The 82,050-nt window shown below is 57.8% G+C and carries 80 protein-coding genes and 1 riboswitch (1 of these 81 cut by a window edge); of the genes, 41 read left to right on the top strand and 39 right to left on the bottom strand.

Translation table 11 applies throughout. From position 1 onward, the window contains the following. Positions 1-284: 284 nt before the first annotated feature. Positions 285-974 carry a ribulose-phosphate 3-epimerase gene (gene rpe / locus ACR0EK_RS12850; RefSeq protein WP_480488339.1) on the bottom strand — a complete coding sequence of 230 codons (690 nt, stop codon included), beginning with the start codon at positions 972-974 and terminating at the stop codon, positions 285-287. Positions 975-1,137: 163 nt separating this feature from the next. Between rpe and phnC the strand changes: the two genes are divergently transcribed. From phnC to phnE (ACR0EK_RS12830), 4 genes are all read left to right on the top strand, one after another. Beyond that, the gene (phnC, locus tag ACR0EK_RS12845) at positions 1,138-1,959 is read left to right on the top strand and encodes a phosphonate ABC transporter ATP-binding protein (protein WP_480967862.1); all 822 of its coding nucleotides are present in this window, start codon (positions 1,138-1,140) and stop codon (positions 1,957-1,959) included. A gap of 67 nt (positions 1,960-2,026) precedes the next feature. After that, positions 2,027-2,929: a phosphonate ABC transporter substrate-binding protein gene (gene phnD, locus ACR0EK_RS12840; RefSeq protein ID WP_480538665.1), complete on the top strand. Its 903-nt coding sequence runs from the start codon at positions 2,027-2,029 to the stop codon at positions 2,927-2,929. A 66-nt stretch (positions 2,930-2,995) separates the two neighbouring features. Next, positions 2,996-3,877, top strand: coding sequence for a phosphonate ABC transporter, permease protein PhnE (gene phnE / locus ACR0EK_RS12835; protein WP_480967861.1), 882 nt, complete (start codon positions 2,996-2,998; stop codon positions 3,875-3,877). Continuing rightward, positions 3,874-5,241, top strand: a complete 1,368-nt coding sequence (gene phnE, locus ACR0EK_RS12830; protein ID WP_480967860.1) for a phosphonate ABC transporter, permease protein PhnE — start codon at positions 3,874-3,876, stop codon at positions 5,239-5,241. Before phnE (ACR0EK_RS12835) ends, phnE (ACR0EK_RS12830) begins: the two co-directional genes overlap by 4 nt. A gap of 200 nt (positions 5,242-5,441) precedes the next feature. Here phnE (ACR0EK_RS12830) and phnF read toward each other — a convergent pair whose 3' ends face one another. Further along, a complete protein-coding gene (gene phnF / locus ACR0EK_RS12825) occupies positions 5,442-6,152 on the bottom strand; it encodes a phosphonate metabolism transcriptional regulator PhnF (protein WP_480967859.1) in 711 nt (236 codons plus the stop codon). A 103-nt stretch (positions 6,153-6,255) separates the two neighbouring features. Between phnF and phnG the strand changes: the two genes are divergently transcribed. Genes phnG through phnN form a run of 8 tightly spaced genes read left to right on the top strand, consistent with a single transcriptional unit; the run spans position 6,256 to position 11,852 of the window. Beyond that, positions 6,256-6,714: a phosphonate C-P lyase system protein PhnG gene (gene phnG, locus ACR0EK_RS12820; protein ID WP_480967858.1), complete on the top strand. Its 459-nt coding sequence runs from the start codon at positions 6,256-6,258 to the stop codon at positions 6,712-6,714. Further along, positions 6,714-7,289: a phosphonate C-P lyase system protein PhnH gene (phnH, locus tag ACR0EK_RS12815; RefSeq protein ID WP_209505303.1), complete on the top strand. Its 576-nt coding sequence runs from the start codon at positions 6,714-6,716 to the stop codon at positions 7,287-7,289. Before phnG ends, phnH begins: the two co-directional genes overlap by 1 nt. A 3-nt stretch (positions 7,290-7,292) precedes the next feature. After that, on the top strand, positions 7,293-8,384 hold the full coding sequence (locus ACR0EK_RS12810) for a carbon-phosphorus lyase complex subunit (protein WP_480967857.1): 1,092 nt from the start codon (positions 7,293-7,295) through the stop codon (positions 8,382-8,384). Beyond that, positions 8,381-8,977 (top strand): HAD family hydrolase, encoded by a 597-nt coding sequence (locus ACR0EK_RS12805; RefSeq protein WP_480967856.1) that lies wholly within the window; start codon positions 8,381-8,383, stop codon positions 8,975-8,977. Before ACR0EK_RS12810 ends, ACR0EK_RS12805 begins: the two co-directional genes overlap by 4 nt. After that, positions 8,974-9,834: an alpha-D-ribose 1-methylphosphonate 5-phosphate C-P-lyase PhnJ gene (locus ACR0EK_RS12800; protein ID WP_480914432.1), complete on the top strand. Its 861-nt coding sequence runs from the start codon at positions 8,974-8,976 to the stop codon at positions 9,832-9,834. The genes ACR0EK_RS12805 and ACR0EK_RS12800 overlap by 4 nt, the downstream gene beginning before the upstream one ends. Then, complete coding sequence (phnK, locus tag ACR0EK_RS12795; protein WP_267365779.1) at positions 9,831-10,601, top strand: phosphonate C-P lyase system protein PhnK; 771 nt, start codon at positions 9,831-9,833, stop codon at positions 10,599-10,601. The genes ACR0EK_RS12800 and phnK overlap by 4 nt, the downstream gene beginning before the upstream one ends. Before the next feature lie 22 nt (positions 10,602-10,623). Next, positions 10,624-11,307 (top strand): phosphonate C-P lyase system protein PhnL, encoded by a 684-nt coding sequence (gene phnL / locus ACR0EK_RS12790; RefSeq protein WP_480507121.1) that lies wholly within the window; start codon positions 10,624-10,626, stop codon positions 11,305-11,307. Next, complete coding sequence (gene phnN / locus ACR0EK_RS12785) at positions 11,304-11,852, top strand: phosphonate metabolism protein/1,5-bisphosphokinase (PRPP-forming) PhnN (protein WP_480507120.1); 549 nt, start codon at positions 11,304-11,306, stop codon at positions 11,850-11,852. The genes phnL and phnN overlap by 4 nt, the downstream gene beginning before the upstream one ends. Here the strand turns inward: phnN and ACR0EK_RS12780 are convergent. After that, a complete protein-coding gene (locus tag ACR0EK_RS12780; protein ID WP_480967855.1) occupies positions 11,834-12,517 on the bottom strand; it encodes a DUF1045 domain-containing protein in 684 nt (227 codons plus the stop codon). The two genes, phnN and ACR0EK_RS12780, sit on opposite strands and share 19 nt — an antisense overlap. A gap of 52 nt (positions 12,518-12,569) precedes the next feature. Between ACR0EK_RS12780 and ACR0EK_RS12775 the strand changes: the two genes are divergently transcribed. Then, the gene (locus ACR0EK_RS12775) at positions 12,570-13,712 is read left to right on the top strand and encodes an alpha-D-ribose 1-methylphosphonate 5-triphosphate diphosphatase (protein WP_480870832.1); all 1,143 of its coding nucleotides are present in this window, start codon (positions 12,570-12,572) and stop codon (positions 13,710-13,712) included. Here the strand turns inward: ACR0EK_RS12775 and ACR0EK_RS12770 are convergent, their stop codons facing one another. Genes ACR0EK_RS12770 through ACR0EK_RS12740 form a run of 7 tightly spaced genes read right to left on the bottom strand, consistent with a single transcriptional unit; the run spans position 13,713 to position 20,206 of the window. Then, on the bottom strand, positions 13,713-14,189 hold the full coding sequence (locus tag ACR0EK_RS12770; RefSeq protein ID WP_480484057.1) for a class I SAM-dependent methyltransferase: 477 nt from the start codon (positions 14,187-14,189) through the stop codon (positions 13,713-13,715). A gap of 10 nt (positions 14,190-14,199) precedes the next feature. Next, a complete protein-coding gene (locus ACR0EK_RS12765) occupies positions 14,200-14,955 on the bottom strand; it encodes a polysaccharide deacetylase family protein (RefSeq protein ID WP_480484056.1) in 756 nt (251 codons plus the stop codon). Further along, positions 14,952-16,094, bottom strand: coding sequence for a glycosyltransferase family protein (locus tag ACR0EK_RS12760; RefSeq protein ID WP_480484055.1), 1,143 nt, complete (start codon positions 16,092-16,094; stop codon positions 14,952-14,954). The genes ACR0EK_RS12765 and ACR0EK_RS12760 overlap by 4 nt, the downstream gene beginning before the upstream one ends. Further along, positions 16,091-16,675 carry a histidine phosphatase family protein gene (locus tag ACR0EK_RS12755; RefSeq protein WP_480488312.1) on the bottom strand — a complete coding sequence of 195 codons (585 nt, stop codon included), beginning with the start codon at positions 16,673-16,675 and terminating at the stop codon, positions 16,091-16,093. Before ACR0EK_RS12755 ends, ACR0EK_RS12760 begins: the two co-directional genes overlap by 4 nt. Then, positions 16,672-17,748: a glycosyltransferase family 4 protein gene (locus ACR0EK_RS12750; RefSeq protein ID WP_480900190.1), complete on the bottom strand. Its 1,077-nt coding sequence runs from the start codon at positions 17,746-17,748 to the stop codon at positions 16,672-16,674. Before ACR0EK_RS12750 ends, ACR0EK_RS12755 begins: the two co-directional genes overlap by 4 nt. Further along, on the bottom strand, positions 17,748-18,995 hold the full coding sequence (locus tag ACR0EK_RS12745) for a glycosyltransferase family 4 protein (RefSeq protein WP_480900188.1): 1,248 nt from the start codon (positions 18,993-18,995) through the stop codon (positions 17,748-17,750). The genes ACR0EK_RS12750 and ACR0EK_RS12745 overlap by 1 nt, the downstream gene beginning before the upstream one ends. Continuing rightward, positions 18,992-20,206, bottom strand: a complete 1,215-nt coding sequence (locus ACR0EK_RS12740; RefSeq protein ID WP_480900186.1) for a glycosyltransferase family protein — start codon at positions 20,204-20,206, stop codon at positions 18,992-18,994. The genes ACR0EK_RS12745 and ACR0EK_RS12740 overlap by 4 nt, the downstream gene beginning before the upstream one ends. Positions 20,207-20,584: 378 nt before the next feature. Between ACR0EK_RS12740 and ACR0EK_RS12735 the strand changes: the two genes are divergently transcribed. Further along, positions 20,585-22,978, top strand: coding sequence for a mechanosensitive ion channel domain-containing protein (locus tag ACR0EK_RS12735; RefSeq protein WP_480967854.1), 2,394 nt, complete (start codon positions 20,585-20,587; stop codon positions 22,976-22,978). A gap of 61 nt (positions 22,979-23,039) precedes the next feature. On the opposite strand, the gene ACR0EK_RS12730 is transcribed toward ACR0EK_RS12735, so the two are convergent. Genes ACR0EK_RS12730 through ACR0EK_RS12710 form a run of 5 tightly spaced genes read right to left on the bottom strand, consistent with a single transcriptional unit; the run spans position 23,040 to position 30,261 of the window. Further along, complete coding sequence (locus ACR0EK_RS12730) at positions 23,040-24,392, bottom strand: CoA transferase (protein WP_480900182.1); 1,353 nt, start codon at positions 24,390-24,392, stop codon at positions 23,040-23,042. Further along, positions 24,389-25,543, bottom strand: coding sequence for an ABC transporter permease (locus ACR0EK_RS12725; RefSeq protein WP_480484049.1), 1,155 nt, complete (start codon positions 25,541-25,543; stop codon positions 24,389-24,391). The genes ACR0EK_RS12730 and ACR0EK_RS12725 overlap by 4 nt, the downstream gene beginning before the upstream one ends. Continuing rightward, positions 25,540-26,568: an ABC transporter permease gene (locus ACR0EK_RS12720; RefSeq protein WP_267363792.1), complete on the bottom strand. Its 1,029-nt coding sequence runs from the start codon at positions 26,566-26,568 to the stop codon at positions 25,540-25,542. Before ACR0EK_RS12720 ends, ACR0EK_RS12725 begins: the two co-directional genes overlap by 4 nt. Before the next feature lie 14 nt (positions 26,569-26,582). After that, positions 26,583-28,496, bottom strand: a complete 1,914-nt coding sequence (locus ACR0EK_RS12715) for an ABC transporter substrate-binding protein (RefSeq protein ID WP_480900180.1) — start codon at positions 28,494-28,496, stop codon at positions 26,583-26,585. After that, complete coding sequence (locus ACR0EK_RS12710; protein WP_480900179.1) at positions 28,489-30,261, bottom strand: ABC transporter ATP-binding protein; 1,773 nt, start codon at positions 30,259-30,261, stop codon at positions 28,489-28,491. Before ACR0EK_RS12710 ends, ACR0EK_RS12715 begins: the two co-directional genes overlap by 8 nt. 233 nt (positions 30,262-30,494) lie before the next feature. On the opposite strand from ACR0EK_RS12710, the gene ACR0EK_RS12705 reads away from it, so the two are divergent. The 6 genes from ACR0EK_RS12705 (at position 30,495) to ACR0EK_RS12680 (ending at position 37,671) form a co-directional block, all read left to right on the top strand. Continuing rightward, positions 30,495-30,992, top strand: coding sequence for a class I SAM-dependent methyltransferase (locus ACR0EK_RS12705; RefSeq protein ID WP_480585924.1), 498 nt, complete (start codon positions 30,495-30,497; stop codon positions 30,990-30,992). A gap of 19 nt (positions 30,993-31,011) precedes the next feature. Continuing rightward, on the top strand, positions 31,012-31,641 hold the full coding sequence (locus ACR0EK_RS12700; RefSeq protein WP_480774024.1) for a glutathione S-transferase family protein: 630 nt from the start codon (positions 31,012-31,014) through the stop codon (positions 31,639-31,641). Between the two features lie 110 nt (positions 31,642-31,751). Continuing rightward, positions 31,752-34,154: a GcvT family protein gene (locus ACR0EK_RS12695; protein WP_480870809.1), complete on the top strand. Its 2,403-nt coding sequence runs from the start codon at positions 31,752-31,754 to the stop codon at positions 34,152-34,154. A gap of 2 nt (positions 34,155-34,156) precedes the next feature. Continuing rightward, complete coding sequence (locus ACR0EK_RS12690) at positions 34,157-35,695, top strand: trimethylamine methyltransferase family protein (protein ID WP_480967853.1); 1,539 nt, start codon at positions 34,157-34,159, stop codon at positions 35,693-35,695. Then, on the top strand, positions 35,696-36,370 hold the full coding sequence (locus tag ACR0EK_RS12685) for a TetR/AcrR family transcriptional regulator (protein WP_480488296.1): 675 nt from the start codon (positions 35,696-35,698) through the stop codon (positions 36,368-36,370). Further along, the gene (locus tag ACR0EK_RS12680; protein ID WP_480900175.1) at positions 36,367-37,671 is read left to right on the top strand and encodes an NAD(P)/FAD-dependent oxidoreductase; all 1,305 of its coding nucleotides are present in this window, start codon (positions 36,367-36,369) and stop codon (positions 37,669-37,671) included. Before ACR0EK_RS12685 ends, ACR0EK_RS12680 begins: the two co-directional genes overlap by 4 nt. A 121-nt stretch (positions 37,672-37,792) precedes the next feature. Here the strand turns inward: ACR0EK_RS12680 and ACR0EK_RS12675 are convergent, their stop codons facing one another. After that, a complete protein-coding gene (locus ACR0EK_RS12675; protein WP_480488349.1) occupies positions 37,793-38,155 on the bottom strand; it encodes a DUF3307 domain-containing protein in 363 nt (120 codons plus the stop codon). Positions 38,156-38,399: 244 nt separating this feature from the next. Here ACR0EK_RS12675 and ACR0EK_RS12670 point away from each other — a divergent pair, with 244 nt between their 5' ends. Next, on the top strand, positions 38,400-41,396 hold the full coding sequence (locus tag ACR0EK_RS12670) for a cyclic nucleotide-binding domain-containing protein (protein WP_480967865.1): 2,997 nt from the start codon (positions 38,400-38,402) through the stop codon (positions 41,394-41,396). A 6-nt stretch (positions 41,397-41,402) separates the two neighbouring features. Here the strand turns inward: ACR0EK_RS12670 and ACR0EK_RS12665 are convergent, their stop codons facing one another. The 9 genes from ACR0EK_RS12665 to ACR0EK_RS12625 form a co-directional block, all read right to left on the bottom strand. Continuing rightward, complete coding sequence (locus tag ACR0EK_RS12665) at positions 41,403-41,690, bottom strand: ArsR/SmtB family transcription factor (protein WP_480920338.1); 288 nt, start codon at positions 41,688-41,690, stop codon at positions 41,403-41,405. Between the two features lie 111 nt (positions 41,691-41,801). Further along, complete coding sequence (locus ACR0EK_RS12660; protein WP_480967852.1) at positions 41,802-43,034, bottom strand: mandelate racemase/muconate lactonizing enzyme family protein; 1,233 nt, start codon at positions 43,032-43,034, stop codon at positions 41,802-41,804. A 23-nt stretch (positions 43,035-43,057) separates the two neighbouring features. After that, entirely contained in the window at positions 43,058-44,152 is a 1,095-nt protein-coding gene (locus ACR0EK_RS12655) for a Zn-dependent alcohol dehydrogenase (protein ID WP_480967851.1), read from the bottom strand. A gap of 82 nt (positions 44,153-44,234) precedes the next feature. After that, positions 44,235-45,434 (bottom strand): TCR/Tet family MFS transporter, encoded by a 1,200-nt coding sequence (locus ACR0EK_RS12650; protein WP_480967850.1) that lies wholly within the window; start codon positions 45,432-45,434, stop codon positions 44,235-44,237. 86 nt (positions 45,435-45,520) lie between these two features. Beyond that, positions 45,521-46,237 carry an alpha/beta fold hydrolase gene (locus ACR0EK_RS12645; RefSeq protein WP_480967849.1) on the bottom strand — a complete coding sequence of 239 codons (717 nt, stop codon included), beginning with the start codon at positions 46,235-46,237 and terminating at the stop codon, positions 45,521-45,523. Between the two features lie 12 nt (positions 46,238-46,249). Beyond that, complete coding sequence (gene pcaD, locus ACR0EK_RS12640) at positions 46,250-47,038, bottom strand: 3-oxoadipate enol-lactonase (RefSeq protein WP_480900165.1); 789 nt, start codon at positions 47,036-47,038, stop codon at positions 46,250-46,252. Between the two features lie 60 nt (positions 47,039-47,098). Beyond that, on the bottom strand, positions 47,099-48,073 hold the full coding sequence (locus tag ACR0EK_RS12635; RefSeq protein ID WP_480900163.1) for a threonine ammonia-lyase: 975 nt from the start codon (positions 48,071-48,073) through the stop codon (positions 47,099-47,101). After that, positions 48,070-48,900 (bottom strand): alpha/beta fold hydrolase, encoded by an 831-nt coding sequence (locus tag ACR0EK_RS12630; RefSeq protein WP_480900161.1) that lies wholly within the window; start codon positions 48,898-48,900, stop codon positions 48,070-48,072. Before ACR0EK_RS12630 ends, ACR0EK_RS12635 begins: the two co-directional genes overlap by 4 nt. Beyond that, the gene (locus ACR0EK_RS12625) at positions 48,900-49,586 is read right to left on the bottom strand and encodes a haloacid dehalogenase type II (protein ID WP_480900160.1); all 687 of its coding nucleotides are present in this window, start codon (positions 49,584-49,586) and stop codon (positions 48,900-48,902) included. Before ACR0EK_RS12625 ends, ACR0EK_RS12630 begins: the two co-directional genes overlap by 1 nt. Before the next feature lie 126 nt (positions 49,587-49,712). On the opposite strand from ACR0EK_RS12625, the gene ACR0EK_RS12620 reads away from it, so the two are divergent. Continuing rightward, on the top strand, positions 49,713-50,141 hold the full coding sequence (locus ACR0EK_RS12620; protein WP_209505363.1) for an FKBP-type peptidyl-prolyl cis-trans isomerase: 429 nt from the start codon (positions 49,713-49,715) through the stop codon (positions 50,139-50,141). Positions 50,142-50,174: 33 nt separating this feature from the next. On the opposite strand, the gene ACR0EK_RS12615 is transcribed toward ACR0EK_RS12620, so the two are convergent. Genes ACR0EK_RS12615 through fabA form a run of 4 tightly spaced genes read right to left on the bottom strand, consistent with a single transcriptional unit; the run spans position 50,175 to position 52,980 of the window. Further along, on the bottom strand, positions 50,175-50,354 hold the full coding sequence (locus tag ACR0EK_RS12615; protein WP_267366102.1) for a hypothetical protein: 180 nt from the start codon (positions 50,352-50,354) through the stop codon (positions 50,175-50,177). 58 nt (positions 50,355-50,412) lie between these two features. Then, positions 50,413-51,204 (bottom strand): enoyl-ACP reductase FabI, encoded by a 792-nt coding sequence (locus tag ACR0EK_RS12610; RefSeq protein ID WP_480488276.1) that lies wholly within the window; start codon positions 51,202-51,204, stop codon positions 50,413-50,415. A 5-nt stretch (positions 51,205-51,209) separates the two neighbouring features. Further along, on the bottom strand, positions 51,210-52,439 hold the full coding sequence (gene fabB, locus ACR0EK_RS12605; RefSeq protein ID WP_267366100.1) for a beta-ketoacyl-ACP synthase I: 1,230 nt from the start codon (positions 52,437-52,439) through the stop codon (positions 51,210-51,212). Between the two features lie 31 nt (positions 52,440-52,470). Further along, positions 52,471-52,980 carry a bifunctional 3-hydroxydecanoyl-ACP dehydratase/trans-2-decenoyl-ACP isomerase gene (fabA, locus tag ACR0EK_RS12600; protein WP_480900158.1) on the bottom strand — a complete coding sequence of 170 codons (510 nt, stop codon included), beginning with the start codon at positions 52,978-52,980 and terminating at the stop codon, positions 52,471-52,473. Between the two features lie 188 nt (positions 52,981-53,168). Here fabA and irrA point away from each other — a divergent pair, with 188 nt between their 5' ends. Further along, complete coding sequence (gene irrA / locus ACR0EK_RS12595; protein WP_267366106.1) at positions 53,169-53,585, top strand: iron response transcriptional regulator IrrA; 417 nt, start codon at positions 53,169-53,171, stop codon at positions 53,583-53,585. Here irrA and ACR0EK_RS12590 read toward each other — a convergent pair. Continuing rightward, positions 53,563-54,486 carry a LysR family transcriptional regulator gene (locus tag ACR0EK_RS12590; RefSeq protein WP_480488272.1) on the bottom strand — a complete coding sequence of 308 codons (924 nt, stop codon included), beginning with the start codon at positions 54,484-54,486 and terminating at the stop codon, positions 53,563-53,565. The two genes, irrA and ACR0EK_RS12590, sit on opposite strands and share 23 nt — an antisense overlap. A gap of 83 nt (positions 54,487-54,569) precedes the next feature. Between ACR0EK_RS12590 and ACR0EK_RS12585 the strand changes: the two genes are divergently transcribed. Further along, the gene (locus ACR0EK_RS12585; RefSeq protein ID WP_480507092.1) at positions 54,570-55,367 is read left to right on the top strand and encodes a phytanoyl-CoA dioxygenase family protein; all 798 of its coding nucleotides are present in this window, start codon (positions 54,570-54,572) and stop codon (positions 55,365-55,367) included. Between the two features lie 6 nt (positions 55,368-55,373). Here ACR0EK_RS12585 and ACR0EK_RS12580 read toward each other — a convergent pair whose 3' ends face one another. Then, on the bottom strand, positions 55,374-56,237 hold the full coding sequence (locus ACR0EK_RS12580) for a hypothetical protein (protein WP_480832697.1): 864 nt from the start codon (positions 56,235-56,237) through the stop codon (positions 55,374-55,376). 122 nt (positions 56,238-56,359) lie between these two features. Here ACR0EK_RS12580 and miaB point away from each other — a divergent pair, with 122 nt between their 5' ends. The 10 genes from miaB (at position 56,360) to ACR0EK_RS12530 (ending at position 66,843) form a co-directional block, all read left to right on the top strand. After that, positions 56,360-57,679 carry a tRNA (N6-isopentenyl adenosine(37)-C2)-methylthiotransferase MiaB gene (miaB, locus tag ACR0EK_RS12575; protein WP_480900156.1) on the top strand — a complete coding sequence of 440 codons (1,320 nt, stop codon included), beginning with the start codon at positions 56,360-56,362 and terminating at the stop codon, positions 57,677-57,679. Positions 57,680-57,851: 172 nt separating this feature from the next. After that, positions 57,852-58,616, top strand: coding sequence for an outer membrane protein (locus tag ACR0EK_RS12570; protein WP_480900154.1), 765 nt, complete (start codon positions 57,852-57,854; stop codon positions 58,614-58,616). A 136-nt stretch (positions 58,617-58,752) separates the two neighbouring features. Further along, a complete protein-coding gene (locus tag ACR0EK_RS12565) occupies positions 58,753-59,775 on the top strand; it encodes a PhoH family protein (RefSeq protein WP_480538620.1) in 1,023 nt (340 codons plus the stop codon). A 36-nt stretch (positions 59,776-59,811) separates the two neighbouring features. Then, positions 59,812-60,306 (top strand): rRNA maturation RNase YbeY, encoded by a 495-nt coding sequence (gene ybeY, locus ACR0EK_RS12560; RefSeq protein WP_480900152.1) that lies wholly within the window; start codon positions 59,812-59,814, stop codon positions 60,304-60,306. 35 nt (positions 60,307-60,341) lie between these two features. Beyond that, positions 60,342-61,229 carry a hemolysin family protein gene (locus tag ACR0EK_RS12555; RefSeq protein WP_480484022.1) on the top strand — a complete coding sequence of 296 codons (888 nt, stop codon included), beginning with the start codon at positions 60,342-60,344 and terminating at the stop codon, positions 61,227-61,229. Continuing rightward, positions 61,226-62,740 carry an apolipoprotein N-acyltransferase gene (gene lnt / locus ACR0EK_RS12550; RefSeq protein ID WP_480900150.1) on the top strand — a complete coding sequence of 505 codons (1,515 nt, stop codon included), beginning with the start codon at positions 61,226-61,228 and terminating at the stop codon, positions 62,738-62,740. The genes ACR0EK_RS12555 and lnt overlap by 4 nt, the downstream gene beginning before the upstream one ends. Before the next feature lie 30 nt (positions 62,741-62,770). Continuing rightward, positions 62,771-62,819, top strand: a riboswitch (SAM-SAH riboswitch). A gap of 5 nt (positions 62,820-62,824) precedes the next feature. Continuing rightward, complete coding sequence (gene metK / locus ACR0EK_RS12545) at positions 62,825-64,006, top strand: methionine adenosyltransferase (protein WP_480832706.1); 1,182 nt, start codon at positions 62,825-62,827, stop codon at positions 64,004-64,006. Positions 64,007-64,103: 97 nt separating this feature from the next. Next, positions 64,104-64,814: a tRNA (guanosine(46)-N7)-methyltransferase TrmB gene (gene trmB, locus ACR0EK_RS12540; RefSeq protein ID WP_480967848.1), complete on the top strand. Its 711-nt coding sequence runs from the start codon at positions 64,104-64,106 to the stop codon at positions 64,812-64,814. Between the two features lie 68 nt (positions 64,815-64,882). Next, positions 64,883-66,229 carry a 3-phosphoshikimate 1-carboxyvinyltransferase gene (aroA, locus tag ACR0EK_RS12535; protein WP_480967847.1) on the top strand — a complete coding sequence of 449 codons (1,347 nt, stop codon included), beginning with the start codon at positions 64,883-64,885 and terminating at the stop codon, positions 66,227-66,229. After that, on the top strand, positions 66,226-66,843 hold the full coding sequence (locus ACR0EK_RS12530) for a (d)CMP kinase (protein ID WP_480774044.1): 618 nt from the start codon (positions 66,226-66,228) through the stop codon (positions 66,841-66,843). Before aroA ends, ACR0EK_RS12530 begins: the two co-directional genes overlap by 4 nt. A 24-nt stretch (positions 66,844-66,867) precedes the next feature. Here ACR0EK_RS12530 and ACR0EK_RS12525 read toward each other — a convergent pair whose 3' ends face one another. Beyond that, positions 66,868-67,344: a YHS domain-containing (seleno)protein gene (locus tag ACR0EK_RS12525; RefSeq protein ID WP_480774045.1), complete on the bottom strand. Its 477-nt coding sequence runs from the start codon at positions 67,342-67,344 to the stop codon at positions 66,868-66,870. Positions 67,345-67,974: 630 nt separating this feature from the next. Between ACR0EK_RS12525 and rpsA the strand changes: the two genes are divergently transcribed. The 6 genes from rpsA (at position 67,975) to ACR0EK_RS12495 (ending at position 74,905) form a co-directional block, all read left to right on the top strand. Continuing rightward, complete coding sequence (gene rpsA, locus ACR0EK_RS12520) at positions 67,975-69,651, top strand: 30S ribosomal protein S1 (RefSeq protein ID WP_480484015.1); 1,677 nt, start codon at positions 67,975-67,977, stop codon at positions 69,649-69,651. A gap of 270 nt (positions 69,652-69,921) precedes the next feature. Further along, positions 69,922-70,206 (top strand): integration host factor subunit beta, encoded by a 285-nt coding sequence (gene ihfB, locus ACR0EK_RS12515; protein WP_050603110.1) that lies wholly within the window; start codon positions 69,922-69,924, stop codon positions 70,204-70,206. Positions 70,207-70,213: 7 nt separating this feature from the next. Next, positions 70,214-70,564: a LapA family protein gene (locus tag ACR0EK_RS12510; protein ID WP_267365457.1), complete on the top strand. Its 351-nt coding sequence runs from the start codon at positions 70,214-70,216 to the stop codon at positions 70,562-70,564. 5 nt (positions 70,565-70,569) lie between these two features. Then, complete coding sequence (locus ACR0EK_RS12505; protein WP_480484014.1) at positions 70,570-71,214, top strand: phosphoribosylanthranilate isomerase; 645 nt, start codon at positions 70,570-70,572, stop codon at positions 71,212-71,214. A 98-nt stretch (positions 71,215-71,312) separates the two neighbouring features. Further along, a complete protein-coding gene (trpB, locus tag ACR0EK_RS12500) occupies positions 71,313-72,560 on the top strand; it encodes a tryptophan synthase subunit beta (protein WP_267365446.1) in 1,248 nt (415 codons plus the stop codon). 689 nt (positions 72,561-73,249) lie between these two features. Continuing rightward, positions 73,250-74,905, top strand: coding sequence for an Ig-like domain-containing protein (locus tag ACR0EK_RS12495; RefSeq protein WP_480900146.1), 1,656 nt, complete (start codon positions 73,250-73,252; stop codon positions 74,903-74,905). Positions 74,906-74,933: 28 nt separating this feature from the next. Here the strand turns inward: ACR0EK_RS12495 and ACR0EK_RS12490 are convergent, their stop codons facing one another. The 7 genes from ACR0EK_RS12490 to ACR0EK_RS12460 all read right to left on the bottom strand — a co-directional run bounded on the left by ACR0EK_RS12490 (position 74,934) and on the right by ACR0EK_RS12460 (position 80,955). Beyond that, positions 74,934-75,308: a DUF2237 family protein gene (locus ACR0EK_RS12490; RefSeq protein ID WP_209505410.1), complete on the bottom strand. Its 375-nt coding sequence runs from the start codon at positions 75,306-75,308 to the stop codon at positions 74,934-74,936. Between the two features lie 9 nt (positions 75,309-75,317). Then, entirely contained in the window at positions 75,318-76,481 is a 1,164-nt protein-coding gene (locus tag ACR0EK_RS12485; protein WP_480774047.1) for a serine hydrolase domain-containing protein, read from the bottom strand. An 83-nt stretch (positions 76,482-76,564) separates the two neighbouring features. Further along, positions 76,565-77,245: an aminoacyl-tRNA hydrolase gene (gene pth / locus ACR0EK_RS12480; protein ID WP_480507078.1), complete on the bottom strand. Its 681-nt coding sequence runs from the start codon at positions 77,243-77,245 to the stop codon at positions 76,565-76,567. 143 nt (positions 77,246-77,388) lie between these two features. Further along, on the bottom strand, positions 77,389-78,036 hold the full coding sequence (locus tag ACR0EK_RS12475) for a 50S ribosomal protein L25/general stress protein Ctc (protein WP_267366092.1): 648 nt from the start codon (positions 78,034-78,036) through the stop codon (positions 77,389-77,391). Between the two features lie 247 nt (positions 78,037-78,283). Continuing rightward, positions 78,284-79,450 (bottom strand): alpha-hydroxy acid oxidase, encoded by a 1,167-nt coding sequence (locus ACR0EK_RS12470; RefSeq protein ID WP_480967846.1) that lies wholly within the window; start codon positions 79,448-79,450, stop codon positions 78,284-78,286. Between the two features lie 145 nt (positions 79,451-79,595). After that, positions 79,596-80,387, bottom strand: coding sequence for a tryptophan synthase subunit alpha (trpA, locus tag ACR0EK_RS12465; RefSeq protein WP_480518752.1), 792 nt, complete (start codon positions 80,385-80,387; stop codon positions 79,596-79,598). 79 nt (positions 80,388-80,466) lie between these two features. Beyond that, a complete protein-coding gene (locus ACR0EK_RS12460; RefSeq protein ID WP_480518754.1) occupies positions 80,467-80,955 on the bottom strand; it encodes an acyloxyacyl hydrolase in 489 nt (162 codons plus the stop codon). 200 nt (positions 80,956-81,155) lie between these two features. On the opposite strand from ACR0EK_RS12460, the gene ychF reads away from it, so the two are divergent. Continuing rightward, positions 81,156-82,050, top strand: the 5' portion of a protein-coding gene (ychF, locus tag ACR0EK_RS12455; protein ID WP_480967845.1) for a redox-regulated ATPase YchF. It continues 203 nt past the right edge of the window; only the first 895 of its 1,098 coding nucleotides appear in the window; its start codon is at positions 81,156-81,158; the stop codon falls past the right edge of the window.

The following is an 82,050-nucleotide window of genomic DNA, read 5'->3' as shown; positions in this document are numbered from 1 at the left end:
CGGCGCCGGCGTCGTGTCGAAGATCGTAGAATAATCCGTAGGCCAGGCTTCAGCCCGGCACATCGGTGAACAAACGAAGGCCGCTCCATAAAGGGGCGGCCTTTTTTGTAAGTTATTGTATCGAAGGCCTTCGACCGACTCGTAGGCCGGGCTTCAGCCCGGCGCGTCTGTGACCCTAATGAAGGCCGCAACAAGAACATCAAGGCGGGGTGTGTCCCGCCCGATGAGTTCAACGAAATTCAGTTTTGCGGATAAAGCCAACTATGCAGTCGCGAGTTGGCAGATCAGCCCAACCCGCCTTCAGCTGCGGCCCGTACGGCCCGAATATTCTCACCGTAAACCTCGGGCCGATCAACTGATCCGCCTTTGAACACGGCAGACCCGGCCACCAGCACATCAGCCCCCGCTGCGGCAACAAGGGGCGCTGTCTGGGGATCAACACCGCCGTCGATCTCGATATGCACGGGGCGGTCACCAATCATCTGGCGCAATTTGCGGATCTTGCCAGTCATGTCGATGAACTTCTGGCCGCCAAAGCCGGGGTTCACGGTCATGACGCAGACCAGATCGGTGAGGTCCAGCAGATGTTCGACCGCCTCAGCCGGGGTGCCCGGGTTCAAGGCCACGCCTGCCTTCATGCCCGCGGCGCGGATCGCCTGCAGCGTGCGGTGGGTGTGGGCCCCTGCCTCGACATGCGCGGTCAGAATGTCGGCGCCTGCATCAGCGTAGGCCTGGATGTATGGATCGACCGGCGTGATCATCAGGTGCACGTCCATGACCGTCTTTACATGCGGGCGGAACGCTTTGACGGCTGGCGGGCCAAAGGTCAGGTTCGGGACGAAATGACCATCCATTACGTCAACATGGACCCAATCCGCGCTCTGCGCTTCGATGGCCTGAATTTCTTGCCCGAAATTGGCAAAGTCGGCGGACAGAATGGACGGCGCGATCTTGATGGTGCGGTCAAAGCTCATATTGGCCTCGTATCAGCTGAAGAGTCGCGGATGCGTATACCCGTGAGGCGGGTCGATGGATACCCCCCGCACGTGTCGTGCCGTTACAAAACTTTCACTACGCTGACACATATCCGTTGAACGGCATCTGTAGCAGTCCGCCAACATGAATTGGGGGTGGCACGTGCTGCGTATCAAGAAACTGACCAAACGCTTTGGTGACAATGTTGCCGTGAATGCCGCGACGCTGGATGTGGACAAGCCATGCATGATCGGGATCATCGGGCGGTCGGGCGCGGGCAAGTCCACCCTGCTGCGGATGATTAACCGCCTGACGGATGCCAGCGAAGGCGAAATCCTGTTTGAAGGCCGGGACATCACCCAACTGAAAGGCCGTGACAAACGCGCCTGGCAGGCCGATTGTGCGATGATTTTCCAACAGTTCAACCTGGTGCCGCGCATGGATGTGGTTTCGAACGTGCTGCATGGCACGCTCAACCGTCATTCCACGCTGGCCGCTATGTTCAACCTGTTCCCGATGGATGAAATTCACCGTGCCATCGACATCCTGGACCGGTTGGGGATTGCGGAACACGCTCCGAAACGGGCCGAGGCCTTGTCGGGCGGCCAGCAACAGCGCGTGGCGATTGCGCGGGCTCTGATGCAGGACCCGAGGATTATTCTGGCGGATGAACCAATTGCCTCGCTGGACCCGATGAACGCACAGGTGGTGATGCAGACGCTGCGCCGCATCCACGAAGAAGATGGCCGCACTGTCATCGCCAACCTGCACACACTGGACACTGCACGTCGCTATTGCGACCGCGTGGTTGGTATGCGCGACGGGCGCATCGTGTTCGATGGGCTGCCCGAGCAACTGACCACGGGCGTTGCCCGCGAAATCTATGGTGCCGATGCCAGCTTTTCGGAAGAAGCGACATCAACGGAAATCGAAACGCTCGACGCCACGCGAAAGGCGCTGATGGAAGCAGAAGCAACCATCTGAGCCGTCCCAACCCCTTTCATCGCCCGGCCCGATGAGAGGCCGGGGTTATCAAACTGGAGAGAGAGAGATGAAAAAACTGATTGCTGCCTTGGTCGCAACCACAACACTGGCCGCACCGGTCATGGCTGAAGAAATCAGCGAGTTTCGTATCGGCATTCTGGGTGGAGAGAACGCTCAGGACCGGATGAGCAAAAACGAGTGTCTGCGCGAATACACCGAGGAACTGTTGGGCGTTCCGACCAAACTTTTTGCCCCTGCCGACTATAACGGAGTGATTCAGGGGCTGCTGGGCGGCACGATTGATGTCGCCTGGCTGGGTGCGTCGGGCTATGCCAAAACCTATCTGAGCGACCCCGAAGCGGTTGAGCCGGTACTGGTCAAGGTGAACACCGATGGCGGCTACGGCTATTACTCGGTTGGATTTGCACGCAAGGACAGCGGTATTACCTCGCTTGAGGACATGAAGGGCAAGGTTTTTGGCTTTGGTGACCCGAATTCGACCTCGGGTTATCTGATCCCGTCGATCGAGATTCCCCAGGCCACCGGAGCAACCATGGAATCGGGTGACTATTTTGCTGAGGTGAAATTCACCGGCGGTCACGAGCAGACCATCGTTGCGGTGAACAACGGTGACGTTGATGGCGGTGTGACCTGGGCTGATGGTCTCGGCGAGTGGGAAGACGGCTATCAGTCGGGCGCGCTGCGCCGCGCTGTGGATGCTGGTCTGGTCGACATGAACGATCTGGTCGAGATCTGGAAATCGGCACCGATCCCGGAAGGCCCGGTTGTACTGCGCAAGGCTCTGCCCGAGGATGTCAAAGTTCAGGTTACCGAATTGTGGAACACGCTGGATGAAAAAGACCGCGAATGCTTCTATGGTGTGGCTGCGGGTGAGGCCAAGAGCTTTGATCCTATCACGCATGAGGCCTACGAGGTCATCATCGAAGCGCGCAAGCTGAAGTCCAACTAAAACTGCATATCCAATGATCGGGGTCTGGTGATGTACCGGACCCCGTTTTCCCTTCAGGAGCATTCCATGACAGACCTTACCGCAGGGTCCTTATCCGTCGATCAGATCCGCGACGACTATACAGCGATGACACGACGCAAGCGGGTCTATGGCGGCATCCTCCTGATCCTGTTCCTGTCGTTGATGGCGGCAGGGTTTCGCACAGCCGACAACCGGAATGCCGGCAGCTTTGTCGATGGCTGGCACCGTATTCTTGATTACCCCACAGAGGTTCTGTCCGAGGCGGGGGAAAAGATTGCCGAAATGCCAGCCAATCTGGTCTCGTTCTTCCCAGCCCTGATCGAGACAATCAACATCGCGGCGGCGGCGACGCTTGTTGGCACAATTGTCGGGACGTTTTTCGCCCTGATGTCGACACGCGGCATGGCGCTGTGGCCGTCATTTATCCCGCTGTTTCGCCGAATATCAGACATCTGCCGCGCCATTCCCGAGATCGTAATTGCGTTGGTTCTGATCTTCATTCTGGGCGGTGGCCCGGTTCCCGCGATGATCGCTATTGCGATTCACACAGCTGGCGCATTGGGCAAACTGTTTTCCGAAGTGAACGAGAATGCCTCGCTGAAACCGGTGGAAGGGCTGCATTCCGTCGGTGCCAACTGGTCACAGCGGATGTATCTGGGGGTGATCCCGCAGGTCGGGCCGAACTATGTCAGCTACGCGCTGCTGCGGTTCGAGATCAATATCCGTGCCTCGGCCATTCTTGGATTTGTTGGGGCGGGCGGTCTGGGTTACGAGCTGCGCAATGCCATGTCCTGGGGGCAGGGGCGTTATGACGAAGCCGCAGCCATCTTCATCCTACTGTTCGTAACAATCGTGGTCGTCGACCAGCTGTCTGGCTACCTGCGCGACCGTCTGACCCACGGCTCGGAAAAAGGAGCTTTGGCATGAGCACTTTTGCAACCAATTTGACTGTTGATGACCTCAAAGCCGACGCAGATCGCTTGTTCAACCGCAAAAGGTTGATGAATTTCGGGTTGCCTGCTCTGGTTTTCGTCTATCTGGTCTATGTCTTCTTTGCTTTTGACGTGTCGGGCCTTGTGGGGCGCGCAAACTGGGCAAATGGCAAGACGCTGGTGGCAGACAGCTATAGCTACAAAACGCATGTCGCGCGGGATAATCGCACCGGTGAAGTGTCTGTCGCCATCGAGGGTGAGCGCAAGGGCGCTTACCCTGAGGGTCAGGCGCCGGAGTGGGTGGCACTGGGCGAGACGACCGTGATCGACCTTGAAAAGGGCCATGTGGTGCGTTTCGGTGCGCAGACGGTGGAATATGACATTCCCGGCTATGGCACTATCCGCGCGACGCCCACGCGTTCGGCCGGTGTGCAGGCCGAGTTGCCGGAGGGCGAGGTTCCGGAGTGGATCAATGTCTCTAAAAACCGGCTGTCTGTGACCACGGGCGCAGGTCGTTTGACTGTCACCCGCAACCGGTCCGAGGTGTTCCGCTATTTCACAGGGTGGGAATTGTTCTGGTTCACGCTGGACAGTCCTTATTTCGGCAAGTCCCTCCCGGAACTGGCCGGACGCGCGGTGTCGGGCGAGGCGGGTGCGATCTTAAATGATTTCTGGACCAACAAGATGTGGCGCCATCAGGATGTGGCCTGGGCCATCTTCGAGACGGTGCTGATGGCATTTCTGGGCACGTTTGGCGCGGCGATTGTGGCCCTGCCATTGGCCTTCCTTGCGACGCGCAATTTCAACCGGATGACATCCATCCGCTTTGCGACACGGCGCGTATTCGATTTTGTGCGCGGCGTAGACGCGTTGATCTGGACTGTGGTTCTGGCCCGCGCCTTTGGCCCCGGCCCGTTGACCGGTGGGCTTGCCATTCTGGTGACGGACACCGGGACATTCGGCAAGATATTCTCGGAAGCGTTGGAAAACGTGGATCAGAAGCAGATCGAAGGTGTGCAGTCCACGGGTGCGAACGCCCCGCAACGGTATCGGTTCGGCGTTATCCCTCAGGTCACGCCTGTTTTGCTGAGCCAGCTTTTGTATTTTCTCGAATCCAACACTCGCAGTGCGACGGTGATCGGAGCAATCACGGGGGGCGGTATTGGTTTGCTGCTGACGCAGGCAATCATCACACAGAAAGACTGGGAAGAGGTGGCCTATTACATCATCCTGATCATTCTGATGGTGATGTTGATGGATTGGTTTTCGGGCTGGCTGCGCCGCCGTCTGATTCAGGGTGAGGCGGGTAAAAAGCGCAGACCGCGCGCGCCCGACCACAAACCGTTCCGGTTGCCCTGAACCGGGTTTGGAGCGGCAAGAAAACAGCACGGTCCGGGGCGGCACAAACGTTTGAAAAAGCGTCACAAAGCCTTTGCACCAACGCTCATCCGAATGCCGGGATGACGCTGGCCCAAAGGTCGCTTATCCGAAATTCGCGCCATGCCCAACGGGACGAGACCTCCGGCAGGAGGTCGACGTCGGGCGGTATCGGTTGTGGTTTACTCTTCGTTCAGCGTTAGCGTGACACGCTCACCAGCAAAGACGGTTCGGCCATATTCGACGGGTCGGCCGTCCGGGTCCACGTTGACACCGATCGAAAACAGCACCGGGGCACCTTCGGACAGTTGCAGGTGAAGGGCTTGCGTTGCTGTCGCACCGCGCGCGGTCAATCGGGTCGAGATGCGGGTGTAGTCCGCGATACCGCTGCGTTGCAGGGCTTTTGTTACTGACTGGGTCTCGGTCAGCGCCTGTAACAGGTTTGGAAAGCGTTCTGCCGGGAAGACGCTTTGAAAAACGGCTATGGGCTGCCCATCCGCCAGCGATAACCCGTCATAGACATGCACCGGGTCCCCTTTGCTCAGACCCAGTGCTTCGGCTTCGGCTTCATCTGCCGCGCGTGTGGTCAGGGCCAGAATTTTCTTTCCCGGCATCTTGCCGCTGGCCGAGACGTTCTTGTGATATCGAACCCTTTTGCCAATCGGATAGTCGGTTGGCCGCGCCGCCACAAAAACGCCCGCACCGCGCCGGGCATGAACCAGACCTTGTTCCGACATGTCAGCCAACGCGCGCCGCACTGTGTGGCGGTTGACACCGTATTTGGCGGCCAGCTGAGCTTCGGTCGGCAGGCGGTCACTGGTTTGATACCGCCCTTCGGCAATGTCCGAGGTCAGGCGCAGGGCGATGCTTTTCCAGATCGGCGTTTTGCTCATGTCACCAAATCTTCACACAGTTGGAGATTGCGTGTTGCGCACACGCGGGTTAATATTTGTCTAGTTGTATAGTTCAAATAGACAACCCGGCCAAGAGGCTTTGATGACAGATCAGACAGAATTCGCGATCGGGGCGCGCAGGGATTGGATGGGTTTGCTGGCCCGTGCATCTGACGACACCCTGATGACCTTGTGGGACGGGATTGAGACCCGCCCGAGCTTTGACTGGCTGCGCCGCCCCGAGGTCGGGAGCGTGATGGTGCGTGGTCGCACCGGCGGCACCGGAGCACCGTTCAATCTGGGCGAAATGACGGTCACGCGCTGTTCTGTGGTGTTGCAGGATGGAACGGTTGGTCACGGTTATGTTCAGGGTAGATCGAAACCCAAGGCCGAAGCCGCAGCATTGATTGATGCGATGATGCAGACCGGGGCAGCGGATGAGGTGCAGGCGCGGCTGCTCGACCCGCTTCAGCAGCAAATGCAGGCGGTCAAAAGCACTCGCGCGGCCAAGGCAGCGGCCACCAAGGTTGAGTTTTTCACGCTTGTTCGGGGGGAAGATTGATGGCCGCGCAAACACAGTTTTCCGGGGGCTTAGAAAACGCACCTGTCGATGCTGCACACGCGTTCCGCGCTGCGATGACCGTTATGGCGCGTCCGGGCGACATACGTGTCCTGTCGGGCAGCGAACCCCCTGCGCCCCTGTCCGTGGCGGCCGGTACACTGCTGCTGACGTTGTGCGACCCCGAGACCAGGGTTCATCTGGCCGGAGGCATCGATACCGCCGCAATCCGCAATTGGCTGACATTCCACACGGGCGCCCCGCTCGTATCCGCAGCAAAGGCTGATTTTGCCGTTGGCACGTGGGATGCATTGGGACCGCTTAACGCCTATCGCATCGGAACGCCGGAATACCCGGATCGTTCTGCGACGCTGATTGTGGAATGCGACCGGCTAGAGCAGAGCGGTGCCATTCTGAGCGGCCCCGGCATCAAAAAGACCGCGCGCCTGTCTCTGCCGGGTATCCCGGCGCTTCAGGGGAATGCGATGCTCTATCCTCTGGGGTGCGATTTCTTTTTTACCTGCGGCAACAGGGTTGCGGCCCTGCCACGCAGCACGCAGATCACGTCGGAGGCGTAAGCGATGTATGTTGCTGTCAAAGGGGGTGAAAAAGCCATCGAGAACGCGCACGCCTGGCTGGCCGAAGAACGCCGGGGCGCGACCGATGTGGCAGAACTGAGCCTTGCACAGATCCGCGAACAGCTAAGCCTTGCAGTGAACCGGGTCATGGCGGAAGGCTCGCTTTATGACCCCGACCTGGCTGCGCTGGCGATAAAGCAGGCGCGGGGCGATCTGATTGAGGCGATCTTTCTGATCCGCGCCTATCGCACCACGCTGCCGCGTTTTGGCCATTCCAATCCGGTCGAAACAGGTGAGATGGCCTGCGACCGTCGGATTTCGGCCACGTTCAAAGATGCACCCGGTGGGCAGGTTCTGGGGCCGACGTTCGACTATACCCATCGTTTGCTGGATTTCAAACTGGCCGCGGATGGTGATGTCCCGAAAGTTCCGGAAGGTTCAGCGCGGCAGGAACCGACGCCGCATATCACTGATTTCCTGAAAGACGAGGGCCTCATTCAGGACGAGCCGACAAGTGATGACACCCCCGGCGACCTGACGCGCGAACCGATGGAATTCCCCGCCAATCGCCCGTTGCGCCTGCAATCGCTGACACGCGGGGATGAGGGTTTCGTGTTGGGCATGGCCTATTCCACCCAGCGCGGTTACGCGCGCAACCACGCGTTTGTGGGTGAATTGCGGATCGGCAAGGTTGCGGTTGAAATGGACATCCCCGAGTTGGGGTTTGCCATAGATATCGGCGAGGTCGAACTGACCGAGTGTGAGACGGTGAACCAGTTCAAGGGTTCAAAAACCGAGCCGCCTCAGTTCACGCGCGGTTATGGTCTGGTCTTTGGTCAATCCGAACGAAAAGCCATCGCGATGGCCTTGGTTGATCGCGCGCTGCGGTGGAAGGAACTGGGCGAAGACAATCTGGGCGCGCCTGCGCAGGATGAAGAATTTGTTCTGAGCCACGCGGACAACATTCAGGCGACCGGTTTTCTCGAACACATCAAGCTGCCGCATTACGTGGATTTCCAGTCCGAGCTTGAACTGGTCCGCAAACTGCGCCGCGAGGCTGACGCGCGGATCACGTCAAAGGAGGCTGCGGAATGAAGGCTGTCGTTTTTGATATCGGCAACGTTTTGATCCAGTGGGATCCGCATTTGGCATGGCTGGATGAGATGGGTAGCCGCGAGGCGGTGGCAGAGTTTCTCACTCGTATCGATTTCCCCGAACGTAATCTGCGGGCCGATGGCGGTGAGGATTTCGCTGATCTGGCTGCTGAACTGGAAGATGCTGACGACCAGCGACGTCTGAGTTCTTATGTTGAGCGCTATGCCATGACCGTCCCACACAAGATCGAGGGAACTTGGCGATTGCTCCATCGTTTGAAAGAACAGGGCACCCCGGTTCATGCGATCACCAACTGGTCAGCGGAAACATGGCCCATTGGTGTTGGTGTGCATCCTGAGCTGGGCGAGGTCTTTGGCGTGACCGTAGTGTCAGGTCAGGAAAAGCTTTTGAAACCGCAGCCCGAGATTTTCCGTCGGATGTGCGACCGGGCCGATCTTTCCCCTCAGAACTGTATCTTTGTCGATGATAGCCCAAGAAACGTGGATGGAGCCCGCGCCGTTGGCATGGACGCCATACATTTTACCAGCCCTCAGGCCTTTGAAGTAGCCTTAACTGCGCGGGGACTGCTATGAGCGCGTACAACTTTGCATATTTGGACGAACAAACCAAACGGATGATCCGCAGGGCCATCCTGAAGGGCCTGGCTATTCCAGGGTATCAGGTGCCCTTTGCCAGCCGTGAAATGCCGATGCCTTATGGCTGGGGCACCGGAGGGGTGCAGGTCTCGGCCGCGACGCTGACGCCTGAGGATACGCTCAAGGTCATCGATCAGGGTGCGGATGACACGACCAACGCAGTGTCGATCCGCAAGTTCTTTGAAAAGACCGCAGGTGTGGAGACGACCGAGGAAACCGAGAAGGCGACGGTGATCCAGACCCGCCACCGCATCCCCGAGGCGAAGCTGCGCGAAGATCAGATTATCGTTTATCAGGTGCCGATTCCGGAACCTCTGCGCTTCCTCGAGCCGCGTGAGACCGAGACACGCAAGATGCACAGCCTTGAAGAATATGGGCTGATGCATGTGAAGCTATATGAGGATATCAGCCAGCACGGGGCGATCTCGACCGCTTACGCCTATCCGGTGAAAGTGTCTGGCCGCTATGTGATGGACCCGTCCCCGATCCCGAAATTCGACAACCCGAAGCTTGCAATGGATGCAATCCAGCTGTTCGGTGCCGGGCGCGAGCAGCGCATCTACGCAGTGCCGCCACATACCAGGGTCGTGAGCCTCGATTTCGAGGATTACCCGTTCGAGGCCACCAAGGCCGATCATCCCTGTGACCTGTGCGGGGCCGAGGACAGCTATCTGGATGAAGTCATTTTGGATGATGCGGGCAACCGAATGTTTGTCTGTTCGGACACTGATTATTGCCGGTCGCGCCGCGCGGCCGGCCATGTGGGCCGCTTGGCCGAGGAGAACGCAGCATGACCCCCCTGTTGCAGGTCAACGGCATCGAAAAGCTCTATGGTGCGCGGATCGGATGCACGGATGTAACTTTTGATCTCTACCCCGGTGAGGTGATGGGAATTGTCGGCGAAAGTGGCTCGGGCAAGTCGACCCTGCTGAATTGTTTGGCGGGTCATCTGGTGCCCGATGCGGGGCAGGTGATCTTTGACACGCGCGCGAACGGGCCGGTGGATACGGTGACCATGTCGGAGCCCGAACGCCGGATGTTGAGCCGTACCGACTGGGCCTTTGTGCATCAGCATGCACGTGACGGCCTGCGGATGTCAGTTAGTGCCGGAGGCAATATTGGTGAACGGCTGATGGCCGTGGGCGAGCGCCACTATGGTGACATCCGAGACAAGGCCATTGACTGGCTGGGCCGGGTCGAGATCGAGGCGGCGCGCGTTGATGACCGGCCCACCGCGTTTTCGGGCGGGATGCAGCAACGTTTGCAGATCGCCCGCAATCTGGTGACTGGCCCGCGACTGGTGTTCATGGACGAACCGACCGGGGGGCTGGATGTCTCGGTTCAGGCGCGATTACTGGACCTCTTGCGCGGCTTGGTGCGTGAAATGGGGCTGAGCGCGATCATCGTGACCCATGATCTTGCTGTGGTGCGTCTGTTGGCCGACCGCTTGATGGTGATGAAGGATGGTCATGTGGTTGAGGCCGGGCTGACCGATCAGGTGCTGGATGATCCTCAACACGCCTATACGCAACTGCTAGTGTCCAGCGTTCTGCAGGTTTGAGTATTTGGGAAAAGGTGAAGCAATGATTGAACTGATCAATGTGAGCAAAAGCTTTACCCTGCACAATCAGGGCGGTGCCGTTATCCCGGTGATGGAAGGCGCGTCGTTGAGGGTTGAACCGGGTGAGTGCGTTGCTTTGACCGGGGCGTCTGGCGCGGGCAAGTCCACGCTGATGCGCGTGATTTATGGCAACTACCTGGCGGCCTCTGGTCAGGTGCTGGTTGGAGGTCTGGACGTGGCAAAAGCCGAGCCGCGCCAGATCTTGACCCTCCGCCGGGAAACGCTGGGCTATGTCAGTCAATTCCTGCGGGTCGTGCCGCGTGTGCCGACGCTGGACGTTGTGGCAGAGCCTTTGCTGGCCGTGGGTTGCGACAGAATTGAGGCGCTGGAGAAATCAGCCGGGTTACTGAGACGGCTGAACATTCCTGAGCGCTTGTGGACCCTGAGCCCCACAACCTTTTCGGGCGGCGAACAGCAGCGGGTGAACATTGCGCGTGGCTTTGCGCATGACTACCCGGCGATGTTGCTGGACGAACCGACGGCAAGTCTGGATGTGCAGAACCGCGAAACCGTGTTGTCGCTGATTGAAGAGGCAAAAGGGCGTGGCGCGGCGATTGTCGGGATATTCCACGACCTTGATGCACGTGAGAGTGTCTGTGACCGCGAAGTCAATGTCGCTGACTTCACACCGGAACTGGCGGCATGACACTTGCCCCTGTCATAGCGATTGTTGGCCCTTCGGGCGTTGGCAAGGACAGTGTCATGGAAGCGCTGGAGGCACAGGCACCTGGCGTCCGGCGCGTGCGGAGGGTGATCACCCGCCCCGCAGGTGAACAAGGCGAGGATTTTGACCGGGTTTCGGTTGCAGAGTTCCAGCAGATGGAACAGGCAGGCGCTTTTGCGCTGAGCTGGCCTGCACATGGACTGTTCTATGGTATCCCAGCCGAGATTTTGCGACAGCGTCAGGGGGCGAATGCGGTTCTGGTCAATCTTTCCCGCAGCGTTCTTTTGCAGGCGCAGAAGGTGTTTGGAGATCTGATTGTGATCTCTCTGACAGCAGATGCAGGGGTTTTGGCGCGGCGCCTGTCCGAGCGGGCACGGGAAAGCGCAGACGAGCAGGCGCGGCGGTTGTGTCGCGCCAAAGTGGCGTTGCCGGATGGTCTGAACCGGGTCATCCAAATTGACAATTCCGGCGCGCTGGAAGACACGGTTGCCGAAATCCTGCGCCGCCTTCAACCGGAAAGCGCGTAGCGATGGATCAGGTGAAACCGCCCTTCTTCCGCCTCGCCCATCAGGGCAAGATCAGTGATCTGGAAAGGTTGCGGCAGCAAGGGGCTCAGATGGGTGTGCAGTGCTTCTTGGGTTGCCCTGAGGGTTGGTTTGTCCAGTTTACCGCTGAGCGTGATGTGAAATCGAAACGCGTCCAGCACGTAGGGATAGCCCCATTGGGTCAGATTGTCGTCCTGTTCGGGGGTCAGCCCGGCGGTGCGGCGGCGCGTCAGTTCGGCCTGAGTGGCAGGTGCGCGAAACCGGTCGAGGTCGCGAACACAGGCCGCTGCCAGCGCATTCAGCTCCTGCGTTTCACCCAGCGGGCGCAGCGCCAGAAACCGGCCAAGGCGGGCAATTTCCAGGCCGTCGAGAGTGACGGGCTGCTGGCGCGCAGCCAGCGCAATGCACGCCTGGTGCAATGCGTCAAAGGACAGGCCATCGCGCAACCGGAACGGCGGTTTCAGGGTCGCGTGCAGTCCGTATTTGCGCGGCACCTCAGTGACGGAGGCAATGTCGATGCCACCCATGATCGGATGCGCGACCTGCATTCCTTTTGCCATGTCCCAGCCCAGCCAACTGGTCGCAAATTTCGTCCAGGCCGCCCCGGCGGGTGGCGCAAAATAGATCGCGTATCGCGTGAATGTCACATTGGCCTCCTATTAAGTGGCCTTCCAATACCTCAGATTGCGTGAAGTTCAGATGACAGAAGACTTGATCCTTGCCAATGCCACGCTTGTGCTGCCGAATGAAACCGTCACCGGCTGTGTTCGAATTGTGGGTGACACCATCATCGAAATTGATACCGGGCGTGCAGTTCCTGCAGGTGCGACAGATTGCGAAGGCGACTATGTCAGCCCCGGTCTTGTCGAGTTGCACACGGATAATCTTGAACGCCATATTCAGCCGCGCCCCAATGTGCATTGGCCCCATGCCGCCGCCATTCTGGCCCATGACGCGGAACTGGCCAGCGTGGGGATCACAAGTGTGTTCGATGCGATGCGGGTAGGTTCAATCCCCTCCGGTGCAGGACGGTACGGAAAATATGCCCGCGGCCTGTCGCGGGAGTTGTGGGATCTGCGCGAGCAGGATGCGCTCAAGATCAGCCATTTCCTGCATTTGCGGGCAGAGGTGTGTTCCGAGACACTGATCGAAGAACTGGACGAGTTTGGACCCGAGGACAGGGTTGGCCTTGTGTCCATCATGGATCACACCCCCGGCCAGCGTCAGTTTCGCGACATGGGCAAGCTGGAATCCTTTCTGAAGGGCAAATATGCCATGGACGATGATACGTTCTTTCAGCATGTGGCTCAGCTGAAAAGCCTACGGGATCGCAACGGTGATGTGCACGAGGTCGAAACCGTCAAGGCCGCGCGCCGATTTGGGGCCGTGCTTGCCAGTCATGACGATACGACCGAAGATCAGGTGAAGATCTCGGCAGGTCACGGCATTCGGCTGGCTGAGTTCCCCACAACGGTGGAAGCTGCGCGAGCGTGTCATGATCACGGTATCAAGGTCATGATGGGCGCGCCAAACGTTGTTCGCGGAGGCTCTCATTCCGGTAATGTTGCGGCCAGCGAATTGGCCGAGCTTGGGCATCTGGACGTAATGTCCTCGGATTACGTGCCGTCGGCCTTGTTATTGTCTGCGGTCATGCTGGGTGAAATGTGGGGCGATATGGCGCGTGGAATGAAGACCGTCACATTAGCCCCGGCGCAGGCCGCCGGGCTTGAGGATCGTGGCGAGTTGCGCGCCAATGCCCGCGCCGATGTTATCCGTTTCCGGATGCGCGCAGGTGTGCCAGCCCTCAACTCGGTTTGGGCGCGAGGTCGCCGCGTGGCGTAATCAGGCCGTATAGAACAGGTAACGGTCCGGTGCGATCGTCTCGGGCCCTTTGATCTGGTTGAAGCCGACAAGGGGCTGGCCGGATATCAACAACCCTCCGGGCTGCATGACCTGCGCGATCAACGGGCTGAGGCGTGCGGCCTCGGCCACATCTTCGTGTTTGATGCCACGTCCGAAATCATAATGCGCCAACGCGATCTTGTGCCCCTCGGCCATCAGTTTCCGCAGCATGGGTTCAGCTTCGCCTTGCAGGAAATCTTCGGCTGGTGGGGTGCTGTCAGGATGGCATTGCAGCACACGATCCATCACCCAGATCCGTCGGTTCGGCAGGATCTCTCGCAGGTGGTCATAGGTGCGGCCATTGCCCAGCCCCATATCCAGCACATCGCCAGTTTGGTCACTGATCTGTTCGGCTGCCCAGTTCAGCCCGTCACGTTGGGCCGTCAGTCGGCGAAGCATGGAATCCAGTCGGCTCATGACGATGTCCTTATTCGTTCTTCGGTGCGACCCAGAGTGTGGCAGGACCGTCCAGCAGATGTTTCAACAACGCCTCGGTAAAGGCCCATATGTCCTGATCATGGACCAGGTGATGGGTCAATACTCCAAACGGCTCGGCGTTGTCTGCGCGGCCTTCGCGCCTGTCCCGCAGGAGGTTAACTGTCTGAGCGACCAGGCGGTCCGGAGAGATCAGACCGCGTGAACCCCGCCAGTCAATCGGGTCAAGATGTGTGTTGACCTGCTCAAGCCCCGCAGCCGCCATTTTCGTTCTGCGGGGCGTTGCCGTGGAAAGAATGCGGTATCCCAGCGATGGAAGATGTTCGATGACTTCTGGTGCAATGCGGTTCCACGGAGGGACAAACATCGGCCGCAGGGTGTTGCCGAACAAGGCGTCAAGGCGTGACAGTCCTGCCGCGGCATCGGCAACAACCTCGTCCAACGGACGGTTGAGGCGAAACTCGGCTTTCTTCTCACTGGCGGGCGCATGGTTCTTGTGGGACCACCCGTGAACCACAGGGATGAGAGTTTCGCCGCGCGCAACATAGTTAGCCAGCGCAGGGGTTGCCGCGTGGGGAATGACGGCCAGATGTACCGGCAGGCCCAACTGTGCGGCCAGATCGGACAGGTGGTCTAACTGCGATGTCGGAGCGATCGCGTCATCGTCTCGCCACCACAGCGGCAACGACAGGCTCGCTGCATGCCAATGGGTCAGTTCGACCTCAAGTGGGTACCAGTCCGGGTTCATGTACGCCGCTCCAGCAGGTTCTTGGCGATCTCTACGGTTTGGGCCGCGCCATCAAATCCGAAATCCTGCTGTGCTCGGGGTCCATCTGAAATGACGCGCTCTACGGCCTGCGCCAACGCCTGCCCGCTCAGGGTTCGGCTGAGAAGCACCTCGATGGCTGGCAAACTCGACAGGCTTTGCCCACGCAGCCCCTGTTCAACCTCTTTGCCATCATCGAATGGGACAAAAACAGCGGGTGTTCCGCTTTGCAGAATATCCATGGCGGTGTTGTAGCCGCACATGCTGACCGATGCCGCCGCATGGGGCAGCATCTGGCGAAAATCCGGGCGCACGGGTTCCAGAATTGCTGAGGTTCCTTCGACCAGTTGGGACAGCGCGGCTATTCTCGCCTTGGCATCCGTCCCGCCGACCAGCAGGCGCCAACGCCTGTTGGGCATCTGGCGGGCGGCCTCGATGGCCGCGCGAAAGATCGGTTGCCCCACAGAACCGCCGCCGGCACTGACAAGGATTTCGCCCTGCCCAACGGCATCAGGATGCGGTTGAGGCAACTCAGGCGCAACAAAGCCGGTATAATGCAACCGTTCCGCCAATCGGTCCGACACCGGCCAACTGACCGAAAGCGGTGTGACACTTTCGGTCGAGTGAACAAGAATGCCGTCATAAAAGCGGGTGACGATATCTTCTGTCCGCTGGGCCTTGGCAGGTTTGGAAGGAGGGGCCAGAATATCCCGGATCGATCCCAGGATGACCGGAGGCCGAGGCAGGGCCCGTGCCGCATTCAGGGCCGCGTCGAATTCCGCCGCCAGAGACCGGCGACCAAAGGGGTAAAGCTCGGTTATCAGGATTTGCGGCTGAAAGCTGTTTACCGCCTGCACCATGGCTGTCACACGCGCGCGCTGATAATCCGCGTCAGCCTCGACGCCGCTTTCAGTCAGAAGCCGGGTGAAATTGGTTCCATCTGATCTGAGCGGTGGCAAACCGAACAGGGTTACCCCGCTGCTGTCCAGTTGAGGCGCAGGCATCCCGCCCGAGACGACCATAACTTGGTGGCCGTCATCCCGGAACGCCCGGCCCAACGTCAGGGCCCGGCTTAGATGCCCTGTTCCCAAAAGGTGCGTGACAACGATCATCACCTTCATGGCATCGGCCCATGTTTGATCAGGCGAGCGGGGTCCGGGTCTGCGGTCATTGTGTCCATTTCAACGATATACAGCCGATTGCGCTTGATCTTGAAGGGGGCGGGACCATCAAAATCCCAACCCCACGCCTGGGCGAGAATGACCCGCATGATGCCAATATGGCAGACCGCGACTGTATCCTGTCGTAGTCCGGATACCCAGGGGCGAAGCCTGGTCCAAACCTCGGCAGGGCTTTCACCGTGAGGCGGGCGAAAATCCCAGCTCCAGTCTTCGATATGGCGATACCCGCTGGTTTCATCGGCGATCAGGTCGACACCTCGAAGCCCCTCCCAGTCGCCCCAATTCATTTCGGTCAGCGCGTCCGAGGTTTTCGGGGCGCGCCCAGACACGATCCGCGCCGTTTCACTGGCGCGCAGCAACGGGCTGGACCAGATATCAGCGGCGGCCCATGGGTCAGGCAAGCGATACCCGGCCAGTTCAGACCGCGCGTCGTCATCCAGTGGAATATCACTGCGCCCCTGAATGCGCCCTGCGCGGTTCCAATGGGTATGCCCGTGGCGAAGCAGTGCAAGACGGGTCATGATACATCCTTCAACAAGGGCCGTAGATGTGCCCACAATCGCTCGGTCGCCTGAGGCATAAGATGACGCCGGGCCACATAGCTGCGCGCATTCGCCCCAAGCGCATGGCGCTGCGCGGTATCCTCCAGCAGGTTTTGCATGTGATCGGCAAGCCCTCTGGCCCCAGCATCAACCGATGAGTAAACAGCAGGTGCCAGCACATCCCGAACGCCGGGGCGGTCCTGTGCGATCACGGGCAGGCCTGTCGCCTGCGCCTCGAGATAGACCATCCCATAGGCTTCGTTCACGCCGGGCCAGACAAGCAGGGATGCGTGTTGGTAGATTTTCTGTAAGTCCGCCCGGTCGAGCTGGCCCAGAAAGTGCACCCGGCTTCCGAACGGCACCATCAACGCTTCAACATCCGGCCGCGCCGGTCCGTCCCCCGCGATGTTCAGGTTCCAGTCACATGTCAGGTGCGAAAGGGCTTCGGCCAAAATCCGGTAGGACGCCAGCTTGTCCCCATGCCGCATCATTCCGACAGTAAGCATGGGGCCGTCCCCGGCCGTAGCCACAGGCAACACGGTTTCAAGCAGAAATGGCGGCAATTCAACCAGTGCCTGCTTGCCAAAACGGTCCCGTTCCAACGTAATCAGGTCATTGGCAGTGTGGTAGAAAATGATATCCGCTGCATCACACGCCTGATGCGCCGCTTGGGCGAAATCGGCCCACGGTCCGTTCAGCCTGCTTGATGCGCGCGTGCTTTCCAATTGCACATACGGAATGCCGCGCGCCTGGCAGATCTTGGGGCCCAGCAGGTCGGGTGCTTTGTAGTAATTGTGATAAGTCACCCAAAGATCAGTATCAAAGGGCAACTCGGCGTTCAGCCGCTGTGCTTCAATCTCAGCCGCGCGAACAAGGGTTCGCTGTAGGTCCCGGTCCCCGTTCTTGTCATAGATGCGCAGGTCCGAGGCCAGTTCGACCTTATCCCCTTGCGCCGCCAAGGCGAGCATCAGGTTTCGCGCCATTTCGCGGTCGCCCGAGGGTTTCTGGCTGCCGGGGGATTTCATTGGCGCATAAAACGCAACCCGCGCCATTACGCGTCTTCCATGCTCAGGGTTTTCAGCCGTGCCGACAGCCGTGCAATACCAGGGTCCATTCGAAAATCTGCAATCAGACGGTCATAGGCTGCACGCGCCATAGTTGCTGCCGTTTCCGGATCAGCGGCCAGAGCTGAAATGGCCGAAGCCAATGCAGCCGGGTCGTCATCAGACAATACGCCATGCGTTCCGGATTGGATGAATTCCGGGATTGCCGAAACCGGTGTCGACAGGATCGGCAATAGCTGGGACGCGGCCTCCATCAACACGTTCGGCAATCCGTCACGATCCCCGTCCGCAGCAATACGGCTGGGCAGGACAAACAGGTCGGCCCTGCGCATGGCTTCGATCACCTCCGGCTGATCGCAGGCCCCCCTCCAGGTGATGCGGTTCGCGATACCAGCAGCGCGCGCCTGTGTGTGCAGAGTGTCCCCAAGACCCCCGCCGCCAATGTGGGTCCAATGCCAGTTCAGGTTTTCCGGCAGCAGTGTGAAGGCCGCAATAAGACGGTCAAAGCCCTTCTTTTCAACCAGTCGTCCAACGGAAATCATGTGAAACGGATCGCCAGCGGCGCGTATCCTGCGTTTTGGCGGTTCGGGGAAGCGCGACAGGTCCAGACCGTGATAGATAAGCTCCACGCGGTTGGGGTCATCAGCGAGGCTGCGCAGGTGTTCCGCGCCGATTGCCGTGCAGGTGGCCCCGAAAGCGGCCCCATACGTTGCGGCCTGCAGCTTTTCACGCTTTTCCCAATCCGGTGAGGTCCAGATATCCTTGGCATGGGCAGAAAAGCTCCATGGCAGACCGCGTATGATGGCCGCATATCGGGCGACCGACGAGGGGGTGTGCATGAAATGGGCATAGAGCCCCTGCGTCTGGGCGGGTAACTCGGCGGCCAGAACACATGCTTGCCCGAACCGGCGGATGCGGTTCGGCGTCGGGTCGCGGCGCAGGTCGTGCCGCCAGATCTTGTAGGCTGCGGCATAGCCGGGCAGGTCTTGGGCGGCAGCGCGGGCCGCCCACACCCGCTGTGGCTCTTCATGCAGGTATTCTGGAAGATAGCGAACCTGCCCCGAGAAGCGTTCGTGCAAAGGGTGACGTTTGGTGTCGGTTGGATGGCGCAGAGACCAGATGTCAAATCGGTGTCCGGCTTCCTGCAAGGCAACAAGTTCCTGCGCGATAAATGTTTCGGACAGTCGCGGCCAGCCTTTGACCACAACCGCCAGATTGGGAGAGGCCGAGTTCATCCAGTGGCTCGTTTCTGTTCCCGTGTCAGCAGGCTGTCAATGCGGTCGGTGACATAGTCCAAACCATCCAGCAATCCGCTTTGGATGGCCTGCGACGGCACAGATTGGTGCGGCAGGTTGCGGATGGCACGGATCATTGCGTCGGGTGTCAGGCTGTCGCGTTGTTCGTCCAGCATCTTGACCAGCCCCAGCTCTTCTGCGCGTGAGGCCCGTATCCACTGTTCCAGACGGGGTGTGGTGCGTGGAACGATGACGGCCCGTTTGTCGAAGGACAGGACCTCGCAAAACGTGTTGTAGCCGCCCATGCAGACCACGCCTTCGGCCCCGGCAAACAGTGTTTCGATCTGCGATTCAAATCCAACCGCAGTTACACGACCATTCAATGCGGCAACCCGTGCTTCGAAATAGTTGCGCAATTCACCCGACAGGAACGGGCCATAGACCAGCACAGCGCGCGGCGACAGGTCTGGGTCTTTCTCGTAGGCAGATAGCACGAGGTTGACCAGCGCCTTGCCATCGCCCCCGCCGCCGGGTGTGATCAGGATATAAGGTTGCTGAGGCGGTTCACCGACCGGGCCGAGGTCGCGGCGCAGATATCCCGTCCAGTGTATGCGGGATCGCGCTGACGCGCTTAGCGGCAAGCCTTGCGTCGGATCATAGATCGATTGCGATCCGTAAACCCAGATCTCATGATAGAACCGTTCGGTCGCCTCGATGGCTTCCTTGCGCGCCCATTCGGCGGCCAGCACTTCGGGTTCGTCCAGCACATCACGCAGGCCCAAAACCAGTTTCGTTCCGCAATGGCGTTCGAGGTATTTCAGTGTCGGCAACAGCTCACCCCGGAACCCTGTCGGTTCCTTGTCGACGACCAACACGTCGGGGTCGAATTGCTGAACCGCGGTCTGGATCAATCCCGCACGCAATTCGGTAACTTCGTCGATCCCCATTCCGATTGTACGCGCGGCATACGAGCCGTCCGCGCGCTTGGTCACGCCGGGCAGGCGCACATGGTCAACGCGGCGGGGAAAGGTAAAACGCCCGGCCACGGGCGAGCCCGTCAGGATCAGTGCCGAAGCGCTTGGGTCCGCTTGTGTGATTGCCGCAGCCAAGGCACGGGACCGGCGCAAATGCCCCAGACCGAACGTGTCGTGGCTGTAAAACAGGATACGCGGCGCGCGGTCCGGTTTAGAATTGGTTGTGCCAAGGCTCATAGTGTTGCCCGTCTTCTTGATCCCAGAGCGAAATCCGCGCGTTCGCAAGCGTTACCGTATATTTCAGTGCCACGCTTGCCAAAGGCGGATTTGCGTACTTGCAAATGTTTCAAGCATTGCGATTTGGCAACAGCGTATTGACTGTTTCGCGACATATCGCGCCACCGCCAGGCAAGGTCGCCAAAAAAACCCGATGATGACAGTCGGGGCGAACCTGAAACTTTTGCTTGGTCATATTCAATTTTCGAAAGATTGAAAACACCTGCAGACATCAGAGTGCGCCAAGAACACGTCCTAACACGATATCGAGACGGTTTGATGCGAGTGTTTGAACTGCCTGAAATGCTTCTGTAATCTGACCAACATCAGGAAAACTGGATGCAAGACCCGATGAAAAATGATTTTCTGGCCGTATTGTTCTTTGCGTTGTGGGCCATTGTTCTGGGCGTTCCTAATGGTGCATTGGCGCAGTCATCCTTGATTCCCGGATATCCTTCAGGGTCGGGCAGTTCGTCCGAGGCCGACAAGGAAAGTGATCTGGCCGCTGCAATCCGCGCGGCCAGCGATGCGGGCGCAAGTGTCATTGTCATCGACAGTGCCGGTCAGGTTGTGACAACGGCAGGCGGAAAGGATGCAGGTTCGGAGGGCGCAGACAGCGATTCGAGCAACCCAATGGGTGACGGTTCGCAACTGATGAAGGCGCAAGAGCGGTTCTCGAAGTTCCGTGAGTCGATGCAATCGAGGCTCGAGGCGCTGCCCTATTCTATTTTTGAAGTACAATACATCCTGCGCCAGACCAGCCCGGATGGCCGAATTCAGACCTATGTCGAGGTGTTGGGTTGGAACATCCTGTTCCTGTTACTTGGGCGGTGGCTGTCGATCGAGATATACGGGAAGCGGTTCGCGCGCCGCTGGGTGGTGGCGCGGATCAAGGACGAACCACAGGGGTATCGGGAAAAGATGCCGTTCCTGCTGTTCCGGTTCCTGATGGGGATTGGAGCCACGGTCTTTGCCATGATCATGGCTTTGATCGTCGGGTATCTGATCTTTGGCGAGGCCGAGGATATCTCGGTCCAGTTCACGATCACGGCAATCTTTACGGCCTTTTTCCTGTCGCGCACGGTGTCGGACCTCTGGCGCATGGTCCTGTCACCTTATCTGAGCCAATATCGATTACCGCCCTTTTCGGACAAGAATGCGCGCAGGCTGTATATTTGGGCGTCCGTGCTGGCGACCTATGACATTTCGGTCGTTCTGTTTTCTACCTGGGTCGCGGATTTTGGACTGAACTACAACGTCTACGCCATGGTGTATGGCGGTCTGACAATGCTGGGCGCGCTGGGCAACATACTGATGATCCTGTTCAACGCCCGTGCAATCTCGAACGCGATCCGGGGTGGGCGGGCATCCGAACAGGTGTCATGGCTGTTGCGGTTTGTGTCTTTCGGCTGGGCACCGGCGTTGATCATCTATGTCGTGTTCAGCTGGTTCCGTCTGGCTGTTGATCTGGCGCTGGAGCATCCGACGCCGCTGCCGTTGATTGCAAGCAGCTATCTAATCTTCATGTCCGTGGTCATAGCCTATGGTGCAATGAACTATCTGCTGGAGCGATATTTCGACCGCTCGCGCATGATTAGCGAAATAAACGGGGAAGCCGCGGCAGCGGATGAAGGCGCCGGGGCGGCGGATATACCCGAGGCTGAACAGCCGAAGCAGCATCTTCTGACTTATGAAGACCTGGCCCGCCGGGTAGCCGGAATTCTGGCTTTCGTGCTCGGGGCTTATGCGCTTGTCGTGATATGGTACCCGAACGCGGACTGGAGCGAGGATCTGCCGGTAGAACGTGCGCTGGATGTGATGGTTGTCCTGTTTATCGGGTACATCCTGTTTCATTTCTTTCGGATCTGGATCGACAGCAAGATCGCTGAAGAATCCGACGATGGCACCGAGGTTGAACTGGGCGACGAAGGCGGGGAAGGCGGGCAAAGCCGTCTGGCAACGCTGTTGCCACTTTTCCGGGGCGCAATTCTGGCTGTTGTCGTGGTCACGATCGTACTAATTGTCCTGATGGAACTGGGTATCAATGTCAGCCCGTTGTTTGCGGGTGCCGGTGTGGTTGGTTTGGCCGTGGGGTTCGGGTCACAAACGCTGGTGCGCGACATTTTTTCCGGCGCATTCTTCCTGCTGGATGATGCGTTCCGGAAAGGGGAATATATCGACATTGGGGATGTGAAAGGGACGGTCGAGAAAATCTCGGTCAGGTCCATGCAACTGCGTCACCATCTGGGTGCGCTGAACACCATTCCCTTTGGCGAGATCAAAGTGCTGACCAACTACTCGCGCGATTGGGTGATCATGAAGCTGCCGCTGCGCGTGACCTATGACACCGATGTCGAGAAGGTTCGTAAATTGATCAAGAAACTGGGTCAGGAGTTGTTGGCCGATCCCGTAATCGGAGACAATTTCATCCAACCGCTGAAGTCACAGGGCGTGATCGAGATGCAGGATTCAGCGATGATCATCCGGGTCAAGTTCATGACGAAACCCGGCGACCAGTGGCTGGTTCGCAAAAAGGTCTATCAGGACATTCGCGAGCTGTTCGCGCGAGAGGGGATCAAGTTTGCGCATCGCGAGGTCACTGTAAGATTGGCGGATGGCAAGGAAGCAGAAGACCTGACACCGAAACAGCGTGAAGCCGTGACGGGGGCTGTTCAGGCCGCGATCGACGAGGATTATCTGGACGATATCGGACCGGGCGGTGACGACCGATAGCAAGGCCTTCCGTCGCTTTGAATCGCGCCTCGGATGAGGTGCCACCGAAAGAGCTGGGTCACTAGGAAACGAAGGGCCAGACCGGTTCGGATGTGCCCAGTTTCGACGCCGGTAAATCCCATTGCAGCACAGCGTCACCGAGGCTAAGCGCTGGTCTGAGACGGTGCCCCGGTCCCCAGCCCGAGGCTTCTGTCACAGGCGAGTAATCCGTGGGCATTGGAATAATGGGCTCGGCCTCGACGTCGTCTTTGCCGAGAACCGCCAATAGCTCGGCGGTGCGGGCAAGGGACAGATGCGCATGCATGATGGAATTGCCCGACGCGGCTTCGGCCAATGCGGAAAGGACGGCGGCGGCCATCAGATAGCCGGTCGCGTGGTCCAAAGCCTGAACCGGCAACGGCGTCGGTTTGTCTGCGTCAGCCCATCCCATGCCCGCATGCGCAATTCCTGCGCTCATCTGGACAAGGCTGTCAAACCCGCGCCGGGTCGACCAGGGGCCTTGCCAGCCATAGGCATTCAGCGTCACCTCGACCCTGTTCGGTGCCAGTTCATCGCGCTTGGCGCGCGTCAGGCCAAGCGCATCCAAAGCGCCGGGCCGGTACCCGTGTACGAACACATCCGCTTGGGGCAGAAGTTCTTGCAGCCGTTCCATGCCATTGGTCGATTTCAGATCGAGATAGGCGCAGTGTTTTCCAAGTGAAATGTCGGGGATCACACCGGGTTCGTCCCAACCGGGCGGATCGATCCGCAGAACCTCGGCCCCGAAACCGGCCAATGTGCGGGTGGATACCGGACCTGCCAGAACGCGTGTAAGGTCAAGAACCCGCAGCCCGGCAAGAGGTCTTGCAGGAGTTGCCTGCGGTCTCTCGCGCAGCTTGACGTACCGGGGGCCTTGCCAGCCAATCAACGGGTCGCGCGATACAGCGCGGCCCTGCGGATGTTCAAGCCACTCGGTCCGGCTGCGCATGGCAGCGGCCACGCCGCCTTCGGCCACAATATCGGTTTCCAAATCGGATATGGCCCGGGTTCTGACGGTTTTTGCCACAGCTTCACGCTCTGGCGGGGTGCCGAGAACCTTCATCGCTGCTGCGCGATGGCGCGGAAGGTTGGTGTGCAGCCTAATCCAGCCATCTGAGGCCCTGTAGTCCCCCGCGACCGCATCCCAAAGGTTTGGCATTTCCCAGCCATCGGGCTTGAAGGAATAGCCGAACCACAACGATGCCAGCCGGTGGTCGATGGCGATCTCGGGTGCTTTCTGGGTCAGGTTCAGCGCCTGCATAAAGCGGGCCATCTCTTGCCCAACGGCTGCAAAGCTGGCTGTCGCCAGTTCGGAGACGGCAAAAGCACTTGGCAGAGCGCCTGTGCCGACCTTGCGATATCGGTCGACGGCGGGAAGGGTGGCAAGAAGGCTCATTGCTGATAAGGGTCAAGGCTGTCGCGCAACCCGTCACCCAGAAAGTTGAAAGCCAGTACGATCACGATGATCGGAAGCATCGGGATTGCCGTCCAGGGGTAGATCTCAATCGATGCGAGGTTTTGCGCGTCATTCAGCATCACACCCCAACTGACCGCTGGTGCACGAAGGCCCAGGCCAAGAAAGCTAAGCGCCGTTTCCCCAAGTATCATTGCCGGGATCGACAGGGTGGCTGATGCAATCAAATGAGACATGAAATTCGGCAACAAGTGCTTACGGATCACCCGGCCCGAGCTTGCGCCCATCATTTCTGCCGCACGAACGTATTCTTCCTCGCGTAGTGACAGGAACTTTGCACGAACTGAACGCGCCAGTCCTGGCCAGTCGAGGATGCCGAGGATGATCGAAATGATGAAGAATACGGCAACCGGGCTCCAGTTCGATGGCACGGCGGCAGACAGTGCCAGCCACAGCGGCAATTCCGGCAGCGAACGCAGAATTTCGATGACCCGGTTGATGACCCAGTCGATGCGGCCACCGAAATAGCCGGCCATCGAACCGAACAGGATACCCAGAAAGAATGATACCGAAATACCGATCAGCCCCACGGTCAGCGACAGCTGCGCCCCATAGAGGATGCGGCTGAAGATATCGCGACCCAGCCTGTCGGACCCCCAGAGGAACAAGGTGGCACCATCCGGCGCGCAGAAAAGATGCCTGTCTGTCTTGATAAGACCCGCAAGTCGATATTCGGACCCTTCACAGAAGAACCGGATCGGGCGCGGGTCGTCAGTGTCAGGGACGAACTTCCACTGGAAGGTTTCCAGATCCGCCTCGGCGACGATTGGAAAAACATGGGGGCCGATAAAAGCGCCTTCGTAAAACCAGTTCACCGATTGCGGTGGCGCATACAGATGCTCTCCGTTCCGGTCATTCGGGCCATACGGCGCGATGAAACCGGCAAATGGGAGCATCAGGTAGCACATTAGCAGGAAGATGCCCGAGATCAGACCCAGCTTATGCGTGCGGAACTTGCGCCAGACCAATACCCAGTTGGGGGCATCCAGATCGGCGCGTTCCAGTTGCTGTATCGACGCCTGCGGATCAAACGGCGCGTCATCGACGTAGCGGTTGTCAGGAGTATCGGTCATGCTTCGCGCCCCTCATATCGTATGCGGGGATCCAGCATCACCAGCAGAATATCCGAGATCATCGTGCCGATAAGCGTCAGCAGCGCGACAAACATCAGGATAAACGCGGACAGGAATTGGTCCTGCGTTTTCAGTGCTGTCAGCAAAGTCGGCCCGATGGTTTGCAAGCCCAGAACGACTGACACCAGAACCGATCCCGACACCATAGATGGCAGAAGGTTACCGATATCCGCAACGAACGGGTTGAATGCCACGCGCAACGGATATTTCGTCAGCATCCGCGACGGCGCCATACCTTTGGCAATGGCCGTTTCCACATAGGGTTTCCCCAGTTCATCGAGCATATTTGCCCGCAGGCGCTGCATCATCGCCGATGCGCCCGAGGTTCCGATGACAAAAGTCGGAACGATCAGGTGGATGAGAATAGATTTCATCTTGTCCCAACTCAGCGGCTGACCTTCGAATTGCGGATCCATCAGGCCGCCGATAGGCAGGTTGAAATACCGATGCCCGTAGTAGAATAGGATCAGGGCCAACAAAAAGTTGGGTGTCGCTAGCCCCAGATAACCCACAAAGGCCGAGGTATAATCAATCCATGTCCGTGATCGCGCCGCAGCAATAACACCCAGGGGAAGAGCAACGGCATAAACAAACAGGATCGCGGCCAGGTTGACGACGACCGTCAGCCAAAGCGTGTCGCCCACGATTTCAGATACAGGCCGGTCGAACTCAAATGACCAGCCGTAATTACCTTGGATCAGACCCGAAAATCCGTGCGGTCCCGGCCAGAAGCCCACCCAGATCAGGTACTGTTCCCACATCGGGCGATCCAGAGCGTACTCGGCGCGCAGAAACTCGGCCTTGGCGACACCTGCTGACTGGCCCGAGGCCTGAAGCTCGGCAATCTGGTTGCTCAGGTAATCACCGGGCGGCAGGTTGATGATTATGAAAATCAGGACCGAGACCACCAACAATGTCAGCAGCATCGTGAAAAAGCGATACACCGCATAGCGCAGCATGACCATTTAGCTGCTCCTGCTTAGTCGGCGAAAAAGAACTCGTCCGGGCGGTGAACGCCGAAATGCGCACCGGGCTCCCATGCCCACATGGCCTGTTCCGGCACATTGCGCAGACGGTTCGACACGACAATGGGTTGGGGTGCTCCGTTCAGGATACCAATGGCATAAAGCTGATCGGCGTGGATTTTAAGCATTTCCGTCCAGATTTCCTTGCGTTCGTCGTCCGTTGTGGCGACCTCCCAGTTATGGGCCAGTTGCATCAGACGTTCTGCCTCGGGCATGTCGGGGGCTTCCCCGGCTTCACCACCTGTCTGGTAGAACTGGCCCCATTTTGGCCAGGCCAGGAATACCTGATCGGTGGGCGCCAGATAGGTTGGAGACGTGTGTGCCTGCGGGATACCGTCATCCCATCCATACCAGACCGATGCCATCGAGTTGCCGGCAAACACTCGGTTGCGCAGGATATCGCGATCCAACGGGCGCATGACCAGCTTGACCCCGATCTCGCGCCAGGTGTCAGTAACGATCTGAAGGGCGTTTTCAACCTCTTGCCGCTCGCCAGCGGTTTCGATCACCAGCTCCATTGGGCGCCCGTCCGGTAGCAGGCGGATACCGTTCTTGTCGCGCTGGGTCAGGCCGACCTCATCCAACAACGCATTGGCCTGGCCGACATCGTACTGAGCCCAGGCGGTGGCATTTTTTTCATCGTAAAAGGGCGAGGCAGGCAGAACCGACATTGCGCCGGGATGCGCAAGCTTGAAATACAAAGCCTGGTTGATTGTCTCGCGGTCGATGGCAAGGGACAGGGCGCGCCGCACACGGACGTCACGCAACACGTCGCGCCAGACGTCATCCTCGAAATTGAGGTTCGGATAAATCGCGATTTGCGACGCAACGCCGGTTTTCCATAGCAATGTCTTGTAGCCGCCTTGCGCCTCGCCTTTTTTCAGGATCGAAGCGTCGCGGAAATCCAGACCCCGGCCTTGCAGGTCGCTTTCCCCTGCATTGGTTTTGGCAGCGACCAGACCGGGGGCAACGATCTCCATCTCGACCACATCGATATAAGGCAGTTGAACCCCTTTGCTGTCGATGCGGTGGTAATAGGGGTTACGTACGAAATTGTGGCGGATTTTCTTGCCGGAACTTGCATTCAGCCAGGGTTGCAACGTGGGCAATTCGTGATTGTCGAACTTGTACAGGTTGTCGAGCTTGTTGTGCAGCGCGGCCCAGCTTTTGACTCGGGCATCGTCGACCAGAAAGGCAAGTTCCTCGGGGTCGGCATATTTCTCGTGATATCGTTTCAGGAAAGCTGCTGGGCGATAGATAAAGGGCGGTCGTGCCTGAGCCAGCGATTGTAGAAAACCCGGGTTAGGGTCCTCCCATTCGAAAATCACCGTGGTTTCATCCGGGAAGGTAACGGTGGGTGATTTGCCTTCGACAATCAGAAAATCCGGCGGGCCTGACGGGCTGAGCAATTTGTTGTTGGCAACGTCTTCCCACCAATAGCGGAAATCTTCCGACGTAAACGGAGAACCGTCTGACCATTTGTGCCCTTCGCGCAGTTTCAGGGTGAACTTGCGGCCGTCTTCGTTTTCAAACGACGCCAGCAAATCGGGGATAATCTCATAGTTCTGGTCGAAACCGACCAGCCGGGCATAACCATAGACAACCATCTGGCGGATATCTTTGGACCGCGTGATCATGGTGCGCAGGGTGCCGCCCTGTTTGCCGAACTCGCGGCCCTTTGCTTCCAGATCGACTACCAGCGGGTCCTTGGGCAGGCGCTCTTGAACGGGCGGCAGATTGCCCGCTTCTACTTCCGAGTTCCAGAACGCGCTTTCCTGAGGTGTGGGGATCGTCTCTGCCGTGGCGGGCAGCATCCCGATGAGCGTCAGCGAAGCGGCCAGGATCAGGGGGCGAGTGGTCTTAAACATGGCAACGTACCTTATGGCCCGGTTCCAATTCCACCAATGAGGGTATCACGGTGTCCGAGAAACGAAAGGCTTCATCCCAACTGTCCGGCGCGCCGGCGCCCAAGGAAACCACTTTCAGGTCGATCGGGCGATTGATGTCGGGTTCGGGTTGAGCGGCAATCAGCGCTTTGGTGTAGGGGTGGCGCGGATTGTAGAAAAGAGTTTCGGGTGGTGCTTGCTCGACGATCAGGCCGCGACGCATCACGGCAACTTCGTCGGCGATCCGCGCGACCACAGCCAGATCGTGCGAGATGAACAGATAGGACAGGTTCAGGCTGTCCTGCAGGTTTTCCAACAGGGTCAGAATCTGCTCTTGTACCGATACATCCAGCGCCGAGGTGGGTTCGTCACACACGATGAGCTGCGGGTCGAGCATCATGGCGCGGGCCACCGACAGACGTTGCCGCTGACCCCCTGAAAAGGCGTGTGGATAGCGTTTCAGCATGTCGGCTGTCAGGCCGACGCGCTGCAACATCTCGGCGGCTTTGTCGCGCTGCTCGGCCGTAGTTCCGATACGGTGAATTTCCAACGGCTCGGTCATCGCGTCCTGAATGCGCATCCGTGGGCTGAGCGAGCTGTAGGGATCCTGAAACACCATCTGCGCATTGCGCTGAAACGCGGTGCGCTGGGCCCGGGTCATGTTGTGCACCGTGATGGGATCGGTATTCGGCGCGGTGCGAAACAGGACTTCTCCGCCGGGATCGGGTAGTTCTGCACCCAATGCAATCCGCGCGGCTGTTGTTTTACCTGATCCGCTTTCACCGACTATGGCAAGCGTCTTGCCGCGTGCCAAATTCAAATCGACCCCTTTGCAAGCATAGATTTCCTTGTCGGCTTGCCACCCTTTGCTGGACCGCATCGTGTAGGTCTTTGAGACGCCCTTCATCTGAAGGATCAGATCGTCGTCCGGCATCGGTATGCCCACAGCATCCTGATCTGGAATTTCCGGTGCCGCATCAAACAGTTGTTTGGTATATGGATGTGCGGGGGAGGTCAGGATTGGTGCGGCCGGGCCAGCCTCCATGATGCGGCCCTTGTGCATGACCACAACCTGTTCGGCCATGTTGGCGACCACGCCCAGATCATGGGTCACCAGAATAAGCGCCATGCCGGTCTCGCGCTGCAATTCCTTGATCAGTCCCAGAACCTGCGCTTGCGTGGTCACATCCAGCGCGGTGGTTGGCTCATCCGCGATCAGCAGTTCGGGTTTGGATACCATTGCCATCGCAATCATGGCGCGTTGGCGCATTCCGCCCGACAGCTCGAACGGGTAGGAGTCATAGGCACGCTGCGGATTTGGAAAGCCCACGCGCTCGAACTGTGTCAGGACCTTTTTGCGCGCCTCGGACTCGGAAAGCCCACGATGGAGCCACAGGACTTCACTGACCTGATTCCCAATCTTGTGCAGAGGTGACAGCGATCGCATGGGTTCCTGAAAGATCATCGAAACGCGATTGCCACGAATGCCGCGCATTTCTCGTTCGCTGACCGCTGTCAGGTTACATGTACCTTTGGAATCATTCAAAGTTATCGTGCCGCTGCGTATCTGCGCCGTTCGCGGCAGAATCCGCAAGACGGCCCGGCACGTGATGGTTTTACCCGATCCCGATTCACCGACCAGCGCCAAGGTTTCTCCTGGTTTGACATCGAAATTCACATCCTTGACCACGGAACTGCCCGCACCAAAGCCGATGCTGAGGTCTCTGACAGACAACAACGCGCTCATGCAGGTTTTCCAACCGTTTGGCCGCTTGGTGACATCGGTCGTTTCAACTCCCCGTGATTTTTTCGTCAGTGTCGCGCGGTTCCGCCTGTCTAGTCAAACCCGTTCTTGGGCTGAAATGTCGCGAAAATGTGAAACTTTGGGCTTCGTCGCTACACAAAGTCTTGAGAATTTGTCATCTAAGGCGGCGTCGGGGGCACCTATGCTTTCGATTGGTATCAAGGAGATATTTGCCAGTGTCCGAGAATCAAAGTCGTCTGGACTTGTTTATCGATCGTATGGTGTCGCAGCGCGCCTGCCTGGATCACGCGATTGCGCAAACGGCAGGCATGGCTGGCCCGGTGTTTGAACTGGGGTTGGGCAATGGGCGCACCTATCATCATCTTGTGCAGCATATCGATGGACGTCCTGTCTTTGTTTTCGAACGCGCGGTGGCTTCGCACCCTGATTCAACCCCGCCCGAGGATCGGGTGATCTTGGGGGATGTGCGCGAGACGCTGCCAGCGGCGGTCGACAGGTTTGGACCGACAGCAAGCCTGATTCATGCAGACCTTGGGGGGCATAATCGCGAAAAGAACGACATCTTTGCGCGGCTTGTTTCCCCGTTGATCGAGCCCTTGCTGGCACCGGGTGGATTAATGGTTTCAAGTGACCGGATGTATTTCGAGGCGCTGGAGGAAATGCCGTTGCCCGAGGGTGCCGTCGAAGGGCGCTGTTTCATCTATCGGCGTTGACCAGAGAGAAGGGGCCTGCATGATATTCTACGATTGCTCTACGGCCCCAAACCCGCGCCGTGCCCGCATGTTCATCGCGGAAAAAGGGTTGAACATCGAAACGCACGAAATCTCGATTGCTGAGGGCGCGCAGTTGAGCACTGAGTTTCGTGCAGTGAACCCCCGGGCCACAATCCCGGTTCTGGTAACGGATGACGGCGCAGTCCTGACCGAAAATCTTGGCATCGCCGCGTATCTTGAAGCGCGTTTCCCCGAGCCGCCCTTGATGGGCCGGACCGCTGATGAAAAAGGGTTGGTCCTGATGTGGAACGCAATTGCCGAGCAGCAGGGCGGTGCGCCCATCGCTGAAGCTTTACGCAACAGCCATCCGGCGTTCAAAGACCGTGCTATTCCCGGCACGGTTAATCATGCGCAGATCCCCGAACTGGCGCAGCGTGGGCGCGAGCGGGTTGCGTCATTTTTTGAACTGCTGGAGGCGCGGTTGATGCAAAGCGCGTATGTTGCGGGCGATGTATTCACTCTGGCGGATATATCCACTTTTGTTTTTGTCGATTTCGCGCGCGTCATTAAGATGCGGATACCGGACGGCAATACGAACACGCAGGTTTGGTTTGAAAGCGTGAAAGCCCGCCCAAGCGCCCAGCTTTAGGTTTGCAAAGCATTCGGCAGAGTTCTCGCATTCCGTACTGTACATAAATGTCTAGACAGAACTGAACAGTGCCACTAGCGTCTTCTCAGATTCTGTTCAGGGAGGTCGGGATGAAATCCCAATATCGCGTAGTGGTCATTGGTGGGGGCGTCGTTGGTGCTTCGGTTCTGTATCATCTGGCCAAATTCGGCTGGTCCGATGTGGTCATGCTGGAGAGGCGGCGGCTGGCATCGGGATCGTCCTGGCATGCAGCGGGCGGCATCCATGCCCTGAACGCGGATCCGAACATGGCCTCGTTGCAGGCCTACACAATTGACCTACTGAGTGAGATCGAAAAAGAATCGGGCCAGAATATCGGTTTGCACATGACCGGTGGTCTGACGCTGGCCGGTACGCCTGAACGCTGGGAGTGGTTGCAGGCCAATTACCGCATCTTCCAGTCAATCGGCATTGATGATTGCGAGCTGCTGACCCCGCAAGAGGCACAAAGACGCTGCCCAATCATGTCAACCGACGGTGTTTTGGGCGCGATGTGGGCGGATCGCGAAGGGTATATCGATACGACAGGCACTGTTCAGGCTTATGCGACTGCGGCCAGAAAACGTGGTGCCGAATATTACGAGGAAACCAAGGTCGAAGAGCTGATCCAGACAGATGATGGTTGGCAGGTTGTGACCGATAAGGGCACGATCACCTGTGAACATGTGGTCAACGCGGCCGGGCTCTGGGCCAAGCAGGTTGGGCGTATGGCCGGGGTAGAGTTGCCAGTCTCACCGTTGAAGCACCACTATCTGATCACAGACACTGTGCCAGAAGTTGCGCAGGCGGATTTCGAGATGCCGATGACTGTGGACCTCGAAGGATTCACCTATATGCGGCAGGACCAGAAGGGTGTTCTGGTTGGGATCTACGAGGTCGATCACGAACACTGGGCGATGGATGGCGCGCCGTGGAACTATGGCGAGGAACTGTTTCAGGAACAGCTTGACCGGATCGAGAACGAACTGACGCTGGGCTTTGAGCGGTATCCGTCGATTCAGAACGTGGGCATCAAGACATGGGTCAATGGTGCGTTCACGTTCTCACCGGATGGTAACCCGCTGGTTGGTCCGGTTCCGGGCAAGCGCGGCTATTGGACCGCCTGCGCGGTGATGGCCGGGTTCCTGCAAGGTGGTGGCGTTGGGAAAACACTGGCCGAATGGATGATCCATGGTGAGCCCGAAGCGGATGCATGGCCGATGGATGTGGCGCGCTATGGTGATTTCGCACAGAACAAGCGGTATATTCGTGAAACCACTGGCCAGTTCTATTCGCGCCGCTTTGTGATGACCTACCCGAACGAGCAATTGCCTGCGGGTCGCCCGCTGAAGATGGCTCCGGCGCATGACGCGATGACCGAGGCCGGATGCAAATGGGGTGTCAGCTGGGATCTGGAGGTGTCGCTGTATTTCGCGCCCAAAGGGTTCGAGGAAACGCCAACGCTCAAACGTTCGAACGCGCACGACATCGTGGCCGCTGAATGCAGGACCATCCGTGAGGGCGTGGGCCTGATGGATATCACGGGTTTTTCCCGCTTTGAGGTTTCGGGCCCAAATGCCGAGGCTTGGCTGGATAACGTTATGGCATCGAAACTGCCCGCCCCGGGTCGTGCCAAACTGGCGCCGATGCTGGGTGAGGATGGGCGGCTCAAAGGCGATCTGACCGTGTTGAACTGGGGCGATGGCACCTGGTGGATCATGGGCAGCTATTACCTGCGCGCCTGGCATATGCGATGGTTCAACGATCATATGATGGATGGGGTCACCGTCCGCGACCTGGGAGAGGAGTATTGCGGGTTCGCCGTGGTCGGACCAAAATCGCAGGCGGTGGTCGAAAAATTGGCCGAACAGGATATCTCGGGTCTGAAATTCATGGGCTGCGGTGATTTCGACATCGGTCTCGTCCGTGCCCGCGTGGCTCGTATGTCGGTGACCGGCGAAAAAGGGTATGAAATCAACTGCCGCTATGGCGATCACATCAAACTGCGCCGCATTTTGCTGGAAGCTGGTGCAGAAGAGGGAATCCGCGAGTGCGGTTTCAATGCGATGCTGTCAACCCGGCTTGAGAAGAGCTATGGCATCTGGTCGGCAGAGTTCACGCAGGCTTACACACCCGGTATGACCGGCATGGATCGCTGGATCGACTGGGACAAGGATTTCGTCGGCAAGGAGGCCGCGTTGGCCGAACGGGATGGCAATGGCCCGGCGCAGGTACAGGTAACACTGGAAATCGATGCGTTGGACGCCGACGCCAGCGGGTATGAACCGGTCTGGGCCAGCGGCGAACGCGTGGGTTTTGTGACCTCAGGCGGTTACGGGCACTATACCGGCAAGTCGTTGGCAATGGCCTTGATTGACCGTGACAAGGTGGACCCGGGTACGGAACTGTCTGTCCATGTCGTAGGGGTGGAATGTCCGGCGCGGGTAATTGCACCGTCGCCCTACGACCCTCAGGGCAAAGCGATGCGGGGCTGATCATGGCCGCTCCGGACCGACGACGCCGAAGGCGAGGGGGCGAGGCTGCCCCGCAGCCCAGCCGCGACGTGAACTATCGCCAGCTTAGGAACCCTTTCCCATTGATGGAGGTGTTCCCGGCTGACCAGATTGCGGACATGCACGAGACAGCGTTGCGTACGCTCAAGGAGTTGGGTGTAAAGACCCTGCTTCCCGAGGCGCGCAAGCTGTTCAAGCAGGGTGGCGCGCGCGTGGATGAAGACAGTGAGATGGTCTTTATCGGGCGCGAGATGGTTGAGGCTGCCGTTGCCTCGGCCCCCAAATCTATTGCTTGTCGTGCCGGTTCACGGCATCGGGATTTCACTCTGGAACTGGGTTCGCTGGTGTTTCAACCGGGGGCAGGCGCGCCGAACGCAACCGATCTGGAACGTGGTCGCCGCCCGGCGACAGGTCAGGATTATCTGGAGTTTCTGAAGCTCACCCATCATTTCGATGTGTTCCAGATGATCTCTCCTCAGGTTGAACCTCAGGATGTACCGACGCATCTGCGCCACTACTTCACGACACAGGCACAGATGGAACTGACCGACAAGTTCCCGTTCTTCTTCTCGCGCGGCACGCCGCAGGTCATGGATTGCTTTGAGATGCTGTCCACGGCGCGAGGTCTGTCGGATGATGAGTTTCGTGGCAACGCGCATTGTTACACGATCATCAACACAAACAGCCCGCGCACGTTGGATATTCCCATGGCGCAAGGGCTGATCGACTTTGCGTGCCACGGTCAGATGTCGATCATCACTCCGTTCACTCTGATGGGGGCGATGGCGCCGATCACCGTGGCGGGGGCAATCACCCTGTCCCATGCCGAGGCGCTTGCCGCGCTGACCTTGACGCAGTTGGCCAGACCGGGCGCTCCGGTCTGTTATGGCACGTTCACCAGCAATGTGGACATGAAATCCGGCGCACCTGCATTCGGGACGCCCTCGCATTTTCAGGCGTCACTTGCCGCAGGCCAACTGGCGCGTCACCTTGGCCTGCCCTGGCGGTCGGCGGCAGGGTCGGCGTCAAACAGCAACGACGTACAGGCGGCGAATGAAAACCAGTTTGGCCTCTGGGGTTGCCTGATGGCCGGCGCGACTGTGATCATTCATTCAGCGGGCTGGCTGGAAGGGGGATTGACCGTATCCTTCGAAAAGCTGGTCTGTGATGCCGAGGTGCTGAACATGGTGGCCGAGCTTTGCGCAGGCGCGCAGGCGGGGCCTGCCGAGATCGGCTTTGATAACGCTTTAAGTGAGGTCGCGCCCGGCGGTCATTTCTTTGCCTGCCCCCAGACGATGGAGCGCTACACCACCGAGTTCTATCAACCGCATGTCCATGACTACGCCAATTTCGGCACATGGACCGAGCGAGGATCGACGGATGCCAACCAACGTGCAACGGGGGTTTGGCAGGGTATCCTGAACGATTTCAAGGCCCCCGCCATAGACAATGATCGTTTTGGTGCCTTGCAGGACTTTATCGCACGCCGCACCGCAGAGGGCGGGGCGCCACCGGAGAGTTGAATGAACAACAAACCTATCCTTCACCGCGACGATCCCGAAGCCGAGCCCCTGATCGGCAATATCAAGGTGACCCGCGACGACTGGCTGAACGTGGCGATGGACGTGCTGATTTCGGACGGGGTGGACCAGATCAAGGTTCTTAACCTGGCCGAGCGGATGGCCGTGTCACGCTCATCCTTCTACTGGTACTTCAAGTCCAGACAGGAACTTTTGGATGCACTGCTGGCGCGGTGGCAGGCGACCAATACGGTTGCGCTTGTAAAACAGGCCGAAGCACCAGCCGACACGATAACGGGCGCGGTCTGCAACGTGCATCGTTGTGTGGTCAATACGGATTTGTTTGACACCGCGTTGGATTTTGCCGTGCGCGACTGGGCGCGTAAATCGGGCAAAGTACGCCGTGCGCTGGACCAGTCAGACACTCGGCGACTTGAAGCTTTGCACGCGATGTTCGCCAGATACGGCTATTCCGAGATTGAGTCCGAAACACGTGCGCGCGTGCTGTATTACATGCAGATCGGATATGACCTTGCACAATTGAACGAACCCTTCGAGACGCGGATCTCGATGGTGCCGAATTACCTATACGCCTTTACGGGCGTCGAACCGAAACCCGAAGAAGTTGAAGAATTCAGCGCATATTCCCGGCGCTACTGGAAAGGAGACCCGACATGAGTCAGCCAGACGCAATCATCATCGGTACCGGCGTGATCGGCGCGGCCATCGCGTTCGAAATGTCCAAGGCGGGTTGGAAAACCCTGTCTCTGGATCGCAACGCACAGGTTGGACACGGTTCAACCGCCGGGTCCTGCGCGATCATCCGGATGCATTATTCCACCTTCGATGGAACGGCGTTTGCCTGGGAAGGCTATCATTACTGGCGCGACTGGGCTGACTATCTTGGACTGCCGGAGGGGGCCAATCTGGCTCAGTTCAGGGAAACCGGCTGCCTGGTTATGAAGACCGAGGCGAACGGGATGCTGGAAAAGCACATGCGCAATTCATCAGAACTGGATTGCCCGTTCGAAGAATGGTCGGGGGAAAAAGTGGTTGAACGCCTGCCGGTTTATTCGCTGGACAGCTTTGCCCCGGCACGCCGTTTGGATGATCCGGAATTCGGCCAGCCCAACGGGCGAAAGATGTCGGGTGGAGTGTACTGGCCTCAGGCGGGGTACGTCACCGACCCGGCCTTGTCGGCGCAAAACCTGATGGATGCTGCCAAACAGCACGGAGCCGAGGTTCGCACCAGTGCCGAAGTAACCGAGATCCTGACCGAGGATGGACGTGTTTCCGGTGTAAAACTTGCCTCAGGCGAAGAAATCCGCGCAAGGGTTGTCGTGAACGTGGCCGGGCCGGGCTCGGCTATCATCAATGGGATGGCAGGCGTTCTGGATGACATGACCATCAAAACCCGCCCCCTGCGGCAAGAGGTCGTGCATGTCCCTGCCCCGGAAGGGTTCGACTTTGAAAACGACGGAACCATCGTCTCGGACAGCGACATTGCCTGCTACTGCCGCCCGGAACACGGCAACCACATCCTTGTGGGATCAGAGGATCCGGAGTGTGATCCGCATCAATGGTGCGAGGATGACGTCAACTACAACCGCGAGTTCACGGACCAATGGACCACACAGGCCATGCGATATGCGCAGCGCGTGCCTTCCCTTGGCATCCCATCGAAAACGCGTGGTGTGGTTGACCTTTACGATGCCTCAACCGACTGGATTCCGATCTATGACAAATCCAACCTGCCGGGGTTTTACATGGCCTGCGGATCCAGCGGGAACCAGTATAAGAATGCACCGATTGCGGGTAAGATGATGGCAGCCCTGATCGCATATTGCGAAGGCGGAGCGGATCACGACGCGGAACCGCTGCAATTCGAACTGCCTTATATTAAACGGACCATCGACGTGGGCTTTTACTCACGCAAGCGCCCGATCAATGAGGAAAGCAGTTTTTCGGTTCTGGGCTAGTCGGGTTTTGGCATCGATCAAAGTCGAGTGGGGCAGGTTAACAGCTTGCCTCGCTATGACCGGCCGAGGGATAGGCGCATAGCTTCTGGGCTGCGCATCGGACGGCATATCCTGGTACGAGCTACGTTGCCGCGAAAGTCACCCAGGCCCAGACCATCGCCACATAAGTCAGGTTGTGCAGGCACTGGTCTAACCCAGCTGCACGCCAGAACGCGGCCTGCGTCGGCTCAAGCTGTTTCTTGTCTGAATAGCTAGCTTTCAAGAAATCGATATTGAAATGAATGACCCATTCAAGCAGTCCGACAATCAGGATGAACAATACCGGAGCGCCAAACGCGGCAAACACGATGACAGAGCCCGCAACATGTACTGCTGCGTGCTGCGCGCGTCCCAAGTGAAAATACTCGCCTCGGCCAGAGAGCATTTTCGGTGTTTGGAGGTAGTAGTCAGCGAACATGTGCTTGACCTGAAAAAGGCAAAGCATAAGTAACACTGCGCCAATACTGGCAGTCAAAAGAACCCTCCCGATATCGTTCTAAACTGACTTTAGGCAATAACACGGCCATGCGTAAATGAACTAGTTCACATAAGATAAAGAAAATTCTCAGGTGGGAAAAAATTTGCATAACGTGTCAGTATGGCAGTAAATTCAAACCGTTGAATTTGGGCGCGCGGCATCCGGGCCGTGTTATCGGCCAGCAGTAGGGGCAGGTTCCATAGAACGCACGATTTTCCGCTTTATTTGGAAATACTCCAAACGCGATCAGCTGATCCTGTTGGCTGTGACGGCGACGTTGTTTCCGTTGCTCTATCTTACGCTGGAACTGCCCAAGCGTATCATCAACGACGCAATCGGTTCGACAACGGCCGAAGTGGATGTCTGGGGCTATACGCTTTCACAGACGAATTTCCTGATCATCTTGTGCTTTGCTTTCCTTGCTGCCGTGTTGGCGCACGGGCTGATGAAAATGCGCATCAACACCATGAAGGGTGTGCTGAGCGAACGCATGCTGCGACGGTTTCGGTATCAGCTGGTCAGCCGCGCGCTTCTTTTTCCGCAACCCTATTTCGAACGGGTCAGCCAGGGCGAAATGGTCTCGATGATCACGGCTGAAAGCGAACCAATGGGCGGGCTGATGGGCGATGCGATCAGCCAGCCAGTTCTGCAAGCCGGTCAGATGATCACCATCCTTTCTTTCCTGTTCTTGCAAAGCTTTTGGTTCGGGCTGGCCGCAGTCGCCCTGATCCCGGTGCAGGCCTGGTTAATCCCTAAATTGCAGCGTCAGATCAACCTGTTGAACAAGAAACGTATTCAGGAAGTTCGGGCGTTGGCTGCCCAGATCGGCGAAAACGCGGCAGGTGCGTCAACCCTCCGCAGCAATGGCGGCTGGCGCTATCGCCGGGCTATGATCTCCGATCAGTTGGGGCGGCTTTTCGCGATCCGCTTTGAGATTTACCAGAAGAAGTTCTTTATGAAGTTTATAAACAACTTCATCTCGCAGCTGACACCATTCATGTTCTACCTGATTGGTGGCCTTCTGGTGTTGCAGGGTTCGGTTTCGCTGGGGGCATTGGTTGCGGCGCTGGCGGCGTATAAGGACCTGAGCTCACCCTGGAAAGAGCTGCTGACCTATTACAACCAAACCCAGGACATGTCGTTGCGCTGGGATATCGTCGTTGACCGCTTCGATCCAGCCGGATTGAAGGACGAAGCGCTGTTCGAGGGCGAACCAGCAGAGCGCCCCCACCTGAGCGGTGATATAGCGCTAAAGCACGTCTCGGTTCGTGACATGGACGGCAATCAGGTGCTGGATGATCTGAATCTTACTTTTCCCGCTGGCAAGACGATTGGCATTGCCGCACCCAGCGAAGAGGACCGGCGCGCCATGGGCGAGCTGCTGACCCGCGAGATTTTGCCCGCTGCCGGCACGGTTCAGGTTGGGGATCTGAACCTGGCAGACCTGCATCAGGGCGTGGTGGCCGCACGTATCGGGTATGCCACATCCCGCCCGGTGATGTTTCAGGGAACGTTGGGTGACAACGTGATGATGCCGATGCGGTTCAAACCCTTGGCTGAATCCATAGATGACCCAGATTTTGCCGAGACCTTGCGGGCTGGAAACAGCATGGATCCGTTCAGGGTGGAATGGCTTGACCCGGCGCTGGCCGGGTTTGAAGACGCGACGGCGTTGCGCGATTGGTGGTTGCAACTAATTGATGGAATGGGGTCCGGGGCTGCCCTGTTCCGGCGTGGCGCTGAACAGAGCTTTGTTGCGACCGAACACTGCGAACTGGCAAAGAAACTGGTCGAGCTGCGCCCGTTTGTGCGGCAGGCGGTTCATGACGCGGGTCTTGAGCAGCAGGCGCTGATTTTCGACCGGAATACTTACAACCCGGCGCTGCCTGTTGCCGAGAACCTGCTTTTTGCGACGCCCCGCGTGCCGGTGACGCAGGCGTTGCTTGCCCGGCAGAAGGTTTTCCTCATGCAGTTGCGAGAGCTGGGGCTGGATGAGACGCTGATCGCCCTGACCCGTGACGTGATCGAGATGCTGCGCCAGATCTTCGGGTTCGACGGAACCGACCATCCGCTGTTCCGCAAGCTGGGTCTTGATGCAAAGACCTATGAGGCAGCTGTGGAGCTGGTTGAACAAACCCGCAAAGAGGGAACGTCAGGGCTGGATGACGAACAGCTGGCCAGTATGTTGGCTGTGCCTTTCGTCGTCTCGGCTGAACAGATTGGCCCGGCGTTCACGGATGAGCTGAAGGACCGCATTCTGGAACTGAGGCAGAGTCATTCGGACAAGCTGTTGGAAAGCCTCAAGGACGCTTTTGTTCCGCTGGACCCGGAAGATTTCGCGCCTGGACTGTCGGTCATGGAAAACGCGCTGTTCGGCAAGGTCAGCCAGATAGGTGGCGCGCGATCGGATGAGGCCCGCAAGGTCATTGTGGACGTGTTAGAGGAGAACGGCGCGCGTCCTTTGGTGGTCGAGCTGATTTATGACATTCCGGTTGCTTTGGGTGGGCAGAGCCTTCCGGCGGTTTTTGCCGAACCGCTGGCGTTTACCCGCGCGACAATCAAGAAGCCGGATATCCTGATCCTGGAGCAGGCATTGGCCAGTTACGACATGAAAACGCAGGTGTCGGTCTACAAGAAGCTGCGCGAGTTGTTGCCGGATGCCACGGTGTTCTACCTCAATGACCAGTTCGAAAACCCAGACGTATTCGACATGTTCGTGGAAATCCGGCAAGGTCGTGTCGTCTCGGACGGAGGACCGGTGGACGTGGGAAAAGACAGCGCATCTTCAGCAGATCTGGCGCGGAAACTCCGCGCGCTGGAGCAGACCCCCTTGTTTTCGGGGCTGGACCGGAGGCAACTGCGCCTTCTGGCTTTTGGCGCGCAATGGTTCGATGCCAAGCCCGGTCAGGTGGTGTTCCTGAAAGATGATCAGCCGACCGACGGCGCGTATGTGGTGCTGGAGGGTGAGGCCGGCCTGTACCTGCCGCAGGAAGATGGCCCCGACCAGTTGATCACCACCGTGGGGCCGGGCGCATTGGTGGGTGAGCTTGGTCTGATCCGCAAAGAACCACGCGCGCTGAGCATGGTGGCCGAAACAAACCTATCCTGTCTTCGGATCGGTGAGGAAGAGTTCCTGGCCGTTGTGGAAAACGATGCGGCAACCGCGTTCAAGCTGATGCAGGTGATCGCCGGTTACGTGTCCAATTAGGAGTGATCAGTTGGCAGGTTCGCAAAACAGATCGTACAGCAGACCGATCAGCTGCGCAGCATTCCCATCGCGCAGCGAATAATAGATCGTTTTGCCATCTCTTCGGGTGGTGACAAATCCTTCCTCCCGCAGACGGGCCAGCATTTGGCTGACGGCGGCTTGCCGCAATTGCAGCAAATCCTCAAGCTGGCCTACCGATTTCTCACCACTCCCGAGGTGGCACAGGATCATCAGGCGCCCTTCATGCGCCAGTGTCTTGAGAAATGCAGCCGCGCGGGCTGCATTTTCTTTCATTTCAGATGGTGTGTCCGAGGTGTGTGCCTGAGGTTCGGTTTCTAGGAGTGTCACGTTTTGACCGTTGTTCCGTTAATCTTGGGTTAATATGCCTCAAACACGTCTATGTTGTCACCCCTCGGTTGCAGGGGCACCGCCCTGAAAAGCATTACCGTTAACGTAATCGCAGGGCTCTTCCTGCATTTGCAGATGCAAGCCACGACCTTCATACGGGTGCGCGCGGGCCAGGTCTTCGTCGACATCGATCCCAAGTCCCGGGCCTGTCGGAGCGACCACAAAGCCGTCCTCGACCTGAATGGACCCTTTGATCAGCTGATTGTGGAACGGTGTTTCAATGGTTTCCAGCAGCAGCAGGTTCGGGATCGACGCGGCCAGGTGGATATTGGCGGCCCATTCCACCGGACCCGCATAAAGATGCGGTGCCATCTGAGCGTTGAATATCTCTGCTATGGCGGCGACTTTCTTCATCTCCCAGATTCCGCCGGCACGCCCCAGCGCCGGTTGCAGGATTTCCGCAGCCCCGGCGCGCAGAACGGCTCCGAACTCGGCCTTGGTTGTCATGCGTTCTCCGGTGGCGATGGGGATACGGACGTTGCGGGCGACACGGGCCATGTCCTCGATCATATCAGGTGGCGTGGGTTCTTCGAACCATAGGGGCTGGTATGGTTCCAGCGCCTGCCCCAGCCGGATGGCTCCAGCCGTGTTGAACTGACCGTGTGTGCCAAACAGCAGGTCGGCCTTGTCCCCCACCGCATCGCGAATTGCCTTACAAAAGGCGACGGACATGGAAATGTCACTCATCGCAGGCATGTGGCCGCCACGGATCGTATAGGGGCCTGCCGGGTCGAATTTCACAGCGGTATAGCCGCGCCGCACCATTTCAGCAGCGGTTTCGCCCGCTTGTTCGGGAGAGGTCCAGAAGTCGGTCAAATTGTGATGCGGCAAAGGGTAGAGGTACGTGTAGGCACGAATTCGTTCGTTCACCTTGCCGCCCAGCAGCGCATAAACCGGACGGTCGCGATCCTTGCCAAGAATATCCCAACAGGCAATCTCCAACCCCGAGAATGCGCCCATTACCGTCAGGTCGGGGCGCTGCGTGAAACCGCTGGAATAGGCGCGACGGAACATGAGCTCGATGTTTTCGGGGTTCTCGCCCAGCATGTGCCGTTCGAACACATCCCGGATGACGTGGCGCATCGCCTCGGGTCCGACGGACGAGGCATAGCATTCGCCCCAACCGGTGATGCCGGTATCTGTCGTCAGTTTGACCAATATCCAGTATCGTCCCCCCCAACCCGGAGCGGGTGGGGCAGTGACGATGATGTCGAGATCCTGCAGTTTCATCTCAGTTCCTCCGAGCCGGGGGATCAGGTTCTGTCGAACAGGATCACGTTGCGCTTGGCAGATCCGGTTTTGGTATCGGCAATGGCCTCGTTGATCTGGTCCAGCGACCAGCGGCCCGAGATCAACTCGTCCAGTTTCAACCGACCCTGCTCATAAAGGTCAATCATCCATGGGATGTCCCGCTGAATAACCACATCACCCATTTTCGAGCCGACAACACCCTGACCCAGGGCTGCCAGAACAACCGGTTCATAGCTGGCCATGCCGCCCGAATGCGGCATTCCGATCATGATGGCCTTGCCGCCGCGGCCAAGATAGCGCGGGGCCTGATCATAGGCGGCGATTGCGCCGACAGTGATCAGAACCGCATCGGCGCCGCGCCTGCCAAGGGCATCGAACGCCGCGTTCCAGGGTTCTTGCAAGCTGGCCAGAACGCCATGGGTCGCGCCGAATTCCTTTGCGATTTCCAGCTTTTCTTCGGTCATGTCGACAGCCACGATCCGCCTTGCGCCTGCGATCCGCGCGCCCTGAATAGCGTTCAGGCCAACGCCGCCGGCGCCGATGACCACAACATCCTGACCCGGACGCAGACCGGCCGCGTTTACCGCAGCACCAACCCCGGTGATTACCCCGCAAGACAGAAGGCTAGCCAGGTCTTTGGGCAGGTTTTCGGGGATCCTGACGATTTGCCGATGGCTCACCACAACTTTTTCGGCAAACGCACCGCAGGCCATGGCCTGTTCCAGAGGACTACCGTCAGCCGTTTTTAGCGGGCCTTTGACGGTGTCGTACGGTGTTTCGCAATTTGTCGGGTGCCCTCCGGCACAGGTGGGGCAGGACCCGCACGCGCGGATCAGCGTTACAACCACGGGCTCGCCAATCCTGAAGTCACCGGCGGCCTCTCCAACTGCGGAGATCACGCCTGCGGCTTCGTGGCCGTAAACGGCGGGCAGAAAGCCGCCCCAGGCACCTTCGGCATAGGATATGTCCGAATGGCAGATGGCTACTGCATCCAGCGTCACTTCGACCTCGCCCGTGCCGGGGGGTGCCAGCTGAACCTCTTCGATAACCAAGGGTTCGCCGAATGCCCGGCAGACTGCGGCTTTGATTGTTTGCATGTTTTCCCTCACTTCCGTTGGGCCCACGGTGGCGTGGGAAAGGATTGATCGCAAGGCAGAAACCGTCATGTGTGTGTCGTTGTTAAGCCACGACAGGCGGGGACCGGCGAAACAGCACAAACCCGGCCAGCATCAGCGCCAATGCCAGCAGGAACGGAGCACCCGGCAGGTACAGCGGTGTGTCGGGGCGAATGAATTGCGCAAATACGCTGGTCATGACCAGAGGCGAGATTACCATCGAAAGCGCGTGGAGCGCGGCCAACACGCCTTGCAACTCTCCTTGCTGCGAATCCGGTGTCGCTTTGGACATCATTGCCTGAAGTGCCGGTGTCGTGATTGCCCCGATTGCGGTGATTGGGATGAACAAAAGCGCAATGAACCCGTTGGTCAGAAAGGCCAAAATTGCGAAACTAAGAATCTCAAAACCCATCCCGTAGATGATGGCGCCCCGTTCTCCGCATAATCGGATTGCGGGACGGATCAGACCGCCCTGCACAACGGCCATGCCGATCCCATAGACGCCCAGTGACAGGCCGATCATCTGAGGGGACCAGCCGAACCGTTCGGTGGTGAAAAAGGACCAGATGGCGGGGTAGACGTAGATTGAGACCGAATACAGAAAGTAGACCCACAGCATAGGTCGGATACCGGGCAGCGCAGCAATCGCGCGCAGCGAATTCACCGGGTTGGCGCGGCGCAGGTTGAAGGCGCGCCGGTTCTTGTCGGTCACGGTTTCTGGCATTACGAAACAGCCGATGACAAAGATCAGTGCCACCAGCCCTGCCGCCACCCAAAACGGGGCACGGGTTCCATATTCACTGAGCAATCCGCCGATCACCGGGCCGAGGACAAAACCCACGCCAAAGGCAGCCCCCAACAGACCAAAGTTCGCGGCCTTGTCCTTGGGATCGGAAATATCCGCCATGAACGCGGCAGCGGTGGAATGCGTGGCTGCGGTAATACCGCCGACAATGCGACCGGCCAGCAACAGCCAGATACTGCCCGCCACGGCCATGACCATATAATCAAGCGCCATGACGAACAGCGACACCAGCAGCACGGTTCTGCGGCCATAGGCGTCGGACAGGTTTCCAAGGATTGGACCAAAGATGAATTGCATCGCCGCAAATGCGGTACTCAGCACTCCGCCCCAGATTGCCGCATTGGCAAGCGAGCTGCCCTGCACGTCAACAATCAGTTGCGGCATGATTGGCATCACCAGACCAATGCCCATTGCGTCGATCATGACGATGCTGAGGATGAAGAGTGATGGCAGGCGCATGGGACTCGGGCAGGTGATCTGTTCGGGGCACCCTAGGCACAGTCACCGAATGTGGGAAGACAGAGTTTTACGTACAATCTGCTGTATCACCCGAATTTGCTTGCCAATTCGCTTAGCAATCCGGCCAGTTCCTGTGGATGCGAGAAAAACGGAGAATGCGAACTGTCGATGGTTCGTCGCAGTTCCTTCGGGATGAACGCGCACATGTCCGCCTGATACTCCGTGGGGATTGTTTGGTCATCCGTGGTGCGGACATAGGCCTTGGGTACTTCGTTGAAGTTCGTGCCGACCGGCAGTGGTGTTTCCTGGGGGAGAATGGCCTGTGGGCACAGGCGCGCATAGGCGTAAGGCAGAATATCGTCCGGACAATCGTGATAGAACAGCCTGGGGATGGCGTCTACCGACACGGTGTAAGACAGACCGTCTGCGGATTTTTCCACTGCGTGAGCAATGGTTTGCCGTGGCCCGCGCCTGCGCATATCTGCCAGCGAAAGCCCATCGTGAGGCACGTAGGCGCACAGAAAGATCAGGGCGCGCATGGCGTCCGGCCGAGCCTCGGCTGCGGCGCTGATCGGATAGCCGCCCCACGAGTGACCCACGACAATCGTATCGGGCGTGCAGGCGTTCAGAACGGCATCGCGGCAACTGTCCAGTGTAACCTCGGACACCGGCGTTGGATCCGCACCATGGCTGGGCATGTCGATGGCCCGGGCAGAGTGTCCCAAAGCCTCAAGCGCAGGGATCAGATCGCGCCAGCACCAGGCTCCGTGGCAAGAGCCGTGGACCAACAGGAAAGACGCCATTGCTGTTCTCCTTCAGATATGCCCGATATCGGTCAGAAACCGGGTTAGGATTGCTGCGTATTCTGCGGGTTTCTCGACACAGGGCAAATGACCAGCTCTGCGGATCAGTTCGAACCGCGATCCGGGGATCAGGTCAACAGTTTCGCGCACCAGATCGGGCGGGGTCGAGCCGTCCGCGCTTCCGGCGATGCCAAGTGTAGGCAGGCGCAGGCCGCTTGTGGGTGTATAGAAGTCGGTCCCGGCGATGGCAGCGCAACAGCCCAGATACCCGTCAAGCGGTTGGCTGATCATCATGTCGCGCCATGACAGGTGGTCTTGCGCCGCGCGGAAATCACGAGAAAACCAGCGTTCCATCGTGGCGTCTGCCAGCGCTTCGATCCCACCGCGACGCACTGCGTCGATCCGATCCTGCCAGACTGCGGGTGTGGCGATTTTGGCAGCGGTGTTCGACAGAACCAGCGCACGTATCTGATCCATACGTTTGACGGCCAGTCCCTGTGCAATCATCCCGCCAATGGACAGGCCGACAAAAACGCAGTCGCGAACCTTCAGGTGATCCAGCAGCGCCTCGGCATCGCGGATCAGGGCGCCCATAGAATAAGGCGCCGGGGGAGCCGAGGATTGCCCATGTCCGCGTTTGTCATACCGGATGATGCGCAACCCCTTGGGCAAGTGCGGTAACACGACGTCCCACAGGTGCAGGTTTGTTCCTAATGAGTTGGCAAAAACCAGTGGCGCGCCATCCGCCGCACCATCAACACGGTAATTCAGTTTCACGTCGCCCAGATCAGCGATCATCATGACTCAGGTCCTTGCAGCCCCGGCGTTCCAGGTGCAATTTGCACAGGTTTGGGGTGCCTGTCAGGTCAGGAATTCCAACGCCCTGGCAAAAATATCCGGATCGACGTTACCGCCCGAGGTGACCACGATCACGTCGTCGCCCTCAATCTCGTCGCCCCGGAACAGGGCCGAGGCCAATGCAACAGCGCCGCCGGGTTCCAGCACGATCTTAAGGCGCAGGAAAGCAAGTGCCATGGCCCGCAGCGCCTCGTCTTCGGTGACCGAAATACCGGGCCCGCAAAGACGGTTGAGGATGGGAAAGGTGATGTCGCCGGGTTGCGGTGTCAGGATGGCATCGCAAATATTGCCTGATGCCGCGTTGTTGTTCTGAATCCGTCCCGTTGCCAGTGATCGTTTTACGTCATCGAACCCTTCCGGTTCGCACGGGCGTACCCTTAGGTCGGGGGCGTGTTTTTCAAGTGCCAGCGCAATGCCAGAGGTGAGGCCGCCACCACCACAACAGACCAGAACATCCGCCTGAGAAACCCCAAGTTCCGCTGCCTGTCTGGCGATTTCCAAGCCGGTGGTACCTTGCCCGGCAATCACCTGAGGCTCGTCATATGGCCGGATCAGGGTTAGCCCGCGTTCGGCTGCGATGGTTTCCCCGATCTCTTCGCGACTCTCGTTTGCACGGTCGTAAAGAACAACTTCACCCCCAAGCGCGCGGGTGTTTTCGATTTTCAGGTGCGGCGCGTCCGACGGCATGACAATGACCGAAGCAATTCCATGTTTCGACGCCGCCATCGCAACGCCCTGCGCGTGGTTGCCCGAGGAATAGGCAATCACGCCGCGCTGGCGTATGTCTTCCTCTAGGGCGGATATGGCAGACCAAGCCCCCCGAAACTTGAAACTGCCCGTATGTTGCAGGCATTCCGGCTTGACCCAAATCCGGCGCCCGGCGATCGCGTCAAGAAATGGCGACGACAGAATTGGTGTCTCGCGGACATGTCCCTTAAGCCGTTTGGCCGCGGCTTCGATCATTTCAATTGTGCTCATGCAGCGTTCTTCAATACCTTTTTGATGACATCCAGAGATTGAGGCTCATTCAGGAACGGAACATGCCCGCGATCCGGCACTTCGGCCGAGATCAGACTGGGATGCCGCTGATGCATCTCAGCCAGGGTTTCGGCGCTCAGAACGTCCGAGTTCGCGCCCCTGATCGCGCCGCAGGGTATGTTGCGCAGCGCTTCAAAAAACAACCAGTAATCGGGTATGGCACCGCTCGGGGCCTGTTCCAGAAGCGCTTTGCGCAGGGCCGGGTCATAGCGCAGCGCCAGCCTGTCCCCTTGTTGTTTGTATTGAATTTCGGCCTGTTTGCGCCAGATCTCCAGGGGAACTCCGGGGAATTGCGGCTCCATCACATGTTTCAGGGCAGCAGCAGCTTCGTCATAGGTTTTCGCGGTGGGTTGTGCGCCCACGTAGGCCATGATCTTGGCGATGCCTGACGTCTCGATGACCGGCCCCACATCGTTCAGAATCACACCGGCCAAACGTTCGGGGTGGCTTGCCGCCAATGCCATGGCAATCAGTCCGCCCCGCGAGGTGCCCAGAATGGCCGCTTTTTCGATGCCCAGTACATCCAGCAGTTCAATCGCGTCATGGGATTCACGAAAGACGTTGTAGTTCATGAAATTGGGGTCGTAGTCCGAGCGGCCGCGCCCCCTGTAATCCATAGCAATCATACGCAGCTCAGTGGCATGTGGTGCAAAATACGAGAAATCCCGGCTGTTTCTGGTCAATCCGGCCAGACACAAAAGCGGCGTGCCCGATCCATGGTCTTCGAAATAGATGCGCTTGCCGTCCGAAGTCGTGAAGTCCGGCATCAAAGACCAGCCAGTTTGGGAATGGTGGTCAAGTCAGACAGTACATGCGCTGGCGTCCACGGCAGCCGGTCCATTGGTTCCCCGATCCGATTGACCCAGGCGGTGACAAAACCATAACCGCTGGCCCCTGCGGCATCCCAGCCGTTCGAACTGACGAACAAGACCTGGTCACGGGCGCAGTCAAACCTGTTCTGAACCAGATCATAGACACGGGAATGGGGCTTGAAGACCCCAACGCTTTCGACCGAGAGCACGTCATCCAGCACATCGCCGATACCGGCGGACTGAACAGCGCCGTCCAGCATGGGCGGTGATCCGTTGGACAGGATGGCAGTCTGCATCCCGCCATCCTTGAGGGCTTTCAGCATGACAGGAACTTCGGGATAGGCCTGTAACTCCCAATAAAGATCCAGCAGGCGTTGGCGCAATTCTGGATTGCCCTGGAGGCCGGCAGCTTCCAGCGCCCAGTCCAGCCCGTCCTGTGTGACATCCCAAAAATCCGCATGGGCATCCGCCACAGCACGCAGCCATGTGTATTGCAATTGCTTCAGGCGCCAGTGCCCTGCGACCTCGGGCCATTTGTCTTTCAGGGCTTCGAACCCCGGCTCGCCTGCTGCCTGCCGGGCGGCGGCCGCTACGTCAAACAGCGTTCCGTAGGCGTCGAACACGCAGGTCGTGATTGCCATATGACCCTCCTTTGATTGCGCGCAGGTTGGCACAACGCGAAAGGGGGGGAAAGGGCCAAGGGTTTACAACTTTGTGTCAACCTCTAGGGTTGGCCGCTTAACCCCTAAAAACGGCCGGAGGCCACTATGACCGAAATCAAGCAAGGTGACACTGTTCGCATCCATTACACAGGGACATTGTTGGATGGCAAAGTCTTTGACAGTTCGGATGGGCGCGATCCGTTGGAGTTCGTGGTAGGATCGGGCCAGATCATTCCCGGTCTGGACAGTGCCATGCCCGGTTTGTCCGCAGGTGACAAGAAACGGGTCGAGATTGCCTGCACCGACGCCTACGGCCCGATCAACCCTGCGATGCGTCAGGAAATCCCCCGCGAGGGTATTCCCGAGGATATTCCGCTGGATCCGGGCACTCAACTGCAGATGCAGACACCAGACGGTCAGGCCGTACCTGTGACAGTTGTGGACGCCAACGAAGCGACTGTGACCCTGGATGGAAACCATCCGTTGGCCGGTCAGGATCTGGTGTTTGAGATTGAAGTCGTCTCGATCAATTGAGACATAGTTCGGGTTGGAACGCCTGCCCGGACTTCAGCCGATCAAAGCTTCAACAGCTGCACGTACCTGTGGCTGGGTGAAAAAGACAAACACCAGCAGTAATGATGTCAGCGCAAGCAGCAGCACTCTGGCCCGCTGGCTGAGGAAACCGGACTTTTTCCGGCTTTGCACTGATCGTGCGTTGTTTGCAATGATTTGATCTAGCTTGCTCATATCGAAGTCCTGCCGCCCAAAGATGGTGAAATCTTGGCGGCGGCAGGGAAAGATATGGTCACATGAAATCGGGTTGCGGCATGCCCAGAACGTGGAAACCCCCATCAACGCGGATGATTTCTCCGGACGTGCAGGCTCCCGCATCAGATGTCAGGTAAACTGCGGTCCCGCCAACAGCTTCCAGAGTGGCATTCGAACGCATCGGCGCATTCTGATCGCAGAACTTATATGTCCTGCGCGCCCCGCCAATGGCGGCACCGGCAAGGGTTTTCATCGGTCCCGGTGAGATTGCGTTCACGCGGATACCATCCGGGCCAAGGTCATTGGCCAGATAACGGGTCGCCGATTCCAGCGCCGCCTTGGCAACACCCATGACGTTGTAGTTCGGTACCACCCGGTTTGATCCCTGATAGGTCAGCGTCAGCAGCGAGCCCCCATTGTCCTTCATCATCGGATAGGCGCGGCGTGCCACCTCGATAAAGGAATAGGCCGACACGTCCATCGAGTGTTTGAAGTTCGCCCGCGTGGTATTCAGAAACCGGCCTGTCAGCTCGGATTTATCCGAATACGCAATGGCATGAACAACAAAGTCGATGGTGGGCCAACGCTGGGCCAGTTCACCAAAGGCACGATCCAGTGACTCGTCGTCGGTCACATCGGCATCCACCATGAAATCGCTGCCAAGGCTTTTAGCGAGAGGTTCCAGCCGTTTGCCGAAAGCCTCGCCCTGATAGGTGAAGGCCAGTTCTGCGCCTGCCTCGTGCATGGCCTTGGCAATGCCCCACGCGATTGAGCGGTCATTGGCCACGCCCATGATCAGGCCGCGCTTACCTTTGAGAAGATCCGACATCACTTTCACCCGTTATACTTAGACAGAATCATGGACCCGTTGGTGCCGCCAAAGCCGAAGCTGTTGGTCATGACACTGTCCAGTCCTGCGTTTTCAACCACTTCAGTTGCAATTTCACCGGGCAAGATGCCTTGGGCGAGTGTGTCGACATTGATCGACGGCGTGATGAAATCATTGTCCAGCATGAGCAGGCAGAAGATCGCCTCAAGCGCTCCTGCCGCGCCTTGCGCGTGGCCAGTCATCGATTTGGTCGAAGAAATCGGTGGCACATTGCCTTCACCGAAGATGCGGCGCACAGCCTCTACTTCGCCTACGTCACCGACAGGGGTCGAGGTTCCATGTGCATTGATATAGCCGACTTTGCGACCTTCGGGCAATGTGGCCAGCGCCAGCCGCATCGCGCGCTCACCGCCTTCACCCGAAGGGGCCACCATGTCGTGGCCATCCGAGGTAGCGGCATAGCCGGTGACTTCGGCATAAATCTTTGCGCCGCGAGCCAGCGCGTGCTCCAGCTCTTCCAGAACGAGGATGCCGCCGCCACCGGAAATCACAAACCCGTCACGGTTCTCGTCAAACGCGCGCGAGGCTTTGTCGGGCGTATCATTGTATTTCGACGACATCGCACCCATCGCATCGAACAGGCACGAAAGCGTCCAGTCCAGTTCTTCGCCGCCGCCAGCAAACATGACGTCCTGTTTACCCAGCATGATCTGTTCGGCCGCGTTGCCGATGCAATGCAGCGAAGTCGAGCAGGCCGAGGTGATCGAATAGTTGATACCCTTGATCTTGAACGCGGTCGCCAGGTTTGCCGAGATTGTCGAGCACATGCATTTCGGCACAGCGAACGGCCCGATCCGCTTGGTTGCGCCGGTACTCAGAACCGTCTGATGAGCGGTCAGCATCGCGCTTGTCGAAGGGCCGCCAGACCCAGCCACCAGACCTGTGCGCGGGTTGGCCACCTGATCCTCGGTCAGGCCGGAATCTGCAATGGCCTGAGACATGGCGATATGAGCGTAAGCCGCGCCCGGACCCATGAAGCGCAGCGTGCGTTTGTCCACGTGTTCAGCCACGTCAATCTTGAGCGTACCCGCGATCTGACTGCGAAATCCGTGTTCTGCCATCTGTTCGCTGGCTTCGATCCCGGACTTGCCTGCTTTGAGCGAGGCCAGAACCTCTTGGGCATTATTCCCGATCGAAGATACTACCCCCAGACCGGTGACGACTACTCGACGCATGTGCGCACTCCTTATTTCGGGTCGGTCAGGCTCAGGCCTCGGACAAAACGACCTTCATATCTTTGACATCATAGATCATCTCGCCATCGGCTTCGACGATTCCATCTGCCACACCCATGGTCAGGCGACGTGTCTGAATCGCTTTCTTGAAATCGATTTTATACGTTATCATCTTGCGGTCTGGACGAACCATACCGGTCAGTTTCACTTCGCCCACGCCGACGGCCATGCCGCGCCCTTGCCATCCGCGCCAACCAAGGTTGAAACCGGTCAGCTGCCATAGACCGTCAAGGCCCAGGCAGCCCGGCATAATTGGGTTGCCGGGAAAATGGCAGTCAAAGAACCAAAGTTCAGGGGTGATATCGAACTCGGCCAGCACATGGCCCTTGCCGTGCAGGCCACCGTCTTCCGAGATGTCGGTAATCCGGTCCATCATCAGCATTGGCGGGGCGGGCAATTGTGCATTGCCGGGGCCAAATAATTCGCCGCGGGCGCATTTCAGCAGATCGTCTTTGTCAAAACTGCTTGGGAACTGGGCCATTCTTGCCGCCTCTCCTGCCGTGGGTCCGTTCGTTATATCTGGCCTCGTCTAGCACCCGTTTGCAAGGTCCTGCAAGAGCAGCGGCCACATCATGTTGTGTATGCCGCGTTCTTTGCGAATGAATTTCATTTGAAATTGCCAACCATGCGCTCCTATATATAATGGAAGTAACTATGGGTATCGGATCAATGACACCGCAGAGCGGCGATATAGCAACGGGTTGGCTGGTGAACGCCGGCCTGCGTCCGACGCGTCAACGTGTGGCGTTGGCCGAGCTTCTGGTGGGCGATGGCCGCCATCGTCACGTCACCGCCGAGAGCCTGTTTGAATCGGCCAAGGCGAATGGCGACGCTGTTTCACTGGCGACGGTTTACAATACCCTGCGCGCGTTTTGCGACGCTGGCGTTCTGCAGGAAATCACCGTGGACGGGTCAAAAAGCTATTTCGACACGAACACGCATGATCACCCTCATTTTTATTGGGAGGATGAGGCGCGCCTGAGTGACGCGCCGTCGGACCAATTGGTGATCCAGCGCCTGCCCGAAGCACCCGAAGGGGTCGAGATTGCCTCGGTCGACGTTGTCATTCGCCTGCGCAAAAAGTAGCGCCAATACCGCCTCTCAAACTCGCCAACAACAAACGTTCAACCTGATCAATCGTTGCGTCAGAGGGCCCTGTTCCGTGGCGCGCAAGTACAACCGATTCAGTTGCGTCCTGATTGCTGATCGGAACACTGACAAGACGTTTATTGTCATAACTGACCGGGCTGAGCGGGCTGGTATAACTGATCCCGATCCCTTCGCCATGGGCGGCAAGACTGCGCTGGATCTCAATCGACGCCGCCCTATGCGCGACAGTCGGGTGCAGACCGTTGCGCCGGAAGAGACTGAGGATGTGTTGGGCCGACCAGCCTTCTGTTGACAGGATCAACGGGTGAGCAGCCAAGTCAGCCAGTGAGACCATGCCCGCTGTCGCCAACAGATGATCCGGTGGCATTAGGGCCTTTGGTTGACTGTCGAACAGTTTTGTTCGTGTGAACCCCGCATCCATTGTCAGCTCATAGGTGATGGCAATATCGATCTGGCCATCAATTAATCTGTTCAGCAGCCCTTCAAAGGAAGCAGCAAAGTATGTGATTGCGATGTTTGGAAAAGTGTCGCGCAAATGGTGCAGGGCGGGTGCTAATAGGAAGGGGGCGAGGTCCGTAAAACACCCCAATCTTAGACGTGTCGTACCCGACGGCGGAGTTTCTGATGACTCGATTTGGGCTGCGCCTTTTAGCAGGGTCTCGGCCTGATCGATGAATTTTCGCCCCTGAGGCGTCAGCGCCATGGCCGAGCCTCGGCGGCGGATGAACAGAGGGTGACCCACATGTGCTTCGACACGCGTCAGGGCTGTAGACAGGGCTGGTTGCGAAACATTCAGGTATTGTGCGGCTGCGGACAGGCTGCCGTGGCGCCCGACCGCGCAAACATATTCGTACTGACGCAGTGAAATATATAACATGAAGTTAATTATAGCTTCGAAAGATATGATTTGAATAGAACACATCTTCAACGCAAAAGATTGGAAAACGAATGGAGACCCGGATGCCTCACCCGCTTGTTACTCAAGAAATGATCACAACTTATCAGGATGATGGCGTCGTTCTGATCAAAGGGCTGTTTGCAGACTATGTGGATCAACTGCGGAAGGGTGTGGCCGCGAATATGGCAGAGCCTGGCCCGTATGCATCAGAAAACAAGAAAGAGGGTCAAACGGGTCTGTTCTTTGACGATTATTGCAACTGGACCCGCATCCCGCAGTTCCGCGAGGTGATCGAAAACTCGCCTGCGGCCGAGGTCGCAGCGGACCTGATGCAGTCTAAAAACGTGCAGGTGTTTCACGACCACGTATTGGTAAAAGAGCCCGGGACATCCATGGCCACGCCCTGGCATCAGGATGGCCCATATTACTTCGTTGAAGGTCAGCAAACCATCAGCTTCTGGTCTCCGCTGGATCCGGTCAGGCAGGCGACGTTGCGCTGTGTCGCAGGTTCTCACCGGTGGGAGAAAGAGGTGCTGCCAACTCGCTGGGTTTCCGAGGAAGGTTTTTTCCCGGATGAAGGGCAGTACATCCCCGTGCCGGACCCGGATGCCGAGGGCATGAAAGTCGTTGAATTCGAAATGGACCCCGGTGACGCCGTTGCCTTCAATTATCGAACCCTTCACGGTGCGCGGGGTAACCACTCGGATAGCCGTCGCCGCGCCTTTTCTCTGCGGTTGGTCGGCGATGACGCGCGGTATGTAGAGCGTCCAGGCAGAACCTCTCCACCTTTTCCCGGTCATGGCATGACGCCGGGGCAGCGTCTTCGCGAAGACTGGTTTCCGGTCCTGTTTCAGCGCTGAGACGATTCAGAACCACTGGCCTGATTCGATCAGGCCCAGATCCAGCAGCTGCCGCGAGTGCCATTCAAAAGGCACAGAGTTGCGCCAGCTAAAATTCGGAATGTCAAAAGTCGACCCGGCATTTGTTTTGAGCGCCTTCGCGGCGCGGAAGGAACAAATAGCCGCGGTCATGTTGTGGTGCCATGGGCAGGAATAGGTATTGAATTCCGGCTCATTGAACGTGTGGTCCGATTTCAGGATCAGGCCCTTTTGCGCCTTAAACAGAGCGATGCGGTCGATGCGACGGCGTTCATAGGGAATGTGATCCTCGAACCGCCAGCGCAAGCCACCTGACAGGTCAACCTGGCGGTCCAGCGGTTGGCCGTCAGGGTCGCGGCGTGATTGGGCATAGTAACCCGTTTTGTCGAACAAAGCCTGTTCGGGGGCGACACCGTTGGGAAAAGCGGTCAGGTCCTCGGCATAAAGGTCGATGACGTAGCTCAGCATAGCGTTGCGGCGTTCTTCGCTGTGAAAGGCCAGCATCTCAGCAATGCTGCGCGTTTCGCAAAACGGAAAGAACAGGTATTCGGCGTTGTAGCAGTAATACATCCAGATGCCGGGTGCGGCCTGAATTATTCTGTTCAGGGTATCGAAAACCACCGTTCGGGGAACGCACTTCAAGGTGACCCGATGCACCCGGTCGGTCAACGCGGGCTCCAGTCGGAACTCCTGAGGCATGAAGGCGATAACGGATTTGAACCCTAGTTTCAGATGGTGATGCAGAGTACTTTCCAACTCGACCTCATCCTCGGCAAAGACCATCGCAACGGGGCCTTGCGCCATTGCGGGTTGCCCGGCTTTCAGGAAATGGTCGAGGGAATCGTATTGCATCGGCTGTTTTCAGTTTTGTCTTGCTGGAAAGTTCCGCCAAATTCGGGTAATTGCGCCCGCATTGCAAGCGGCGTTCGAAGCATATAGACGACGCCGGTCCAGCGAATGCAAAGGCCCGTCTCATGTCCGAACCGAAGAAGCTGTTTATCAAGACCTATGGCTGTCAGATGAATGTCTATGACAGTGAACGCATGTCCGAGGCGCTGGGCGGGCAGGGCTACGTTGAAACCCAGACCCCCGAAGATGCGGATATGATCCTGCTGAACACGTGCCACATCCGCGAGAAAGCGGCAGAAAAAGTGTATTCCGAACTGGGGCGCTTCAAGGGTCTGAAGGCCGAGAAGCCTGATCTGAAAATCGGCGTGGCGGGCTGTGTTGCTCAGGCGGAAGGCGAAGAGATCATGCGCCGCCAGCCTTTGGTTGATCTGGTGGTAGGTCCGCAAAGCTATCACCGCCTGCCCGAGATGGAGGCAAAGACCCGAGCGGGCGAAAAGGCGCTGGACACGGATTTCCCCGAAGAAGACAAGTTCGAAAAATTGAAAAACCGCCCCAAGGCCAAGCGCGGACCGACGGCGTTTTTGACTGTTCAGGAGGGCTGCGATAAATTCTGCGCCTTCTGCGTGGTTCCTTATACACGCGGTGCTGAAGTCAGCCGCCCAGCCGATCGCATCATCCGCGAAGCCCATGATCTGGTCGAACGCGGGGTACGCGAGATCACGTTGCTGGGCCAAAACGTCAACGCCTATCACGGTGCCGGGGCGAATGGTGACATGACGCTTGCCGGCTTGATCTGGGAACTGAACAAGGTCGACGGGCTGGAACGCATCCGCTTTACGACCTCGCACCCAAACGACATGGCCGACGACCTGATCGAGGCACATGGCACCTGTGACAAGCTGATGCCTTATCTGCACCTGCCGGTTCAGTCGGGTTCGGACCGTATCCTCAAGCGGATGAACCGTAGCCATACGGCAGAAAGCTATCTGCGGCTGGTCGAACGCATTCGTGCGGCGCGTTCAGATATCGTGATGTCGGGGGACTTCATTGTTGGTTTCCCAGAAGAGACCGAAGATGATTTTCAGGCCACGATGGATTTGGTCGAAGAGGTCAAATACGGCTATGCCTATTCCTTCAAATACTCCACACGTCCGGGAACCCCGGCAGCTGAACGGTTGCAGGTTGATCCGGCTGCGGCAGATGAACGGTTGCAGCGGCTTCAGGCCTTGATCACGCGCCATCAGCGAGAGATTCAGGACGGTATGGTCGGACGCACTGTCCGCGTTCTATTCGAAAAACCGGGTCGCTTGTCCGGGCAGATGGTTGGAAAGTCCGAATATTTGCATTCGGTGCACGTAAAAGGACCAGAGATCGCCACGGGTGACTTGAGAGAAGTCCGGATCACTGAGTCGGGGGCAAATTCTCTGGCCGGTGAGTTGTTGTAGGTCGGTGTAAACACCTCCCGGACACCATAGTTGGTGTTTGTTTCCGAAATTTACCCTTGATTTATTGCTCGGAACTATGCTCCGAGAGGAGCCATGGTTTTTTGGGCGCAAGGTTCTGCGTCTGCAAATCGGCTGTATGCCGGTCCCGGAAAACGGGATGAGGGAGGTACGAGTGACGACTATCAAGAGCTTTAGGAGCCTGAGCAGGTTGAAAACGCTGACGCTAACTGCCGCTGTTACACTGATTGCCGGCGCATCCATGGCCGGTGATTTGAAAGGTGAGGTAACCGATCCGGAAGTGGTAGGCCCGGAAAGATTCAGCACTGATGTCAGCGCTTTTTACCTGGGACTTACCGGCGGTTATGGGTCTGGTGGGGACGATCGGTTTGGCCTGACAACGCCCAGCAGGCAGTTTGATATCGGTGATCAGGACTTGTCGGGGACATACGGGGGGCTCCGGGGGGGGTGGCGTGGTATTTTACCTGCTACCGGTGGGCGCGACTATGTCTATGGCTTTGAAGTCGGGTATGAATTCGGTTCCCTGGACGACACTGTCAGCAGGCGGATCGGCGGCGTCAATGTGCAAGGCGGAACAGAGATTTCGGATGTTCTGGCAGTCCGATTTCGTAATGGTCTGACAAACCGCAGCGGACGAATTCTGTATTTCTTCAGTGTCGGATATCTGTGGGGCGATGTGGAAACAACCAACAGCTTGGCATTGGGCCCGACGGTTCAGAATTTCTCGGCGTCAGATCGGCGGAACGGTTATTCGGCAAGCATAGGGGCCGAGCATAAGTTGTCCGACAATTGGTCGATTACGGGCGAATATGAATATGTCCAATTCCAATCAAAAAACGTCCAGTTCAGTTCTGGCTTTTCCACAAAGTCCACACCAAAATACAGCGGTTTGAGATTCGGGCTGAACTATACCTTCTGATGTTCGCCCAATCGGCAACCGATCACCGTTAAATCGGCTGTTATGACATCTCAGCGTTTATTTTTGAAACTGTGGCTTGCGCCTACCAAGATTTGTTGTCTACGCTCGGAGTGAACAGCCAAGACAGGAGAGCGGATTGGCCATCGGTGCCCTGACCCCACCGCAAGATGAAATGCCCCAACACGAGGCGTTCGTAGAATTTCCAGACAACCGATTGCTGATTGACCTGTGCGGTGAATATGACCGCAATCTGGCCGAGATCGAAACCAAGCTTTCGGTCCAGATTGTACGTCGCGGCAATCAGTTGGTTGTTATGGGCGATGATGATGCTCAGAAACAGGCGGTTGAAGTGCTTCAATCGCTGTATACACGGCTTGAAGGTGGGCGCGAGGTTGAGGCCGCAGACGTCGATCGCGAGTTGCGGATGGGTGTTTCGGAGCAGGGAACTGGAAGCCGCGATGGCGATCAGCTTGAGATGTTCAAGGGCGGTTCTGTCGAGATCAAGACCCGCAAGAAGCTGGTTGAGCCGCGCACCGACGCCCAGAAAGCCTATGTCCAGTCACTGTTCAACAATGAGCTGGCCTTTGGAATTGGTCCAGCGGGGACGGGTAAGACCTATCTGGCGGTGGCGGTCGGGGTTTCGATGTTCATCGGCGGGCATGTGGATCGAATCATCCTGAGCCGTCCGGCGGTCGAGGCGGGCGAGAAACTGGGCTATCTGCCGGGTGACATGAAGGATAAGGTCGACCCTTACATGCAACCGCTTTATGACGCGCTGAACGATTTTCTGCCCGGAAAACAGTTGGCCAAACTGATCGAAGAGAAACGAATCGAAATCGCTCCGCTGGCCTTTATGCGCGGTCGTACGCTGGCCAACGCATTTGTGGTTCTGGACGAAGCGCAAAACGCCACCACGATGCAGATGAAGATGTTTCTGACCCGTCTGGGGGAAGGAAGCCGCATGGTCATCACCGGCGACCGGTCACAGGTCGATTTGCCGCGTGGTGTTCAATCGGGTCTGGCGGATGCTGAGAGGTTGTTGAAAACGATCCCGAATATCAGTTTTAACTACTTCACCTCGAAAGACGTGGTGCGCCACCCGCTTGTCGCTGCGATCATCGAGGCGTATGAGGCCGATGCGGGCCGTGAAACCACGTGAGCACATAGCCCGTTAACGAGGCTGTTGTGCGGTAAGATGACCCTGGATCTCATTTTCGAAGACGAAAGGTGGCAAGATCTTGAGGTCTTGTCACAAAAGGCGATTAACGCCGTTCTGACCCATTGCGGTTTGACCCCGGAGCTGTGCGAAGTCAGTATTCTGGGGTGCAACGATGCGCGGATTTCCGAACTGAACGCAGAATTTCGGGGCAAACCGACGCCCACCAATGTGCTGAGCTGGCCTGCGGGAGACCTGGCTCCGGACGAGGCAGGGCAATCACCACGCCTGCCAGAGCCGGACTTTACCGGCGAGATTGTTCTGGGCGATGTTGCGATTTCCTATGACACCTGCGCCCGAGAGGCGGCCGAAGCCAACAAGGCAATGAGTGATCACGTGACCCATTTGCTTGTTCACGGAACGTTGCATTTGCTGGGTTATGATCACATTCGTGACCCCGATGCCACCTTGATGGAAGGGATTGAGGTCAAGATACTTGGCAAATTGGGTATTGATGACCCATATAAGGTATAATGTGGGTTCAAGACCCGATCAGTTGGAACAAGGTAATGGGCGATATAGAAGGCAGTTCTAGGGCGGCGCAAAGCGCGCAACCTCAGGACAGCAGTACTGAAACGGAAGAGAAAACCGGTTTGTTTTCTCGAATCCTCGAAGTGTTTTCGAGCGATGATACTCAACCGGACCAGACGGTGAACGGACAAAACGCGGCTGTGGCGCAGCCACGCGGGATGATTAACCTGCGCCGGATGCGCGTTGAGGATGTTGCCATCCCTACCGCTGAAATTGTCTCGGTACCTTCGACGATCACAAAAGATGAACTGGCGGACGTTTTCCGAAGCAGTGGTATGTCGAGGATTCCAGTCTATGAGGGAACCTTGGATACACCGCTTGGTTTTGTTCACCTCAAGGATTTTGCTCTGACCCACGGTTTCAACGGTGGGGGTAAAAAGTTTGATCTGACCTCTATGCTGCGGACGCTATTGTTCGTGCCGCCATCCATGCCAATCGGCGTCTTGTTGACCAAGATGCAAACCGAGCGGCGTCACATGGCATTGGTGATTGATGAATATGGCGGCGTTGATGGTCTGCTGACGATCGAAGACCTGATCGAGCAGGTCGTAGGTGAAATCGCTGACGAGCACGATGCGGATGAAGACCAGCTTTGGGTGCAGGAAAAGCCCGGATGCTATGTGGTACAGGCGCGTGTGCCGCTCGAAGATTTCGAGGCCGAGATTGGCCGGTCTCTGACCAGTCATGAAGACGTCGACGAAGAGGAAATCGATACTCTGGGCGGGCTTGTCTTTATGCTCTCCGGCCGCGTTCCGGCGCGGGGTGAGGTTGTCATTCACCCAGAGGGCCCGGAATTCGAAGTGATCGAAGCCGATCCACGCCGAATCAAACGGCTGCGCGTCATGCTGCCGGACGTTGCTGCATGACCCCAGTAAGGGGCTGGCCATTATCGTTGAGATTGTTGGTCGCTGCCACCCTTGGCGGGGCAGGCGCGTTTGGTCAGGCGCCGCATCTGTATTGGGGCGCAACCGTTTTGGCTCTGGTTCTGATTGTGCCGATTTTCCTTGCCAGCGAAACCCGAGGCCGGGCGGCATGGGTCGGCTGGGCCTTCGCGACCGGCTATTTTGCCCATGCCCTTGGCTGGATCATTGAGCCGTTTCAGGTAGATGCTGAACGCCATGCCTGGATGGCCCCGTTTGCGTTGGTGTTCTTGGCGGGCGGACTGGCCTTGTTCTGGGCTGCCGCCTTTGGCCTGTCGCGCAATAATGGTGCCACGCCCATTCGTCAGGGCATATTACTGGTTGCAGTCTTGTCCCTGGCCGAGGTGGCGCGTGGATATGTGCTGACCGGCTTTCCATGGGCTGGAGTCGCGCAGATCTGGGTGGATACACCGGTGGCTCAGGTGCTGTCTCTGGTTGGGCCATATGGGTTGAACGCGCTGACCTTTGCGGCAACGCTCCCAATTGGCGCGGCATTGGTGCAGGATAAACCCTTGAACGGTTTGGCGCGGACCCTGGGTTTTACAGTCGCGATGGCCGCGCTGGCGATTACTTATGGGTCGACGCGACCCGTCGTTCAGGACGGTTCGCATCTGGTTCGCGTGGTTCAGCCGAATGCCCCCCAGCACCAAAAATGGGATCCGGCATATGCGCCTTTGTTTTTTGCGCGTCAGGTTGAATATACCGCAGCCTTTCCCAGACCCGACCTGATTGTCTGGCCCGAGACCGCAGTTCCAGCTTGGTTAGGTGGCGCACAACCGTTTCTGTCAACTGTTGCGGATGCCGCGCAGGGTGTGCCGGTGATATTGGGGATTCAGCGCGCAGAAGGCCCGAGAATCTTCAACTCGCTGGTCTATCTGGATGAAACCAGGCGTCAGGCAGGGTTGTATGACAAACACCACTTGGCGCCTTTCGGTGAATACGTCCCCTTGGGTGACCTGATGGGGCGTTTCGGGGTCAGTGGTCTGGCGGCCACAACCGGGCACGGGTTCAGCGCGGGGCCGGGTCCCGCCCTGTTGGACCTCGGCAAGCTTGGAAGCGCATTGCCCCTGATTTGCTACGAAGCCATTTTCCCGCAAGATGTGAATGGTGCGCCGGGTCGGGCTGACTTCTTATTGCAGATCACAAATGACGCGTGGTTTGGTACGCGGTCGGGACCGTTTCAACACCTGGTGCAAGCCCGGATGAGGGCAATTGAGCAGGGCTTGCCGATGATCCGTTCGGCCAATACCGGTGTATCGGCCATGATTGACCCATTGGGTCGGGTGACTGCGTCGTTGGCTCTGGGTGAGGCAGGATATGTGGACGCCGTGCTGCCGCAACCACACCGTCGCACGACTTATGCACGTATCGGGGACAGTCCGATCGTTGTTGTCTTACTGTTTATTCTGGCGATGGCGCTGTTTGGTACTCGCGGCAACCGGGCAATTAGAGATTGACCCCAACTTTGGGCAAGCGTATGCGTCTGTGGTCTGCCACAACGGCTTCCTGGCGTGGCGGAGAAACCTTAATGGAGCACATTTATGTCCCGACAGAACTATACTTTTACTTCGGAATCCGTTTCTGAAGGGCACCCGGATAAGGTCTGTGACCGTATCTCGGATGCTGTCCTTGATGCATTTCTAAACGAAGAGCCTGAGGCGCGCGTGGCCTGCGAAACCTTTGCCACGACCAACCGCATCGTTATCGGTGGCGAAGTTGGTCTGTCGGACAAGGACAAACTGCATGACTACATGAGCCGCATCGACGAAATTGCGCGCGAGTGCGTGAAAGACATCGGATACGAGCAGGACAAGTTCCACCACGAAACAGTCGAGGTGACGAACCTTCTGCACGAACAATCCGCCCATATCGCGCAGGGCGTGGATGCCGCGGACAACAAGGACGAAGGCGCTGGCGACCAGGGCATCATGTTTGGCTTTGCCACAACCGAGACGCCTGCGCTTATGCCTGCGCCGATCCAGTATTCGCACGCAATCCTGCGGCGTCTGGCCGAAGTGCGCAAGAACGGCACCGAACCTGCACTGGGGCCGGATGCGAAATCTCAGTTGTCTGTCGTTTATCAAAACGGCAAACCGGTCGGCGTCAGCTCGATCGTTCTGTCGACGCAGCATCTGGATGAGGCGCTGACGTCGGATGACATCCGCGCCATCGTTGAACCCTATATCCGTGAAACTCTGCCCGAAGGCTGGCTGTCGGCTGATACCGAATGGCACGTCAACCCGACCGGCAAATTCGTTATTGGCGGGCCGGATGGCGACGCGGGATTGACCGGTCGTAAGATCATCGTGGATACCTATGGTGGCGCAGCCCCGCATGGTGGCGGTGCTTTCTCGGGCAAAGACCCGACCAAGGTTGACCGTTCGGCGGCCTATGCCGCGCGCTACCTGGCGAAAAACGTCGTAGCCGCCGGTATGGCCGAGCGCTGCACCATTCAGTTGAGCTATGCCATTGGCGTATCGAAGCCGCTGTCGATCTATGCAGACACGCATGGCACGGGTCAGGTTGCAGATGCGGCGATCGAAAAAGCAGTTGGTCAGATCATGGATCTGACACCCCGCGGCATTCGTCAGCACCTTCAGCTGAACAAGCCGATCTACCAGCGTACAGCGGCTTACGGGCACTTTGGCCGCGAACCGGATGCAGATGGCGGTTTTAGCTGGGAACGCACTGATCTGGTCGACGCGCTGAAATCAGCAGTTTGATCTGAAAAATCCAAAGCGCGCCTTCAGGGGCGCGCTTTTTCTTTTGGGGCGGTGCACGCTCTTGCAACGTACTCCGCTGCGCAGTATGGCCACCGCCATGAGCACCGAGACCCCACAACGCCCGCGCAGAAACTTTTATGGCCGCTTCAAGGGCAAGACCCTGAAGCCCAGTCAAAAGACCTATCTGAACGAAGATCTGGCCGCCTTGTCACCCGGCGCTGTGGACTGGGACACCAACCCTGAACGCAAGCCGCTGGACCTGGATGGCCTGTACGGCGGTAAACCGGTCTGGTTGGAAGTCGGCTTTGGCGGTGGTGAGCATCTGGTGCACCAGGCGCAAAACAATCCTGACATTGGCATCATCGGGGCCGAGCCTTACATCAACGGTGTTGCCATGCTGCTGGGCAAAATCCGTCAGGCAGGTGTTGAAAACCTCGCCGTGCACCCTGGCGATGCGCGCGATCTGTTCGACGTGCTGCCAGAGGCCAGCATTTCGCGCGCGTTCCTTCTCTATCCCGATCCATGGCCCAAAACGCGGCATCATCGCCGTCGATTTGTAACCCAGGAACATCTTGAGCCATTGGCAAAGGTGCTGAAACCCGGGGCGATCTTCCGGGTTGCTACTGACATTCCCGATTACGTGCGTCAGACATTGGAAGAGGTTCCGCGCGCCGGGTTTGAATTGCTGGCCGAACGCCCTTCGGACTGGCGCGAACCGTGGAACGACTGGATCTCCACGCGATACGAGCAGAAGGCGCTGCGCGAGGGTCGGACACCTCATTACCTGACCTTCCGACGCAAAGGCTGATTGCCGCTGGACCAACGGGCGTCAATTCGCTAATCGGCTTGAGCACTGATAGCGCAAAAGGAGCCCTCATGTCCGGACACGGCACGCCCATCCCGATGACCTCGCATCCCTGCGGCCCGCTGACCGGCATGGCAGAGGTGCCCGGCGACAAGTCGATTTCGCACCGGTCGCTGATCCTTGGCGCAATGGCCGTGGGTGAAACCCGGATTTCGGGCTTGCTGGAGGGCGAAGACGTTCTGGATACCGCCAAGGCGATGCGTGCCTTCGGTGCTGAGGTCACAGATCACGGAAACGGGGAATGGACAGTGCACGGCGTGGGTGTCGGTGGCTTCGCCGAACCGGGTCAGGTGATCGACTGTGGTAACTCGGGAACCGGCGTGCGGCTGATCATGGGGGCGATGGCGACCTCTCCGATCACTGCGACATTTACCGGTGATGCCAGCCTGAACAAACGCCCCATGGCGCGTGTAACTGATCCTCTGGCCTTGTTTGGGGCAGAATCGGTTGGGCGATCCGGCGGGCGCTTGCCGATGACCATCGTTGGCGCGGCGGACCCGACCCCTGTGCGATACGAAGTTCCTGTGCCGTCGGCGCAGGTGAAATCTGCCGTTCTGCTGGCGGGTCTGAATGCTCCCGGAAAGACCGTTGTGATCGAGAAAGAGGCCACGCGTGACCATTCCGAACGGATGCTGGCTGGATTTGGTGCCGAGATCACCGTCGAGGATACCGATGAGGGCCGAGTTATCACTTTGACCGGTCGCCCGGAACTGAAGCCGCAGGTCATCGCTGTACCGCGCGATCCGTCCAGTGCGGCTTTTCCGGTTTGCGCGGCGTTGATCACACCTGGATCCGATGTTTTGGTGCCTGGGATTGGTTTGAACCCCACACGCGCGGGCCTCTTTACGACCTTGCGCGAGATGGGCGCTGATCTGACCTATGAAAACGAACGCGAAGAGGGGGGCGAGCCAGTCGCCGATTTGCGCGCCAAGTACTCGCCCGACATGAAAGGCATCGACGTTCCTTCCGAGCGTGCCGCCTCAATGATCGATGAATACCCGGTTCTGTCGGTAGTGGCTGCAAATGCCACAGGCACAACGATGATGGGCGGCGTGAAAGAGCTGCGCGTGAAGGAAAGCGACCGGATTGACGCCATGGCGCGTGGCCTGCGCGCCAACGGGGTGACTGTTGCCGAAGGTGATGACTGGTGGTCGGTTGAAGGGCTGGGCATCGGCAACGTTCCGGGAGGAGGCACCTGCGAGAGCTTTCTGGATCACCGCATCGCCATGTCGTTCATGGTGATGGGTATGGGGGCACAGAGCCCCGTGAGTGTGGATGACGGCGGCCCGATCGCGACGTCGTTCCCGATCTTTGAACCACTGATGGAGTCGCTGGGTGCAAAGGTAGAGCGCACTTGAGTTTCACTGTTGCCATTGACGGACCAGCGGCTGCGGGCAAGGGCACGATATCAAAGGCCGTGGCGGCGCATTTCGGCTTTGCTCATCTGGACACGGGTTTGCTGTATCGCGCTGTCGGAAGGCGTACGCTTGAGGGGGAAAGCGCGATTGAAGCCGCGCAGTCTCTGACCGCAGAGGAGCTTGAGAAGGGCGACCTGCGCACGGCCGACGTTGCGCAGGCAGCTTCCAAAGTGGCGGTTCTTCCAGAGGTTCGCGCTGCCTTGGTCGATTTTCAGCGCGCCTTTTCCCGCAGGGCAGGTGGGGCCGTTCTGGACGGTCGTGATATTGGCACGGTGATTTGTCCAGATGCCGAAGTGAAGCTGTTTGTAACAGCCAGTGCAGAAGTGCGCGCCGAGCGGCGCTTCCTGGAGCTTAGTGCAAAAGGCGCTGACGTAACCCGTGAACAGGTTCTGGCGGACGTCAGAGAACGGGACGCGCGGGATGCTGAGCGCAGCACCGCTCCGATGAAACCCGCTGAGGATGCCGTGCAGTTGGACACCACCGATCTGAGTATCGAGGCGGCGTTGGCCAAAGCCCTTGAGGTGATCAACGCAAAACTGCCCGCGACGCGTTAACGCCGCGGGCAAACGGGTCAGGTCTTACAGCTCGCCCACGGCGACGCTTTTGATATTCACCCATTGGTCATCCGCCGTTTTTGCGGTGGTGACAACGTCCTTCAAAAAGGCTGCCCGGGTTTCCGCGTTCAGGAACAGAAACAATTTTCCGTCTGCGACAAGGTATTGATCCGGGTCACCGTCAAATTTCTTGCCGACTGATACGCCGAACGAACAGAAGCCACCGTGCTGCGGCAGGTATGCGGCAGGGTTTGCCTCGAACGCTTCACGGTTCGCGGCGGACGTGAAATAATAGGAGGCTCCGTCATAAGTTGACGAATGAGTGGCGAAGCCTTCGACCGGGTTGCCATCATTGACCAATGCAACCAGATCAACCCCATGCGCGGCCAGCGGCGCACCGGCGGCTGAAAGGCCGTTGGACACGTTGATTTCGTCAGCGGCAAAGGCTGGGGTGGACAGGGCAACTGCAGTCGCCATGGCGGCAAAGATGAGAGATTTCATGATATTTTCCCTTTGGTTCTGGTTTCGGGTCGATCGCTTTGTCGACCGATAAGGCAAAGCTAGGGAAAGGATGCGGAACGTTTAATCTCAGATACGCCACCAGATCTTGCAGATCGTACAAAAAGGCGAATGGCTGGCGTTCAATCTGCAAATCTCCACCATCCATCCCGAGACGTAGGAAGCCGGGCGCTGGGTGACGCGCGGAACGTTGAGACATATCACCTTTGCGTTGCAAGCTGAGGCTCAGCCGCGTGGTTCGGTTCCCGGTACCAGGATTCCTTCTGACAAGAACCTGCCGCGGACCATGCAGACTTGTTCAGTCAGAATCCGCTATCGTTCAGATTGCCAAATCGCATTGGGGATCAGCGTTAGGCAGGAGTTCCTGCGCGCGCTGCCGCGCACCATAGGCTTTGCACTTGCACCGGCTCAAGATTCAGCCTATACGCGCGCTGTCGATACAAGGGCGGTCAACGTCCGGATGACGTTTCTGAGCAGGGCCGGGTTACCTCGGCCCTTTGTGTTTGTTTGCTCAGGGGCGCACCGGATCACGCTTGAAGACATCATGAAACAAGACCGGCGGAGACAACCGCTCGGCCAGCAAAAACGTACTGTAAAGGAAATGAACGCCACATGGCTAACGCATCCATGGAGGAATTCGAAGCCCTCCTGAATGAAAGCTTCGAAATGGACACGCCCGAAGAGGGTTCTGTTGTCAAAGGCAAGATTCTGGCGATTGAAGCCGGTCAAGCCATCATCGACGTAGGCTATAAAATGGAAGGCCGCGTTGATCTGAAAGAATTCGCAAATCCCGGCGAAGCCCCTGAAATCGCTGTCGGTGACGAGGTCGAAGTTTACTTGCGCGCCGCAGAAAACGCCCGTGGCGAAGCCGTCATCTCGCGCGAGATGGCCCGCCGCGAAGAGGCATGGGACCGTCTGGAAAAAGCATATGCCGACGACCAGCGTGTCGATGGTGCAATCTTTGGCCGCGTCAAAGGTGGCTTCACCGTCGATCTGGGTGGCGCGGTTGCGTTCCTGCCCGGTTCGCAGGTTGACGTACGCCCCGTACGCGACGCAGGCCCGCTGATGGGTCTGAAGCAGCCGTTCCAGATCCTGAAAATGGACCGCCGCCGTGGCAACATCGTTGTGTCGCGCCGCGCAATCCTGGAAGAATCGCGTGCCGAACAGCGCGCCGAAGTCATCGGCAACCTGACCGAAGGTCAGAACGTCGAGGGCGTGGTCAAGAACATCACCGAATACGGCGCATTCGTTGACCTGGGCGGCGTAGATGGCCTGCTGCACGTCACTGACATGGCATGGCGTCGTGTGAACCACCCGTCCGAGATCCTGACGATCGGTGAAACCATCAAGGTTCAGGTCATCAAGATCAACAAAGACACCCACCGCATCAGCCTGGGCATGAAGCAGCTTCAGGAAGATCCGTGGGATCTGGTTGCTGCCAAGTACCCTCTGGGCTCGGTTCATCAGGGTCGCGTCACCAACATCACCGACTACGGCGCATTCGTCGAACTGGAAGCCGGTGTCGAAGGTCTGGTGCACGTGTCCGAGATGTCCTGGACCAAGAAAAACGTCCACCCCGGCAAGATCGTCTCGACCAGCCAGGAAGTCGACGTCATGGTTCTGGAAATCGACGGTGCCAAGCGCCGCGTGTCTCTGGGCCTGAAGCAGACTCAGCGCAACCCATGGGAAGTGTTTGCAGAAACCCACCCCGAGGGCACCGAAGTCGAAGGCGAAGTCAAGAACATCACCGAATTCGGTCTGTTCATCGGCCTCGAAGGAGACATCGACGGCATGGTTCACCTGTCGGACCTGTCCTGGGACGAGCGTGGCGAGGATGCGATCCAGAACTACCGCAAAGGCGACATGGTTTCGGCCGTTGTCTCGGAAGTGGATGTCGAGAAAGAGCGTATCTCATTGTCGATCAAAGCTCTGGGCGGTGACAAGTTCGCAGAAGCCGTTGGCGGCGTGAAGCGTGGCTCGGTCATCACTGTCGAAGTGACTGCAATCGAAGATGGCGGCATCGAGGTCGAGTACGAAGGCATGAAGTCGTTCATCCGTCGTTCCGACCTGTCGCGTGACCGTTCCGAACAGCGCCCCGAGCGTTTCTCGGTCGGTGACAAGGTTGATGTCCGCGTAACCAACGTCGACAGCAAGACCCGTCGTCTGGGTCTGTCGATCAAGGCACGCGAGATCGCAGAAGAGAAAGAAGCCGTGGAACAGTACGGTTCTTCCGACTCGGGCGCGTCGCTGGGCGACATTCTGGGCGCAGCGCTGAAGTCGGGCGACTAAGCCTGGGGCGCATCCCAAGCATGATTTACGGCCTCGCATGGAAGTGCGGGGCCGTTTTTGTTGCGAATCAACATGTTCCAAACACGTTGCTTAAACTCGATAATGTTCGCGCTTGAAGTGTGTAAATCGGCCTGTCGGGCAAAATTTCGCGTGAGAATATGGCAAAATAAAGCCTCAACACGCAGAGTATCCGTTCCCCCGTTCTGGGTTTTTTCCTATACTGTCAAAACAGTAGACCTGTCACACCGGCTGCCTGGGAGGGTATCACGAATGATCCGTTCAGAACTGATTCAGAAAATCGCTGACGAAAACCCGCATCTCTATCAGCGTGATGTCGAGCGGATTGTGAACACCGTGTTCGAAGAAGTCACCGATGCCATGGCGCGCGGCGACCGGGTCGAACTGCGTGGCTTTGGTGCCTTTTCGGTGAAAAAGCGGGATGCCCGCGTTGGGCGCAACCCCCGTACCGGTGAAACCGTTCAGGTCGAAGAAAAATGTGTACCATTTTTCAAAACTGGTAAGTTGCTCAGGGATCGTTTGAACGGTAAAGCCTGACCTCATGATGCGTTACCTTCGATATGCTTTTCTTGGGACTCTCGGGATCGTTCTGATTTCCGTTTCCTTGGCAAATGTTCAGTCTGTAGAACTGAAACTGATGCCCGATGCTCTGGCCGAGCTTCTGGGCTTTAACGTCAGTACCTCTTTACCACTTTTTCTGGTCGTTCTGGGCGGTGTTGTCGCCGGTTTGATCATCGGTTTCATGTGGGAATGGCTGCGGGAACACAAACACCGCCGCGATGCGACCGTGAAAAAGGGCGAGGTCCGCAAGCTTGAACGCGAGGTCAAGAAGCTCAAGAAAAAGCAGAACGAGGGTAAGGATGATGTTCTGGCCCTGCTTGACGAGGCCAGCTGAGGCTTATGTCTACCGATGTGTCCGTTAAAATCTGCGGTTTGACCGCCTCAGAACATGTGCGCGCAGCCGTTGCAGCCGGTGCGCGCTATGTCGGGTTCAACTTTTTTCCCAAATCGCCCCGTTACGCACCGATACCGCAAGCCGCGGCGTTGGCCGCCGAAGTACCAGTCGGCGTCGCCAAGGTCGCTCTGGCCGTGAATTTCTCGGACGCGCAGCTTGATGAGATTGTCGCGGGGGTTCCGCTGGATATGTTGCAGCTTCACGGCGGAGAGAGCCCCGAGCGTGTGGCAGAGATCAAGCAGCGCTATGGCCTGCCCGTCATCAAGGCGATCGGTGTTGCCGAGGCCGAGGATTTGGCTGCGATTGATCTGTATTCCGAAGTTGCAGACCAGCTTCTGATCGATGCAAAGCCGCCGAAGAATTCGGAACTTCCCGGCGGCAACGGTCTTCCTTTTGACTGGCGGCTGCTGGCAGGTCGAAAATATTGGCGCAGGCCGTGGATGTTGTCCGGTGGTCTGAACCCAGACAATGTCGCTGAGGCGATCCGCATGACGGGTGCGCGGCAAGTCGATGTGGCGTCGGGTGTTGAAAGCGCGCCGGGCGTAAAGGACGCTGGACTGATACAGGCATTTATCGACGCGACACGCTGATTTTGTTTGCCGCTGCCAGGGGGCGACATGGTGCGTTTTGCCATGGCAAATCCCGCGACGACCACCTATGAAAGTCAGGTACGACGAGGGAGACACCCATGGCCAACGATCTTTTCAATTCCTTCATGTCCGGCCCTGACGAGCAAGGGCGCTTTGGCATATTCGGCGGGCGTTTTGTCAGCGAAACGCTGATGCCGCTGATCCTGTCACTGGAAGAGGAATACAACAAAGCCAAGGATGATCCGACCTTCTGGGCCGAGATGGATGATCTGTGGGCCAACTATGTGGGCCGCCCCTCACCTCTGTATTTCGCGGAACGCCTGACCGAGCATCTGGGCGGGGCGAAGATCTATCTGAAACGTGATGAGCTGAACCACACCGGCGCACACAAGATCAACAACGTGCTGGGCCAGATCATTCTGGCGCGACGCATGGGCAAGACCCGGATCATTGCCGAGACCGGGGCAGGGCAGCACGGTGTGGCCACAGCCACGGTCTGCGCGAAATTTGGTTTGAAATGCATCGTCTATATGGGTGCCCATGACGTGCAACGTCAGGCCCCGAACGTGTTTCGTATGCGCCTGCTGGGGGCCGAGGTGATCCCTGTGACCTCGGGTCGCGGTACGCTGAAGGACGCGATGAATGACGCGCTGCGTGACTGGGTGACCAATGTGCGCGATACGTTCTACTGCATCGGCACAGTGGCCGGTCCGCACCCATACCCGGCGATGGTGCGTGATTTCCAGTCGATCATTGGCAAGGAAGCGAAAGAGCAGATGATGAAGGCCGAAGGCCGTCTGCCCGACACTATCATTGCGGCAATCGGCGGCGGCTCGAACGCGATGGGTCTGTTCTATCCTTTCCTTGATGACAAGGACGTCAACATCATCGGTGTCGAGGCCGGCGGTAAAGGTGTAAACGAAAAGATGGAGCATTGCGCCTCGCTGACAGGCGGTCGTCCGGGCGTTCTGCATGGCAACCGCACCTATCTGCTGCAGGATGATGACGGGCAGATTCTGGAAGGCTATTCGATCTCGGCCGGTCTGGACTATCCGGGTATCGGGCCCGAACATTCCTGGTTGCATGAGGTTGGTCGCGCGACTTACGTCTCGATTACCGACAAGGAAGCGCTTGAGGCATTCCAGCTGTGCTGCGCCACTGAGGGTATCATTCCGGCGCTGGAACCCAGCCACGCTCTGGCGCATGTCATGAAGATCGCGCCCGAGTTGCCCAAGGACCACCTGATCTGCATGAACATGTGTGGACGTGGTGACAAGGATGTTCAGACCGTCGCAAAATACCTGAACTTTGACATGTCTGACACCGAGGGCCGCACGGCCGGTTGATTTCGAACCGGGGCCACATGCCCCGGTTTACAATCTCGACCAATCAAGCTGCCGGAACACCCTTCGGTCCACCCGTGATTGTAATGCTGCTCCGAAATGGCCTTCGGATCTAATTGGTGTTTTAACGGGCGCAGACGGATTGTTGTTCCTGCCCTGGTGTGGCATCCGGTTTTGTCACCGTATGTTGGCCCTCGCAGGCGATCTTTTTGGACCCGACGGAGCCCGGTTAAAGAATCGTCCACAAGCGATATTACCCCGTTCAACCTGCGCCCGAAGGTTTCCAATTGGAGATCAGTGTAGCAAGCGGTGCCGTACTGTTGCAAAATTGCTGGACTGTCAGTGACTATGTCCTTTCTGTCTTTGCAGGTGATTTTCCAGCGCAGCCTGCCTCAGGTTTCCTTCTTCGCGCGACGACACTGTAAATATTGGGTGTTTCAAGCCGTTTGAGATTGGGTCCAGGTCAAAACCCGGTTGTTCCAACAACACGACGTGTCCCGCACGCCCCAGTTGATTCCTGCCGCGTTCTATACAGCGTCTTCCAATTGAATTAACTTCTCATTAACCGGCGATTTGCGGTCGGTTCTGGGGATGTCTCTGCGAAGATGGGGCAAGGATGACGCTGCTTGGGATGCGATTTTAACCCCAGGCACTCTGGTGTTTGGCACCCACGCGGTGCTGTAGGAGGTAATATGGTTTGGTCCGCAATTACGAGGCTGTCGTGCCTGGGTCTTTTGGTTTCCGCGCTTTTGATGGGAAGCGTCAAAGAGGGTCTGGCGTTTGGCAACCCTTCGTTTCCGTCCCAGACAGTCGCAACACCCAACGGCGGGCAGATTTTCTTTTCTAATCTACAAGGCACTGCGACAGCGTTCATGTCGTTGGGCGGCTCGGGAGAAGGCCCGGGAGGATCGTTCTATTTCAACAATGGTGTTTTGACTCAACCTGCTATTACGCCAGCAGGATTGGCCAATCTTGGATATATTGGCGCGACTATACTCAGCCAGAACGGAGCGGACTCAACTTACGCCGCTGATGGCTATCTTGGGGTCATGTTCACCGCGCGCGAAACCGTGGGAGGGCCGCTTTACCTTTATGAGATCGCGCTGTCGGGTGTCACGAATACCCAGATTATCAACACGCGGACGCTGGCCGACACGACGCAGCCGACTGCCTCAATCGGTGCACTGACAACAATCGGCAACGGAACGTTCCAAGCGGTGATCACACTTAGTGAACCCAGCACAGATTTCACGGTGGGCGACTTGTCGGTCACCAATGCGTCCGCCACCCTGACTGGGTCCGGATCCAATTATGTCGCAACGCTGACTGCGCAAAGTAACGGTACAATTGAGCTGTTTATTCCCGCAGGCGTTTTTTCGGATGCCGCCGGGAACCTGAACCTTGCGTCCAACAGGGTCAGCACACAACAGGGTGTAACGGACACACAGCGACTGGTGCAGGCCTTTCAGAACGCCCGGGCCAACAGCCTCGTGACCAATCAGCCAGAGCTGACGCAGTTTCTTCAGCAATCAGGATCAGGTGCGCTGGACTCGTCGGTGACGCAGGGATCGGGGTATCTGAAATTTGCAAGTGATCCAACCCAACCGGTCTGGTTCAATCTGTCCGGGAACTGGAGCTCGCAAAACGATTACGACAGTTCTTATGCCTTGGCCGTGGTGGGGGCGCATGGCTGGGTGAACTCGAACCTTCTGATCGGCGCCATGCTGCAGATCGATTATGCCGAAACCGAAAACGGCCCGGCCAGCGTGGATGGCACAGGGTGGCTGGTCGGACCTTATGTCGTCGCCAAACTGCCCAACCAGCCAGTGTTTTTCGAAGGGCGTGTTCTGTACGGTCAGGCTGATAACGACATTTCTCCACTGGGCACCTATACCGACAGTTTCGATAGTGAACGCTGGCTGATCCAGTCGCGCGTAACCGGAGAGTTCAAGCGCGGTGACCTGACGCTTATGCCGTTGCTGGATGTTAGCTATGCCAGCGACGATCAGGAGGCTTATACCGATAGTCTGGGCAACCTGATCCCACACCAGGATTTCAGCCTGACCACTGCACGGCTGGGTATGGATTTCAGTCACCCAATCCAGGTGTCGCGCGGTCAGATGATGCTGACCGGTGGTCTGTCTGGTATTTGGAGCACAACATCCGGCACAGGCACTGTTCCTGGCTTGACACCCATTGGCGACACCGCCCGCGCCCGTGCCGATCTGGGATTTGATTACCGGCTGGAGAACAACAGCCTTCTGGCCGCAAACCTGTTCTATGATGGTATCGGCGAAAGCGGTTTTGAAAACTACAGTGTCAGCCTGATCTGGCAAATGGCATTCTGAATCAGCCGTGCGCCCCTTTGGTGGGCCTTCAGGTCTTTGCCTTATTTTGAAGCAAAATGTCGAGCGGTACGATCTCAAGCGCGCGTTGATGTGTCGCCTCCAGATGAACCTGTGGCGCACATCCTTCGTCATGAGCTTGCAAAAACCGGCTGGCGCATAAACACCAACTGTCGCCTGGGCGAAGGCCGGGAAAGTCGAATTCGGGCCGCGCCGTGCTCAGATCATTGCCGACATATTTTGAGAATGCCAGAAACTCGGCCGTCATCACGGCGCAGACGGTATGACTGCCCTGATCCTCGGGGCAGGTATTGCACGCGCCATCCCGGAAAAACCCTGTCAAAGGGTCGCGAGAGCACGGGGCCAGAACGCCACCCAGTACATTGATACTTTCTTGTTTCTGCATAATGGCATCTTACAGACTTTCCGCAATCTTGCGGAACATTTCGATGTTAAGATCATTCACGCCGGGTTCACGGAATAGCCTGTCTGCACCAGTGGACACAATCAGAACGCCCCTGGGCTGGTTGAAATAGATGTATTGCCCATAGACGCCACGGGCCAGAAACTCTCCTTCATGCGCGCCGCGGGGAATCCACCATTGATACCCGTACCCGATCTCTCCTTGTGCGGTCGGTGCGCTGGGTTGGGTGGCTTCGAAAATCCATTCGGCAGGAACCAGTTGTTTTCCATTCGCGATGCCGTCCTGCAGGATCATTTGTCCGAACCGGGCGAAATCGCGCGTAGTAAAGTTGAGGCCCCCCAAAACAAAAGCGACCCCTGCACCATCAGTGATGTAGTATCCGTCCCGCTCCAGCCCCAACGGTTGAAGGATCTTTTCCGTCAGAAGATCTGCCACGTTCCGCCTGGTCGCACCGCGTATCACCATGCCCAGAACATGGGTGTCGATCGACACGTATTGCCAGGTTTCACCCGGCGTCGCAAAGCTGTCTTGCAGCGAGGCTGCAAAATCGTCCAGCTCACCGCCCAGGGCAACCACACGCCCCATCCGGTTGATGTCGGAATTTGGGTCGAGATAATCTTCATCAAACGTCACGCCGCTTGCCATGTTCAGCACGTTGCGGATCGACGCGGTTTCATACGCGCTGCCTTTCAGTTTGGGCGCATATTTGACGACCGGGTCATCCAACGACCCGATTGCGCCCTCTTGCAGCAGGACACCGAAAAGCGCCGAAAGATAGCTTTTGGCGACCGACCAGGAAATCCTCCGGTCATCCGGCCCGGTGCCAAGATAATATTCCTCGAATCTGATCTTGCCGTTCTGCATGACCAGCAACGACGTGACCGATCGTTCATCGATCCAGCTGTCGGTTCCTTCCGGCAAGTCGAATCCTTCGCCATAAGGCAGGTCCCAGGTTGGCGCGTCTCCGCGCGGCAGGTTTACGGTCAGAAAAGCCTCATCCATATGCGAGAAATTGTGAACGATCTTCTCTTCCGAAAATAACGAGTTTACGGCCAATAGGCGCTGCAACTCTTCGCGCTTCCACAGCCCGACGGCAGTGGCGGCCAGAACCAGCGCCAGTACGATGCGCAGCACCCACTTCAATATGGATTTCATCGCATTGCCTCCCTAGTTGGCCGGTATTGGAACGCGGGAGGTTGCATTCTGCAACCTCTACGTAACGGAAAGAGGCCGGGGTGCTACCTGAATTTGTCCAAAAGCTTCTGCATGGCAGACCGGTCGTCGCCCGCGGCGTCGGGTGCGGCTGTTGAAGCTGCGTCGGCTTTTGGTGCGGCGGTCTTTGATGATCGCGGCGGGGCAGTGCGCAATGCAACTGCATTCATGAACTTGCCGCCCTCGTCCTGAGCCAGATAAGCAGCCCCGTCCGAAACACCCCGAAGAACGTCGTCCAGCCAGCTGGTTTCGGATTTCGCAAAATCACTGAGCACGTACCCCGAAACCATTTCCTTGCGGCCCGGATGTCCGATCCCAAGGCGTACACGGTCATAGGCCGCCCCGATATGCTCATGGATCGAGCGCAGACCGTTATGCCCGGCGTGCCCGCCCCCTGCCTTGACGCGCAACTTGCCCGGGGCAAGGTCCAATTCGTCATGAAATACAACAACGTCGGTGGATTCGAGCTTGTAAAACCGCATCGCCTCACCCACGGATTGACCCGATCGGTTCATGTAGGTTTGCGGTTTCAACAGCAGGACTTTCTCGGTGCCAAGCCGACCTTCCGAAATCTCGGCCTGAAACTTCGATTTCCAGGGACCAAACCCGTGATTTTCTGCGATCCGGTCCAGGGCCATGAACCCGATATTGTGCCGGTTCCGGGCATATTTCTGGCCCGGGTTTCCCAATCCAACAAACAGCTTCATGTTTCCGTTTTGCCTCTGTAGCTCCAAAGCCATTTCATGCCCGGAAATCGTCAGGAAATCCAGTCAGGCCCGATTATTGGACCCGCAAAAAAAAACGGGGCTCACCCGAGCCCCGCTTCAAAGTCGGAAACACTGTTCCAGACTTATTCTTCTTCTTTTCCGACAACTTCGACTTCATCGGCTGCAACTTCACCATCTTCATCGTCGTCGCTGGTGGACAGACCAGTCGGCGCCGAGATGTTGGCAATCACAAAATCACGGTCGATGGTTGGTTTGGTGCCCTCAGGCAGTTCAACCGACGAAATGGTCACAACGTCATTGATGTTCAGACCGGTCAGATCAACGGTGATCTTTTCAGGAATGTCACCGGCGGTGCACATCAGTTCGACTTCCGGGCGGACAACGGTCAGAACGCCACCCTTTTTGATGCCAGGGGCCGCACCTTCATTGATGAACTCAACGGGGATGAACAACGCGATCTTGGTGGTCCGGCGCAGGCGCATCAAGTCCAGATGGGTCGGCAGGTCTTTGACGACATCACGCTGAACGTCGCGGCAGATGACGCGGACGTCATCGTGGCCTTCAACTTTCAGGTTCCACAAGGTCGACTTGAACCGGCCCGCTTTCAGGCGCTTGAACAAGACGTTGAACGGGATCTGGATTGGCAACGGTTCTTTGTCGCCACCAAATACGATGCCCGGAACCATGCCGTCGCGGCGTGCTTGACGAGCGGCGCCCTTGCCTGTCCCCGTCCGTTCCAGAGCTACGAGATCAGGAATCTCACCAGCCATGATATATTCTCCAATGTTAGGGCGGGCATCCTCCAAGGCTGTATACCCGCGTGAAGCCGCGTCCTTAGCTTGATTCACCCGATTTGGAAAGAGGTATTTCTTGCCGTGCCGTTCGGCTGGGTTCTATCGCCTGTCCTGGAGTATTATCGGGTGGACGATTGAAGGATCCCCAGCTTCATCTGGCCAAAAATATCCCGGGGGAGGCGCCCGGAACGGGCGTCGGGGGCAGAGCCCCCTGATTGACCGGTTACGCTTGCCAGCGACCCCCGAAGTTTTCAGGTATCAGCAGATTGTGACGCCCCAACGCAGCCACATTTTTCTCACCACAAAGCGCCATTGTCGTATCAAGCTCCCTCTGGATCAGCTCAAGCGCCGTGGTGACACCTTTCTGACCCATGGCACCCAGACCATACACAAACGCGCGGCCAACATAGGTCCCTTTGGCCCCAAGCGCTAAGGCTTTGAGCACGTCTTGTCCGGATCGGATACCGCTGTCCAAATGCACCTCGATATCGCCCCCAACCGCATCCATGATCTCGGGCAGGACACGAATCGAGCTTAGCGCGCCGTCAAGCTGACGCCCACCATGGTTTGACACGACAATGGCATCGGCACCCAGCTTGGCGGCCATCCTTGCGTCATCCGCATCAAGGATGCCCTTAAGGATCACTTTCCCGCCCCATTGCTCCATCAGTTTTTCAACCTTCGACCAGTCGAGGCTGGGGTCAAACTGTTCTGCGGTCCAGGCCCCCAATGAAGACGCGTCCGAAATACCATGCACATGCCCCACGATATTGCCGAACTCGCGCCGCTGGGCCCGCAGCATTTCAATGCCCCAGGCCCATTTGGTCATCAGGTTGGCGATGGTTTTTGCGGTCAGTTTGGGCGGGGCCGACAGACCGTTTTTCAGGTCCTTGTGCCGTTGGCCCAGAATTTGCAGGTCGAGCGTGATTACCAGTGCGGAACATTTGGCGTCTTTTGCTCGCTGGATCAGGCGGTTGATGTAGTCCGTGTCCTTCATCGTATAAAGCTGGAACCAGAATGGTTTGTTGGTATATCCGGCCACATCTTCGATAGAGTTGATGGACATGGTGGACAGCGTAAAGGGCACACCAAATTCCTCGGCGGCTTTGGCGGCCTTCATCTCTCCGTCTGCATGTTGCATCCCCGTCAACCCGACCGGGGCAAGCGCAACAGGCATTGAAACGTCTTCGCCAATCATTTGCGAAGTTGTCGACCGACCGGACATGTCGACCGCAACCCTTTGGCGCAGGCGAATTTTTTCGAAGTCGGTGCTGTTGTCGCGAAAGGTCTGTTCTGTCCAGCTGCCGCTTTCGGCGTAGTCATAGAACATACGAGGCACGCGGCGTTCATATATGCGTTTGAGGTCTTCGATATTGGTGATCACAGGCATGAAAACAGGGCTCCGCTCACTTTGGTTAGTTTTCCTTACCAATTCATTCCCAAGGCTGCAATGTCTTGACGTCACAGTGAAGGGTCACAAAAAACCCGCCGCGGTATCCGCGACGGGTCATCATTCTCGCATGTTGGCTGCGAAATCAGGCGCTGTGCGCGCCATCCGAAAGAGATTTCACAAAGGTCAGCACGTCGGCCACAGGTTTACCTGCGCCGATCTGGCTGACGATCGCTGACCCGACCACCGCGCCATCCGACACCGAGGCAATATTGCGCGATTTCTCAGGCGTGTTGATCCCGAACCCCACGATCACCGGCAGATCGGTCGCGGCCTTGATGCGGGCAACCTCGGGGCCAACATCGGTTGCTTCTGCCTCGGCTGCGCCAGTGATCCCGGTGATCGAGACATAATAAACAAAGCCAGAAGTGTTTTGCAGAACACGTGGCAGGCGTTTGTCATCCGTAGTCGGGGTCGCCAGGCGAATAAAATTCAGACCTGCCGCTTGCGCGGGCAGGCAGAGTTCTGCGTCCTCCTCGGGGGGAAGGTCCACCACGATCAAACCGTCAATCCCTGCCGCTTTTGCATCGGCCAGAAACGCGTCAACACCCCGGCTGTAGATTGGGTTGTAATACCCCATCAGGACAATGGGGGTTGTATCGTCCGTTTCCCGAAACGTTCGTGCCAGATCCAATGTGCGTTGCAAGGTCATGCCCCGCTCAAGCGCACGTTGGCCTGCGGCCTGAATAGTAGGGCCGTCGGCCATCGGGTCGGTAAAGGGCAGGCCCAGCTCGATAACATCCACGCCAGCACCAGGCAGGCCTTTGACCACTTCAAGCGAAGTGTCATAGTCGGGATCCCCGGCCATGACATAGGCGACAAAGGCCTTCTTGCCTTCAGCTTTCAGGGCGGCGAACTTGGCGTCGATACGGGTCATCGGATGTCCTTGCACTCGGGTTTCGACCTGATGTGCAGAAACTTTGACCGAAAATCAATCCCGCCCGGACAGGAATGGATCAGAAGCCCAGATGATAGCGTACCAGCAGGGCATTCACGCCCGGGTTCTCGTCATTTGTGCTGGCGTTGGATTTATGGGTAAGTGCGACAGACACGCTATTGCCATTGTTCAGGTTATAGCCAAGTCCCAAAAGGCTGCGAATCTGGAAATCGCCCCCCAAATCATTCAGGTCGTTGCTGGCGTTATAATACCCAGGCATCACGCTGCCTTCCACGAACCAGCGATCGCTTAGCGCATACTGCCCGATCAGGCCCGCGCCGATATGCGTGTCCCCATCCTCATCTACGGTTAGGGCCGCGCCCAAACCGGCGCGAAACCGCGTGGCCTGATGAAATGGCGTGTGGTGGTATTCGATCGAGATCAGACCCTGATCTTCAGATGTGTCTTCAGAATAGTCCGCGTATCCGGCACCAAAAACAACGGTCTGGGCTTGGGCTGACGCGCAGGCCGTTGCCGCCAGTACGGTTGCAAGAAAAAAGTGTTTCATCTGTGTCCGCCAACAAAAAGTGATCGTGCGCTATTAACTGGTATTCGTAGCCGTCGTTTTTCAATTTCGGCAAGAACACGTTTTCCAAACAATTTTGTGATGTGGCGAAATGGACTCGGCAAAGGTGCCGCCAGCAATCCCTTGCGCAATCAGGCGGACCTGCATAGAAGCTGCGATCGTATTCTATGCAGGAGGCCGTGATGGGCTTTAAAATGGGAATCGTGGGTCTGCCGAATGTCGGCAAGTCGACCCTGTTCAATGCGCTGACCAAAACCGCAGCTGCGCAGGCCGCGAACTTCCCGTTCTGCACCATCGAGCCAAATGTCGGGGATGTTGCGGTTCCCGACGCCCGCCTCGACAAGTTGGCGGCGATTGCATCCTCAAAACAGATCATCCCAACGCGGATGACTTTTGTGGATATCGCGGGTCTGGTAAAAGGCGCGTCAAAGGGCGAAGGGCTGGGCAACCAGTTTCTGGCGAACATTCGCGAAACGGATGCGATTGCCCATGTGCTGCGCTGTTTCGAAGACGGCGACGTGACACATGTAGACGGGCGCGTTGATCCGGTTGCGGACGCTGACACGATCGAAACCGAGTTGATGCTGGCCGATTTGGAAAGCATCGAAAAGCGTCGGGCCAATCTGGTGCGCAAGCTGAAGGGCAACGACAAAGAAGCGCAGCAGCAGGATCGCCTGCTGGCCCAGGCGCAGGCCATGCTGGAAAGCGGCAAGCCCGCACGTCTGGTCGACGTCAGCGACGAAGACGCCAAGGCGTGGACGATGTTGCAACTTCTGACCACCAAACCGGTTCTGTACGTCTGCAACGTGTCCGAGGAAGACGCCGCAAAAGGCAACGAATTCTCTGCCCGCGTGGCCGGTATGGCTGCTGCTCAGGGCAATGCCCATGTGATTATCAGCGCCAAGATCGAAGAAGAAATCAGCCTGCTGGATGAGGGCGAAGCCCAGATGTTCCTTGAGGAAATGGGACTGGAAGAGCCCGGCCTGGACCGTCTGATCCGCGCCGGTTACGATCTGCTAAAGCTGGAAACCTATTTCACCGTCGGCCCGAAAGAGGCCCGCGCCTGGACCATCCGCA

The organism is Ruegeria sp. AE4 (genome assembly GCF_056542185.1).
The sequence above is the reverse complement of the archived record's forward strand: the minus strand, read 5'-3'. Positions and strand labels throughout refer to the sequence as shown.

Bases quoted from the DNA above. Each gene is read 5' to 3' on its own strand.
- rpe (WP_480488339.1), bottom strand. From the start codon at position 974: ATGAGCTTTGACCGCACCATCAAGATCGCGCCGTCCATTCTGTCCGCC.
- phnD (WP_480538665.1), top strand. From the start codon at position 2,027: ATGAAAAAACTGATTGCTGCCTTGGTCGCAACCACAACACTGGCCGCA.
- phnE (WP_480967861.1), top strand. From the start codon at position 2,996: ATGACAGACCTTACCGCAGGGTCCTTATCCGTCGATCAGATCCGCGAC.
- phnE (WP_480967860.1), top strand. From the start codon at position 3,874: ATGAGCACTTTTGCAACCAATTTGACTGTTGATGACCTCAAAGCCGAC.
- phnF (WP_480967859.1), bottom strand. From the start codon at position 6,152: ATGAGCAAAACGCCGATCTGGAAAAGCATCGCCCTGCGCCTGACCTCG.
- phnG (WP_480967858.1), top strand. From the start codon at position 6,256: ATGACAGATCAGACAGAATTCGCGATCGGGGCGCGCAGGGATTGGATG.
- phnH (WP_209505303.1), top strand. From the start codon at position 6,714: ATGGCCGCGCAAACACAGTTTTCCGGGGGCTTAGAAAACGCACCTGTC.
- ACR0EK_RS12810 (WP_480967857.1), top strand. From the start codon at position 7,293: ATGTATGTTGCTGTCAAAGGGGGTGAAAAAGCCATCGAGAACGCGCAC.
- ACR0EK_RS12805 (WP_480967856.1), top strand. From the start codon at position 8,381: ATGAAGGCTGTCGTTTTTGATATCGGCAACGTTTTGATCCAGTGGGAT.
- ACR0EK_RS12800 (WP_480914432.1), top strand. From the start codon at position 8,974: ATGAGCGCGTACAACTTTGCATATTTGGACGAACAAACCAAACGGATG.
- phnK (WP_267365779.1), top strand. From the start codon at position 9,831: ATGACCCCCCTGTTGCAGGTCAACGGCATCGAAAAGCTCTATGGTGCG.
- phnL (WP_480507121.1), top strand. From the start codon at position 10,624: ATGATTGAACTGATCAATGTGAGCAAAAGCTTTACCCTGCACAATCAG.
- phnN (WP_480507120.1), top strand. From the start codon at position 11,304: ATGACACTTGCCCCTGTCATAGCGATTGTTGGCCCTTCGGGCGTTGGC.
- ACR0EK_RS12775 (WP_480870832.1), top strand. From the start codon at position 12,570: ATGACAGAAGACTTGATCCTTGCCAATGCCACGCTTGTGCTGCCGAAT.
- ACR0EK_RS12770 (WP_480484057.1), bottom strand. From the start codon at position 14,189: ATGAGCCGACTGGATTCCATGCTTCGCCGACTGACGGCCCAACGTGAC.
- ACR0EK_RS12765 (WP_480484056.1), bottom strand. From the start codon at position 14,955: ATGAACCCGGACTGGTACCCACTTGAGGTCGAACTGACCCATTGGCAT.
- ACR0EK_RS12760 (WP_480484055.1), bottom strand. From the start codon at position 16,094: ATGAAGGTGATGATCGTTGTCACGCACCTTTTGGGAACAGGGCATCTA.
- ACR0EK_RS12755 (WP_480488312.1), bottom strand. From the start codon at position 16,675: ATGACCCGTCTTGCACTGCTTCGCCACGGGCATACCCATTGGAACCGC.
- ACR0EK_RS12750 (WP_480900190.1), bottom strand. From the start codon at position 17,748: ATGGCGCGGGTTGCGTTTTATGCGCCAATGAAATCCCCCGGCAGCCAG.
- ACR0EK_RS12745 (WP_480900188.1), bottom strand. From the start codon at position 18,995: ATGAACTCGGCCTCTCCCAATCTGGCGGTTGTGGTCAAAGGCTGGCCG.
- ACR0EK_RS12740 (WP_480900186.1), bottom strand. From the start codon at position 20,206: ATGAGCCTTGGCACAACCAATTCTAAACCGGACCGCGCGCCGCGTATC.
- ACR0EK_RS12735 (WP_480967854.1), top strand. From the start codon at position 20,585: ATGCAAGACCCGATGAAAAATGATTTTCTGGCCGTATTGTTCTTTGCG.
- ACR0EK_RS12730 (WP_480900182.1), bottom strand. From the start codon at position 24,392: ATGAGCCTTCTTGCCACCCTTCCCGCCGTCGACCGATATCGCAAGGTC.
- ACR0EK_RS12725 (WP_480484049.1), bottom strand. From the start codon at position 25,543: ATGACCGATACTCCTGACAACCGCTACGTCGATGACGCGCCGTTTGAT.
- ACR0EK_RS12720 (WP_267363792.1), bottom strand. From the start codon at position 26,568: ATGGTCATGCTGCGCTATGCGGTGTATCGCTTTTTCACGATGCTGCTG.
- ACR0EK_RS12715 (WP_480900180.1), bottom strand. From the start codon at position 28,496: ATGTTTAAGACCACTCGCCCCCTGATCCTGGCCGCTTCGCTGACGCTC.
- ACR0EK_RS12710 (WP_480900179.1), bottom strand. From the start codon at position 30,261: ATGAGCGCGTTGTTGTCTGTCAGAGACCTCAGCATCGGCTTTGGTGCG.
- ACR0EK_RS12700 (WP_480774024.1), top strand. From the start codon at position 31,012: ATGATATTCTACGATTGCTCTACGGCCCCAAACCCGCGCCGTGCCCGC.
- ACR0EK_RS12695 (WP_480870809.1), top strand. From the start codon at position 31,752: ATGAAATCCCAATATCGCGTAGTGGTCATTGGTGGGGGCGTCGTTGGT.
- ACR0EK_RS12690 (WP_480967853.1), top strand. From the start codon at position 34,157: ATGGCCGCTCCGGACCGACGACGCCGAAGGCGAGGGGGCGAGGCTGCC.
- ACR0EK_RS12685 (WP_480488296.1), top strand. From the start codon at position 35,696: ATGAACAACAAACCTATCCTTCACCGCGACGATCCCGAAGCCGAGCCC.
- ACR0EK_RS12680 (WP_480900175.1), top strand. From the start codon at position 36,367: ATGAGTCAGCCAGACGCAATCATCATCGGTACCGGCGTGATCGGCGCG.
- ACR0EK_RS12675 (WP_480488349.1), bottom strand. From the start codon at position 38,155: ATGCTTTGCCTTTTTCAGGTCAAGCACATGTTCGCTGACTACTACCTC.
- ACR0EK_RS12665 (WP_480920338.1), bottom strand. From the start codon at position 41,690: ATGAAAGAAAATGCAGCCCGCGCGGCTGCATTTCTCAAGACACTGGCG.
- ACR0EK_RS12660 (WP_480967852.1), bottom strand. From the start codon at position 43,034: ATGAAACTGCAGGATCTCGACATCATCGTCACTGCCCCACCCGCTCCG.
- ACR0EK_RS12655 (WP_480967851.1), bottom strand. From the start codon at position 44,152: ATGCAAACAATCAAAGCCGCAGTCTGCCGGGCATTCGGCGAACCCTTG.
- ACR0EK_RS12650 (WP_480967850.1), bottom strand. From the start codon at position 45,434: ATGCGCCTGCCATCACTCTTCATCCTCAGCATCGTCATGATCGACGCA.
- ACR0EK_RS12645 (WP_480967849.1), bottom strand. From the start codon at position 46,237: ATGGCGTCTTTCCTGTTGGTCCACGGCTCTTGCCACGGAGCCTGGTGC.
- pcaD (WP_480900165.1), bottom strand. From the start codon at position 47,038: ATGATGATCGCTGATCTGGGCGACGTGAAACTGAATTACCGTGTTGAT.
- ACR0EK_RS12635 (WP_480900163.1), bottom strand. From the start codon at position 48,073: ATGAGCACAATTGAAATGATCGAAGCCGCGGCCAAACGGCTTAAGGGA.
- ACR0EK_RS12630 (WP_480900161.1), bottom strand. From the start codon at position 48,900: ATGCCGGACTTCACGACTTCGGACGGCAAGCGCATCTATTTCGAAGAC.
- ACR0EK_RS12625 (WP_480900160.1), bottom strand. From the start codon at position 49,586: ATGGCAATCACGACCTGCGTGTTCGACGCCTACGGAACGCTGTTTGAC.
- ACR0EK_RS12620 (WP_209505363.1), top strand. From the start codon at position 49,713: ATGACCGAAATCAAGCAAGGTGACACTGTTCGCATCCATTACACAGGG.
- ACR0EK_RS12615 (WP_267366102.1), bottom strand. From the start codon at position 50,354: ATGAGCAAGCTAGATCAAATCATTGCAAACAACGCACGATCAGTGCAA.
- ACR0EK_RS12610 (WP_480488276.1), bottom strand. From the start codon at position 51,204: ATGTCGGATCTTCTCAAAGGTAAGCGCGGCCTGATCATGGGCGTGGCC.
- fabB (WP_267366100.1), bottom strand. From the start codon at position 52,439: ATGCGTCGAGTAGTCGTCACCGGTCTGGGGGTAGTATCTTCGATCGGG.
- fabA (WP_480900158.1), bottom strand. From the start codon at position 52,980: ATGGCCCAGTTCCCAAGCAGTTTTGACAAAGACGATCTGCTGAAATGC.
- irrA (WP_267366106.1), top strand. From the start codon at position 53,169: ATGACACCGCAGAGCGGCGATATAGCAACGGGTTGGCTGGTGAACGCC.
- ACR0EK_RS12590 (WP_480488272.1), bottom strand. From the start codon at position 54,486: ATGTTATATATTTCACTGCGTCAGTACGAATATGTTTGCGCGGTCGGG.
- ACR0EK_RS12585 (WP_480507092.1), top strand. From the start codon at position 54,570: ATGCCTCACCCGCTTGTTACTCAAGAAATGATCACAACTTATCAGGAT.
- ACR0EK_RS12580 (WP_480832697.1), bottom strand. From the start codon at position 56,237: ATGCAATACGATTCCCTCGACCATTTCCTGAAAGCCGGGCAACCCGCA.
- miaB (WP_480900156.1), top strand. From the start codon at position 56,360: ATGTCCGAACCGAAGAAGCTGTTTATCAAGACCTATGGCTGTCAGATG.
- ybeY (WP_480900152.1), top strand. From the start codon at position 59,812: ATGACCCTGGATCTCATTTTCGAAGACGAAAGGTGGCAAGATCTTGAG.
- ACR0EK_RS12555 (WP_480484022.1), top strand. From the start codon at position 60,342: ATGGGCGATATAGAAGGCAGTTCTAGGGCGGCGCAAAGCGCGCAACCT.
- lnt (WP_480900150.1), top strand. From the start codon at position 61,226: ATGACCCCAGTAAGGGGCTGGCCATTATCGTTGAGATTGTTGGTCGCT.
- metK (WP_480832706.1), top strand. From the start codon at position 62,825: ATGTCCCGACAGAACTATACTTTTACTTCGGAATCCGTTTCTGAAGGG.
- trmB (WP_480967848.1), top strand. From the start codon at position 64,104: ATGAGCACCGAGACCCCACAACGCCCGCGCAGAAACTTTTATGGCCGC.
- aroA (WP_480967847.1), top strand. From the start codon at position 64,883: ATGTCCGGACACGGCACGCCCATCCCGATGACCTCGCATCCCTGCGGC.
- ACR0EK_RS12525 (WP_480774045.1), bottom strand. From the start codon at position 67,344: ATGAAATCTCTCATCTTTGCCGCCATGGCGACTGCAGTTGCCCTGTCC.
- rpsA (WP_480484015.1), top strand. From the start codon at position 67,975: ATGGCTAACGCATCCATGGAGGAATTCGAAGCCCTCCTGAATGAAAGC.
- ihfB (WP_050603110.1), top strand. From the start codon at position 69,922: ATGATCCGTTCAGAACTGATTCAGAAAATCGCTGACGAAAACCCGCAT.
- ACR0EK_RS12510 (WP_267365457.1), top strand. From the start codon at position 70,214: ATGCGTTACCTTCGATATGCTTTTCTTGGGACTCTCGGGATCGTTCTG.
- ACR0EK_RS12505 (WP_480484014.1), top strand. From the start codon at position 70,570: ATGTCTACCGATGTGTCCGTTAAAATCTGCGGTTTGACCGCCTCAGAA.
- trpB (WP_267365446.1), top strand. From the start codon at position 71,313: ATGGCCAACGATCTTTTCAATTCCTTCATGTCCGGCCCTGACGAGCAA.
- ACR0EK_RS12495 (WP_480900146.1), top strand. From the start codon at position 73,250: ATGGTTTGGTCCGCAATTACGAGGCTGTCGTGCCTGGGTCTTTTGGTT.
- ACR0EK_RS12490 (WP_209505410.1), bottom strand. From the start codon at position 75,308: ATGCAGAAACAAGAAAGTATCAATGTACTGGGTGGCGTTCTGGCCCCG.
- ACR0EK_RS12485 (WP_480774047.1), bottom strand. From the start codon at position 76,481: ATGAAATCCATATTGAAGTGGGTGCTGCGCATCGTACTGGCGCTGGTT.
- pth (WP_480507078.1), bottom strand. From the start codon at position 77,245: ATGAAGCTGTTTGTTGGATTGGGAAACCCGGGCCAGAAATATGCCCGG.
- ACR0EK_RS12475 (WP_267366092.1), bottom strand. From the start codon at position 78,036: ATGGCTGGTGAGATTCCTGATCTCGTAGCTCTGGAACGGACGGGGACA.
- ACR0EK_RS12470 (WP_480967846.1), bottom strand. From the start codon at position 79,450: ATGCCTGTGATCACCAATATCGAAGACCTCAAACGCATATATGAACGC.
- trpA (WP_480518752.1), bottom strand. From the start codon at position 80,387: ATGACCCGTATCGACGCCAAGTTCGCCGCCCTGAAAGCTGAAGGCAAG.
- ACR0EK_RS12460 (WP_480518754.1), bottom strand. From the start codon at position 80,955: ATGAAACACTTTTTTCTTGCAACCGTACTGGCGGCAACGGCCTGCGCG.